Source organism: Mycobacterium sp. WMMD1722 (genome assembly GCF_049315205.1).
In the GTDB taxonomy this organism is placed as follows: Bacteria; Actinomycetota; Actinomycetes; order Mycobacteriales; family Mycobacteriaceae; genus Mycobacterium.
The window spans coordinates 3364480-3477028 of record NZ_CP186056.1 but is presented as its reverse complement, the minus strand read 5'-3'; the positions used below and the strand labels follow the sequence as shown (position 1 = coordinate 3477028).

The window sequence follows — 112549 nt, the reverse complement described above, 5'->3', positions numbered from 1 at the left end:
CGAGTTCGCCACCATGTTCAAGCAGAAGCAGAACGAGATCGTCATCCAGGTGGCTCGCGCGGAGCCCACCGAGGGCAGTGTGGTCGAGGCGGGGGTGCAGCGCTGGAACGACAACGGCAGCGCTGACATCCTGGTCGCCACGAAGACGACGTCGAAGACACCGGACGGGAAGTCGACGGTCGAGAGCGGAAACCGCTGGGTGGCCACCGCGACGAAGGAAGGACAGCAGTGGAAGATCAGCCAGCTGATCCAGGTGATCTGACCACCGAGTCCGCCGAACCGCCGACCCGTAAGCGGCGGTTGCCGTGGCGGCGTTCGAAGCCCGAACCGGTGAAAGACGCAGCGGCAGAAGACGTTTCCACGACCGACGAGGGGCCGGAGACGCCGACCGATACACCGGCCGAGGCGCCGGCGAGTCGGGTGCCGACCGGTAAGTCGCGGCGCGTACCCAAGCCGGCCCCCGAGGAGCCGGCCCCCGAGGAGCCGGCAGCCGAAGCCGAGGAGCCGGAGGCCGAAGCCGAGGAGCCGGCAGCCGAGGAGCCCGAGGAGTCGGCAGCCGAGGAGCCCGAGGAGTCGGCAGCCGAGGAGCCCGAGGAGTCGGCAGCCGAGGAGCCGGCCCCCGAGCCCGAGACCGAATCCGACCTGGAGCCCGAAGCCGAGCCGGAGCCCGTACTCGTCGCGTACCGCCCGGCCGGGAAGCGCCTGATGATCGCCGCAACAGCGGCCTCGGTCCTGTTCATCGCCGCTGGTGCCTTCGCCGGAGCCACCCTGCAGCCGTATCTGGCCGACCGCGCCGCAGTCGCCACCAAACTCGAGATCGCCCGCACCGCGACCGACGCCATCACCACGCTGTGGACCTACACCCCCGACGATATGGCGTCCCTGCCCGACCGCTCGTCGCGGTTCCTGTCCGGCGATTTCGCCACCGAGTATCGCCGCTACATCGACGCGATCGTCGCCACCAACAAACAGGCCCAGGTGTCCAACACCACCGACGTGCTGGGGGCCGCGGTGGAATCGTTGTCGGACAACGAGGCGTCGGCGATCGTCTACACCAACTCGGTGTCCACCAGCCCGGTGAACAAGAACATCCCGTCGCTGCGCTACCGCTCATATCGCCTGACCCTGGAGCGCCACGACGCGGAATGGCGCATCACCGGGATGGCGCCGATCACCAACCTGGATCTCACCCCGCAGCTCTGACGACCGAAATGGGGTGCCATGCCCGTCACCTCGCCGGTGTCGAACCGACTGACCGTCACGGCGCTGCTCCTGCTGACCTTCACCACCGGACTGATCGACGCGATCAGCATTCTGGTGCTCGGCCATGTGTTCGTCGCGAACATGACCGGGAACGTGGTCTTCCTGGGGTTCTGGTTCGTCGACGACACGGTGGTCGACCGGACCGCGGCGCTGGTCGCCTTCGCGGCGTTCATCGCCGGGACCGTGCTGGGCGGTCGGTTGGCCCGGCACCTCGACGCCCGGGTCCGCCGCTGGCTGGCCTTCGCGTTCAGCATCGAAATCGTTGTGTTGGTGACACTGTCGATCTTGGCCGGCGCAGGAGTCCTGGACTATCGGGACGACCGGAAGCTGATCCTGATCGCCGGGCTGGCCATCGTGTTCGGTGTGCAGAACGCGACGGCGCGACAGTTCGGCATCCAGGAGCTGAGCACGACGGTGCTGACCCAGACCATCGTCGGCATCGGGTTCGACAGCCGGCTGGCCGGCGGGACGGGGCAGCGCGAGAAGCTGCGCTACGGCGTGGTCCTCACCATGTGTGCCGGTGCGGTGGTGGGCGCGACCCTGACCCGGATCACGGTGGCCCCGGTGATCGCCCTGGCCGCCGCCGTGGTCGCCGTGGCGGCGGCCATCTTCGTCTGGGGTCCCGCCGAAGCGAACGAGGTCTGAGCTGACCGTCTTCGTCAAACGCCGTGCCGGCGCGCCACCGGGCTTCTTCGCCTGCGAGGCCGCCGGACTGCGCTGGCTGACGGTACCGGACGCGGTGCCCTGCGTACGGGTGCTCGACGTCGACGACTCGTCGCTGACGCTGGAACACCTGGATACGGTGGCGCCCACGGCGGGCGAGGGGCGCCGGTTCGGGCAGCGGCTGGCGGTGACCCACGCCGCGGGTGCCGGCGCGTTCGGCGCCGCACCGGACGGCTGGACCGGTCCCGGCTTCTTCGGCCCGCTGAGCGGTCCGCTGCCGATGTCGCTGACCGGACATCACCGCTGGGGCGTCTTCTATGCCCACGAACGCCTGGCGCCGATGGGCGAGCGGGCCCGCCCGCAGCTCAGCCCGCAGGGCCGCCGAGATCTGGACACCGTGATCGACCGGTGCGCGGCCGGCGATTACGACGACGACGACGAGCCGGTCCGGCTGCACGGCGACCTGTGGAGCGGCAACGTGATGTGGACCCCCGCCGGCGTGGTGCTGATCGACCCGGCCGCGCACGGGGGCCACCGCGAGACGGACCTCGCGATGCTCGCGCTGTTCGGCTGCCCGTTTCTGGCCGACGTCATCACCGGTTACCAGGGTCTACGACCACTTCGGCGCGGCTGGCGCGAACGCATCCCGCTGCATCAGCTGTATCCGCTGCTGGCCCATGTGGTGCTGTTCGGCGCTGGTTACGTTCAGCAGACCGAGACGGCGCTGGGCGCCGCGCTCAGGGCAGCACCTGCCGGGTGAGGTCGGAGAGCACCGGCGACAGCAGCCGGGCGTACTCCCCGGTGATGTGGTTGTCGTCGCGGAACACCAGGGTGTTGCCGACGATCACCGGACAGCGGGTGTCGGTGCAGAACAGATCTGTCAATTCGGCGTACCGGCCCCCCGCGGCCTGTACGGCGGTGGTCTCGGCGGCCACCCCGGCGCCATTGACCGCCACATCGCGCGCAGGTGAACAGGCACTCACATCGTCCAGGTGCCCGGACAGGCAGGCCGGTACCGTCGCGTGCGGGTCGGGTGCGGGGCCGAGCACCAGCACCTGCGCGCCGGTGGCGCGCAGCCGGCTCACCAGACGCGACAGACCGTCCAGCCACACCGGATCGTAGGAGGTGAACCCGAAGTCGGCACCGTAGCGGCGGGACATGTCGACCACGACGAGCTGCGGCCGGTCCTGTTCGAGCTGCGACAGGACGTCCGCGCGCCACGTCTCGCATTCGGAGTAGATCCGGCCGAGGTAGGGACTGCGGATGGGTAGCTCCATCAGCGGACAGGTCACCTTGCTCATCGTCTCGAGTCGCCAGTTGTTCTGCTGCGCAGCCGTTTCCAGCGCAGGTTGCCACATGGCGGCGTGCGAGTCGCCGACCAGGGCCACCCGCACCGCGGAGTTCTCGTCACCCGCGAGGCACTGCGGCTGGTCGACATCGCGCCACGACAGCACGCATCCGTTCAGGAACACCGCCGGTTTGGGCACGGCATCGAGCGGCGGGTCCAGGTTGACGGGCACGTCGCGCAGCCCGGCCGCCGCGGCGACCGCCGCGTGCACCTGGTCTCGCGGCGTGGCCGGCGCCGGCCCGGGGGCGGCCTGTGGCGGCGTGGCGGCCACCGACGGGGCGGTGAGCGCGACCGGCACCGCGGGCGTCCCGCTTCCGGTCGGCACCGGGCGCAGGGTGAGCAGGACGATCGCCGCGCAGACCGCCGTGGCGGTGGCCACCCCCCCGACGGCCAGGCTGCGCACGGCCGATCCGCGCAGTGCGGCGGCGAACCGCGCGGGGTTCTCCACCAGGTGCAGGGTCAGGATGGCCAGGCCGAGCGAGATCACCACCAACGCCAGCCGGCTCGCCAGCCCGAGGTGGGTCCCCAGCAGCGCCGGGGCCAGGATCAGCACCGGCCAGTGCCACAGATACCACGAGTACGACACCCGGCCGGTGGCCGTGCACAGCGGTTTGGACAGCAGTCGGCCCACACCGAGATTCGGGGTCGAACAGCCCGCCGCGATCACCATCGCGGTGCCCACGACGGGGAGCAGCGCCGCGGTGCCGGGAAACGGGGTGGCCGAGGAGAAGCGGACGCACGCCGCGACGATCATGGCCAGACCGGCCCAACCGACCAGCGCGGCCGGCACCGGGGGCAGCCGCCGCCACCAGCCGGCGCTCAGCGCGATCAGGCCGCCCAGCGCCAGCTCCCAGGCCCGGCTCGGCAGCGAGAAGAACGCCCACGACGGCCAGGTGTGGGTCCAGGCCAGTGACACGGCGAATGATGCGGCGGCCACCGCCAGCAGCACCACCGCATACGGCAGCACCGAGCGGGCGGCCGACGGTCCGAACCGGCGCCCGATCAGCCACGCGGTCCCGACGATCAGCCCGGGCCACAGCAGATAGAACTGCTCCTCGACCCCGAGGGACCAATAATGTTGCAGCGCAGAGGGGTCGGTCGATGCGAGATAGTCGGTCCCGGTGACGGCGAAGCGGTAGTTGCCTGCGTAGAGCGCTCCGGCGACGGCATCCCACAAAGTGCTGCGGGCCTGCAGCGGCGGCAGCAGCAGGACCGCGCCGATCCCGGTGGCCACCAGGACCAGCGCTGCGGCCGGCAGCAGGCGACGCGCCCGGGCCGCGTAGAACGCGCCGAGCCGGACACCGCCTGCAGAGGTTTCGCGCCACAGCAGACCGGTGATCAGGAAGCCCGAGATCACGAAGAACACGTCGACCCCGACGAATCCGCCGGACAGTCCGGGCAGCTCGGCGTGGTAGAGCACAACCGCGAGCACCGCGACCGCGCGCAGCCCCTCGATGTCGGTGCGGAATCGCTTACGCAGCGGTGGCCGTCCGCCCGCGGAGTTCCCGCGTCGGAGATCGGGCCGAGAATTCGTCACACTGGTCACTTGAGACCCGATGGTCCCACGTCGGGTCCGCTGAACCCGGTATTGACCGCCTCAGTTGAAGGCGAGCCAGCTGGGCAATGCGCGTTCCTTCGAATCGCACAGCACCTGGCGGGTGTCACAGTTGCCCTGCGGGGAACCGGCACCGCTCCACATGCCACCGGTGTCGCGGCGCAGCACGATCGCCGAGGATCCACCGCCGTCGAGCAGCACCGCATTGTCGGCGCCCAGACCGCGGAACAGATCCTGGATGTTGTCCGGGGTGTAGCTGCCACCCTCGAAGACGTAGAGCTGATCGCTGCTGCTGTTGTAGCCCAGCGCGGTTCGCGCCGCGCTCGGTCCGGGGTCGTTCATCTGACCCATCTCGCCCGGCGCCAGCAGGCCGAGCCCGGCCACCGCGACGAACCGGGTGCCCGCATCCATCAGCTTGCCGATCTCGGGGGAGGCGGCGTCGTAGTCCTGCGGCGACTTGGGCATGACCACATAGGGCCGCCCGCCGACCGGCAGAATCATCGTCGCCAGGGCGGCCCATCGCTCGTCGCCGCCGGAGAGACCCTGCTTACCCGCGTACGGAATGGTGCCGGTGACCGCGACGTTGGCCTTGCCCTGGCCGCGGGTGTTGTCGACGTAGGCGCCCAGCGGTGAGCTGCACCCGGTATCGCGCCAGGACCCGCCCTGCTGGGTGCGCACGTCGAAGAAGTTGGCGTTGATCGCGATGGTGGGCTGGCCGAGGGCCTGCCAGGCCTGCAGCGGGGTGTAGGTCTCCGAGGCCTGCCACAGGCCCTCGCTGGTGCGGGCGCGCGGGTCGCGTTCGCAGCGGGCCTGGTACCCCTGGTGGCTGTCGACCAGCAGGCGCGGACTGAGCCGGGTGGAGGCGTTCTTGATCGTCATCAGGTGGCCGCCGTTGTTCAGCGTGTACTCCCGCCCGTCGGCGGCCTGGAACGGCGCCGCGTACTCGCCGCCGAAGTTGTACACCAGGTAGGAGCCTTTGGTGTTGGCGATGGCCCCGAGTAACAGGGATTTGGCGTCCGCGGCCCGGGCCGGCGGGGCGGCGACGGTACCCAGTGCCGCGCACAACGCGGCCACGGCGAGGCCCGCCGTAAACCGCTGCAGCTTTGCTGAGGACCGCACCATCCACCCTTTCGACTGGCCACCCTGCTCCAACGATATTCACAGCAGTCACTCTGTCAACTTCCGTAACAAGCAGGTCACGGAGTTGCGTCAGGGCTGTTGCGCTCGGGCATCCAGATGTGGCGAATCCGCATGAGGTGGTCTCCCGGGGGGTAACCGGCTCGCGGTGGGCACGTCCTGCCATCCCAGAGACGAAGGAGCATGGAAATGATCGGGACAATCCTGAGCGCACTGGTCGTCGGCTTGATCGTGGGCGCGCTGGCGCGGCTGATCATGCCGGGCAAGCAGAGCATCGGCATCATCATGACCATCGTGCTCGGCGCGCTGGGCTCGTTCATCGGCAGCTGGCTGACCTACCAGTTCGGCTACAGCAACTCCAACGGCGGATGGCAGATCATCCCGTTCCTGGTCGGGATCATCGTCGCCATCGTCCTCATCGCGATCTACGTGGGCGTGACGGGTAAGCGGGGCACCCGTCCCGGAACCACCGCCCGCTGACGCCTACGGGGGCGGCGCCGCCAGGCGGTACACCGCTCCCGCGTCGTCATCGGTGATGTAGACGGCGCCGTCGGGGCCGACCACCGCGTCGACCGGCCGGCCCCAGCGGGTTCCGTCCTGCACCTGGAATCCGCCGACCAGCGTCTGCTGATCGCCGAGACCGTCCCCGGTCCAGGGATAGAACGAGACCTCCGGCGCCCGCGGGGGCCGCGCATTCCACGAACCGTGGATACCGACCAGCGCGCCCTGGGCGAACGGGGCCGGTAATTGGCCGTCGACGAAGTTCAGGCCCAGCGGCGCCGAGTGGGCGCCGAAGCTCTGCTCCACCGGCGGCAGGGCGGCGCAGTCCAACTGGCTGCCGTCGGCGTTGGTCTGCACGTCGCGGATGAACGACAGATCCGCGGGACCGGCTCCGGCCGGCCGGTCGATGTTGCAGTACGGCCAGCCCAATTCCCGGCCCGGCGTCAGCCGCGCGAGCTGTTCGGGGGGATGGTCGGCGACGTAGGCCGGGTCGAGCTCCCCGGTCGCCGGGTCGAGGACGTTGTCGCGTCCGTTCACCGCGGTCCACACCGAACCGTCCGGTGCGACGGCCAGTCCGGTGCCGTTGCGGACACCGGTGGCGAACGGCTCGGCGGGGCCGCCCCCGGGCGGCACCCGCATGATGGTGGCGCGGGGCGGGGTCGCCGTCCGGTCCTGCGCGGAGATGTTTCCCGTGGAACCGATCGAGAAGTACACCGCGCCGTCCGGCCCGACGACGACGCTCTTGAGGGCATGGGCGTAGGCGCCCCGCAGATCCGGGCTCTTGGCGTCGGGTAGGCCGGCGGCCACCGTGCGCCGGTTGACCGCCGCGCCGTCGACGTAGTCGTACGCGTCGATCTGGTCGCTCTCGGCGACATAGAGCGTGGAGCCGGCGAACGCCATGCCATGCGGCTGGTCGAGGCCCTCGAGCAGGGTCGACTGCCCGGGGACCTCGCCACCGGGCTGCAGCTTGACAATGCGGCCGGAGTCGGGAACCGAGACCAGCAGGGCGCCGTCGGGGGTCCAACGGGCCAACCGGGCTTCGGGCACCCGGGCCCACACCGCCAGCGACCAGCCCCGGGGAATGCGGACCTCACGGGCCTCGTCGAACGGCGCATCGGAGAGCTGCTGCGGTACGGCGACCGGCGCGGTGGCCAGCCCGCCCGCCGCGGGCGCGGCCGACGGCGTCGGCGCGGGCGCGGTGGCCATCGTGCTGGCCGTGGGTTCGCTCGACGGACTGGTCGAACATGCAGTGAGCAGCGCGACGCCCGCGACCGCGATGCTGAGCCGGTCAGGCCGCAGTGAGATTCGCATGCATCTCCCAGACCAGGATCTCGGCCGGCGTGACGGCGGTGATGCGCTGTCCACCCGAGGCGGTGAACCGCACGGCGTCGCCCTCACTGAGCGCACCCGCCCCCTCCAGGGTCACCTCACCCCGCGGCACGAACAGGTGCAGATACGGCGCCTGGGGCAGTTCGATGTCGTCACCGGGTTGCAGGCGAGCTCCATGCAGCGCCGCGTAGCGGTTGCGGATCGTGATGGCGGCCTCGCCGCTGTGTTCGGGCATCCCCGAGGCGATCGTCACCAGCTTGCCGCGCAGCAGTTCGTCGTCGATCTCGAGCTGCTGGTAGCCCGGCTCGATGCCGGACTCGTCGGGGGCTACCCACATCTGGACGAAATGCACGGGCTCGCGGTGGGACTGCTCGCCGGTCAGCGTCCAGGAGTCGTTCTTCTCCGAATGCAGAATGCCGCGACCAGCCGACATCCGCTGAGCCAGGCCGGGATAGATCACCCCGGAGTGGCCGGTCGAGTCCTGGTGTACCAGCGAGCCACGCAGTACCCAGGTGACGATTTCCATGTCCCGGTGGGGGTGGGTGTCAAAGCCGCGCCCGGGCGTCACGATGTCGTCGTTGTTGACCAGCAGCAACCCGTGGTGGGTGTTCGCCGGGTCGTAGTGCGCGCCGAACGAGAACGAGTGTTTCGAGTCCAGCCACGAGATCTTGGTCTTGGCCCGGTCCGCGGCACGTCGGAGGTCGACGGTTTCGGTTGCGGTCATGATGGTTCACCCCTCGAGGTCCTGCGCCAGCCTAGGTGGCCGGTACTGGACACGACAACATGGATGATGTGTCATGTATTCCGTGTGGCTGTCGCAGGAGGAGCAGGAGATCTGGCGGGCGTATCTGGCGATGGTGTCGGCCCTGGACACGGCGATGAACCGGCAGTTGCAGGCCGACTGTGGGCTCTCGCGCAGCGATTATGACGTCTTGGTGATCGTCGCCGAACAGGGCCCGCTGCGGATGAACGCGCTCGGCGAGGCGCTCGGCTGGGAACAGAGCCGACTGTCCCATCAACTGCGCCGGATGCGGGAGCGGGCCCTGGTGGTCCGGGCCGGCACCGCCGAGGACCGCCGGGGTGCGACCGTGTCGCTGACCGCCGCGGGGCGTGCCGCGCTGCGCAAGGCCGCACCCGGGCACGCGGCGCTGATCCGTGAACTCGTCTTCGCCCCGTTGTCACCCGCCCAGCGCGAGGCCTTCGGCGCGGTGGTGCGCGGTGTGCTGGAGCGGGCGCGTTCGGGTTAGGTCCTCACCAGTCCGATTCGTCGAAGCGGATCACCCCGCGGATGTTCCTGCCTTCGAGCATGTCCGTGTAACCGGTGTTGATGTCCTCGAGCCGGTAGGTGTTGGTCACCATCTCGTCGAGCTGGAGCAGCCCCGACTTGTAGAGCCCGACCAGCCTCGGCGTCTCCACATGGCTGCTACCGCCGCCGAAGATGTTGCCCTTCAACGTCTTCTGCATCATCGTGAACAGGAACAGGTTGAGCTTGACGTCGACGTCGAACATCGATCCCATCCCGGTGACCACGCAGGTGCCGGTCTTGGCGGTCAACGTCATGGCCTCTTCGATGTACTCGCCGCGCATCTCGCCGACGGCGATGATGGTCTTCTCGGCCATGAAGCCGTGGGTGAGTTCGAGAACCGGGTTGATCGCCTCGGCCATCGACGAGTACACATGCGTCGCACCGAATTTGATCGCCTGCTCGCGTTTGAACTCCACCGGGTCGATCGCCACGACATTGCGTGCACCCGAGATCACCGCACCCTGCAGTGCGGACAGGCCGATGCCGCCGACGCCGATGATCACCACGGTCTCACCGGGCTGGACCTCGGCGACGTTGGTGGCCGAACCGAAGCCGGTCGGCACCGCACATCCCATGATGGCCGCCGTCTCGAACGGGACGTCGGCGTCGATCTTGACGACGGAGTCCTTGTGCACGGTCATATAGGGGGCGAAAGTGCCGAGCAGGTTCATCGGGGACACCTCGTGCGAGCCGGCCGTGACGCGGCTGGTGCCGTCGGCGATGGCCTTGCCGCCGAGCAGCAGGGCGCCCCGGTCACACAGCGAGCGGTGTCCCTTCAGGCAGGGCTGGCACTGCCCACAGGCCGGGATGAACGCCAGGATGACGTGGTCGCCCTCGGCCAGTGAGGTGACGTTGCGGCCGACCTTGGTGATGACACCCGCGCCCTCGTGACCGCCCAGCGCCGGCAGGCCGATGGGGGTGGCGCCGGTGGTCAGGTGGTAGTCGGAATGGCACATGCCCGCGGCGTGCATGCGGATCTGCACCTCATCGTCGACCGGGTCGCCGATCTCGATCTCATCGACGCGGAACGGTGCGTTGAGCTCCCACAGCAGAGCGCCCTTTGTCTTCATGACCCGCGATACTAGAACACGTTCCAAATCACCGCGAATCAGCGCTCTGAACTGGCAATACACAACCTTCGAACCGTCTCCTGCATCGACTGTCCGACGTCGGCTCCGGGATCCGGCGGGTGCGGGGAGTGCCGTCGTAATACGCTGCCCGCGATGAGCAGCTCCTCGCCCCGGTGGCGCGCCGTGCGGGCGGTTGCCCTGTCCGTGCTCGCCGTGGCCCTGCTGATGGCCGGGAGCCTGGCACTGTACGACTCGAGCAGGCACTGGTTCGAAGACGGCATCGTGTACGGCGATTTCGACCAGCCCGACCGCATCGACCTGACCCTCTGGGTCAGTCGGGTGGACCCCGCCACCACGACGGCCACCGTGACCGTCACCGGCGTCCAGGCGTTCGGCAGGTACGCCGACGACAACGGCCAGCTGAACCGGGCCGTCAAGGTCGAGACGAACTCGTTCACCAACCCTTCGACGGCGCTGCCCAAGGGAGAGACCGCCCCGGTCTTCGAACAGCGCTTCGGATTGCTGGGCATCCCGACCGACTATCCCTTCGACAGCTACAGCGGTCTGATGGGCTTCAACGTCGTCACCGACGACGGCGATGCCCTGCCCACCACGGTCACCGTGTTCAACACCGACCCGTTCTTCCGGGCCGACCTGGACCGAGATCCGGACACCGACGTCGACGGCATCGACGTCGACCTGCTCCTCAAACGCAGCACCCCGACCGTGGTGTTCGCGGTGTTCGTCATGGTGCTGATGCTGGGTCTGGCCGCGGCCGCGGTCACCGCGGCGTTCTATGCACTGCGCTGGCGGCGCGGGCTCGTGCTGCCGGCCTGCTCGATGATGGCGGCGATCCTGTTCGCGCTGATCCCGCTGCGCAACGCCGTGCCCGGGGGCCCGCCGATCGGCTCACTCATCGACTTCGCGTCGTTCTTCATCGCCGAGGGCGTCATCTCGATCGCGCTGATCACCAGCGTCGTCCTCGGCTATCGGCACGACATCGCGTTCGAGCGCGCCGAAGCGGCCCGCAACGGGGTGACCATCGACGAGTACACCCTGGGCCGCAAGCCCTGAGGTCACACCGAATCGGGCAGGCCGAACGGCGCGAACGTGCTGGTGTGGAACGCCACCACATGCGCGATACCGTCCGCGGTCACGTCGAGCACATGGAGCTGCAGCGGCTCGTGCACGCCGGTGCCGGGATTGCGCAGATACAGCGCCGCCGCGGGTTGACCGTTGGCCGTGGTGCGGATCAAGCGCATATCGCCGGGCCCCTCGGCCGGGCAGTGCGTCTTGGACAACAGCACGATGTCCGCCGGGCCTCGGTACCAGCCGTCGAAGGGCGGCATCTCCCATACCGCGTCGGCGGTGAACAGTTCGACCAGCGTGTCCATGTCGTAGCTCTCGAACGCCTCGATGTAGCGGCCCAGTAGTTCCTGCGCCTCGGGTGACTCCGGCGGAGTCAGCACATCGTCCTGGCTCGGGCCGATGGCGTCGAGCTGCGCCTTGGCTCGCTGCAGCAGGCTGTTGACGGCCGCGGTCGACGTGCCGACGGCCTCGGCCACTTCGGCGGCACGCCACTGCAGCACCTCGCGCAGCACCAGCACCGCGCGCTGACGGGGCGGCAGGTGCTGCAACGCCGCGACGAAGGCCAGCCGCACCGATTCCCGCGACCCGACGATCACCGACGGATCGGCCGGGTCGTCGGTGGTGTCCGGCAGCGGTTGGAGCCACGGGATCTCGGCCCGCTCCTGGATGTCGTCGACCGGATCCGAGCTCGGCGCACCCAGGCCGGTGGGCAGCGGTCTGCGCGCGCGGCCCTCCAGCGCGGTCAGCGACGTGTTGGTGGCGATCCGGTAGAGCCAGGTACGCACCGACGACTTGCCCTGGAAACCCTTGTAGGACTTCCACGCCCGCAGATACGTCTCCTGCACCAGGTCCTCGGCGTCATGTAGCGACCCGGTCATGCGGTAGCAGTGCGCGAGCAGCTCGCGTCGGTATCGCTGGGCGTCGGCGAGAAACGCGTCTTCGGCGCTACCGTCACCCACATTCTCGGCCAGGACGGTCACGGTTCCCGAGCTTACGCAGCAGCCCGACACGGTGCATCCGGCAATCGGGGGCCACCCGATAGTCTCCCGGGATGGCCAGCACCCGCAGCGAGCGAAGCTTCGACGGCGTCGGCGGCGTCCGCATCGTCTACGACACCTGGACGCCGGACACCCCGCCGCGCGGCGTCGTCGTGCTCGCCCACGGCTATGCCGAGCACGCCCGCCGCTACGACCACGTCGCGCAGCGCTTCGGCGAGGCCGGCCTGCTGATGTATGCGCTCGATCACCGCGGCCACGGCCGCTCCGGCGGGAAGCGGGTGTATCTGCGCGACATCGGCGAATTCACCGCCGATTTCCACCGGCTGGTCACGATCGCCGGCGAGGAACATCCCGGACTGCCCAAGATCGTGGTCGGCCACTCGATGGGCGGCGGGATCGTCTTCGCCTACGGTGTCGAACACCCCGACGACTACACCGCGATGGTGCTGTCCGGCCCTGCGGTGTACGCCCAGTCCGGGGTCAAGCCGTGGCTGGTCACCGTGGCCAAGGTGCTGGGCCGGATCGCCCCGGGTGTGCCGGTCGAACAACTCGACGCCGACGCGGTGTCGCGCGATCCGGAGGTGGTGTCCGCCTACAAGGCCGACCCGATGGTGTACCAGGGCAAGCTGCCGGCCGGGATCGCGCGCGGGTTGTTCACGGTCGGCGAGTCGATGCCGAAGCGGGCCGCGGCGCTGACGGCTCCGCTGCTGGTGGTCCACGGTGAACAGGATTCCCTGATCCCGGTCGAGGGCAGCCACCGGTTGGTTGAATGCGTCGGCAGCTCCGACGTCCACCTCAAGGTGTACCCCGAGCTCTACCACGAGGTGTTCAACGAACCCGAACGCGCGCTGGTGCTCGACGATGTCACCTCCTGGATCGAGGTACGTCTGTGAAAAGGCTTGTGGCGTTGTTCTTCACGTGCCTACTGCTGGCCGGTTGCTCATCGCGGGATGCGGCGCCCGCATCGGCGGACTGGACCGAGGACGAGGTGACGTTCGCCGCCGACGGCCTGACCATTCACGGCACCTACCGCCACCGCCCGGACACCTCGGGTCCGGCGGCCCTGCTGATCTCGGAGAGTGGCAACACCGACCGCAACGGCGACAACGCCGTCGCCGGCCCGGTCGGCAACATGCGCCAACTCGCCGACCTGCTGTCCGGCCACGACGTGGCATCGCTGCGCTACGACAAGGTGGGTACCGGACGCACCGGGCTGGGCCCCTACGCGAAGAACCCCGCCGACGTCGGCAGCGCGGTGTACACCACGGGTGCGGCCGCGGCGCTGAGCTTCCTGACCGAACAGGCCGGTACCGATCGCAACCGGGTGTCGATCTACGCGGTGGGGGAGGGCACCATCCACGCGATGACGCTGGCCGCGCGCACCGGGCCCGACGCGGTGCGGGTGCATTCGCTGGCGCTGCTGCAGCCGTTGCCGGGCCGCTATCTGGACATCGTCACCGAACGGATTCGCCGCCAGGCCACCCCGGACGTCCTGACGCAGTGGCTGGCGGCCGTCGATGAGATCCGGACGCGGGGCACGGTGCCCCCGCAGCTGCCGCAGAATCTCGGCGCGATCGTCAACCCGGGCAACGTCAAGGCGGTCGTCGAAGCCGACCGGATCGACCCGCTGGCGTTGGCGGCCGCGTTGCCCGCGGGGATGCCCGTGCTGCTCACCTGTTCGAACTCCGACGGCCAGGCCCGCTGCGATGCGGTACGTCCGCTGATCGGCGCTCTGGCGCACACCGCGCTGACCGTCGTCGAGCTCGACGGGGTCAACCATGTGCTGCACGACGACCCGACCGACAACATCGGCCAGTACGCCAACGGCGACCCGCTTTCTCCCCAGGTCGTCTCGGCCGTCGATCGATTTGTCGGCGAATAGAAATAGCCTGGGCTTCATGAGATCAGCGAGAAGCGGAGCGGGTCGCGCATGAGATCAGCGAGAAGCGGAGCGGGTCGCGCATGAGATCAGCGAGAAGCGGAGCGGGTCGCGCATGAGATCAGCGAGAAGCGGAGCGGATCGCGCATGAGTGACGACAAAATGCTGGCGCGCATCGCCGCGCTGCTACGCCAGGCGGAGGGGACCGACAACCCGCACGAGGCCGAGGCGTTCATGGCGGCTGCGCAGCGGCTGGCCACCGCGACGTCCATCGACCTGGCCGTCGCCCGCTCGCACTCCGCGCAGCGCGACAAGGCGCAGGCGCCCGTACAGCGCACCATCACCATCGGGGAGGCCGGCACCCGCGGGCTGCGCACCTACGTACAGCTGCTCGTGGTGATCGCCGCCGCCAACGACGTGAAATGCGACGTCGCGTCCAACTCCACATTCGTCTATGCCTACGGATTTGCCGAGGACATCGACGCCAGCCACGCGCTCTATGCCAGCCTGGTGACGCAGATGGTCAAGGCCTCGGAGGCCTACATCGCCTCGGGCGCGCACCGTCCCACCCCGACCATCACGGCCCGGCTGAACTTCCAGTTGGCGTTCGGTGCCCGCATCGGGCAGCGGCTCAGCCAGGCTCGCGACGAGGAACGGGCGGCCGCCACCAAGGACAGTGTGGGCCGTCCGGGCACCGCGATCGCCCTGCGCGACAAGGACCTCGAGCTCAAGGACTTCTACCGGCAGGCGTCGCAGGCCCGCGGCACCTGGCGCGCCACCAGCGCGACCGCCGGATATTCGTCGGCGGCGCGCCGCGCGGGCGACCGGGCCGGCCGACGGGCACGGCTGGGGCCGGGGCCGGAACTGGCCGGCGCGCGGCACGCTCTGGAGAAGTGACACCCCGCGACCGCCAGCGTTCGAAGGTCTACGGCGCCGAACAGTTCGTCCGCACGCTGTTCGACCGGGCCGCCGAGCACGGCAACCAGGTCGTCGAATTCTTCGGCGCCCAGCTGACCCTGCCGCCGGAGGCCCGATTCGCGTCGGTGTCCTCGGTGCAGCGCTACGTCGACGAGGTGCTCGCCCACCCCGCGGTGCGGCAGCGCTGGCCCGCCGCCCTCCCGTTGGCCGTGCGCGCCCGCCGCGGCGCGGCCGCGGCCCACTACGAGTGGACCGGCGACGGAGAGGCGGTCATCGCGGTCCCGGACCGGTACGCCACCTGGGCGCTGCGGGAGCTGGTGGTCCTGCACGAGGTGGCCCACCACCTGTGCCGGGCCGAACCCGCCCACGGCCCCGAGTTCGCGACGACGATGTGCGAGCTGGCCGACGCCGTGATGGCGCCCGAGGTGGGCCACGTCCTGCGGGTGGTGTACGTGAAGGAGGGGGTTCGGCTGGGCTAGCGTGGGCCGGTGAGCACGCCGGATCCCCAGTCGGTCGACGAGCTGTTCGACCATCTCCTGCACACCGAAGACGAGGCGCTGGCCGCGGCGCGGGTATCGACCACGGCCGAGGGGATGCCGCCGATCGAGGTGTCGGCGCAGCACGGACGCTTGCTCGCTCTGCTGGTGGCGATGTCCGGCTCGCGCCGCATCCTCGAGATCGGCACCCTGGCCGGGTACAGCACCATCAACCTGGCTCGCGGGTCCGGCGCCGACGGCCGGGTCGTCACGTGCGAGTTCGAGCCGCGGCATGCCGCGGTGGCGCGGGCGAATCTCGCGCGCGCCGGCGTGGGCGAACGGGTGGAGGTACTGGTCGGGGCGGCGCTGGACACACTGCCCACGCTGACCGACCGGGCGCCGTTCGACTTCGTGTTCATCGACGCCGATAAGGAGAACAACGTCGCCTACGTCGAATGGGCCATCCGGCTGGGACGCCCGGGCACCGTCGTGGTGGTCGACAACATCACCCGCATGGGGCGGGTCCTGGCACCGGCATCCGACGATCTGCAGGCGCGCGCCGTGCGCGACATGCTCGCGATGATGGGGGAGCACCCACGGCTGAGCGCGGCGGCGATCCAGACTGTCGGCGCCAAGGGTTGGGACGGTTTCGCGGTCGCCGTCGTCACCGAGGACACGGTTTAACCTCCGGACCCGTCGGGCATCGAACCGTCATGGGTGTGCAGGTGAATGGCGGCATGGTGACGGTCAGCCGCATGGTGCGCGCCGCACCGTCGGCGGTGTGGTCGGTGTTGACCGACCTCGACGCGTGGCCGAAGTGGGGTCCCACGGTGGCCGGCGCCGAACTCGACGGCGGTGGTGCACTCGCCCTCGGCGCGCGCGGCAGGGTCTTCACTCCGGTCGGTGTGCCGCTGCCGTTCACCGTCAGCGAATTCGAACCCGGCCGGCGCTGGGCGTGGCGGGTGGCCGGGATTCCGGCCACCGCCCACGGCGTCGATCCGGTCGGCGACGGCACACGCGTGTGGATGTCCGCGCCACTGCCCGCCGCGCCGTATGTGCCGGTGCTGGCGATCGCGCTGCGGCGAATCGACCGGATGACCAGCGGCTGACACGTGGGTCGCTCCACTTACCGCAGCGCGGCATCCAGCAGCGTCTCGGCTGCCGCCCGGGCGTAGGCGCCGCGGTCCGGATCGTCGAAAACCATGGCCCGTCCGGCAACGCCGTCGGCCAGGATGGCCAGTTGCTCGGCGAGTCCGTCGGGATCCTTGGCGCCCAGCTCTGCAAGAAGCTCGGCGATCCGAGAGGTGAACTGCCGCTTGCGCTCTCGCGTATAGGCGTGGGGCGGGCTCAGGGGATCGGGGAACTCCGTGGCGGCCGCGGTGAATGGGCATCCGCGCACTGGCCCGTCGAATCGATGCACTCGGAACAGCGCCATGACCCGGTCGCGGACCGGCAGGTCTCCCCGTTCGAGCATGCCCTCCATCGTCAGTCCCGCGTCGGAGAGGTGCCGCAGGTAAGCGACGACCAGATCCTCTTTCGCCGGAAAATGTAGGTAGAGCGTGCGTTTGGACACCGGCGCCGCTGCGGCGATCTGCTCCATGGTGGTCGCGGTGATGCCCCGGGCCTCGAACAAGGTGGTGGCGGCGGCGAGGATGCGCTCCCGGCCGCCGCGGCTGCGGGCTGAGTCCATCACCCAAGTATACGATTGCGTTTACATCGAGGTCAGTCCCCGCTATCCTCGGCAAAGTAAACGTATCCGTGTACTTGAAGGAGTTGAGAAATGACCACGGCGCTGAGCGAGTCGATCGACCGGGTGATCAGGGGTCGTCGCGCAACCCGCGCGTTCCTCCCCGACGAAGTGCCGGAAGACACGATTCGCGCGGTCTTCGCGCTGGCCAACCATGCGCCGTCGAACTCGAACACCCAGCCCTGGCAGGTCGAAGTGGTCAGCGGTGCAGCGCGCGATCGCCTCGCCGACGCCCTCGTCGCCGCCCACGCCGCCGGTCACCAATCGGTCGACTTCCCGTACCGGGAAGGTCTGTTCCGGGGTGAACTGGCCACCCGGCGGGCCCAATTCGGGGTGCACCTCTACGGCGCACTGGGTATCGCCCGCGACGACACCGATCTGCTCGACGGATACAACACCAAGAGCCTGCGGTTCTATGGTGCGCCGCACGTCGCGATGCTGTTCGCGCCCGTCGAGACCGAGGCGCGCATCGCCGCGGACATCGGTATCTACGCCCAGACGTTGCTGCTGGCGATGACATCCCACGGCATCGCGTCGTGCCCCCAGGCCCTGCTCACCTTCTACGCCGACACCGTGCGCTCCGAACTCGGGGTGGAGGGGCGGAAACTGTTGTTGGGCATATCCTTCGGCTACGCCGACGAATCGGCGCGCGTCAACACCGTGCGGGTGCCCAGGGCCGAGCTCTCGGAGACGACCCGGTTTCGCCGCTGAGGCGCTTCAGCTCCAGTTCGTGAGACCCCACGGCCCCATCACCGGCGCCACCAGCGAGGCGTGCACGATGCGGCCGAAAGGATCGTCGCTGTGCGCGTAGAGGATCCCCACCGCGGCGACGGTGCCGTCGGGCTGCCGCGCGTAGACCGGCGCACCCGAATCCCCGAGGTCGTCCCAGGCGCGAAACGACACCTCGGTGTCGGTGACAGCGGTGACCGGGCCGCAGGACAGCCCGGTGCGCGCCCCCGATTTGCACAGCTGCGGTTGTTCGCGTCGGACGTCCTCGGCCGTCATCACCCGCGACACCCGCATCGCGTCGACGTCGCTCACGACGGGCACCGAACTGTCGGCGAGGTCGACCAGACCGAGATCGTGCACGCCCGGCAGCACCTCGGAGCGCACATAGCGCCCGATCACGCGGTCACCCATCGGTGTGCGCTGCAGCACCGTGTCATTGACCGGGTCGCGGCGGCAGTGCCCCGCGGTGAGCATTCCCGGCCCGCCGCCCGGAGTGCGGACGAGGAAACCGGACGTGCACTGGAACGGCTGGCCATTGCCGGCGAGGATCGTGCTCACCAGGTAGGCACCCGGGCTGGCCACCGGATACTCGCCGAAGGCGTGCGCCGCCGGCGCCTGGCTGGTGAGCAGGGCGGCGAGCACCGCCACGGCGGCCGTGAACCTCTTCCGCATCACAGTTCCCCCATGCCGGAGACTGTACGTGTCGAGCGCGCTTCAACGCAGCCGATTCTTGTCGGACCCGTGTGCTGTGCTGGTGATATGTCCTCGGCGGCAGTGTCTTTGGTTGATCGGATGCGTCCGAAAGATCGGTTGGAGGTGTTGTTCGGGGAGTTGGCGCAGTTGTGTGGTCAGCGCAATGCCATCGATGGGCGGATCGTGGAGATCGCCGCGGAGATCGAGGGTGGCGGGTTGGCGGGGATGACCGGGGCGCGGTCGGTGGCGGCGTTGATGGCGTGGAAGACCGGGGTGTCGCCGCGTAATGCGGAAACGGTGGTGGCGGTCGCGCGGCGGGCGGAGCAGTTTCCGCGCTGTGTGGCGGGTCTGCGGGAGGGCCGGTTGTCGTTGGATCAGGTGGGGGTGATCGCCGAGAACGCCGCCGAAGGATCCGATGACCACTACATTCAGCTCGCCGAACACGCCACCGTCACCCAGCTGCGCACCGCGGTGAAACTCGAACCCCGACCCGAACCCCCACCGACACCCGCGCCCCAAGCGTCGATCACCACACACGACGACGGCGACTACACCACCTGGAAGATCCGGCTCGACAGGCTGGGGGCTGCGGCGTTCGAGGCGGCGCTGCAGTCCCACCGCGACGCGCTGATCGCCGACCACGATCCCGAGCAGGCGCGCCCGTTCCCGACCACGCTGGATGCGTTCACCGCCCTGGTGGAGGCCGGCTGGGACGCCGAGGCGGTGCGCCGCCCGCACGGCCACCGCACCACGGTGGTCATGCACCTCGACGTCGAGCAGCGCGTCGGGGCCCTGCATCTCGGGCCGCTGCTGAGTGAGGCTGAGCGCCGGTTCCTGTTGTGCGACGCCACCTTTGAGGCGTGGTTTCACCGTGACGGGAAGGTGATCGGGGCTGGGCTGTCCACCCGTCAGATCAGCCGCCGGTTACGCCGGGCGCTGGAGCATCGCGACCGGTGTTGCGTGATGCCCGGCTGCGGGGCCACCCGGGGTCTGCATGCCCATCATCTGCGGCACTGGGAAGACGGCGGCCCCACCGAACTGGACAATCTGGTGCTGCTGTGCCCGTATCACCACCGGCTGCGCCACGCCGGGGGCATCACCCTCACCGGTCCCGCCGACCGCCTGAGAGTCACCGATGACCAGGGCCGGCCGCTACCGGGTGGATCGTTGGCTCGGCCACCCACCAACGCCCCACCCGCGGTCGCCCCGTACCGGGGTCCGACCGGCGAACGCGCCGACTGGTGGTGGTACCAGCCCTTCCAGCCGAGACCACCACCGGTCACGAACCAGCTGACCTAGCTGCAGACGGCTCCGACAGCCGCCGAGCCGACCAGCTTCGTGTACTTCGCCAGCACGCCGCTGGTGTATCGCGGCGGCAGCGGCTCGAAACCGGCCTTGCGGGAATCGAACTCGTCCTTGTCGACCAGCACGTCGAGCGTTCCGTTCGCGACGTCGAGGCGGATCCGGTCACCGTCGCGGATGAACGCGATCGGCCCGCCGTCGACCGCCTCGGGGGCGATGTGGCCGACGCACAGACCCGTCGTCCCACCGGAAAACCGCCCGTCGGTCATCAGCAGGACGTCCTTGCCGAGACCGGCGCCCTTGATGGCGCCGGTGATCGCCAGCATCTCGCGCATACCCGGTCCGCCCTTGGGGCCCTCATAGCGGATGACCACGACGTCGCCGTGGGTGATGGTGCCGTCCTCCAGGGCGTCCAGTGCCGCCCGCTCCCGCTCGAAAACCCTTGCGGTGCCCTCGAAGACATCGGAGTCGAAACCGGCCGACTTCACCACGGCCCCCTCGGGGGCCAGCGACCCGTGCAGGATCGTGATCCCGCCGGTCGGGTGGATCGGATTGTTCATCGCGCGCAGCACCTTGCCGTCCGGATCCGGCGGCTCGATGTGGGCGAGGTTCTCGGCCATCGTCTGCCCGGTCACCGTCAAGCAGTCCCCGTGCAGCAGGCCGGCGTCCAGTAGAGCCTTCATCACCACCGGCACGCCGCCGATCTCGTCGACGTGCTTCATCACGTGCCGGCCGAACGGCTTCACGTCGGCCAGATGCGGCACCCGGTTTCCGATGCGGGTGAAGTCCTCGAGGCCGAGTTTGACGTTGGCCTCCCAGGCGATGGCCAGCAGATGCAGCACCGCATTGGTGGATCCGCCGAACGCCATCACCACGGCGATCGCGTTCTCGAACGCCTCTCTGGTGAGGATGTCGCGGGCGGTGATCCCGCGGCGCAGCATCTCGACCACGGCCTCCCCCGACCGGCGGGCGTACTCCTCGCGCCGCTTGTCGACCGCCAGCGGGGATGCGCTGCCGGGCAGCGACATTCCCAGCGCCTCGGCGGCCGAGGCCATGGTGTTGGCGGTGTACATGCCGCCGCACGCGCCTTCACCCGGGCAGATGGCACGCTCGATGATGTCAACGTCCTCGCGCGACATCAGGCCGCGGGCACACGCACCGACCGCCTCGAAGGCGTCGATGATCGTGACCTCCTTCTCGCTGCCATCGGTGAGCTTGGCGACCCCGGGCATGATCGAACCGTTGTAGAAGAAGACGCTGGCCAGGTTCAGCCGGGCGGCGGCCATCAACATGCCGGGGATCGACTTGTCGCAGCCGGCGAGCAGCACGGTGCCGTCGAGGCGCTCGGCCTGCACGACGGTCTCGACGCTGTCGGCGATCACCTCCCGCGAGACGAGCGAGAAGTGCATGCCCTCGTGACCCATCGAGATGCCGTCGGACACCGAGATGGTGCCGAACTCCAGCGGGAAGCCGCCGGCGGAGTGCACCCCACCCTTGACGGCCTGCGCCAGTCGCTGCAGCGACATGTTGCACGGGGTGATCTCGTTCCACGACGAACCGACCCCGATCTGCGGTTTGACCCAGTCGTCGTCACCCATGCCGACCGCGCGGAGCATGCCCCGCGCCGCGGTCTTCTCCAGGCCGTCGGTGACGTCGCGGCTCCGGGGCTTGATATCAGGGCTCTCTGAGGGCATCACTGGATTATGCTCCTGCCATTTCGCCCGGCCAAACCGTTATCAATACCCCGAGGGGGTATTCGGTACGCTGCTGTCATGACCTCCACCGTCACGCGCTTCGCCACCCTGCTCGTCGCGTTCGCCGCGGCCCTGCTGCTGTCCGCCTGCACCCCGTCCACGGAGCAGGCGGGCGGCTCCGCCTCCGACGGCCACACCGACCACACCCACGCCCCGGGGGAGGACTCGGCGGAGCACGGCCCGCACAACGCCGAGGACATCACCTTCGCCCAGAACATGCTGCCGCACCACAAGCAGGCGTTGGAGCTCGTCGACCTGGCCCGCGCCAACTCCACCGACCCCGCACTGCTGCAACTGGCCGGCGCCATCGCCGCCGCTCAGGGGCCGGAGATCGGCCAGATGTCGGAGATGCTGCGCAGCTGGGGGCAGAATCCCGACGCTGCGATGGACCACAGCGGACACGACATGTCGATGACCGGCATGGTCGACGCCGCGACGATGCAGCGTCTCGAGTCGCTGCGCGGGGCGGAATTCGACACACTGTGGCTGCAGTCGATGATCAGCCACCACCAGGGCGCGGTCGAGATGGCCAACGCGGAGATCGCAGGCGGTCAGAACGCCGAGGCCAAGACGCTCGCCGAGCACATCGTGTCGACCCAGGAGGCGGAGATCGCCCAGATGAAACAGATGCTGGAGGGTTGACCATGACCCCCGAGAACGGGCCGGCGCCCGGTGCAGGCCCCGAAACCCCCGCGACGCACGGATACTCACCGCAGAAGGAGAACTACGCCAAGCGGCTGCGCCGGATCGAGGGCCAGGTCCGCGGCATCGCCAAGATGATCGACGAGGACAAATACTGCATCGACATCCTCACCCAGATCAGTGCGGTCAACAGCGCCCTGCAATCGGTGGCGCTCGGCCTGCTCGACGAGCACCTCGGTCACTGCGTCACCCAGGCGGTCGCCGAGGGCGGTGAGCAGGCCGATACCAAACTCGCCGAAGCCTCGGCGGCAATCGCCCGGCTGGTTCGCTCCTAGGCGCCGAGTTCGCGTTCCAGCCGCTCCACCTTGGCGGTGAGCTGGCCGGTGTGACCGGGCCGGATGTCGGCTTTGAGTACCAGGCTCACCCGGGGCGAGGACGCCGCGACCGCGTCGACGGCCTGTTTGACCACCGTCATGACCTCGTCCCACTCACCCTCGATGTTGGTGAACATCGCGTTGGTCTCGTTGGGCAAACCCGATGCCCGGACCACCCGGACCGCTTCGGCCACCGCGGCGCTCACACCGCCGGTCTCGTCGCCCCCGGAGGGGCTGATGCTGAACGCCACGATCACAGCCCCAGCCTGGCACACGGCACGCACTCTGACCTCGCAGAAGTAACGGCACGCTGCGTCGCGGGGATCATCAGAGCAGGTCAGCGCGACGGCAGCGGTCGAGACACCGCGCTGTGCGACACTGGAATCTGATCTTTGACTGGAGGTAACGCATGCCGAAGCGGACAGCGCGCACCCTGGCCGTCGCCACGTTCGCGGCCGCTCTGACGGCTGGAACGGTGATCGGCGCCCCCTCGGCGCTCGCCCAGCCCCTGCCGCCGCCACCGCCGGTGCCCGTCGACCCCTTCGCGCCGCCGCCACCGCCGGCCAGCCCGTTCGGCTTCCCGCCGGCGCTGGCGAATCCCTTCGCCCCGGCCGCCGTGAACGCGACGCCACTGCCCATCCCCGAGGGCACTCCGGCCGGACAGAACCCGACGCCCTACGTCGGTGAACCGGTGTTCGCTCCGCCGACGTTCAACCCGGTCAACGGCTCCATCGCCGGTGCTGCCAAACCGATCTACATCAACTTCCAGCGCCCGATCGCCAACCGCGAACTCGCCGAGCAGGCCATCCACATCTCTTCGAACCCGCCGGTTCCCGGCCGGTTCTACTGGACCAGCGACACCCAGGTGCGCTGGCGGCCGCAGGACTTCTGGCCGACCGGGACCGTCGTCAACATCGACGCCTCCGGCACCAAGTCCAGCTTCACCGTCCCCGAGCAACTCGTCGCGACCGTGGACAACGACACCCTCCAGATGCAGATCCATCGCAACGGCAAGCTGGAGAAGACCTTCCCGGTGTCGATGGGCAAGACCGACCACGAGACCAAGAACGGCACGTACTACGTGCTGGAGAAATTCGCCGACATCGTGATGGATTCGTCCACCTACGGCGTGCCGGTCGATTCGGCCGAGGGCTACAAGCTCAAGGTGCAGGACGCCGTGCGCATCGACAACAGCGGGGCGTTCGTGCACAGCGCTCCCTGGTCGGTCGGTTCCCAGGGCGAGGAGAACGTCAGCCACGGCTGCATCAACCTCAGCCCCGCCAACGCACAGTGGTTCTACGACAACTTCGGCAGCGGCGACGCCGTCGTGGTGAAGAACTCCGTCGGCCTCTACGACCAGCCCGACGGCGCGTCGGACTGGCAGATGTTCTGACCTGATCCTCGTTCGGCAGCAGCCTGATCCGGCCGCGTGCCAGGATGGGCACCGGGGTGAACTCGGTGTCCGGTGGCGACGACAAGGCGACGGCACGCACGGTCGCGGTGATCGTGCTGGTGGTGCTGGCCGCGGCCGCGCTGCGCGGCTACCTGCCGGGCGCCGCACCGCCCGCCCGCGACCCCGAATCCGAGGGCACCGCATCGCTGCTGCCCGTCATCGTGATGGTGGTGCTCGCCCTGGCGATCATCGCCACGGCGATCCTCCGGCAGGCCCGCCACCCCGGTGTCCGACCGGGCCCAGCCGGTGAGATCCCGGCCGGCCGGCCGGGGCGAGGCACCGGCTGGAGCCGGCGCACACTGCTGATCCTGCTCGCCGTCACGGCCGGCTGGCTGGCCATCGTGGTGTTCCTGATGCGAGTGCGCGGCTGGCTGGAGCTGCCTGAACCGGCCAGCCCGCCGCGCGACGTGCCGACACCGGCCGGGGCGCCGGCGACCGCCGAGCCGGACCCACCGGAGGCCGGGACCGGCGGAGTCGGCGTCTTCGGATACCTGTCTGTGGCCGCCGCCGTGCTCATGGTGCTGTCGGCCGTCGCGACGACGCTGGGCCGCCGCCGGCGTCCGCCCGCAGCGCCGCTCGACTCCCACCCTGGCGCGAGGCCGGCCGCACCGACGGGATCACAGACGCTGGCCCGCGCCGCCGAACGTGGGCTGGCCGAGATCGGCGATCGCCGGCGCGAACCACGCGCGGCGATCATCGCGTGTTACGCGGTCATGGAGCGGGAACTGGCCAAGGCGCCCGGCGCCGTCCCGCTGGACTCCGACACCCCGTCGGAGGTGCTGGCGCGCGCGGTGCAGCGAGGACTGCTGCGCGCCGACAGCGCCACCGAACTCGTCGACCTGTTCGAGGAGGCGCGGTTCAGCCCGCATCTGATGGCCGAGGTGCACCGCGACGCCGCCGAGCGGGTGCTCCGGCTGGTCCTCGGCCAGCTGCAGAGCGCCGAGGCCGTCGGGTGACCCGGCCGATCGCGGCCGCGGTCACACTGCTGGTTCTGGCCGAGCTCTACGCCGTCGCTCGCCTCGACCGCGACGACGTCCTGGTCGTCTCGGGTGTCGCGCTGGTCGGCGGTCTGATCGCGGTCCGCTGGTCGCTGCGGGCGGCCCGGACGCCCGGACGCCCGGCCACGGAGTCCGACGAACGGGCCGCGGCGCTGCAGCGCTGGGCCGCCAAGACCGAGACGATGATCTCGTGGTCGGAGTCGACCCGCTCGGACTGGGACCGCCGGTTGCGCCCCATGCTGGCCCGTCAGTTCGAGCTCGCCACCGGCCAGCGAAAAGCCCGCAACGCCAAGGCGTTCGAGGCCACCGGCCGGATGCTGTTCGGGCCGCAACTGTGGCAGTGGGTGGATCCGGAGAACGTATCGCGCACCGGTGCGGTCGAACCGGGCCCGGGCCGGTCCGCGCTCGACGAGATCCTGCAGCGATTGGAGCGGGTATGAGCCTGCCCCCGACGCCCCTGACGAAGACCACCGCGTTGTGCGAGGCGGTGCTCGACGAGATCGGGACCGCGGTGGTGGGCAAGCGGCGCGCGCTGTCGCTGATCCTGACGACGGTGCTGGCGCGCGGACACGTCCTGATCGAGGATCTGCCCGGCCTGGGTAAGACCCTGATCGCGCGGTCGTTCGCCGCCGCGTTGGGTCTGCAGTTCACCCGCGTCCAGTTCACCCCGGACCTGCTGCCCGCCGACCTGCTCGGGTCGACGATCTACGACATGCAGTCGGGACGGTTCCAGTTCCGCCAGGGCCCGATCTTCACCCATCTGCTGCTCGCCGACGAGATCAACCGCACCCCGCCCAAGACCCAGGCCGCGCTGTTGGAGGCGATGGCCGAGGGACAGGTCAGCATCGACGGCGCCACACACCGGCTGCCGGCTCCGTTCCTGGTGCTGGCCACCGACAACCCGATCGAATACGAGGGCACCTATCCGCTGCCCGAGGCGCAGCTCGACCGGTTCGCGATCCGCCTGGAGCTGCGATATCTGTCGCAGCCCGAGGAGGTGTCCATGCTGCGCCGGCGGCTCGAGCGCGGATCGGCCGAACCGGTGGTGCGCCAGATCGTCGATGCGCAGCAGCTGGCGGCCATGCAGGAGTCGGTGGAGCAGGTCACCGTGCACGACGACGTGCTCGGCTATGTCGTCGCGCTGGCCACGGCGTCACGCCAGCACCCGCAGGTTGCGGTCGGGGCCAGCCCCCGCGCCGAACTCGACCTGGTGCAGCTCGCCCGGGCCCGGGCACTGCTGGCCGGCCGTGACTACGTCGTCCCCGAGGACGTCAAAGCGCTCGCCGTGCCGGTGCTGGCCCACCGGATCAGCCTGCGGCCGGAGATGTGGGTGCGCCGCGTGCAGGGCGCCGACGTCGTCGACGAGCTGCTGCGGCGCCTCCCCGTCCCGCGCGCCGGTGCCACCGGTGAATGAGGAGGCCCGCGCCGTCGATGTCGAATTGCAGTGGCAGGCATCGGCATTGACAAAAGCCATCGCGACCTGCGCGGGGATGGCGCTGGCGGTGGCACTGATCGTCGGGCGGTGGGATCTGGTGGCCTTCGCCGCCCCGCTGCTGGGCGTGCTGTGTTCGCTGGGGTGGCAGCGCGGCGCACCCACGGTGCGGGTGCACAGCGCATCGCGGCTGGCGCGCTGTTTCGAATCCGAGACCGTCGAGCACACGATCTGGGCGCAGGCCGACGACGGTTCGGAGGTCACCGTGCGCCTCGAATCCGTGCCGGGGCTCGAGTTGGACACCGGAACCGGGCCGACGGTCACCGCCGTGGCCCAGCGGTGGGGGCGCTACCCGATCCGGGCCCGCGTGAGCGTGCCCGGCCGCGGCGGACTGCTCACCGGCACCGGCAGCGTCGACGCCACCCACGTGGCGGTGTTCCCACTCGCGCCACCGCAGCCGACGGCCCTCGCGCGGACCGAACTGCTCGACCGGCTGGGCACCCACCTCACCCGGCACCACGGCCCCGGCGTCGAGTACGCCGACATCCGCCCGTACGTCCCCGGCGATCAACTGCGCACCGTCAACTGGCCGGTCAGCGCCCGGCGACGCAGCCTGCACGTGACCCGGCGGCTCACCGACCGGTCCGCCGACGTGGTGGTCCTCGCCGACACCTACGCCCAGCCGCCCGGACCGGCGACCGAGGCCACCGAACGCATCGCGCGTGGCGCCGTGCAGGTGGTGCAGAGCGCGCTGCGCTACGGCGACCGCGCCGGCATCGTCACCCTGGGCAGCCGGCGGACGCGTTGGCTCGGCGCCGAGATCGGGCAGCGGCAGTTCTACCGCATCCTCGACACGCTGCTCGACGTGTCGGACGAATTCGACGCCAGCACAGGAACTCTCGCGCCGCGGGCCGCGGTACCGCCGGGTGCGATCGTGGTCGCCTTCTCGACGATGCTGGAAACCGAGTTCGCGCTGGCACTGATCGACCTGCGCCGGCGCGGGCACACCGTCGTCGCGGTCGACGTCCTGCAGGGCAGCCCCCTGGTGGGAGAGCGCGACCGACTCGTCGACCGGATGTGGGCGCTGCAGCGGTCGTTCATGTACCGCGACATGGGCACCGTCGGGGTGGACGTGGTGGCCTGGCCATCGGACGCCACGCTCGACCAGGCGATGGCGGTGCTGCCCGACCGCAGGCGTCGGACGCAGGCGCGGCGATGATCCGCACCCTGTTGCCGACCGCCTGCGGACTGCTCGCCGTCGCCGCATCGGCCGTGCGCGCCGACGGTCCCGCCCTGGTACTGGTGGCGGCGTCCACGGTGGCCGTGCTGGCCGGCGCGCGGTTCCGCCCAGCCGCAACCGTTGCGGTGCTGGGCGCGGTGGCCACCGTCGCGGTCTCCGATCCGGCGCCCCTGTTCACCGCGCTGGCCGGCTTCGCCGCGGTGGGCTATCTGCTGTTGCGCCACGGCGATTCGACGGTCACCCCGCCGAGCATGCTGGCTGCGGCCGGATTCGCGGCGGTGGCCACCGTGGTGGCGGCACTACCGCTGCACCTGCCGTGGCTACCTCTGGCCGCACCGCTGGCGCTGTTCGGCGGCTACTTCGTCGCGCTGCGGCCGTATCTGCGAAGCGGCTAGAACACCACCCACAACACCAGCGCGATCACGAAGGCGGCCAGACCCAGCGTCGTCTCCATCACCGTCCAGGTCTTCAGGGTGGTCTTCACGTCCATCCCGAAGAACCGGCTGACCAGCCAGAAACCGGAATCGTTGACGTGGGACAGCATGATCGATCCGGCGGCGATGGCGATCACCAGCAGGCTCACGTGGAAATCGCCGAGGTTCGCGGCCCCGACCGCTGCGCTGAGCAGACCCGCCGTCGTGGTGATCGCGACGGTCGCCGATCCCTGGGCGACTCGCAACAGGGTCGAAATCAGGAACGCCTGCAGGATCAGCGACAACCCCAGGTTCGACAGGGAATTGCTGAGGGCATCGCCGATACCGCTGAGTTCCAGCACGCCACCGAACATGCCGCCGGCGCCGGTGATGAGGATGATCGAACAGATCGGGCCCAGCGCCTTGTCGAGCAGGGTGCGGACTTCGCCCATGGAGTTGGCACGCAGGCCCAGCACCCGGATGGCCACCAGGACCGTGATCAGCAGCGCGACGGTGGTGTTGCCGAGCAGCATCAGGTATTCCGCCCAGGTGGCACCCTCCTCGATCACGCCGGCGGCCATCAGGGTGCTCAGCACGGTGTCGAAGGAGATCAGGACGAAGGGCAGCAGCAGCAGGCCCAGCACGGACCCGAACGACGGCGCCGTCCGGGTGGCCGTCCGGGTCGACGCCTGCCCCGGGGCGGCGCCGCCCCCGTCGGTGTTCTCGGTGTCAGGTTTATCGGTGTCAGGGCCGGTTTCACCCGCATCCCGGCCACCGTTCACCTCACCGAACAGCGCGTCGGGGATGTCGACGAACACCCGCCGGCCGATGAACTTCGAGACCAGGTAGGAACCGATGTACCAGGACAAGATGGCAACCGGTGCGGCGACCAACAGGCTCAGACCGATGTTGGCGTCCAGTGAGCCGGCGGCCGCGACCGGCCCCGGGTGGGGTGGCACCAGGGCATGCATGATCGAGAAGCCGCCCGCGGCGGGCAGTGCATACAGCAGCAGTGAACCGCCGAACCGCCTGGCGACGGTGAGGATGATGGGCAGCAACACCACCAGGCCGGCGTCGAAGAAGATCGGGAAGCCGAACAGGAGCGCGGCGATGCCCAACGCCAGCGGGGCCCGCTTCTCGCCGAATCGGCCGATCAGCGTGTCGGCGAGCACCTGGGCGCCGCCGGTGATCTCGAGCAGGCGGCCGAGCATCACGCCGAATCCGACCAGCAGCGCGACCGCCCCGATGGTGTCGGCGAAGCCGAACGCCAATGCGTCCGGCACATCGGTGACCGGGATCCCGGCGGCCAGCGCGGTCAGCACGCTCACCAGGATCAGCGCCACGAAGGCGTGCAGCTTCACCTTGATGATCAGGAACAGCAGCACGGCAACGGCGACTGCGGCGATCAGCAGCAGAGTCGTTGCGCCATATGCTGGTTCGATCGCTTCCATGAGGCCTCCGAACCGTCGGCGCCAGGATCTTCTCCCGACGTTGGGTATCGGTCAGCGCATCTCAAGATCAGCTGGCCGCCTGCTGGCAGGTTCCCCACCGCACCGAGATCGAAACGCCCTTACGGCGTCGGATCAGTTCCAGATTCGGACGCGTCGTTCAGGTTCCAGATACAACTCGTCGGCTTCGCTGACATCGAATGCCTCGTAGAACGAGTCGATGTTGCGGATCACGCCGTTGCAGCGGAACTCCGGCGGCGAGTGCGGATCGGTGGCGAGGCGCCGGACCGCCTCGGCCGTCCGCGATTTCGTCCGCCACACCTGCGCCCAGCCGAAGTAGACCCGCTGCACGCCGGTGAGTCCGTCGATCACCGGGGCCGGCTCACCTCTGAGAGAGAGTTCGTAAGCCAGCAGGGCGATCGACAGCCCACCGAGGTCACCGATGTTCTCACCGACGGTGAAGGCGCCGTTCACGTGCTGCCCGTTGTCCAGTTCCCGCGGGGTGTACTGCTCGTACTGGTCGATGAGTGCCTTGGTCCGGGCACCGAATTCGCCGCGGTCGGCATCGGTCCACCAGTCCACCAGATTGCCGTCACCGTCGTACTTGGCGCCCTGATCGTCGAAGCCGTGGCCGATCTCGTGTCCGATCACCGCGCCGATGCCCCCGTAGTTGGCCGCATCGTCGGCGTCGGCGTCGAAGAACGGCGGCTGCAGAATCGCAGCCGGGAAGACGATCTCGTTCATCCCGGGGTTGTAGTAGGCGTTGACGGTCTGCGGCGTCATGAACCATTCGTCACGGTCGACCGGCCCGCCCAGCTTGGCCAGTTCCCGGTCGGACTCCAGCTGGTAGCCGCGCCGGTAGTTGCCGTACAGATCGTCGCGCTCGATGACCAGCTCCGAATAGTCCTTCCACCGCGCTGGATAGCCGATCTTCGGGGTGAACTTGTCGAGTTTGGTCAGCGCCTTCTCGCGGGTCTCCGGCGTCATCCACTCCAGCGCATTGATGCTCACGCGGTAGGCCTCGCGCAGATTGGCGACCAACTCGTCCATCCGCGCCTTGGCGTTGGGCGGGAAATGGCGCTGCACGTAGAGCTTGCCCAACGCATCGCCCATCAGGTTCTCCACCACGCCGACGCCGCGCTTCCAGCGGTCCCGGATCTGCTCGGTGCCCGACAGCAGCTTGCCGTAGAACGCGAAATCCTGGGCGACGAGCTCGTCGGTCAGCAGGAACGCGCGCGCCTTGATCAGCCGCCAGCGCACCCATGCCTTCCAGTCCTCCAGCGGTTCGGCGGCCCAAGCCGCGGCGAAAGCCGTCAGGTAGTCGGGCTGGCGCACCACCAGTTCGGCGACCTTGTCCTCGGTGGCGCCCAGCGCGGCGATCCAGCCCGCCCAGTCGAATCCCGGCGCCTGGGTGGGCAGCTCGGCGAACCGCACCAGGTTGTAGGTCAGATCGGCGTCGCGGCGCTTCACCACGTCCCAGTGCGCGCCGGCCAGCCGGCGTTCCAGCGCGACGATGCGCTCGGCCGTGTCGGCATGCGCAGTGTCCTGGCCGCCGTAGACCAGGGCGAACATCGCGGCGATGTGCTGCGGGTAGGCGGTCAGGATCTCGGCGTGCTGCTCGTCGCGGAAGTACGACTCGTCGGGCAGCCCGATCCCCGACTGGCTCAGGTGCACCAGGTAGCGGGTGGAGTCCTTGGAGTCGGTGTCGACGTAGGCGGCGGTGCCGCCGCCGACCCCGGTGCGCTGCAGCGCGCCCAGCACCGCGGCGAGCGCCTCGGGGCTGTCGGCGCCGTCGACCATCTCCAGCTCGTCGAGCAGGGGCGCCATGCCGACGCGGGCCACGGTGTCCTCATCCATGAAGCTGGCGTACAGGTCGCCGATGCGCTGCTCGTCGGTGCCGTCGGGCGCGCCCTGCTCCGCACACTCGGTGATCAGATCGCGGATCTGCTCCTCGGCCCGGTCATAGAGCGACCGGAACGCGCCGTCGGTGGCGCGGTCGGCCGGCATCTCGTAGTCGGTGAGCCAGCGGCCGTTGACGTGTCCGAACAGATCGTCCTGGGGGCGCGAATCCGGGTCGACGTAGCTGAGATCGATACCGGACTTAATTGCTTCAACCGTCACCCCAACACTCTGCCAGAGTGCGGCCGGTAGCCTCACGGCCATGTCCGACGAGCTCGCCGACGAGCAGGCCGACCGCACCGGTGACCGGGTGTTCAGCGGTTTCGGGGTGGCTTCGGCCGCCCTGGGGGTGCTCGCCGTCGCGGCCGTCGTGCTGTCGCTGATCATCTGGAACGGCCACCGGGACGAGGACGCCGAACGCACCCACCAGACCCGCGTGCTGCAGGCGGCGGCGGATTGGACGTCGGTGCTGATCAACATGAACAAGGACACCGTCGGGGCGAGCCTGGCGCGCCTGCACGAGAACACCATCGGCGACCTCAACGCCGACTTCGACTCCGCGATCCAGCCCTACCGCCAGCTCGTCGAGAAGCTGCAGACCCGCACCGCCGGTCAGATCGACTCGGTGTCGATCGAGGCGCTGCACCATCCGCAGAACGGGCCCGACGGCGGCCCCGCGCTGCCCCCTGTCCCGGACCCCCAGCTGTCGGCCTTCGCCTCCCGCACCGACACCGTGCTCGTCGTCGCGACGTCGGTCAGCGAGAACGCCGGCGCGGACAAACCGCAGACGGTGCGCTGGAACCTGCGGTTGGGCGTATCCGATGTGGACGGCAAGCTGATGATCTCCAAGCTGGAGTCGATCCGGTGAGGAATCTGCTGCGGTTCCTCGCTTTCGACGTCCTGGCTCCGGTGGCGGCGATCGCCGCGCTGGTCTACATCGGGCTCGCCTTGGCCTGGCCGCTGTGGTGGGTGTCGGTCTGTTCGGTGCTGTGCCTGCTGATCGTGCAGGGCGTGCTCGTCGACCTGGTGTTGGCCCGCCGCGACGGTGTCACCGTCGGCACCGACGACGACGGTCCGGGGCTGCGGCTGGCCGTGGCCGGGGTCGCGACCGCCGCACTGATCGCGGCGGTGCTCGTCGGCTATCTGCGCTGGACGGTGCCCGACCGCGCCTTCACCACCGACAGCGCCGAGGTGGTGCGGATCGCCAGCAGCGTGTCCGAGGCCACCGCGACGTTCACCCCGCAGAGCCCGACCGCCTCGATCGACCGTGCCGCCGCGCAGATGGTTCCCGAGCGCGCCGAGTCGTTCAAGAACGAGTTCGCCGCGGTGGCCAAGGATCTGACGAGTAAGAACGTCTCGGCTCAGGCCAGTACGGTGTCGGCCGGGGTGGAGGCGCTCGGCCCCGAGGCGGCCAGTGTGGCCGTCGTGCTGCGCGGCACCCAGAGTGTGCCGGGGCAGCCGGTCGACAACGCGGTGCTCGCGCTGCGGGTGACGCTGTCCAAGATCGACGGGCGCTGGCTGGTCGACGACGTCACACCGCTGCACTCCCGCTGAGTCGGGATCCCTCAGCGCAGGCGGGCGTAGTCGACCTTCAGGCACCGGTCCATCACGACCTGCAGACCGGCCGCGACGCCGGCCGCGGCGACCTGCTCATCCCACAGACCCTGCTGCAGCCACAGCGTCTTGGCGCCGACGTCGATCGCCTCGCGGAGCATGCCGGGCAGTTCACTGCTACGCCGGAACACGTCGACCATGTCCGGGGTCACCGGAAGGTCGGCCAGCGACGGGTAGACCCGGTGCCCGTCGATCTCGTCGACGGTCGGGTTCACCAGGTACAGCTCGTAGTGGCTGGCCTCGCGGAGGTACTCCCACACGCCGTAGCTGGGTCGCATCGGGTTCGCCGACGCCCCGACGACGGCGACGGTGCGGGTGTCGCGCAGGATCCGCCGCAGCTCGTCGGCGTCGGGTTCGGTCCACTGGGGTGGCTGCGTCATGGCACCCGCATTCAGCCGCGGCCGGAACGCTGCGCGCGCATCTTCGCGAACCGGTCCGACAGCCGCCGCATCCGCAGCATCAGCGACGCCGGCGGGCTGGTCTGACCGTCGAGATACTCGGCGAACTCGTCCTCCGGCACGCCGATGCGCGACGCGAACTCCGGCGCGCCGAGGCCCGAACGGTCGAGCAGCACCTGGACGTGGCGGCCCACCTCGGCGCGCTCGGCGGCCTCGAGATGGGCGCGGGCGCGCACCAGCACCTCGCTGAGCGCCGTGGACACGCCGTAGGGCCCGGCCTTGTCCAGGACCTCCTCCACCTGGCGGGCCGTGCGGCCGTAGGGGTCGCGTTTGATCGCGGTGACGATGCGCTGCCACACCGTCAGGTCGTCGGCCTCCAGGGCCGTCCGGATCGCCGCGGTGGACCAGAACTCCACCGGCCGGTCGTCGATGGTCACCGGCCGCACCGCGGCGGGCACCGGACGCGTCGGCGCGGAGGACACATCGCTGGTCATCGTCACCTCGCCGGTCACCTCGCCTCCTCCAGCATCGCCACGGCCACCGCCAGACAGCGCTGCCGGACCGTCGCCCAACGGGCCTCCGCGTCGGGGTCCGAGGTCAGGATGTCGTATTCATCGGACGGCTGCGGATCGGCCAGGCGGCGGACCAGCTGGGTGGCCACCCACTGCTTTCTCATCAGGTGCTGACCACAGTAGTACCGGTCCATACCGGACAGAACGACTGCCGCGGTGTGAATTTCCATCGCCTCGACCAGATCGGCGAACTCGGCGTAGTCGCGGGTGCTGTTGCGGCACATGATCAGGTACCCCTTCATGCGCAGCGTCTCCGCGCCGGTCGGCACCTGTAACCGGTCACCCGTCGGCAGCTGGACGTTCGTGGTCTCGACGGGTCCGCGTCGCTCGACCGGCGGATGTTCCCGCTCGGCCTGCGTCTCGAGCGCGTCGAGCGCCACCGACAGCCGGCCGCGCCACATCGTCACCGGATGCACCGGCAGGGTGGTGCGCACGGTGGACCCGCCCTCGCGGCCGCTGATGCCGTTGCGGCCGATCCGCCGGTAACCGCTGGCGGTGCGCAGCCGTACGGTCTGATCGCCGCCGTTGCGGGCCACGAAGCACTGTTTGATCGGCTGACATCCGCTGAACGCCAGCGGGTCGGCCACCGTGATGGTCTTGGGTGCGAGGTTCTTCATCCGGGCGGCGGACTTGACCATGCCGCGCAGGTCGGCGCCGGACGGGCCGAGCGCGGAGATGTCATCGGGGATGATGACCAGGTCGTCGATCTGCACCTTCGGCAGCGGCTTCTCGAAATCGACCGACGGCAGGATGCGGTCCAGCCAGCGGGGCAGCCACCAGTTCCACTGGTCGAACATGGCCATCAGCGCCGGCACCAGCACCAGCCGCACGATGGTCGCGTCGACGGCGATCGCCACCGCGCATGCGACACCGAGCTGGGCCACCAACGGCATCCCGGCGAAGGCGAAGCCGATGAACACCGCGATCATGATCAGCGCGGCGCTGGTGATCGTGCGGGCGCTGGTACTCACTCCGTAGGCCACCGCGTCGCGGGTGTTGTTGGTCTGCAGGAACCGCTCCCGGATGCGGGTCAGCAGGAAGATCTCGTAATCCATCGACAGGCCGAACGTCATGGCCAGCACCAGCGGCGGGATGGTGCTGTCCAACGACGGCAGCGGTTCGAAGCCCAGCGGTTCCAGCCAGCCCCACTGGAACACCGCGACCAGGCTGCCGTACGCCGCGGCCACCGACAGCACGGTCATCAGCACGCCCTTGAGCGCGAGGAAAACCGAGCGGATCGACACCAGCAGCATCAGGAACGCGATCAGGGCGACGAATCCGAACACCAGCGGTTGGGTCACCGCGACCCGGTCGTCGAAATCCTTGATCAGTGCGGTGGGTCCGCCCACGTCGACCGATACGTTGGGCCCCGCGGTCGGCGGCAGGTTGGCCCGCATCCAATCCACGGTCTCGCGGGCCCCCATGTCCTCGGGGTCGACCGACAGCACCGCCGACAGCAGGGCACTGCGGTAGTCCTCGCCGAACACCGGCTCCGAGACGTTGATGACGTTGGGCGCCTTGATCATCTCGTTGCGCACGGCCTGCAGCGTGGGTTCCTTGCCGGCCGCCGACGCGGCCCCCGAATTCGGGCCGCCGTCGGGGAAGGTGACCAACACCCGGACCGGCCCCAGCGCGCCCGGACCGAGCGCCTCGGCCGCGGCGTTGACCCCGCCGCGGATCTCGTGGGTCGGCTCGAACTGCCGCTGCATGCTGTTGCCGAGCACCATGGTGAACGCGGGCGCCGCGATCGTCAGCAGCACCGCCGTGGCACCCACCGCCGACACCCACGGCCGGCGCATCACCCACCCGGTCCAGCGGGTCCAGAACCGGGACTGTGCGGTGTCGGGTCGGCGCGACCAGTGCAGATACGACGAGCGCTTGGCCGCCGCGCGGCCGAATGTGGCCAGCACCGCAGGCGTCAGCGTCGTGGAGGTGAGGACCGCGACGGCCACGGCGAGGATGGCGCCGGTGGCCATCGACGTCAGCACCGGGGTGTTGATCAGGTAGATACCGGTGACCGACGCGATCACCGTCATCCCGGACAGCAGCACCGCCAGCCCGGACGTCGCCATCGCCGCGTCGGCGGCCTGCTGCGGATCCCGCCCGGCCCGCAGCTCCTCGCGGAACCGCATCAGGATGAACAGCGAATAGTCCACGGCCAGCGCGATGCCGAACATCGACACCGTCGACGCGACGAACACCGACATCGTCGTCACCGTCGACAGCAGATAGACCACGCCCATGGTGACCGCGACCGTGCACACCCCCAGCAGCAGCGGCATCGCCGCGGCGGCCAGCGAGCCGAACACCGCCAGCAGCACGATCAGCACGATCGGCAGATTCCACTGCTCGGCCTGGGCGATGTCGGTCTTGATGGCCTGGGAGGCGGCCGCACCCAGCGCGCCCTGGCCGATGACGTAGAGCTTGACCTTGCCGTCGCGGAATTCCCCGGGTTCTTCGCCGTTGATCCCCACCTTCGTGCGGAGTTCCTTGGCGATGTCGGTGGCGCCGGTGTTGTTGAAGTCCAGCGACAGGGTGACGACGTAGGGGCGGTCCGGCTGCGGTGGCGGCTGCTGCGGATTGGGGGTGATCGTGACGCTGGGTACCTCCGAGGCGATGCGCTCGAGGTCGGCCACCGCGGCGTTCATATCGTCGTAGGAGGCGTCGGCGCGCGGCGCGGCCACCAGCGCCAGCGGCGAGGCGCCCTGGTCGGGGAAGTGGTCCTCCAGCTCGTACTGGACGTGCAACGACTGCGAGCCCTCGACCTCGAAACCGCCACCGGTCAGATTGCCCGACTGGTTGACGGCCAGATAGATCGAGGGCAGGAGGAGCAGCGCCCAGACGCCGAAGACCGCCCAGCGGAATCTGCGCAGGTTGCTGCTCAGGCGCATCATGAACTGCTGGATGACGACTCCTGTCAGGTCTCCCGGCCCCTCCGGCGTTTCTCAGCGGAAGCGTACCGCAGGGTCCGGTAGGCTACCCGGCCGTCGTCGCGGGCGCGGCCAACCTGTTACCGCTGCTCCACCTGCTGTGATCAGCGCCGATCGACCGCCGCATCGACGCGCTGGGGTTCGAATGGCAGGATGGCCTGGGCCGTTCATGAGGCCGTTCAGGGCCGTTCATGCGTCGGGGGACCAGTACGACGAACCATCGCATGCGTTCGCGCGCCCACTGCGGCGTTCGCGAACCGTAAGGAGTGCCGTGAAGACCACCCTGCTGCGCCGCAGCCTCGCCGCCGTGTGCACCGGCGGTGCCCTGGCTGCCGGTGCCGCCGCGCTGACCGCCGCGCCGGCGGGCGCCGCCCCGGATCCGTGTGCAGCCAGCACCGTGGCCAGGACCATCGGCTCGGTCGCCAACAACACCGGCATCTATCTCGAGGCCAATCCGGAGACCGACGACGCGCTGACCGCGATCTCGCAGCAGCAGGGCGGCCCGCAGTCGCTGGCGACGCTCAAGGCCTATCTCGACGCCAACCCCCAGGTCGCCAAGGATCTGCAGCAGCTGCAGCAACCGTTGACGGCGCTGTCCGGCCGCTGCCGCCTCCCGGTCACCATGCCGCAGGTGCTCAGCCTGCTGCAGGCCGCCCAGCAGCCGGGCGCCACCGCCGGTCTGCCGGGCGGTCAGCCCGCGCCCGCGGCGTCGGCGCCGGCCCCGGTCTCGGCGGTCATGCATGGTGCGGGGCCGTTGCCCGGCCCCTACCGCTGAGCGGTTTCCCGACAAGGCGAGAAACCGCCGCGGATGTCTGATTAGCTGTGAGGTGGCGAAACCTGCCGGGTTGCGCCTCTCACGGTGAATGTGAAGGAGCTTGTCCATGTTGCTTCCCGCCCGTATGGCACGTGCCGCCGCCGGTGCACTCGGTGCCGGCGCGGCCGCCGGTTCGATGTTGTTCGGGGCGCTTCCCACCGCCGCCGCGCAGCCGGCGCCGCCGCCCCCGCCGCCGCCGAACTGCACCGCCGCCGATCTGGCCGGCGTCGCCGCCGGCGTGTCCGCGTCCACCTCGGCCTATCTGTTCACCCACCCGTGGGTCAACGATTTCTTCACCAGCCTGGAGGGGCAGCCGCGCGATCAGATCAAGCCGCAGGTCGAGGACTACCTCAATGCCAACCCCCAGGTGCGGGCGGAGCTGACCGGCATCCGTCAGCCGCTGACCGATCTCAAGGCCCGCTGCGGGACGGCGCCCTCGCCTGACGACATCGACTAGTGCGGAGCGGACCGGGGGCATCGACCGAATACGGGGGACACGACACCGCTAGCCGGACGGTGCTGATGGTCGACGACGACCCGGACGTCAGGACATCCGTGGCCCGGGGCCTGCGCCATTCGGGCTTCGACGTGCGGGTGGCGGCGAACGGCAAGGAAGCGCTGCGCCTGCTGTCCGCCGACGCCCACGATGCGCTGGTCCTCGACGTGCAGATGCCCGAACTCGACGGTGTGGCGGTCGTGACGGCGCTGCGCGCGCTCGGCAACGACATCCCCATCTGTGTGCTGTCGGCGCGCGACACCGTCAACGACCGGATCGCCGGTCTGGAGGCCGGTGCGGACGACTATCTGACCAAACCGTTCGATCTGGGCGAGCTGGTGGCCCGCCTGCATGCGCTGCTGCGCCGGGCCAACCCGGCCGACCGACCGTCGGACACCATGACGGTCGGGGCGCTGACCATCGACACCGCCCGCCGGCTGGTGTTCGTCGACGGCGAGCGGGTGGAGCTGACCAAACGGGAGTTCGACCTGCTGGCGGTGCTGGCCGAGAACCACGGCGTGGTGCTGTCCCGGCAGCGTCTGCTCGAGCTGGTGTGGGGATACGACTTCGACGTCGACACCAATGTGGCCGACGTGTTCATCTCCTATCTGCGGCGCAAACTCGAGCGCGACGGTCTGCCGCGGGTCATCCACACCGTTCGCGGGATCGGATACGTGCTGCGGGACGAGCCCTGAGACCGTGTGGGTCCCGCGCTTCATCCGTTCTGCCTCGCTGCGCACCCGCGTCGCGGTCGCCTCGGCGGCGGCGGCCGCGGCGGTGGTCGCCGTGTTCACGATCCTCACCTCGCTGGTGCTGGCCAACAACGACGCCGCCCAGCTCGATCGCCGGCTCGATTCGATCGTCGATGCCAGCATGTTCCCCGAGCAACTGGGTGATCCGCGCCGCGGTGTGCTGACCACCGGACGGTCCCGCTCCACCGGACAGGTGGTGTTCCAGCGCGGCTTCCAGTTGCCGGCCCTCCCGCCGGGCACCGAGACCGTCGAGGTCAACGGCAACGAATACCGGGTACGCACACTGGCACTCGACCAGCAGGGCGGGGTGTTGATGTCGATCGGCATCCGGGTCGACAGCATCCTGCTCAGCGCCGGGCGGATCCCGAAGTACGCGTTGGTCGGGGTGGTCACCGTGCTGCTGGCCGGCGGACTGGGCTGGCTGCTGGCCGGCCCGGCGATCCGCCCGCTGCGCAAGCTGACCGAGCAGACCTCGGCGCTGGGCGACGGCAGCGATTCGATGCCGGGGGTCAGCGGGGTGCGCGAGGCCGAGGAGCTGTCCGAGGCGATGTCGGCGATGCTGCGCCGACTGGCAGCCGCCCGGTACGCGACCACCAACTCGCTGCAGGCCGCCCAGGATTTCGCCGCCAACGCCGCCCACGAACTGCGCACCCCGCTGACCGCGATGCGGGCCGACCTCGACACGCTGCGCATCCACGATCTGCCCCCGGAGGAACGCGCCGAGGTGGTGGCCGACCTGTCGCGGGCGCAGCGCCGCGTCGAGGCGATCATCACCGCGCTGGGCCAGCTGGCCTCCGGTCAGCTGGCGCAGGTCGAGGACCGCGAGCTCACCGACGTCACCGACCTGCTGGATCGGGTCGCGCGGGAGAACACCCGCTCGGGCGCCGAGATCACGGTGCAGGCCGACGAGCAGATCGGGGCGGTGTGGGCCTGGCCGGGCGGTCTGCGGCTGGCCGTCGACAACCTGGTGCGCAACGCGCTGACCCATGGTGCGGCCACCCGGGTGGTGCTGCAGGCCCATCGCAGCGACGATGTGCTGACCATCGTCGTCGACGACAACGGACGCGGTCTGCCGGCCGAGGAACACCAGACCGTGCTGGGGCGGTTCCAGCGCGGCAGCACCGCCGCGCCCGGGGGATCCGGCCTCGGTCTCGCGCTGGTCGCCCAGCAGGCCGAGCTGCACGGCGGTCACATCGAGTTGTCCGACGGACCGCTCGGCGGTCTGCGCGCCACGCTGACCGCCTCCACGGCAGCGGTTCCGGCCGGGCAGTCGGTCGAGGGTCAGCTCCGCTGAAGTCCGCGGTGCCGGATCGCGCCCAGGACGCCGCGCCAGCCCAGCAGCAGCACCGCGGTCACCAGCGACGCGACGATCACGAAACTCAGTGCCACCCCCTGGCCGCTGAGTTTGCGCAGCAGCATGCCGACAGCCACCGTGCACACCCAGATCAGCACGCCGGTCGGGGCGGGGGACAGCGGCTGCCGCCAGGCCCGGGCCACCAGCCAGCCGACCCCGGTGCCGGCCAGGAACGGCCACGCGGTCTCCGCGATACCCGCCGGGGTGAGCCCTTCGGCATGGCTGCGTCGGCCGATCGTGCAGAACACCACGACGCAGACCACGTCGGCGACCAGTGCCGCGGCGGTGAACCGGGACTCGGGGACGGTTCGACGGGTCACGCCGGCTCCTCGGGGGATTCGATGTCGGTATCGCGGTCACGGTCGGGATCGAGGTCGCGTTCGGTGCGGAAAACGAAGAAGAACACCACCCATCCGATGGCGGCCAGGAAGATCCAGCTGACCAACCGGTAGATGAGCATCGCCGAGATGGCGCCGGCCAGCGTCATCCCGCTGGACACCAGCCCGGGCACCAGCACCGCCTCGACCACCAGCAGGCCACCGGGCATCAGCGGAATGGTGCCGACCGCGCGTGCCGCGGCGTAGGCGACGGTCAGACCGGCCAACGACGGGTGTCCGCCGGCGGCGTAGCAGGCGAAGGCCAGGCAGGCCACGTCGGTGATCCAGTTGAACAGCGACCAGCTGAACGCCATACCGAGATCGCGCCGGCCCAGCTGCACCGATTCCAGCTGAGCGAGCAGTTCGCGCCACTTGGCCAGGCCGGCGTCGGCGGGTTTACCGCGCAGCGAGTTGAACCACGACAGCAGCCGCACACCGATGCCGTCTATCAGCTCCGGGCGGGTGGCCACCGCCTGGCCGAGCACCAGCAGCGCGGCGAAGCCGCCCAGGGTGAACACCAGCGACAGCGGGTTCTTGCTGGCGCCGAGCAGGAAGGCGCCGCCGAGCCCGAGCAGCGCGAGGCCGACCCCCTGCAGTACGCCGGACATGACCAGCTGCCACGACGCGATCACCGGCGTGGCCCCCCACATCCGCTGCTGCCGGTAGAGGAAGGTCGCCGACAGCACCGGGCCGCCCGGCATGGTGGTGCTCAGCGCGTTGCCGGCGTAGTAGGCGGCCTCGGAGCGCAACTGCCTGACCTCGACACCGGCCGAGCGCAGCAGCGTGCGCTGGATCTGGGCGAAGCTGTGCATCGACAGCAGCGAGGCGACGATCGCGGCGAGCACCCACCACCAGTTGGCCGACAGCAGGCTCTCCCAGGCCTTGGCCAGCTGATCCCACACCAGGACCACCTCGACGGTGAGCACGGTGACCGCGACGGCGATGACCGCCCACCGGACCCACCAGTACTTCCCGCGGGCGGGTCCCGCCGAGTCGGTCCCCCCCGGCGGCTGGGCGGCGCTCGCCGGCGCGTCGTGAGACACGTGCTACAGGGTAACGGGGTCCCCGGCGCCGACCCCAGCGCCGCGGACGGGCGTGCCGCCGTCGGCGGTCGGCGCCGTCGATGCCCGTTGGGCACCCAGGTGGGCGGCTACAGTACCCGCATGCCAGCGGCCCTGTCAGCGGACGATCAGTCGGTGTCCCCCCTCGTCCGGAAGGGGGCCGCGTGGGCGTGGCGGCTGCTGGTGATCTTCGGCGCCGTGTGGGCGGTGCTGTGGCTGGTCCTCAAACTCGAGGTGATCGTCGTGCCGGTGGCCTTGGCCACGCTGCTGGCCGCGCTGCTGATGCCTGCGGTCGACTTCCTGGATCGCCGCGGGGCGCCGCGGGGCGGCGCGGTCGCGCTGATCCTGCTCAGCGGTCTGGCGGTGGTGGGCGGCCTGTTGACGTTCGTCGTCAGTCAGTTCGTCGAGGGCACCCCGGCACTGGTGGAGCAGGTGACGCGCAGCATCGACGGGGTGCGCCGCTGGCTGATCGACGGGCCGCTCGGGTTGAGCCGGGAGCAGATCGACAACGCCGGCAACTCGGCGATCGAGGCGCTGCGCAACAACCAGGAGCGGGTCACCAGCGGGGCGCTGTCCACCGCCGGCACGCTCACCGAGATCCTCACCGGCGCGCTGCTGGTGCTGTTCACGCTGATCTTCCTGCTGCATGGCGGACGCAACATCTTCGAGTTCGTCACCAGGATCTTTCCCCTCCCCGCGCGCCGGCGGGTGCGCGACGCGGGCCGCGCCGGCTTCCACTCCCTGATCGGCTACGTCCGGGCCACCTTCCTGGTGGCACTGGTCGACGCCATCGGCATCGGCACCGGTCTGGCCATCATGGGCGTTCCACTGGCACTGCCGCTGGCGTCGCTGGTGTTCCTGGGCGCGTTCATCCCGCTGGTCGGCGCCGTGATCACCGGATTCCTCGCGGTGATCGTCGCGCTGCTGACCAAGGGTCTGGTCTACGCGCTGATCACCCTCGGCCTGATCCTCGCCGTCCAGCAGCTGGAGGGCCATGTGCTGCAGCCGCTGGTGATGGGCCGCGCGGTGTCCATCCACCCGCTGGCGGTGGTGCTGGCGATCGCGGGCGGCGGAGTGACCGCCGGGATCGTCGGCGCGCTGCTCGCCGTGCCGTTGGTGGCGTTCCTCAACAGCGCCATCCGGGTGCTGACCGCACCCGATCCGCAGGCCGAGGCGGCCGAGATGAAAGCCGAGGACGGCCCCCGTATCCAGGCCGAAGCCGACGACATCGAGGAGAAGGCCGACTAGATCCGGCCCTCGCGCCGCAGCAGATCCTGGGCGCTGACCCCGCCGCCGCGCCGCTTCTGCGCCTCGTCGCGCAGATCTATCTTCTCGGTCGGTTCCGGATCGGCCGCCGAACTGTCCGGGGTCGGGATCTTGGTGGTGGCCTCACCGGAATCCGGCTGCGCCTCCTGACCCGGACGCTGCACCGGGATGGCCGTCGTCGGCTCGTTGCCCTCGGCGGGCGCCGCACCGGGACGCATCGCCTGCGTGGGTTCGGCCGACGGCTGCGGCGGGCGCGGCGGCTGACCGCTCGGGCCGCCACGCAGCTCACCGAGCCACGACTCGATCTCACGTTCCTCCCGCTGTGGCGGTGCCGGCGGACGGGGGGTGCGCTGGGTGGTGGCGGCGTTGACGGCACCGCGCACCGCGTTCTTGGCCATCGACAACCGCGTGGTCGGCGGTTCGGTGCCGACCGGCGGGCGGTTGGCGGGGATCCGGGTGGTACCCGCCACCGACGGGCCGTTCACCCGCGGCGGGCCGGGTGGGATCCGCGTCGGACCGACGCGTCCCTCCGGATGCGTGGGATCGTGCGGTGGCCGCGGCCGGGACGGGCGCGGCGGCACCGGCGCACCGGCTCCGACCAGCGCCATGTCCTCGGCCGGATCGTGCACGACCGGGCGCTTGCGCTCGTCGGGGAGTTCGGTCTCGCCGAGGCCGAGGCGTTCCTGGATGCGCTTCATCCAGCGTGGCGCCCACCAGCAGTCGTCGCCCAGCATCTTCATGATCGCGGGCACCAGGAACATCCGGATGATCGTCGCGTCCAGCAGCAGGGCGATGAGCAGGCCGAAGGCCAGGTATTTCATCATCACCAGGTCGGAGAACACGAACGCACCCGCCACGACGGCCAGGACCAGCGCGGCGCCGGTGATCAGGCGGCCGGTCGTGGCCGTACCGATCCGGATCGCCTCGGCGGTGGACATGCCCCGCTCACGCGCCTCGACCATGCGCGAGACCAGGAACACCTCGTAGTCGGTGGACAGACCCCAGATCACGGCGATGATGAGGCCGATCATCGGGGCCATCAGCGGCTGCGGGGTGTAGTTCATCAGCCCCGAGCCGTGGCCGTCGACGAACATCCAGGTCAGGATGCCCATCGTCGAGCCCAGCGTGAGCGCGCTCATCAGCGCCGCCTTGATCGGCAGCACGATCGAACCGAACGCCAGGAACATCAGGATCGTCGTCGTGACGATCAGGATGGTCACCATCAGCGGCAGCTTCTCGAAGAGGCTGTGGATGCTGTCCTGTTCGAGCGCCGGGGTGCCGCCCACCGAGATGGTCAGCCCCCGCGGCGGCGTCAGCTCCCGCAGTTCCTCGATCTTCTGTGCCGCGTCGTTGCGGTCGACGAGGCCGTTCTGGATGACGCGCACCGACGGGTCGGTCGATTCGCCGCCGCGCGCCTGCCACATCTTCGACGGATCGCCGTCGGGTTCGATGAAGCCGGGGATGGTCAACGCTTCGTTGCGGATCTCCGCGACCTGCTGATCGGTGACGGGCTGACCGTCGGTGTTCTGGATGACCAGCGTCAACGGTTCGGTCCGGAATCCAGGGAAGGTGCGGTCGAAGTCCTCCTGCGCGACGCGTACGGAGTTGTCCGGCGGCAGGTACTTCTCGCTGATGCCGCCGAGCGCGAGCTGACCGAGCGGGATGACCAGCAGGATCATCACGATGATGATCGGCGCGGCGAAGGCGCCGGGCCGCTTCATCACGTGAGTGACCAGCCGGCCCCAGAAACCCTGCTCGACCTCGGCGCGGGTCTTGGTCTTCTGGGTCTTCTCGCTGAGCCAGTTCAACCACCACACGATGGGGCGGCGGGCCAGCGGCACGTAACGCGCGAGCGCCAGACCGAAGGTGACGATCGCCAGGAACGCGACGATGCCCATCAGCATCCAGTAGAGCCCGCTGCCGATGACGTCGGCGTCTCTGAGCGCGTACACCCCGTAGGCCATCGCGCCGTAGAGCACGGTGTAGCCGATGACGAGGCCGATCAGCGCCAGCTGGGCGCCCCGTTCGCCGGTCTGCTTGATGCGTTTGCGGGCGAGATGGCCCAGGGCGATGCCCGCGGGGGGCACCAGCAGTCCGAGCGGGATGGACGCGATGGCGAAGGTGTTGGTCTTCTGCACGCCCGCGTCGGAGTGGATCGGATCGGGCAGGGCGAACTTGACCAGCGTCCGCACGCCGAGCGCGTCGACGCGGGGTCCGAGAATCGCCAGGCCGGCGGCCAGCACGGTGACCGACAGGATCGCCGCGAGCATGACCGAGGCGATGATCGCGTAGGTGATCGACTTCAGGAAGCCCTGGGGGAACAGCAGCAGCGGCACCGAGGACGCCACCAGGATCACCGCCGAGAACATGATGGTCCGCCCGGAGGTCATCACGGTCCGGCGGACGGCGGCCTCGGTGTCGTAGCCCTCGGCGAGTTCTTCGCGGAATCGGCTCACCATGAACAGGCCGTAGTCGACGGCGATACCGAGCCCCATCAGTGTCACCACCGGCTGGGCGAAGAAATGCACCGGCATGAACTCGGCGAACAGCCGCATGATCCCCAGCGCGCCGGCGATGGTCAGGCCGCCGATCAGACCGGGCAGCGCGGCGGCGACGACGCCACCGAATACGAAGAACAGCACCACACAGACCAGGGGGATGGCCGCCACCTCGGCACGCTTCTGGTCTTCCCCGATGGTTCCGGTGAGCTCGCTGGCGAGCGGATTCAGACCGGCGAGCTGGATGCGGCCGTCGTTGATGGCGCGCAGCTGGGGTTCGACGGCCTGGTAGTTCTTCAGGATCGAGTCGTCGTCGTCACCCTTGAGCGGAATGCTGACGAACGTCTTCGACAGATCGTCGGTCTTCATCTGCTGGACGGTGGCCAGCGTGGTGGTCGGCGCCTTGAGCCAGCCCACCCACGATTCGACCTGATCGGGGTTGTCGGCGACCAGTTTGTCCAGTTCGTCGGTGGTCTTCTTCATCCACTCGGGGTTGTCGACCTTCTCGCCGTCGGGCGGCGTCAGAATGGCCACCACGTGGCTGGTGCGGTCACGCCCGTAGGCCGCGTCGGCGGTCACCGAGGCGTGCACCGACTGGCTGCCCTCGTCGTAGAAGCCACTCTGGGTGACATGCTGACCCAGGCTGATCCCGTAGACGCCGCCGCCGAGGCAGAGCGCCACCATGACAGCGATGACGATGTACCGGAATCGGTACACGATTCGACCCCACCAGGCGAACACTCAAGCTCCTCACTACATTCTTCGACGACCGCGCCGTGGTCTTTCAGTTGTCACACAGGCGTGGTCGGCAGCCACCGACAACGGCCGTATCCGCCGTATCCGCACATGCGTCCGCCGATTCCGGGCGAGCGCACCGGGTCAGTGCTCTCCAAGGTATCCGACGCTAGCGTCCGCCCGCGTGTTCGCGAAATCTGCAACGCGTTGTCCTCCTCTTCTGCGGACTCTTCTGCCGCCCAGGTCGTGCCGTCATACGCGGGAGGTGAGTAGCGCCGACAGCGGCCGGAACGGCTGCAGCCAGGCGCCCTGTTCGGGCAGGGAGTCCAGTCCGATCCGGGGAAGCGGTTCGCGGAAGACACCGGGGATGTCCTCGAGATCGACGAACTCCAGGAGTTCGGAGGCCAGCGCCCAGCTCGCGTGCTCGCGAAAACCGAGCACCTGGACCGGGATGCCCTCGCGGGCGATGTCCTCCAGCGGTTGCCGGAACGCCTGTCCGTCGGCCGAGGCCACCAGCACCGCGGCCAGGCCTTCGCGGCGCCGCAGCTCGATGTGGGCGAGCATGTCGGAGTCGACGTCGCTGTCCTCGTCGATCTTGGGTTTGGCGAAGACGGCGAAACCGACGTTGCGCAGCGCCTCGACCCACGGCCGCACCACGTCGGCGCTGCCCGGGGCGATGTTGGTGAAGACGGTCGCCTCCGGTTCGAGCGCGGGGGCGGCGCCGTCGGGCGGGGCGGCGGCGGAGAGGTCCGCGGTGCGGGCGAGCAACCAGCGTCCGAGGGCGTCGAAGCGGGGGCGGTGCGCGGCGGTCGGCCGCCCGCCGATGATCGACCCGAGGCCCATGTCGAGGTTCGGGGCATCCCACACCAGCAGGACCCGGCGGGTGCCCTCCGGAGGACCGGCCGGCGGGGGAGGCGCCGGAACCGCAGGGGAGGACGCCTCGTCGGTCACGCTCATGGGCTCTTCTCCCAGATCAGTTCGGTGATGACGGGGCCCGCCAGGGCCTTGCGTTCGTATTTGGTGGCGGGCCGGCGCACCGAGATCGGCAGGTCGCGTTCCGTGGTCGTCTGGCTGGTCACCCGCCGCAGCAGCGGTTCGGCATCGCCGACGTCGGCGATGTGCTCGGCGTAGCCGAGATGGTCGGTGGCGGCGTGCAGGATGCCGCCGGGCTGCAACCGGTCGGCGATCAGCGCCACGGTCTGGGGCTGCAGGAAGCGGCGCTTGTGGTGGCGTGCCTTGGGCCACGGGTCGGGAAAGAAGATGCGCACGCCGGTCAGCGACCCGCTGCCGATCAGGTGTTCCAGGACGTCGAGGCCGTCGCCGCGGATCATCCGGATGTTCGGGACGCCCTCGCGGTCGATGCCGCCGAGCAGCTGGGCCAATCCGCGCCGGTACACCTCGACGGCGATGACGTCGATCTGCGGTTCGTCCTGGGCCATCGCCAGGGTCGAGGTGCCGGTGCCGCAGCCGATCTCGAGGACCACCGGCGCCGACCGGCCGAACCAGGCGGGGATGTCCAGCGGCGGCGCGGGTCGTCCGTCGTCGTCGCGTGCCTGCATGCCCAGCGCCGGCCAGCGCCGATCCCAGGTCGCCTGCTGATTGGCCGACAGGGTGGACCGCCGGGAGCGGAAGCTGGTGACGCGGCGCGGCGGATGCGGCGTGGCGTCCGTCGTCGGCGGACCGACGACGTCCGATTCACGCGCATGCATCCGTCCATGGTCGCTCATCACCGTCGGGGTACCCCCATCGCCGCAGATATTGATACCCAACAGTTGCCTGACAAAGAAGTGTCACCGCACCCCGCCGGCCGGTGTCACGATGGCTGGCATGGCAGCGTTCGCCGAAGCGCTCGCGCGCTTGGTCGAGGACAGCGGTGACCCGCGGCTGGACCCGATCGCCGGCGACCTCGCCGACCTCGACGCGCTCGCGGCGCCGGCGCGCTACCGGCGTGTGCAGGACGCGGTGGCCCGGCTGCGGGCCGTGGCGGTGCACAGCGACCCGGGGGAGGCGATCGCGGAATTCCTCGCCGGCGACGACGCGGTGCTGGCGCGGATGTGCGCGGCGGTCGACGTCCTGCAGGCGGCCGGTCTGCGGGTCGATCCGGCCGACTCCGCGGCCGCCCATCTGCGTCGGGCGGTGCACTGGCGGGCCTACAGCCGCGGCCCGGTGACGCCGTTGCACCGGGACTGCGGCCTCGATGTCTGCCGGGGTTCGCTGCGACTGCTGTCCCGTCGCCCGGCCGGCACCGGCGCGCCGCGCACCGAACTGCAGCGGGCCCGGGTCCGCCTGACCTACCTGGTTCGCAACCGGTGCGCCGATCTGCGTGCCGAACTGCACGATGACGTCGCCGAGCTGGATCGCGACGGATTCGAGCGGTTCACCGCCCACACGCGCCGTCGCGTGGCGCAGGTGGGCACCGAGCTGGACGCTCAGATCACCGCGCAGCTGCGCCGCGTCGCCGACGAGCTGCACCTGAGGCCACCGCCGGTCGCACCGTTCTCGCCGGTCGGGACGGTTGCGATCGCCGCACCGGCCCGGCGAACGCGTCGGCTGGAGAACCGATTGGTGAGGATGCTCGGCGCCGGCTTCGGCCTGGGGGTCGCGCTCGCGATCGGCCGGTTGTTCTCCGGGACGGACGCCGCGCTGGCGGTGGTGGGGCTGATCGCCGGGGGAATCACCGGTCTGGCGGCGACGGTGTGGGTGGTCGGTGCGCGCGGCCTGCTGCACGATCGTGCAGCGCTCGACCGGTGGGTCGGCCAGGCGTGTGCGACGCTGCGGTCGGCGATGGAGGAGCGGGTCGCGATCCGGCTGCTCGACGCGGAGTCGGCGATGGCCGAGGAGGTCCGCGCGCGGCGCCGCGCGCGCCATTTTCCCGGGGCCGGCGAATTTGCCGCGCACAAACCACGGGTTACCGAACAGTAGAGCCGAAAAAGCGCTTTACTGAATCGTTCCTGTGAGTCATCGGACATGGATCCGAATTCCGTCGGGTATGTCACCCACGTTAACCTCGAACCCAAGGGACGGACCTGTGTCCTGGCACCGAACCTACGCAGGAGAATTCATGACCGCAGCGACCATTCCGGGTCTCGACACCGCGCCGACCGAGCACGAGGGATTGTTGGCGTGGGTTCGCGAGGTCGCGGAACTCACCCAACCGGATCGTGTCGCATGGGCTGACGGTTCGCAGGAAGAATACGAACGGCTCTGCGAGCAGCTCGTCGAGGCGGGCACCTTCCAGAAACTCAATCCGCAGAAGCAGCCGAATTCCTACCTGGCGCTTTCGGACCCCTCAGACGTCGCGCGGGTCGAGTCGCGCACCTTCATCTGTTCGCAGCGCGAGATCGACGCCGGTCCCACCAACAACTGGATGGACCCCGCCGAGATGCGCAGCCTGATGACCGATCTGTACCGCGGTTGTATGCGCGGCCGCACGCTGTGGGTGGTGCCGTTCTGCATGGGTCCGCTCGACGCCGAGGACCCGAAGCTCGGCGTCGAGATCACCGATTCCGAGTACGTCGTGGTCTCGATGCGCACCATGACCCGGATGGGGTCGGCGGCGCTGGAGAAGATCGGCACCGATGGCTTCTTCGTCAAGGCGCTGCACTCGATCGGCGCCCCCCTGGAGCCGGGCGAGAAGGACGTGCCGTGGCCGTGCAACGACACCAAATACATCACCCACTTCCCGGAGACCCGCGAGATCTGGAGCTTCGGCTCCGGCTACGGCGGCAACGCGCTGCTGGGCAAGAAGTGTTACTCGCTGCGGATCGCCTCGGCGATGGCCCACGACGAGGGCTGGCTCGCCGAGCACATGCTGATCCTCAAGCTGATCTCGCCGGAGAACAAGGCGTACTACATCGCCGCGGCGTTCCCGTCGGCGTGCGGTAAGACCAACCTCGCGATGCTGCAGCCCACCATCCCGGGCTGGCGCGCCGAGACCGTCGGCGACGACATCGCCTGGATGCGGTTCGGCAAGGACGGTCGCCTCTATGCGACCAACCCCGAGTTCGGATTCTTCGGCGTCGCGCCGGGCACCAACTGGGACTCCAACCCGAACGCGATGAAGACGATCGCCGCGGGCAACACCGTGTTCACCAACGTCGCCAAGACCGACGACGGGGACGTGTGGTGGGAGGGTCTGGAGGGCGAGCCCGATCACCTGATCGACTGGAAGGGACAGGACTGGATCCTGCGCGAGACCGAAACCAAAGCGGCGCACCCGAATTCGCGCTACTGCACGCCGATCTCGCAATGCCCGACGCTGGCGCCGGAGTGGGATGACCCCCAGGGGGTGCCGATCTCGGCGATCCTGTTCGGCGGCCGCCGCAAGACCACGGTCCCGCTGATCACCGAGGCCCGCGACTGGCAGCACGGTGTGTTCATCGGCGCCACGCTGGGTTCGGAGCAGACCGCCGCCGCCGAGGGCAAGGTCGGCACCGTGCGCCGCGACCCGATGGCGATGCTGCCGTTCCTGGGCTACAACGTCGGCGACTACTTCCAGCATTGGATCGACATCGGCAAGAACGCCGACGATTCCAAGCTGCCGAAGGTGTTCTTCGTCAATTGGTTCCGCCGCGGCGGCGACGGCCGCTTCCTGTGGCCCGGCTTCGGCGAGAACAGCCGTGTGCTGAAGTGGGCGATCGAGCGTATCGAGCACTCCGCCGACGGCAAGAGCACTCCGATCGGCATCGTGCCCACCGCAGGGGATCTCGACCTGTCCGGGCTCGATGTGGACCCCGCCGACGTCGACGAGGCCCTGGCGGTGCGGGTCGACGAGTGGCGCGACGAGCTGCCGCTGATCGAGGAATGGTTCGAATTCGTCGGCGAGAAGCTGCCGACCGGCATCAAGGACGAGTTCGACGCGCTGAAGACGCGGCTGGCCGAAGAGAGCTGATCGACGGGCGCGTGACCCGAACGAAAGGGCCCCGGAGGTGATTCACCTCCGGGGCCCTCGTCGTTCGTTCTCAGCTACCGGCCATCAACTGCTGGTTCGCCGCATGCTGGCTCTGGCCGTACTGCACGGCCACGTCCTCGGGCACCGTGTCACCGGGCGGGCCCTGGAACTTCACGGTCGTCAGGGCGTTGCCGGTGGTGAACTTCAGGACGCCCACCGAACTGGTCCCATCCGGGGTGGAGCCGGTGGTCAGCGTGCCACCCTCCCCGACGGGGACGTTACGGGTGAACGGATTGGCGACCGGTTCACCGGTGTCGTTGTTGGCCGCCGCCGCCTGCGCCGCCTGCGGGTTGTCGAACACCTGCACCCGATCGGTGATGCTGCGGGTGCCGTCCCGGTGGGTGAAGGTGGTCTCGACCCCGGTCTGGTTCCCCGGGTTCAGCGTCGGAGATCCCTCGACCCACGCCGCGGAGTCGGTCGAGTCGTTGGGGTGTACGGGCAGATTGCTGTAATCCGTCTGGGCCTGTGCGGTCGCCAGGCCGGCGACGGTCACCACGGCCGCCGTCGCTGCGGAAGCGGCCAGGCCGCTGAATACGCGAGTGAGTGTCTTCATCGTCGTTGTCACCTCTCAGCAGGGGTAGCAGGCCCAGCCGCGCCAGCCGTCGCGCCAGAACCAGCCGGGTCCGCAGCCCATGTCACCGGTCGTGCCGTAGCAGTCCAGCGGCTGCACTTCCGAGCGCGCCGGCACGGGGACGGGTTGCGGGGCGTAGGTGTCGTTGCTGACCTGGCCGGCGTGCGCCGCCTGGGCACCGGTCAGGGAACCGACGAGCAGGAAGCCCGCCGATACCGTAGTGATGAGTATGCGCATTGCTTGCTGCTCTCCGATCTCACGTTGTGACGGCCGTCCCATAAAACCCTAGGCTGAACAGGCCTCACCTGCAGTGCTTTGTCCCAGAATCTGGGCGGTCGTGGCGGTGTGGTGCCCCGTCGAACGGCCTCTTGACACGTGTCAACAAGCGCGTCGTACAGTCTTGCCATGCAGATTCGCGACCATGTCGGCCCAGGCAAAGGAGCCAAGCCGGCGATCATCCTCCACCCGTCGGGCACCGTCGTCACCTTCGACGAGCTCGAGGCGCGGGCCAACCGGCTGGCGCACCACTTCCGCGGTGCGGGGCTTCGAGAGGGCGACGCCGTCGCGATCCTCATGGAGAACAACGAGCACATGCACGCGGTGATGTGGGCGGCGCGCCGCAGCGGCCTGTACTACGTACCGATCAACACGCATCTCACCGCGGCCGAGGCCGCGTACATCATCGACAACAGCGGCGCCAAGGCCGTCGTCGCCTCCGAAGCGCTACGCACCGTGTGCGTCGATCTCGGCAAGCACCTGCCCGGCGGCCTGCCACCCGTGCTGCTGTTCGCGGGCGACGAACTGGCCGGGTGGGAGCGCTACCCCGAAAGCGTTGCCGATCGACCGGATACACCGATCGACGATGAGATCGAGGGTGATCTCCTGCAGTACTCGTCCGGCACCACCGGTCGGCCCAAGGGCATCAAACGGCAGCTGCCGCACGTGCACCCGTCCGAATCGCCCGGGCTGATGGCTGCGCTGGTGAGCTTCTGGCTCGATCCCGATGCCATTTACCTCAGCCCGGCACCGCTCTACCACACCGCGCCGTCGGTGTGGTCCATGCAGATCCAGGCGGGCGGCATCACCACGGTGGTCCTCGAGAAGTTCGACGCCGAGGGTTGTCTCGAGGCGATCCAGCGCTACCGCGTCACCCACGGTCAGTTCGTGCCGGCGATGTTCACCAGGATGCTGAAACTGCCTGAGGCGGTGCGCCGTTCGTACGACGTCTCGAGTCTCAAGCGGGTGATGCACGCCGCCGCGCCGTGCCCGGTGGACATCAAGAAGCAGATGATCGACTGGTGGGGTCCGATCATCGACGAGTACTACGCGTCCTCGGAGGCGCACGGATCGACGTTGATCAGCGCGCAGGAGTGGCTGACCCATCCCGGTTCGGTGGGCCGTCCGATGAGCGGTGCCGTGCACATCCTGGACGAGGACGGCAATGAGTTGCCACCCGGCCAGGCCGGGGAGATCTACTTCGAGGGCGGCAACTCCTTCGAATACCTCAACGACCCGGACAAGACGGCGGCGTCGCGGCATCCGCAGGGCTGGGCCACCGTCGGCGACATCGGCTACGTCGACGAGGAGGGTTATCTGTACCTGACCGACCGCAGGCACCACATGATCATCTCCGGCGGGGTGAACATCTATCCCCAGGAGGCGGAGAACATGTTGGTGACGCACCCGTTGGTGATGGACGCCGCGGTGTTCGGGGTGCCCGACGCGGAGATGGGTCAGCGGGTGAAGGGCGTCGTGCAGACCGTCGACCCCGCCGACGCGACGCCGGAATTCGCCGAGGAACTGCTGGGATGGCTGCGGGATCGGCTGGCCCACTACAAGTGTCCGCGGTCGATCTCCTTCGAAGCGCAGCTCCCCCGCACCGACACCGGCAAGCTCTACAAGCAGGAACTCATCGCGAAGTACTCGTGAGCCGGCGCGAGGTGGACGCCATCGAGCTTGCGGGCGGAGTCGTCGTCGGGATCGGGGCCCCGCGCGACGACGTCGCGTTCACGCTCACCGAACGGCACGACGACGATCCGCGCACCGTGACGGTCGACTCGGTCGCCGACAGCCTCGAGGAGCTACGCGTTCGGTGCCGGCGCTGGCCCCGCGCCGCGGCGATCTGCGCCGACGTGCTGCGCACGGTCGACCCGCACGGCCCGACGCGCGCCGGCGTGGTCACCGAATCGCTGGCGTATTCGACGCTGCAGGCGGGCCCGGAGTTCGCCCGGTGGTTGGCCGAGCGCGGGCCGGCCACGGTACCGGTGTTACCCGACCCGGTCCTGGCCGAACGCCGGGGCGACACGCTGTCGGTGCGCTTCAACCGGCCGCAGCGACACAACGCGTTCTCCACCGACGCCCGCGCCGCTCTGCTCGAGGCGTTGGAGGTGGCCCGCCTCGATCCGTCGATCGACCAGGTGGAACTCTCCGGAGCCGGCCGATCCTTCTGCAGCGGCGGCGATCTCGCGGAGTTCGGCAGCTTCGCCGATCCGGCGAGCGCACACCTGGCCCGCACCCGGCACAGCCCCGCGCTGGTGCTCGACGAGCTGACCCGGCGACTGGATACGCGCTGCCGGGCGCGGGTGCACGGCCAGGTCCTGGGCAGCGGGCTGGAGATGGCCGCCTACTGCGGCTGGGTGATCAGCACCGCCGACGCAGTCTTCGGTCTGCCCGAACTCACGCTGGGACTGATTCCCGGCGCGGGCGGCACCGTGAGCATCACGCGGCGGATCGGTCGCGAGCGCACCGCCTATCTGGTGCTGTCCGGTCGCACCCTCGACGCCGGGACGGCGCTGCGGTGGGGACTGGTCGACCGGGTCGAGTGACCGGCCCTCGGCCGCACGGGTGGGTGCGGATCCTGCCAGCCGACCATCAAATACTGCCACTGGAATTAATTGCCTGATCTGCCGGTTTACACCAGCGGACCGGCCGGAAGCTCTCAGCGAATTCCCGGTCGGGCCGCAGAATCGAAACGTAGAAGAAGGCACGAAAATGAAGAAGTTCGGATTCGCCACGCTGGCCGCCAGCACACTGACCGTCGCGTTCCTCGGCCTCGCGGCCCCGGCCGCCCAGGCCGCCCCGAGCGGCGCCGGCAGCGCCCAGGACACGATCAGCCAGCTGCAGGACCGCGGGGTGCGGGTCATCATCAACCGTCAAGGCCTCGTCGGCCCACTGGAGCAGGCTTCGGTGACGTCGGTGCGCTTCGACACCGACGATCACGTGGCCTACGTCACCGTCCGCTGACCCAGGCATCGACAAAGGGGCGCCCCACTCGGGGCGCCCCTTTTTTGGGTCTGCGCGGCGCGTCTGCTCGGCCTCAGCGCTGACGGGCGGGCCGGATGATCAACTCGTTGACGTCGACGTCTGCGGGTTCGCCGATGGCGTAGGCGATGGCGCGCGCGATCGCCTCGGGTGAGATGGACGCGGCCCGGTATCCGCGCATCGCCTCGGCCGCCGTCGGATCGGTGATCGTGTCGGCGAGTTCGGATTCCACCACTCCGGGGGAGACGGTCGTCACCCGGATCGACGGGTCGACCTCCAGCCGCAGCCCCTCGGTGATCGCCCACGCCGCATGTTTGGTCGCGCAGTACACCGCGCCCGTCGGCACCACCTCGTGCGCGCCGACCGAGGCGACGGTGATGACATGCCCGCCGCCCTGGCGCTGGAAATGCGGCAAGGTCGCGGCGACTCCGTTGAGCAGTCCGCGGATGTTGACGTCGATCATGGCGTCCCACTGATCGACGAGCAGCGCGTCGAGCCGGGAGAGCGGCATCACTCCGGCGTTGTTGACGATCACGTCGACACGTCCGTGCGCCGTGGCGGCGGCATCGACGAACGCCGCGACGTCGGCCCGGTCGGTGACGTCGAGGCGGCGCACCTCGACGTGGCCGTCGGAGCGACGAACCAGCTCCGCCAACCGGTCTTCGCGGCGCGCACCGGCCACCACCTGATGGCCGTCGGCGGCCAGCCGCAGAGCCACCGCGGCACCGATCCCGCTGCTGGCCCCGGTGACGAGGACGATCTTCGATTCACTCATGTCTTCACTGTGAACCGCGCCGCGGCGGCCAACCAGGGTGCGCTGCACCCGGTCTGAGCTGCACCGCGTGGCTAAGGTGGGATGGTGGCCGAACTCGGCGAGTACCTCAGGAGCCGGCGCGCCGCACTGCGCCCGACTGATGCCGGGTTGACCAGCTCCGGCGTCCGACGCGTCCCGGGGCTGCGGCGTGAGGAGGTGGCGTCGCTGGCCGGCGTCAGCGCCGACTATTACACCCGGCTCGAACAGGGCCGCGAGCGGTCACCGTCGGTGCAGGTGCTCGAGGCACTGTCGGCCGCCCTTCGCCTCGACGACGACGGTCGCAGCCATCTGTTCCGGCTCGCCGGTCACGCGCCGCGCCCCCGCCAGCGCCCCGCATCCGATCGCGTCGACCCCGCCCTGCTGCGGCTGATGGATGCCTGGCCGGACAATCCGGCGCTGGTCTACAACCGCGCCTACGACGTGCTCGCGGCGAATCCCTTGGCGCAGGCGCTCTTCGGCGACTTCGGCGCCGATGGCAATCTGATGCTGCTGGTGTTCACCGACTCGGGGGCGCGTGAGTTCTACCTCGACTGGCCCGATGTGGCCGCCGATTCCACAGCCGGCTTCCGGATGGCCCACGGCAGCGCACCCGACGACCCGCGCCTGCGGACGGTACTCAACGAACTGCTCACCGTCAGCGAGGAGTTCCGCCGGCTGTGGGACCGCGGCGACGCCCGGGGGAAGTCGTTGGCCGAGAAGCGGTTTCGTCATCCCGATGTCGGTGCCCTGACACTGCGGATGCAGACCTTCGACGTCCGTTCCGCACCCGGGCAGGAACTGGTGGTGTACGACGCCGAACCGGGCAGCCCCAGCGCCGATGCCCTCACCCTGCTCGGCACGCTGGCCGCCGGACTCAGATCCCGCCGCGGGCGACCAGCTGGGCGGCGATGACGTTGCGCTGGATCTCGTTGGTGCCCTCGCCGACGATCATCAGCGGCGCGTCACGGAAGTAGCGTTCGACGTCGAACTCGGTGGAATAGCCGTACCCGCCGTGGATGCGTACCGCGTCGAGCGCGATCTCCATCGCCACCTCGGAGGCGAACAGCTTGGCCATCCCGGCCTCCATGTCGGCGCGCTCGCCACTGTCGTAGCGTTCGGCGGCATAGCGGGTGAGCTGGCGTGCGGCAGTCAGTTTGGTCGCCATATCGGCCAGGTAGTTGCCGATCGACTGGTGCTTCCAGATGGGCTTGCCGAAACTCTCCCGGTCCTGGGCGTAGCGCAGCGCATCCTCCAGCGCGGCGGTCGCCACGCCGAGTGCGCGGGCGGCCACCTGGATGCGGCCGGTCTCCAGGCCCTTCATCATCTGCGCGAATCCCCGGCCGGGCTCACTACCGAGGATCGCCGAGGCGGGCACGCGGCAGTCGTCGAACACCAGCTCGCAACTCTCGACGCCCTTGTAGCCCAGTTTGGGCAGGTCGCGGGAGACCGACATTCCGGTGGTGCCCTGGTCGACCAGCACCACCGAGATGCCGCGGTGGCGCGGTTGCGCGGTCGGGTCGGTCTTGCACAGCAGGGCGATCAGCCCGGAGCGGCGGGCATTGCTGATCCAGGTCTTCGCACCGGTGATCGTCAACCCGCCGCCGTCGGACGGCAGCGCCGTGGTGGTCATCGCCTGCAGGTCGGAACCCCCGCCGGGTTCGGTCAGCGCCATCGTGGCGCGGATCTCGCCGGTCGCCATACCCGGCAGATACGCCCGTTTCTGCTCCTCGGTGCCGTACCGGCTCAGCAGTTTGGCGACCACGGTGTGCCCGCCCATCGCGCCGGCCAGGCTCATCCAGCCCCGCGCGAGCTCCTGGGTGACCTCGACGTAACAGGGCGTCGAGACGGGGGAGCCGCCGAACTCCTCGGGTACGGCGAGACCGTAGATGCCGATGCGTTTCATCTGCTCGATCCACGCCTCGGGATAGGTGTCGGCGTGCTCGACCTCGCGCACGGCCGGTTTGACGTCGCGGTCGACGAACGCACGTACGGTCCCGACCAGCATTTCTTCTTCGTCGGTCAACATATGTCAGCATCATCGACTGTGACGTCGCATGAGCGCACCCCGGGTGGCCCCTTCTTCGACGATCTCCACGTCGGCCAGGTCTTCGACACCGCCCCGTCGATGACGCTGACCAGCGGCTCGGCTGCGGTGCACCAATCGATCCTCGGGGACCGGCTCCGGCTCACGCTGGACGCCGACCTCGCCGCGGCCGTCACCGGCTCACCCGTCCCGCCGGCGCATCCGGCGTTCGTCTGCGACGTGGCGATCGGCCAGTCGACCCTGGTCACCCACCGGGTGAAGGCGAATCTCTTCTACCGCGGTCTGGTGTTCCACCGGTATCCGGTGATCGGCGACACGCTGTCCACCCGGACCGAGGTGGTGGCCCTACGGCAGAATTCGGCGAAGCCGGGCCGCGCGCGCACCGGCCTGGCGGCGTTGCGGATGACCACCGTGGATCAGGCCGGCCACCTGGTTCTGGACTTCTATCGCTGCGCGATGCTGCCGATGAGCGACGGCGCACCCGACACCGGGCACGCCGACGACCTGTCGGCGATCGGATCCGACGCCGTCGCCCCACCGGACCCGACGGCCGGCTGGGACGCCGAGGCCTACCGTTCCCGGGTGCCTGGTCCGCATTTCGATCCCAGCCTGGCCGGTGCGGTGCTGCAGGGCACCGCCGACGTGGTCAGCAGTGCGCCGGAGCTGGCCAGGATCACCTTGAACATTGCTGCGGTACACCATGATTCGCGCTCGGGTGGGCAACGTCTGGTGTACGGCGGGCATCCGATCGGACTGGCCCTGGCCCAGGCCACCCGGTTGCTGCCCGATCTGGTGACCGTCCTGGGGTGGGAGTCCTGCGACCACACGGGTCCGGTGCACGAAGGCGACACCCTCTACAGCGAATTGCACGTCGACGGCGCGACCCCGCTGCCCGGGGGTCGCGGCGGGGTACTGCAGCTGCGCTCGGTGGTGTTCGCGGTCGACGGCGCCGGTGGCGCGGAGGACCGCCAGGTGCTGGACTGGCGGTTCTCCGCCCTGCAGTTCTGAGCCCACCGGAACTGAGCACAATGAACGGGTGAGCGCGTGGCGGATGGCAGCGGCGGTGCTCACCGGCGCGCAGCGGCTCGCCGACCGGCTGCCGGTTCCCCTCGACGCGACCGAACTCCTCACCGGCCGGGCCGGACTGCTCGGCCTGCCTGCACCCGGGCGGGTGTCCGCCGGTGGCGGCTCCCGCCTGCTGTCCACCCGCGACGGGTGGCTCGCCCTGACCCTGTCGCGCCCCGCCGACGCCGAGGCGGTCCCCGCGCTGATCGAGGCCGACGAGGTCGACGACGACCCCTGGCCCGCTGTCACCCGCTGGGCGGCCGGCCGAACCGCGGCGCAGGCTGTCGACCGGGCGCGGCTGCTCGGGCTGCCGGCCGCGATCCCCGGGGAGACGCCGCCCGCCGAACCGACGGTCCGCCGGGTCGGCGCCCGGTCAGCCGTCCGGCCGCTGGACGATCTGCTGGTGGTCGAGCTGGCATCGCTGTGGGCCGGTCCGCTGTGCGGCCGGCTACTCACGCAGGCCGGGGCCCGGGTGGTCAAGGTGGAGAGCCGGGCCCGGCCGGACGGCCCCCGCGCGGGTGCACCCGAGTTCTTCGACTGGATGAACGCCGGAAAGCTGAGCTACGCAAACGATCTCGGAGATCCACGAATCCGCGCCCTGCTCGCGGTGGCCGATGTGGTCATCGAGGGATCGCGTTCGGCCGCCTTGGCGCGTCGGGGTCTCGGCGCCGATCGACTGCCCCCGCGCGACGGCCGGGTCTGGGTCCGCATCACCGGATACGGCGCCGTCGGACCGCCGGCTGAGTGGGTCGCATTCGGCGACGACGCGGCGGTGGCCGGCGGACTGGTCGGCGACGGACCCGCGTTCCTCGGCGATGCGATCGCCGATCCGCTGACCGGATTGCGGGCCGCGGTCGCCGTCGCGGAGTCGGTGTCCCGGGGTGGCGGCGAACTGGTCGACATCGCGATGGCCGACGTCGCGGCCGGCTATGCCGCACTGCCGTCCGAAAGTGAGGTGGCGCTGACCCCACGCCGGCCGCGGGTACGAGGCCGCGCCGCCGCCCTGGGCGCCGACAACGCGGTCGTCGACGAGTTCATCGACGTCCGCACGGCGCCATGCTGATCCGCCGCGCCACCCTCTTGGACGGCAGCCGGGTCGACATCCGCGTCGGCGACCGGATCGACGCGGTGGCCGACACCCTGGCCCGGCGTCGCGGTGAGGTGGTGCTGGATGCCGATGCCATGACGGTGGTGCCGGGGCTGCACGATCACCACGTCCACATCCGTTCGGCGGCCGCCGCCTCCGGTTCGCTGCGGGTCGGCCCCGACACCGTCACCGACCGGGCCGGACTCGGTGCGGCGCTGCGCGCCGCGGCGGTGGGTGAGGACGGGTGGATCCGGGCGATCGACTACCACGAGGCGGCGGCCGGCCCGCTGGACCGCCGCGCCCTCGACGAGCTCGCACCGGAGGTGCCGGTGCGCATCCAGCACCGTTCCGGTGTGCTGTGGACGGTCAACTCGGCGGGCCTGCGGCGCCTCGGTCTGGCCGACCATCCCGACGGTCGGCTGCGCAGCGCCGACCACAGCTGGCGCGCGCAACGACGCGAGCTCGAGCTCGGCGCATGGAGCCGGCAGCTGCTCGGCTACGGCGTCACCGGAATCACCGACGCCACACCGGGTTCCGATCCCGACGATCTCCACGCCGCCCGGCGGTCGGGTGAGCTCGTGCAGCGGTTGCATGTGCTGGCGCCCGGAAAACGAATCCTGCACGACGACGCGCTGGACCTCGCCGAACTCACCGACTGGGTCCGGCTCCGCCACGCCGGGGAGGTACCGGTGGCGCTGCACTGTGTCACCGGTGCACAACTGGTGGTGGCGATCGCGGCGCTGCGCGCCGCGGGGATGCATGACCGCGACCGGATCGAGCATGCCGCGGTGGTCCCCGCCGACTGCGTGCCCGACCTCGCCGAACTGGGCGTCACGGTGGTCACCCAGCCCAACTTCGTCGCCGAGCGCGGCGACCGGTATCTGGTCGAGGTGCCCGCCGACGAGCACGACGAACTGTGGCGGGTCGCGACACTGGTCGACGCCGGCGTGCGGGTGGCGTTGTCGACCGATACGCCGTTCGGGCGCGGTGACCCGTGGGCGGCCATGCGGGCGGCGGTGTCGCGCCGCACGCCCGATGGCGTCGTCCTGGGTCCGCACGAGCGGGTCGACGCACCGACGGCGTTGGCGTTGTTCAGCGGCTCCGGCCGGCGGCCGGACGTTCCGCGCGCGGTGCGGCCGGGGCAGCCGGGAGATCTGCTGGTGCTCGCGGCCGCTCCGCGTCAGGTACTCGCCGAACTGGACGCCGGGGCGGTGCGTGCCGTCATCCTCGCGGGTGAGATCGTGCACCACCGCTGAGTCATCGCGTTCGTCTCGGCGGGTGGGGTGTCGCGCCGGCTGAACAGGTGCTGCGGGCCGATGTGGCAGATCATGGAATGCGGGGCGGCGCCTGCGGTGTTGGCCTCGTTGTGTCGCGACTCAGCGGTGCGCCTTGCTCCTATTAGTCTGACTAACGAGAATGCTGCTGCGGGATACTCACACCCGGGCAGGAACGGAGGATTCATGCGGCTCGATCTCACCGTGCTCGCCATCGCCGCCACGGCCACGTCGCTGGTCGGTCCGGCGGGGGTGGTCGCCTCCGCATCGGCCGCACCCTGCCCGGACGTCGAGGTGCTGTTCGCCCGCGGCACGCACGAGGCCCCTGGCCTCGGGCCGACCGGCGAAGCCTTCGTCGACGCCCTGCGTGGCCGGATCGGCGACCGGACGCTGTCGGTCTATCCGGTGAACTATCCCGCGTCCGATCAGTGGTCCACCGGGGCCGACGGCGTCCGCGACGCCGGGGCCCGGGTGCTCAGCGTGGCCGATACCTGCCCGGATACCGAGATGGTGCTCGGTGGCTACTCCCAGGGGGCGGCGGTGATGGGTTTCGTGACCTCGGAGGCGGTGCCTGACGGCGTCGATCCGGCCACGGTGCCCAAACCGCTGCAGCCCGAGATCGCCGAACACGTCGCAGCGGTCACGCTGTTCGGGCTGCCCAACGTGCGGGCGATGAACTTCCTCGGCGAACCGCCGGTGGTCATCGGTCCGCTGTACCAGGACAAGACCATCCAGCTCTGCGCCCCGGAGGATCCGGTGTGTTCGGACGGGCTGAACTTCGCCGTCCACAATCCGGGGACCTACACCGGGCCACTGACCGACCAGGGGGCGGATTACGCGGCGGGCCGGTTGACCTCCTGACCGCCCGGGGGATGACCCCCACGCCGGGCCCGGGGCTGCCCGGTTCGCCCCGCGAGGGGATCTCTTGTGGAATCGACTCATGAGATCGCGCGGAGTCGCCTGGTATCTGGCGCTGTCGTTCGTACCCGCCTGGCTGTCGTGGGCGGCCGTCGGCGCGCTCGGCCGGACCATGGACGATCCGGTCATCCAATTGACCACCGCCGCCTTCATCCCGGCGCTGGCGGCGGTGGTGGTGCGACGGTGGGTCACCCGCGAAGGATTCGCCGACGCCGGATTGCGGCCACGGCTGCGGAAGCACTGGCGCGTCTACCTGCTCGCGGTGGCGGTGTCACCGCTGTTCCTCGTCCTCGGTCTGGCCCTGGCCTGGGGGACCGGGTATTGGAGTCCCGCCGCGACCGTCTGGTCGGACCACCTGCTGTTCCTCGTCGCCATCCCGGTCATTCCGCTGCTGGCAGCACCGCTCTTCTTCGGCGAAGAGTTCGGCTGGACCGCCTATCTGCGCGACCGGCTGCTACCCGGCCGGCCCGTCGCCACCACCTTCCTCACCGGGCTGATCTGGGGGGTATGGCACTGGCCGTTGCCGTGGGTCGGGTACTTCGGCGCCCACGTCGATGCCGGGGAGGCGTTCATCGCCATGCTGCTGTGGGTGCCGTTGTCGATCATGCTGGAGTTCGTCATCGGATTCGTCTGGGGCGCAACCGGTTCGGTGTGGCCGTCGACCATCGTGCACGGCGGCGGGAATCTCGTCGTGGCGGTCGGTCTGAACACGCTGACCGGCGGTGCCCTGTCGGTCACGGTGAGCACGGTGCTCTACATCGTGGCGATGACGCCGGTGGTCTGCGGACTGCTGATCGCCGGGCGGTGGCGGGCCGCCGAACCACGGTCGGACCGGCCGACCAGCGGCGTCACACCGCCAGTTGGCTCTGCAGGGTGACCGAGGCGGTGTTCGCGTCGGACCGTTCGCCCATGCCTTTGGCGATGCCGCGGCCCTGTGCGGTCACCGCCAGATAGATCCGGTCGCCGCGGAACAGGTCACGGGAGAATTCGCACGGGGTGCCTTCGGCGTCGTAGGTGACGCGGGTGATCAGCAGCAGCGCCGATTTGGGTTTCACGCCCAGCAGCGATGCCTCGGTATTGGTGGCGCTCACCGCTTCGATGCGTTCGTCGGCACGTCCGGTCACCAGGCCGTACTGGGTCTCCAGCACCTCGTAGATCGACCCGCCGAGCTGCTGTTCGAGGAGTCCGGGGAAGGCATCGGCGGGAAACTGCGCCAGCTCCAGCGAGATCGGTGACCCATCGGCCAGGCGCAGCCGCTGGATCTCGACCACGAAGTCGCCCGCACCCAACCGCAGGGCGGCCTGGGTGGTCGTGTCGGGCGGTGCGATCTTGGTCGACATCACCCGCGTCCCGGCGACGTACCCCTGGTTGGCGAGGAACGCCGGAACCCCGACCACGTCGGCCAGACTGCGTTCGACCTGGGCGTGGCTGATGAAGATTCCGCCGGCGCGGCCGATGACCCGGTGCACCAGCCCGGCCTCCTCCAACGCCGCCAGCACCTGCCGCAGGCTCGAGCGGCTGGTGCCGTACCGTTCGGCCAGATCGCGTTCGCTGCCGAGCTTCGTGCCGGGGCTTCCGGCGTTGATGTCGGCCACGATCCGCCGCCGCAACTCCTCGCTGTGCGTGGGCACCGGCGGACCTCCCCGAATGTCGCCTACGTCGTCACACGTATTTTGGTAGAACCAATTCTATCCGGATATCCGGTCACAACTCGGCGATCGCCATATGCGATTCGGGCAGGATCTGCCCGCCGTCGACGACCAGGGACTGGCCGGTGATGTACGCCGCCTCGTCGGTGGCGAAGAACAGCGCAGCGTTACCGATGTCTTCGACGGCCCCCAACCGCCCGGCCGGGACCGCCGAGGCCATCTGGGTCATGTAGTCCTCGCCCATGTCGATCAGGCCCTCGGTGACGATGTTGCCCGGCAGAACGGCGTTGATCGTGATTCCCTTGGGCGCCAACTCCATTGCCGCGGTGCGCATGAAGCCGAGCTGCGCGGATTTGCTGGCACCGTAGTGCGACCAGCCCGGATAGCCGGTGAACGGACCGGTGATCGACGACGTCATGATGACCCGGCCGTGTCCGCTGGCGGCCAGCGCGTCGAGCGCGGCCTGCACGATGTACACGGTGCCCTTGAAGTTCACCGAGAGGACCTGCTCGAGATCCTCGGCGGTCAGTTCCGCCAGCCGTGCCGACGGGAAGATCCCCGCATTCGCGCAGACGATGTCCAGTCCACCGTGCCGTTCGATCGCGGCGTCGACGACGCGGCGGCAGGCTTGCGGGTCGGCCACGTCCGCGGCGAGGCCGCTCACGGCGCCGGGCCTACCGGCCAGCGCCTCGACACAGGTGTCGATGTCGGCCTGCTGCCGACCGGTGATGACGACGTTGACCCCGGCGTCGGCGAACACCTGCGCGATGCCGCGGCCGATGCCCTTGCTGCCACCGGTGACGATCGCCGTGCGGCCCTGCAGTGAGTTGAACATGTGGTGTCCTGTGCTCTCGAAGTGACGGATCTGAGAAGGGCTGGTGAGCGTTAGGCCAGCCGGTGGCCGTTGGTGCTCAGGTACCGCTCGGCCAGGCCGCAGCTGCCCGCGGCGTAGCTGACCGCCTTGGTCTGCGACTCCTTGGAGTGGCTGTGGGTTCCCATCCAAGCCAGCAGCAGCAGACGGCGCAACAGGACGAACGAGGCCAGCATGTCCTCGTCGGCGGCGGTCATCGGGCGGCGGCTGCGATACCCCTGCACCCAGGACGCCTGCCATTCGGGCAGGGCCGGATCGTCCTCGATGAAGGACACCGCGGTGCCGAAGTCGTAGAAGAACCAGCCGAAGCCACAGTCGTCGAAGTCGATGACCGTGATGGTGGATCCGTCCACCAGCAGATTCGCCAACCGTAGGTCGGCGTGCACCAGTCCGAACCGTTCGGGCCCGCTGCCGTAGTCCTCGAGCCGCCGACGCAAGAGCTCCTCGGCGCGGCCCAGCAGATGGCTCTCCTCCGCGCCGACCCCTGCGGCGTCCTGCCAGCGGCCCCACCGCGGCAGGCCACCCAGACAGTGCTCCCAGTCCCAGGAGAACCGCCCGAAGGTGTCCGGCCGGGTCCAGGACTGCGAATGGTCGTGCAACGCCGCGGTGATCCGGCCGAGGGTGTGGAAATCGTCGAGGGTGACGGTGCCCTCGTCGGGTTCGGCTCCGGCGACCATGTCGAAATGCACGACGTAGCGCGGTGTTCCGCCGGTGTTCTCGTTGGGGCCGACGGTGACCACCCGGCGGCCGTCACGGGTGGGCAGCACCGTGGGTACGGTGACATCGCTGTCCGCCCGCAGCGCCTCCAGCCAGTCCAGTTCCGACTCGATCTCGTGGCACCGGTGATAGTTCTTGCGGTGCACCCGCAGGATGGAGCGGGCGTCGCTGTCCGGGTCCTCGACCAGGTAGGTGGCGTTCTCGGAGAGGTTCAACAGCCGCAGCGTCGAGTTCGGCGCCAGGTCGTACTCGGCGAGCGCCTCCTCTGCGACGTGGACGTCGTCGGCGATCACCTCACCCTCGCCGCCGGCCATCAGTGATCCCGCCCCTCGATGGCGGCCAGCACCGTGGTGATGCGGTCCCGCGCCACGGTGACGTCCGCGACCGAGCCGCCGATGTAGAGCCGCCCCGCGGCACCGATCATCTGCACGTCCACCACCGTAAGACCCGGCGCCGCCCGTTCGGCTTCGTTCGCCGCGACGGCCGCGAACAGCGCGGGCGTCATCTCGTACACGAGCAGTGACTGACCGGGCATGATCATCGAGGCCTGGCGGTTGCGGTTGAGGATCACCGCGTGCTGGTCGGTGATGTCTTCGATGATGTCGTGGTAGAGCACCCGCGGCCGCAGCTGGTCTTCGGCCTTGTTGCCGGTGCCGTCGAGGATGGCCTGTCCGGCCCGGCGGACATCGGCGAGGTCGGCCGAATGGATCTCCAGCACACCGAACTGGCGCTCGACGTAGAGGATTCCGGGCTGGATGCCGGGCACCTCGCGCAGCGCGAGGTCAATCACCCGCTCGATCGCCAGGGCGGGTGACACCTCGACGATCAGCGCGTGCTCACCTTCGTACGGCGGATAACCCCGGGCCCGGGTGGGCGTGCCGAGGTAGGCGGCGAACTGCCGTTGCAGATCTTCGACCAGCAGGTAGACGCGGATGTCGGTGCGCGTCTGCGTCGGTGGTCCGGTGTCGGTCGCAGCCATAGAGACGGATTACGACGCGGCGACGGCGAAGTGGGCGCCGAGCTCGCTGTGCGGCCGCGGGATGACGTGGACGCTGACGAGTTCGCCGACCTGCGAGGCGGCCTCGGCACCGGCCTCGGTCGCGGCTTTCACCGCGCCGACCTCACCGGTGACCACCACGGCGACCAGACCGTCGCCCACCTGCTGGCGGTCGGTGATGCTCACGTTCGCGGCCTTGACCATCGCGTCGGCGGCAGCCAGCGCGGCCACATAGCCTTTGGTCTCGATCAGACCGATCGCGTTGCTGGGCATGGTTTCTCCTTCAATCGGTTGTTACAGGTTGGGTGTCGATCGATCCGATGATCAGGGCGTCGACGGGTGGTGGGGTGCCGGTGAACCAGTTCGCCGCGACCGAGCCCTGCGCGATGAGCACCCGCTCCCCGACACCGGTGCCGAGCACGTCGAAGGCCACCAGCCGGCCCCCGGATCCGTCGACCTCGACCTCGAGGAAGGCGCCGGCCGGGATGCCCTCGATGCGGCGGGTGGACCACACACTGCCGATGACGGTCGCGGAAATCATCTGCGCTCCTTCTCGATCGAGACCCCAAGCGCCCTGGCCTTCTCCCGGGCCAGCGGGGTGAGGACCGCGCGTCGGCCGAGCACCAGCGAGGAGCCCGCGGCGGCGATGTCGGCGATGTGGCGTTCGGTGACGGCGCCGCTGTCGATGCGCCGGGTCTGGCCGGCGCCGGTGGCCGGCGTACCGGCCAGCCGGAACGTCAGCCGGCCGGCTTTGAGATCGGCACGGTTCTTCGGATTCTCGAACAGCCGCAACAGGTTCCGGACGAACGCGTCCAGGTCGCGGTCGGTGGCCAACCGGACCGTCTCGGTGCGGTGCTTCTCGTCGGCGGCCAGTGGCCCGGTCGGCACCACACCGATCTGCTCGGCCACCGAGACAGCGGCCGGCGGCGGCGGGGGAGTGGGCGCCGGGGCACTCGACCCCGCCGGGCGGGGCAGTTCCCGGACCGCGTCGCGGACCACCTCGCGCACCAGGGCGCGCAGGGTCTCGCGATCGATCCCGTTCACGTCGTGCTCCGCGCCAGCGCGTCACGCGCCGCATCGGCGGCCTGTCGAACATCGGCCTCGGCGCCGGACAGATACACCCGGCCGGTGGCGCCGATCATCCGGAAGTCCACGACCTTGACGTCGGCGGCCTTCTCGGCCTCGTTGGTGGCCAGGATCGCGTAGGACGCGGGGGCGACCTCGAGAACGAACAGCGACTCGCCCGCCAGCACCATCGATCCGATCTTGTTGCGGTTGATCAGGAATGCGTGCTGGTGGTCGATGCTGGAGATGATTCGTGAGGCCAGGATCGTCGGACGGACAGCCGAATCACGTTCTCCGCCGAGGGATTCCAGTGCTGCGTCAGCTGCCGCCTTGACCGACCCGGTCTCACCGTGGAACTCCAGGTAGCCGAATTGCCGCTCCACGACCAGGATCCCGGCTTTGACGTCGGCGTGTTTGAGCGCCACGTCGGTGACGCCCTCGATGTCCAGACCGGGGGCGACCTCGATGATCTGGGCCGCCATGTTCGCCCGCGGCAGCGCACCCTTGATCCAGGTGCCCAGATAGGACATGGTCTGCGGCTGCAGCCGGTCGATGAAGATGAAGGAACGCAGTTCAGCCACGACTCACCTCTTGATCAGTTGTGCGAGTTCTTCGACCACCAGCGCCCGCAACTCGGCCCGCAGGGCCTGGTAGCTCGGGTCGGCCGGGCGGCTGACCGACGGGGCCGGACGCACCGGCGCCGGTGCGTCACGGTCGTTGGAGGCGCGCGGGTACTCCGGAACCGGGCCCACCGGGTTGCGCCACGGATTGATCCCGGCGAACTGGGGCATCACGACGGCGGGGTCACTGTTGTAGGCGATGCGGGTCCAGTTGAGCAGGTTGTCGGGCCGCAGGTTCTCGCCGATGGAACTGCGCCCGACGAAGCCGGTGCCGATCGTCATCGACGGCGCGAGATTGGTGTCCAGCCCGGAGCTGCCGGTGCTGTTGCCCACGTTGACCGACACCCGCAGCACCGGCACCTGCGTCGCGAATTCGGTGATCACCGAGGCGTTCTCGCTGTGGATGGCGGCCGAGTGTCCGGCGCCGCCGATTCGTACGACGGCACGAGCCGCCCGGATGCCGCGCCCGGCGTCGGGCACGGTGGTCATCCCGAGCACCGGCGAGAGCTTCTCGTGGGTGAACATCTCTTCACCGATGACGTGCGCGAACGGCGCGATCAGCACACGGGTCTTGGGGGTCACCCGCAGGCCGGCCTGTCCGGCGATCCACGCCGCGTCGCGGCCCACGACGTCGGTGTTGAGGGTGCCGCCGGCGAACATGAAGGCGCGCAGGCGGTCGGCGCCGTCCGCGTCGAGGATGTGCGCGCCGGCCCGGGTGAGCGCCGAGCTCAACGCGCCGGCGACCGACTCCTCGGCGATCAGCACCGACTCGTTGGTGCACAGCACCGAATTGTCGAACGCCTTGCTGTCGACGATGTGTTTGGCCGCGGCAGCGATATCGGCGCTGCCCTCGACGAACACCGGCACGTTGCCGGGTCCGACACCCAGCGCCGGGGTGCCCGACGAATAGGCTGCGCGCACTACGCCGGTACCGCCGGTGGCGACGATGACGTCGGTGCGGTCGTCGGCCATCAGCGCCTCGACCAGCGGGATCGACGGCTCGTCGACCACCTGCACGATGCCGTCGGGTGCGCCGGCCGCCGTGGCGGCGTCGGCGAGCAGACGCGCGGCGTCGGCCGAACACCGCTTGGCCCGCGGGTGCGGCGCCACCACCACCGCGTTGCGGGTCATCAGGGCCAGCAGCACCTTGAAGAACACCGTGGACACCGGGTTGGTGGTCGGGGTCAGGGCCAGCACCACACCTGCGGGCCGGGCGATCTCGACGATCTTGCTCGCCGAATCGACCCGGGGGCTCACATAGTCCTGGCCGCGGTAGAACTCCACGATGCCGCGCGAGCATGCGCGGTTCTTGACGACCTTGTCGGCCACCACCCCCATGCCGGTCTCGGCGACCGCCTCGGCGGCGAACCGCTCGGCGGAGGCGTACGCGGCGTCGGCCACCGCGGTGACGATCGCCGCGACCGACGCCTGGTCGTACTCGCCGTAGGCGCGGGCTGCCCACCGGGCCCGCTCGAGCATGTGTCCCGCTGCGGGGTTCGCGTTCACCGTCGTCCCCTTCCGGCCGCGGTCTTGGCCCGGGCCACCGCCACTTCGACGCGGTCGAGCACGTCCTCACACAGGTCGCGCCCCAGCAGCAGACCCGGTTTGAACTGCAGGACGCGGGGATCCAGCGTGGAGAAGATCGCCCACACGCCGTTCTCGTAGAGCTCGCGCATGACGAACTTCGCCCCTTCGGGGTGGTCGAACTCCAATCCGATCACCACACCGTTCTGCCGGATGCCGATGAACCAGTCCGGATGGTCTCGCTGGATCCGGTGCAACCCAGCGTCGAAGATGTCGGCGATGTAGTGCACCATCGAGCGGACCTCGGGGCGGGTGGTGATCTCGAGGGTCTTGATGGCGGCCACACAGCCCAGCTCGGCTCCGCCGAAGGTGGAGATGTGGGCGAAGCCGTCCTGGTCGAGCCAGCGCGCGGCCCGGTCGCCGAGCAGTGCCGCGGTGATCGGATACACACCGCCGGACAGACCCTTGCCGGTGACCAGGATGTCGGGCTCGATGCCGTGTTTGGTGATCGCCCACAGTTCGCCGGTGCGCATGAGCCCGGTCTGGACCTCGTCGGCGATGTAGAGGGCGCCGTAGGTGCGCGTCAGACCGAAGACCGCCTCGAGGTAACCCGGTGGGGGAAGCGGGAATCCGTAGGTCGCCGGGATGGTCTCCATGATGACCGCGGCGACGTCGTTGCCCGACAGCGCCTGCTCCATCGCGGCGATGTCGCCGAAGGGCACCTGGATGAACTCGTCGGGTCGGTCGGACAGGAACAGTTTGGCGAAGCGCTCGTCACCGGTGGCCACGGCAAGTCCGGTGTGGCCGTGGTAGGCCTTGATGATCGACACGATCTTGCGGCGGCCGGTGGCGTGCCGGGCGCTCTTGAGCGCGATGTCGATCGCCTCGCCGCCGCCGGATCCGAAGGCGACCTTCTTGATCGAGTCGGGCGCGGTCTCCACCAGCCGCTGGGCGAGCGCGGTACGCGCCACCGACGGAAAGTGATGATTGCCGACGTCGAAGATGTCCATGCCCTGCTTGACCGCGGCCATCACCTCGGGATTGCGGTGGCCGAGGTTGTAGGTCCCCCCGTTGAGGTGCATGTCGATCAGCCGGCGCCCGCTCATGTCCCAGAGGAAGTAATCTTCGCGCCGGTCGATGACCAGGTCGACCCCGGCGTCGGTCCAGAACTGCGTCTTGTCCGGGTTCCAGAACGTCTTCGCGCGCTCCAACACCTGGGTCTTGGATTCGAACGAGAACGTGCCGTAGTCGTACACCCCGCCACCGTAAAAGGTCAGACCATTCAAGTCAATGGTTGGCTCATACGCTTGCGTCGGCGCATTGGTAGTGCCAATATCTCAAGCGGTCCACGTGTGGCGCAGGCCACAGCAACCGTGGTGGACCCTCAGCTCCTCGCGCAGGAAGGCATCTCCGTAGATGACGGATCAAGCCGTTACACCGAACGAACACACCGGTCAGGGCATACAACGGCTCAAGCGTAACGCCGTCGGCACCATCGGTGTCATCTTCATGGCGGTGGCCACCGCCGCTCCCATCACGGCGATGGTCGGCAACGTTCCGATCGCCGTCGGCTTCGGAAACGGTTCGCATGCGCCCGCCGGTTATCTCGTCGCCACCGTCGTCCTGGGGCTGTTCGCCATCGGCTACGCGACCATGGCCAAGCACATCACCGCCACCGGCGCCTTCTACGGCTACATCTCCCAGGGGCTGGGCCGGATCATGGGCATGGCCAGCGGTCTGCTGATCACCATGGCCTACGTCGTGTTCGAGGCCTCGCTGATCGGCATCTTCTCGTTCTTCTTCAAGAACTTCCTGTCCTCGCAGTTCGGGGTGGACATCCACTGGGTGATCCCGGCGCTGGCCATGCTGGCGCTCAACGCGATCCTCACCTACTTCGACGTCAACCTCACCGCGAAGGTGCTCGGGGTCTTCCTGGTGACGGAGATCGTCATGCTCGCCCTCGGCGCGCTGGCGGTCCTCTTCAAGGGCGGCGGCCCGGACGGGTTCGCCGTCGCCGAGACGCTCAACCCGATCGGCGCCTTCACCCCCGCCGCCGTCGCCGGCGCCAGCGCCGGACTCGGCCTGTTCTTCGCGTTCTGGTCGTGGGTCGGATTCGAGTCGACCGCGATGTACGGCGAGGAATCGCGCGATCCCAAGCGAATCATCCCGCGCGCCACCATGATCGCGGTTCTGGGTGTCGGCCTGTTCTACGTCTTCGTGTCCTGGATGGCGATCGCCGGCACCGGACCCCAGCAGGCGATCGACCTGGCCCAGAGTGCCGACACCTCGTCGGAGATCTTCTTCGGCCCGGTGCGCAGCACCTACGGCGAGTGGGCCATCACGATGTTCAACATCCTGCTGGTGACGGGGTCGTTCGCCTGTGGCATGGCTTTCCACAACTGCGCGTCGCGCTATCTGTACGCGCTCGGTCGTGAGGGTCTGTCGCTGGGTCTGCAGCGGACGCTCGGTGCGACGCACGACAAGCACGGATCGCCGCACATCGCCTCGTTCGTGCAGAGCGGTATCACGCTGGTGATCATCCTGGCGTTCCTCGCCGCGGGTATGGATCCGTACGTGCACATGTACACCCTGCTGGCGATCCTGGGCACGATGGCGATCCTGATCGTGCAGTCGCTGTGCGCCTTCGCCGTCATCGCGTACTTCCACTTCCACAAGAACCATCCGTCGAGTGCGCACTGGTTCAAGACGTTCCTCGCGCCCCTGCTCGGCGGGCTCGGCATGCTCTACGTCGTCTATCTGCTGTGGGAGCACAAGGATGCGGCGGCGGGTACGGCGTCGGGCACCCTGTTGTTCCAGGTGACGCCGTGGATCGTGGTGGGGCTGTTCGCGTTCGGTGCGCTGATGGCCACCTACTTCAAGCTGCGGGATACGCGCCGTTACGAGATGATCGGCCGGACCCACTTCGAGGACGCGGAGATCCGCGACTAGCAGCGGTTTCCGAAGACCTCCACGACGAGGATCAGCCGGCGAACGCCTGCCGCAGTGCGGCGCATTGGCTGCGGAAGAAGTTCTGGGACACGTCGGCTTTCGGCACGACTCCGTCGAAGCCGTGGAAGGCACCCTGGACCACTTCCACCTCACAGGGCACGCCGGCCGCCCGCAGCCGTTCGGCGTACGCCAGATCCTCGTCGTGGAACAGGTCCAACGTGCCGACGCCGATCCAGGCCGGCGGCAGGCCCGCGAGGTCCTCGCGGCGGGCCGGTACGGCGACGTTTCGGTCGGCGTCGCCGAGATAGGCCGTCCAGCCGAAGCGATTGCTGGACTGGTTCCACAGGCGGTGACCCGGGTTGTCCAGGTCGTCGCGGTCGACCGTCCGGTCGTCGATCATCGGATACACCAGCAGCTGGGCGGCCGGCGACACCTCACCCCGGTCGCGAGCCAGCAGCGCCAGCGCCGCGGCCAAACCGCCGCCGGCGCTCGCACCGCCGATCGCCACCCGGTCGGCGTCGACCGACGGCAGCGCCGTCAGCCAGATCAGCGCGCGGTAGCAGTCCTCCAGCGGTACCGGATAGGGGTGCTCGGGGGCCAGCCGGTAATCCACCGAGACGACGGTGATGCCGAGTTCCCGTGAGAAGCGTCGACACAGTTCGTCATCCTGGGCCGCCGTCCCGATGATGTAGCCGCCACCGTGAATCCAGAGCAGGGCCGGGGCCGGCACCGCAACCCCGACCGGGCGGAACAGCCGGACCGTCACCCCAGAGGCCAGCGTCAGCTGTTCGATGTCGGCTGGGGTACGCCGGCCCATCACCCGGGTGGCCATCCGCATGATCGGCAGCGTCACCGGCGTGACGGCCCGTCGAGGCAGATAGCGGGCGATCTTGCCCAACTCGGGATGGAAGTCGGGTCTGGGCTGGCGGGAGGCTGAGGTGTCCGGCACCCGACAAGTTGTACCGCACCGCAATCGTCTACACCCGGCGCCAACGGTCGGCGGGAAGGGCCCCGGGCAAATGTGGCGCGCCGCCGAAAACGCCACGCTCGACGTCCTTATCGCGAATTGACGCATGTCGAGAAAACGAACGGGCGGATAACCGGTGGTCAACCCACAATGTGAGCCAGATTACGAAAAGCGGCGTAAATATCGAGATGAACAAACCCGTGATCTTGGGGTTCGGAGGGTCTGCGCGGGGGTATGGTTCGCGCCATGACCGTGCGACCGGATGTCCGGTATCCAGGGCCCACCGCCTGGACGCGTGCCAAGTGGCTGATGGAGGCGAGTCCGGCTGATTACCTGCTGGCCATGAGCGTCGCCTCGGCGTCACTGCCGGTTGTCGGCAAACGTCTCGAGCCGCTCGGCGTCGCCGCGGCGATGAGCATCTTCGGTCTGCGGATCGCCCCCGAGTTCGTGGCCTCCACGGCGCGCTCGATGTTCACCCCCGGCATCGGCGAGATCAAGCGTCGGGAACGCGATCAGACGCACGCGGTGTCCGCGGCCGCGCTGCGCGGTGTGGTGCCCGACGAGGACCTGGCGATCACCTGGCCCGCCCCCGAGAGCAAGCCGCCGCTGTGGAACATGCGCGATCACCGCCGCAGTGTGTACCGGTCCTCGGTGCAGTACGGGCCCCTGCCGTCCCAGCTGCTCGACGTGTGGCGGCCCAAGGAGCTGCCGACCGAGCCGGCGCCGGTGCTGATCTTCGTGCCCGGCGGTGCGTGGGTGCACGGCAGCCGCATCCTGCAGGGCTACGAGATGATGGCCCATCTGGCCTCGCAGGGGTGGGTCTGTCTGTCGATCGACTACCGCGTCGCGCCGCACCACCGCTGGCCGTCGCACCTCGTGGACGTCAAGACCGCGATCGCCTGGGCTCGGGCCAACGTCGACAAATTCGGTGGGGATCGCAACTTCGTCGCGATCTCCGGCAGCTCGGCCGGCGGCCATCTCGCGGCGCTGGCCGGCCTCACCGGCAATGATCCCGAATTCCAGAGTGAGCTGCCCGAGGGTTCCGACACCACGGTCGACGCGGTGGTCGGACTCTACGGCCGTTACGACTGGGAGGACCGCTCGACGGCCGAACGCGCCCGCTTCATGGAGTTCCTCGAGAAGATCGTCGTCAACCGCCGGGCCGACCGGCATCCGGAGATCTTCCGCAAGGCCTCGCCGATCGCCCGCGTGCATCCGGCGGCGCCGCCCTTCCTGGTGGTCCACGGAAGCGGTGACACCATCATCCCGGTCAAGCAGGCCCGCGATTTCGTCGAACGGCTGCGTTCGGTGTCGCGGTCGGCGGTGAGCTATATCGAACTGCCGGGCGCCGGGCACGGATTCGACATGCTCGACGGTGCGCGCACCAAGTCGATGGCCACCGCGGTGGGTCTGTTCCTCCGTGAAATCCACCGCAACCGGTCACTCGTCGGCGCGCAAGAGGTAATTTAACTCCCCCCGGGGAGGAGGGCGCACCGACGTGAAACGCCTCAGTGGGTGGGACGCGGTACTGCTGTACAGCGAAGCACCCAACGTGCACATGCACACGCTCAAACTCGCCGTCATCGAACTCGACGAACTCGGCGGCCGCGAATTCGGCGTCGAACAGTTCCGCGAGGTCATCCACAGCCGCCTCTACAAGCTCGACCCCTTCCGGTACGAGCTGGTCGACATCCCGTTCAAATTCCACCACCCGATGTGGCGGGAGAACTGCGAGGTCGACCTCGAGTACCACATCCGCCCCTGGCGCGTCGAAAGTCCGGGCGAGCGCAGGCAACTCGACGAGGCGGTGGGCCGAATCGCCAGCACCCCGCTGGACCGCACCAAACCGCTGTGGGAGATGTACTTCATCGAGGGTCTGGCCGGCGGGCGGATCGCGGTGCTCGGCAAGATCCACCACGCACTCGCCGACGGCGTCGCCTCGGCCAACCTGATGGCCCGCGGAATGGATCTGCAGAACGGACCTCAGCGCGACCGCGACTCCTACGCCACCGATCCACCGCCGGGACGCAACGAATTGGTGCGCACGGCGTTCCGCGATCACCTCCGCCAGATCGGCAAGCTGCCCGCGACCATGCGCTACACCGCGCAGGGTCTGCGGCGGGTGAGTCAGAGCAACAAGAAGCTCTCGCCGGAGCTGACCCGCCCGTTCACCCCGCCGCCGAGCTTCATGAACCACATGGTCGACGGCACCCGCAGATTCGCCACCGCCACGCTGTCGCTGGCGGACATCAAACAGACCGCGAAGCATCTCGGCGTCACCATCAACGACATGGTGCTGGGTATCTCGGCCGGTGCGCTGCGGACGCTCTCGCTCACATACGACGGACACGCCGACCATCCGCTGTTGGCCTCGGTTCCGGTGAGTTTCGACTTCTCCCGCGACCGCATCTCCGGAAACTACTTCACCGGCGTGATGATGACGGTGCCCATCCAGCTGGCCGATCCACTGGAGCGCATCCGTGCTGTCCACGACGCCGCGGTGGAGGCCAAGGAAACCCATCACCTGATGGGCCCCGAACTCGTCAGCCGGTGGTCGGCGTATTTCCCCCCCGCACCCGCCGAGGCGCTGTTCCGGTGGCTGGCCACCAAGGACGGCCAGAACAAGGTTCTGAACCTGCCGATCTCCAACGTCCCCGGCCCGCGCGAACCCGGGCGGGTCGGCGGGGCGCTGGTCACCGAGATCTATTCGGTGGGTCCGCTGACCACCGGCAGTGGGCTCAACATCACGGTGTGGAGCTACGTCGACCAGCTCAACATCTCGGTGCTGTCCGACGGGCAGACCCTCGACGATCCACACGAATTGACCGATGCGATGGTGGAGGCGTTCATCGAGATCCGCCGTGCCGCAGGGCTTCCGGAGGAACTCACGGTGGTCGAGAAGGCGATGGCTCCTTAGCCGGCCTCGCGACCGGCCTGTCGGTCGCGGGTGGCGTGCACCCACGACAGGAAGCGTTCGATTGCCTCCGCGGTGTAGTGCCCGCGCGGTGACCCGAAGAAGTCGAATGCGTGTTGGGCGTGCGGAATCTCGGCGAAGGCCACCGGCGCCGTCGACACCTTGCGCAGTTCTTCGACGAACTCGCGGCCTTCGGGCACCGGGATGATCGAATCGTCGGTGCCGTGCAACACGAAGAACGGCGGTGCATCGGCGCGCAGCCGGGTGATCGGCGACGCGTCGAGGTATTCGCGGCGGTTACCCAGGAACGGCTTCTTGACCACGAACTTCTGGAGGAATGCAATGAACTGGGGACGCCCGTCACCCTCGGTGGTGAACCAGTCGTATCGCCCGTAGACCGGGACGGCGGCCACCACGGAGGTGTCGGCGTCGGCGAAGCCGGGCTGCCATTGCGGATCGTCGGGGGTCAGGGCCGCCAGTGCGGTGAGGTGTCCGCCGGCCGATCCACCGGTGATCGCGACGAAATCGGGGTCGCCCCCGTAGTCGGCGATGTTCTCCTTGACCCACGCCAACGCGCGTTTGACATCGACGATGTGCGCCGGCCAGGTGTGCCGCGGACTGATCCGGTATCCCATCGACACACAGATCCAGCCCCGTTCGGACAGATGGCTGAGCAGCGGATACGCCTGCGGCCTGCGCATGCCGATCGCCCAGGCGCCGCCGGGGACCTGCAACAGCACCGGGGCCCGTCCGTCGCGGGGCAGATCGGACCGTCGCCAGATGTCGGCGACGTTCGCGCGATGCGGGCCGTAGCGCACGGTGCTGGTCTTGCCCACATAGCGGCGCCGCGACCAGCCGGTGCCGAATACCCCGGCGCGGCGGCGGGCCTTCTTCGCGGGGTCCGATCCGGCGGCCACCGCGGCGTAGTCCGCTCCGAGGGCCTCCCGCAGACCGGCGTCGAAATGCCGCTCGGAGTTCGCATTGCGCCGCTGGATGAACAGCAGCAGACCCCAGGTGACGGCCTTGACCGCCAACGCGATCCGGCCCGAGCGCGGGGCGAAGTGTCCGAGCAGGGCCCGCCGAATCGTGTCGAGTATCGACCCGGTCAGATACAGCGGTGCGAGTTCGGTCGTCGGCCAGCCAAAGGCGAACGTCGGGATGGTGATGTAGCCCTGACGGCCCAGGGGCTGAACTCCGTTGGCGGCGTTGACCAGTTCGAGGGTCGAGGTCAGCAGCGGACGCGGCCGCAGCAGTGCGTGCCTAGCCATCCGTCTTCGGACCTGCGGCCTTCGCCTGGAGTTCGCGGCGGACGATCTTGCCGGTCGTGTTGCGCGGCAACTCGTCGAGGATCGTGATGTCTCTCGGCACTTTGTAGTTCGCCAGATTCTGTCGGACGTGGGATTTCAGTTCGTCCGGAGTAACCGGGGCGGCGCGGTCCGAAACCCCGGGGGCCGTCGGCACCACGAAGGCCACCAGCCGTTGACCGTACTGCTCGTCGTCGACGCCGATCACGGCGGCCTCGGCCACACCGGGATGTGCGGTGAGCGTCTTCTCCACCTCGATCGGGTACACGTTCTCTCCGCCGGACACGATCATCTCGTCGTCGCGGCCCACCACGAACAACCGCCCGGCGTCGTCGAGGTAGCCGATGTCGCCGCTGGCCATGAAGCCCTGGTGGAAGTCCTTTGCGGATCCGGATGTGTAGCCGTCGAACTGGGTCGAGTTGCGCACGTAGATGCTGCCGGTGACACCGGTCGGCACCTCGCGCAGGTCCGGGTCGAGGATGCGGATCTCGGTGCCCTCGGCCGGTGTACCCGCCGTATCGGGTGCGGCGCGCAGGTCCACCGGGGTGGCCGTGGCGATCATGCCGGCTTCGGTGGCGTTGTAGTTGTTGTAGATGACGTCGCCGAAGCGGTCCATGAACCGGGTCACCACGTCGGGTCGCATCCGGGATCCGGAGGCCGCGGCGAAGCGCAGGGTCCGGCCGCTGTAGCGGGCGAGGACGTCCTCGGGCAGATCCATGATGCGGTCGAACATCACCGGGACGACGATCAGGCCGGTGGCCCGGTGCTGGTCGACCAACGCCAGGGTGGCCTCGGGGTCGAAGCGCCGCCGGGTGACGATGGGGCAGGCCAGCGATGCCGCGAACGCCAATTGGGAGAAGCCCCAGGCGTGGAACATCGGCGCGACGATCACCACGGGCTCCTCCGCCCGCCACGGGGTGCGCCGCAGGATGGCGCCCAGCACCTCCGGTCCGCCGCCGGAGTGCTTGGCGCCCTTGGGAGTTCCGGTGGTGCCCGAGGTCAGCAGGATGACCCGGCTGCGTGAGGTGGCCCGCCGCGGTGTCCGGCCGAGGTGTTCGGCGATCAGTGCCTCGACGGTCGGCCCGTCCTGGGGCCCGTCGGTCCAGGCCACGATGCGCGCGGTGTTCCGGTCGCCGACAGCCCGTTCGACGGTCGGCGCGAACTCCTCGTCGTAGATCACCGCGTCGACGTCCTCACGCTCGACGACCTCGGCCAACGCGGGTCCGGCGAAGGCGGTGTTGAGCAGCAGGACGTCGGCGCCGATTCGGTTGGCCGCGATGAGCGATTCGACGAAGCCGCGATGGTTGCGGGCCATGATGCCGATCACCTTGGGCTGCCCGGCCGGCAGTGCCTGCAGCGCCGCGGCCAGGGCGTCCGCGCGCCGGTCGATCTGCCGCCACGTCAGGGTGCCGAGTTCGTCGACGAGCCCCAGCGCGTCGGGGCAGCGCTGTGCCGCGCTGGCGAATCCCGACGTGATGCCCATGTTCTCCCGGCGCATGGCCGCCGCGATGCGCAGGTACTTGTCGGGCCGCATGGGGGCCATCAGCCGGGCCCGCACCATGGCGTCGACGAGCCCGACGGTGGCGGTAAGACGGTCGGTCACGCTCATCGCGATCAGCCCAGCACCGGGAAGCGGCGCTGACCGGCCAGCTCGTCGAGCGCCTGCTGCATGGTGCGCCGGACGTGGGCGTCGACCTCGTCGATATCCGGATCGTCGCCGAACTCCGCGGCGATGTCGATCGGCGGCAGCACGCGGGTGACGATCTTGGTGGGAAGTGGCACGTTGACCGGTAGCACCGCCGACAGGCCGAAGGGGAAGCCGAAGGAGATCGGGAGGATCTTGGCGCGTAGCAGTTTGTCGATCCGGGTGGTCCGGGCCAGCCATTCACCGCGGCTCAGATAGAACTGACTCTCCTGACCGCCGATCGACACCGTCGGCACGATGGGCACGCCCGCATTGATCGCGGCCTTCACATACCCGGTGCGGCCGCCGAAGTCGATCCGGTTCTCCGCCAGCGTCGGCCGGTAGACGTCGTAGTCGCCGCCGGGGAACACCACCACCACACCGCCCGACCGCAGGGCCTCGTCGGCGTTCTCGTGGTTGGCGGCGATGAATCCGAGCTTGCGGAAGAACTGTCCGGTCGGACCGGTCAGCAGCAGGTCATGCGAGAGCGTGTACACCGGACGGTCATAGCCGGCCTTCTCGTAGAAGCCCGAGGCGAAGACCGGGACGTCCATCGCGAACAGTCCGCCCGAGTGGTTCGACACCACCAGCGCGCCGCCGGTCTTGGGGAAGGTCTGGAGGCCGTGCATCTCGGCGCGGTGATAGGTCTTGAGAAACGGGCGCAACACCCCCATGACCCGCTCGGTGAATGCGGGGTCGTATTTCGCGATCTCCGATGACGCCACGTGCCCTCCTCGAGCCGGAACTGAAACGTGTTCTAGTTTTAGAGTACCCAGTCCGGCACCGAGATTCCCAACCGTCGTTTCCTCCGCCGCCGTTTTCTGCACGGCCGCGGTGGGCATCCGTCCGGCATGGCTCAACGCGACGATCTTCCCCTGGCCGACTACGACCAGCTCGCCCTTCCCGATCTGCGGCACCGTATCCGCTCGCTCGAGGAGCCCCAGCTGCAGACGCTGTTCGAGCACGAGACCGCGCACGGCAACCGCATACCGGTGCTGGAGGTGCTGCACGCACGCATCAAGGAACTGCACCAGGGCGCCGAACCGTCCGGTGGGGACCAGAGCAACGCGCCCGGGGCGAATTCGACATCGACCGGATCGACCGTGCAGGAGAAGACCGCCGCCGAACCGAACACGCCGTTGCGCCACGGTGTCGCCAACCAGACCCCGTCGCGCGGCAAGCCGTGACAGCACCGGCCCGAACTGTAATCCGGGCGATAGCATCACCCAGGTGAGCGAAGAAGCCAACTCCGACGACGTCGTCCTGGTAGAACAGCGGGACCGGATCCTCGTCATCACCATCAACCGGCCCCGGGCCAAGAACGCCGTCAACAAGGCCGTCGCCGAAGGCCTCGCCGCCGCGATGGACCGGCTGGACGGGGATGCCGGATTGTCGGTCGGCGTGCTGACCGGAGCTGGGGGTTCGTTCTGTGCCGGGATGGACCTCAAGGCGTTCGCCAGCGGCGAGCTGCCGATGGTCGAGGGCCGCGGGATGGGCTTCACCGAGCGCCCGCCGGCAAAGCCGCTGATCGCCGCGGTCGAAGGGTATGCCCTGGCCGGCGGCACCGAGCTGGCGCTGGCCACCGACCTGATCGTCGCCGCGCGCGACTCCGCGTTCGGCATTCCCGAGGTCAAACGCGGCCTGGTCGCCGGTGGCGGCGGTCTGCTGCGACTGCCCCAGAAGATCCCGTCGGCCATCGCCATGGAGCTCGCGCTCACCGGGGAGGCGCTGCCCGCGCAGCGGGCGCACGCGTTGGGGCTGGTCAACGCGCTGGCCGAACCGGGGCAGGCGCTCGCCGAGGCCATGAAACTCGCCGAGCGGATCACCGCGAACGGGCCGCTGGCCGTGGCCGCCACCAAGAAGGTCATCGTCGAATCCCGTGGCTGGTCACCCGAGGAGTTCTGGGCCAAGCAGAACGACATCATCATGCCGGTGTTCGCCAGCAAGGACGCCATCGAAGGGGCGACCGCCTTCGCCGAGAAGCGCCCGCCACAGTGGACCGGCAGCTGAGGCACGTCTTCTCCGGCCACATCGCCGGAGCCGGCTCCCAGTCGGGCGTGCGCCTGGTCGTCGGCAGCTGGCAGACGTCACCGTTCGGCACGTTCACCGATGTGATGGTCCAGCAGCCCGACGGCCGTCGCGTGCTCATCGCGCCGTCGCAGCCGGTGGCCGATTTCGTCGCCTCGACCTACCGCTTCGACCGGGTCGACGTGGTGCCGGTCGAGGCCGCGCTCAGCGCGGACCGGCTGACCGTCCGGAGCCCACTGCTCGACGTCGACATCGGCGTCGGCGGGCCTGCGCCGCTGGACCGGCTGCTGCGTCTGGTCCCGCCGCGCCTGGCGATCGCACCGTGGTGGCTGCGCATCATCGATCCGGTCGCGTCGCGCCTGGTTCCCGGGGTGCACACCGCGGGCACCGCCGGCAACGGCAGACGCGAGTTCTACGGGGTGCGGCGTTCCCGGCGAGTGGTGTCGATCGCCGGCCGCTACCGCGGCGCCGAGCTGGGGGCGCTGACGCGACTGGATCCGCCGGTCGAGTTCGGCTTCGCCTCGGCCCCCGCGACCCCGCAGATCGTCGCCGTGACCACGACCATCATCGAGGGCGGGTTTCGCGGCGCCCGCCGTGGGAAACAGTGAACGCATGGACACGCTGGCCAAGATCGGGCGCGCCGAACGACGAGTCGTGAAAGTGCAGCGGCGACTGTGGCTGGCCCAACTGCTGATGTGGCCGACGGTACTGCTCACCGGCACCGTGGTGGTCGGCGCGGTGGCACTGCTGCTGCGTCGCCGCGCGGCCAGCGGTAAGCACGAGCTGCCCGAGACGCCGGGTGCGCACCGTGCGGGCGCCGACAACGCCGAGGGAAACGGCCAACTCACCCTCCCCTGATCACCGTGCTTGACCTCGACCGCGGTCGAGGTTGCACTATGACCGGTATGACGGCATCCGCCTACTTCACCCGGATCGGCCACCAGGGTGACGTCGCCCCCACCCTGGATACGTTGCAGGCGCTCGTCGCGGCGCACAACCGGTCGATTCCGTTCGAGAACCTCGACCCGCTGCTGGGCATCCCCGTCGCGGATCTGAGTGCGGCGGCGCTGACCGACAAGCTCGTGCATCGTCGCCGCGGCGGATACTGCTTCGAGCACAACGGGCTTCTGGCGTATGTCCTCGATGAGCTCGGCTACGTCGTGGACCGGCTGGCCGGGCGGGTGGTCTGGAACAAGGACGACGACGTTCTGCCCGCACAGACGCATCAGCTGCTCTCGGTGGCCGTTCCGGGGATCGAGGGCCGGTTCCTGGTGGATGTCGGTTTCGGCGGCCAGACTCCGTCGGCTCCCCTCCGGTTCGAGACCGACACCGTCCAGGCGACCCGCCACGAGCCGTACCGAATCCGCAGGCGCGAGGGAGGTTTCGTGATGGAGACGCTGCTGCGCGATCGATGGTTTCCGCTCTACCTGTTCGACGATCGGCCGCAGCCGCGCATCGATTCGGAGGTCGGCAGCTGGTACGTCTCCACCCACCCGAGATCGGTCTTCGTCGTCGGGCTGACCGCATCGCTGGTCACCGACGACGCCCGCTGGAACCTACGCGGACGCAATCTGGCCGTGCACCACGACGGGACCACCGAGCGGATCCGGTTCGATTGCGCTGCAGAGGTTCTCGATGCCCTGACCGAGCGGTTCGGGATCGACCTCGACGCGGTGGGCGCGCGTACCGACATCGAGAAGCGAGTGCACGAAGTACTCGACGCGTGACGTCCCGGGGTTGTCCACAGCCCGTTGGATCGCCTCAACGTGTCCCCGGGGCTCAGGTACTATCGAATGTATGTTCGATACGGTGTTTGCGGGGCAGGACGAGGCCACGCTGATCGCGGCGATCGGACAGGCCGCGCGGGAGGAAGCCCGGGCCGGGGCGCGGAAGTTGGCCGCAATCGCGGAATTGACCCGCACGACCGTGATGGTCGACGACGAGTGCGATGACTGGGTGTATGACTCCTGGGCGGCGACCGCCTCGGAGGTGGGAGCGGCGTTGCGGGTCGGGCAGCGGCGGGCCTCAGGGCAGATGCGGATCGCGATGGCGTTACGCGACCGGCTGCCCCGGGTGGGGGCGCTGTATCTGCTGGGCCGGCTCAGTGGCCGGGTGGTCTCGCAGATCACCTGGCGCACCCGCCTGGTCGAGGATGAGGCGGTGTGGGCGCTCCTGGATGCCGCGCTGGCGGAGGCGGCGCTGCGCTGGGAGTCGTTGTCCGATGCCGCGTTGATCCGCGCCATCGACGCGTTGATCGCCCGCCATGACCCGGATGCGGTGATCCGGGCCCAGGAGACGCTGCGCCAGCGCGATGTCCGGATCGGCTCCTGCGATGATCCTGACGAGCTGGTGTCGGTGTACTGCCTGCTGCTCGGATGTGACGCCGCGGTACTGACCGCGCGGATCACCCAGCTGCTCCACGGGATCTGTGACAACGATCCACGCTCGATCGGCGAGCGCCGCTCGTGCGCGGTGGGCGCCATCATCCAGGGTCTCGACCGTATGCCGTGCCGCTGCGGATCACCCGAATGCGCGGCGCTGGATGCACCTTCCTCGAGTGTGGTGATCACCGTGGTCGCCGACCCCGCCGCGGTCGAAGCGGCGCACCACCTGAACGCCGCAGAGGACCGCGGCCAGCGGGCTGTGTTCGGTGCGCTTGCCGAGGACGGCGCGCCCGCGCAACCCGAACCCGAACCCGAAGCCGAACCCGAACCCGTGCCGTCTGATCCCCGCCCCTGCCCGCACGATTCCGGGCTGGCACTGCTGCCCGGGGCGACGGTCCTGCCGATCGTGGCGCTGGCCGAGGCGATCCGCGACGGTGCGGTCATCAAACCGCTGTGGCGGCCCGGGCCCGACCCCGAACCGCGCTACCGCCCCTCAGCCACACTCGCCGCGTTCGTCCGCACCCGCGACCTGTTCTGCCGTTTCCCCGGCTGCACCGTCCCGGCCGAACGCTGCGACATCGACCACGTCGTGCCCTGGCCTTACGGACCCACCCACGCCTCGAACCTGCACTGCAAATGCCGCACCCACCACCTGGCCAAAACCTTCATCGACGGCTGGCGCGACGAACAACTGCCCGACGGCACCGTCGTCTGGACCAGCCCCACCGGCCAGCGTTACACCACCCTGCCCGGCAGCCGGCTCTTCTTCCCCGGCTGGAACACCACCACCACCGAACTACCACCCCTGACCAAGCCACCACCAGAACCCGACCGCACCGCCAACATGCCCAAACGACGCCGCACCCGCGCCGCCGAGCACACCGCACGCATCAAAGCCGAACGCGCCGAAAATGCGGTTGCTCGGCTAACCCGCGGACCTTCCGAAGTCAGTGGGACCTAGGGCCGACCACCACATCCCATGGATCCGCTGCAGTCAGCGCGCGACGACCCAGGATGCCGGCATGGTGTGCGGTGGTACCGAATTCGTCCACCCAGCTACGGGCCCGCATGGTGAACAGCCACAGCGGATGTTCGGCCGTGACGCCGATGGCTCCGTGCAGCTGATGAGCGATGGTGGTGACGGGTTCCACCGCCCCACCCACCGTCACCTTCGCCGTCGTGATCGCGTATTCGGCTGCGGGCGAATCGAACCCGTGATCGACAGTCGCCGCCACCGCTAAGTCGGTTACCGCCCTGGCCCGCTCGATCTCGCCGGCCATGGCCGCCAGCGCATGCTGCACCGCCTGAAATCTGCTCAGCGGACGGCCGAACTGTTCGCGCGTGCGGGTATGCGCGACGGTGAGCTCGGCAGCGGCGTCCAAGGCCCCGACGGTCTGCACGCAGCGCGCCCAGGCGCCGCGAAGCATGAGTTCATCGGCGAGCGCGAGGTCGAGCGTCGAGCAGTCGCCGACCGGCACGTCGATCGTGACGGTACCGCGTGGCTCCCCGGCGAGATTGTGCGACAGCGTGACCGGCGGATCGTCGAGCACCGCGACATACACGTGTTCAGCGTCTTGCGCGGCCAGCAAGATCGTCGTGTCCTGTGGCCACGGGACGTCGCGTGCGACGCAGGCGAGCCGGCCGGCGTTGATCTCGGCGCTGCCGACGGCCACCGTCAGCGCTCCGGTGGACACCTCGAAACCGGCCCGGCCGGCCAACCAGCCGGCGAGCACATCGGTTTCGGCCACCGGGACGGCGGCGCCATGGCGGGCCAGCCCGGCGAGTACCACCGCGGACTCCGCCGGGCCCGCGCCCTCGGCACTGGTGAGCCGGCTCAGTCCGGTCTCCTCCAGATGCCGCAACAGCTGTGTGTCCAGCGTCTCGGGCCGGGTGCGCCGCCCCATCCGCGCGTCGAAGGACTGGCGGCCGAGATCGTCGACCAGTCGGTGGAGTTCGTCCATTACCGCACCCCCAACCCGCGGGCCACCACACCCCGCAACACCTCGTTCGTCCCGCCGCGCAACGTGAATAGCGGCGCATGCAGGCGGCCCGCCGCCAGCAGCTCGCGCAGCCGGCCCGCCTCGGGGGCCTCGTCGTCGAGGACCTCGAGCAGGTCGGCGACGATCTCGACCGACTCCTGTTCGAAGCGGGTGCCCAGATCCTTGACCAGCGCGGCGCGGGTGTTCGCATCGCGCCCGGCGGACAGCTCACGGGCCACCGAGATCGACAGCTGGCGCAGCGACACCACGCGCGCGACCAGGGCACCGACGTCGGCGGCGGTCCGGTCGTCGACGCCCTGGCGCCCCAGGGCCGCGATCGCCTCCAGGATCAGCCGCGCTGTCGACAGGAAGCGTTCGGGCCCACTGCGTTCGAAGCCGAGCTCGGCGGTCACCTGATGCCAGCCGGCGCCCACCTCGCCGAGCACGTCGGAATCCGGTACGACCACACCGTCGAAGAGCACCTCGTTGAAGTGGTGCTCACCGTTCATCAGCAGGATCGGGCTGATCGTCACCCCGGCGGCGTCGGTGCCGACGATGAACTGGCTGAAGCCGGCATGCCGATGGGCGGCGTCGACCGGGCTGGTCCGCGCGAGCACCACGATCTGATGCGCGACGTGCGCCCCGCTGGTCCACACCTTCGTGCCGTCGAGCCGCCAACCGTCCGGCACCCTGGTTGCCCGCATGGCGGCCGCCGCCAGATCGGATCCGGCCGCATGCTCGCTCATCCCGATCGCCGAGTACAGGGTCCCCGCGGCGATCCGCGGCAGCAGCCGGCGCCGCTGGTCCTCGGTGCCGTAGCGCAGCAGCCCGGGCGCGACCTGCCGGTCGGCGATCCAGTGTGCGGCAACGGGTGCGCCGTGGGCGAGCAGCTCCTCGGTCACCACGTATCGGTGCAGATGACCCAGCCCGCGACCGCCGTAGTCGGCCGGGATGGTCAGCCCGACGAAGCCGGCGTCGGCCAACCGGACGCTGAAGCCGGGATCCCACGCCGCCAGCCAGCAGTCCAGGGCGGGCTGCCAGCCGAATTCGGCGCGGTCGGCGGCCAGGAAGTCACGCACGGCAGCGCGCAGCGTCGCCAGATCCGCGTCGTTGGCGCACAGCGCGTCGAAGTCGGCGTCCACTTCAGCAGGAATCGTCATGTCCCTCCGGTCGGATCGCCGACCATACTCGGTGACTGTGAGCCAGCCGACACCCGCACGCCGGGACCGCCTGCGTGAACTGCTCGACGCGGTGGTCGACACCGACAACGCCGCCGTCGGCGACATGGCCCGCAGTAGCTTCGCCTCGCAGTTCCACTTCTCCCGGGAAGTGCGCCGACTGACCGGTGAAGCCCCGGCGGCCCTACGCCGCCGGATCATCCTCGAACGCGCCGCCTGGCGGCTACGCGGCGGTCAGTCCGTGGCTGCCGTCGCCGCCGACGAGGGGTGGTCGTCTCCGGAGGTGTTCTCGCGGGCGTTCCGCCGCACCTTCGGGGTGCCGCCGTCGCGGGCGGCCGAGGTGGATTTCCGGGTGCCGGCCCCCAACGGACTGCACTTCCACCCACCCGCGTCGCTGTGGCTCGACGGCGACGGCGCGGTCGAGGAACCCGACGCAGGCGCGCTGATGGTGGCCCACGACATCGCCGACACCGGCTACCTGATCGACCGTGCGACCGCCTTGTCCAACGCGCAGTGGCGCGAGGAACTCTGGCCGGGCCACGTGGTGCTCGACTGGGACGGGCCCGAAGCCAGCGTCGGCGCCGTCCTGTGCGCGGCGGTCTGGAGCAAGCAGGTTTGGCTGGCCACCATCGAAGGCCGCGACTATCCCGAACGCGTGACCGCGGATTCCTACACCCCGGTGCGGCTCGCCGAGCGACACCACGACGTCGGTCGGCGCTGGGCGGCGATGGTGGCGGAGTATACGGCGGCCGGCCGGATGGCCGACACCGTGATCGACGCGCTGTGCGATCCGCCGGAGTCGTTCCAGCTCAACGGGATCGTCGCGCATGTCCTCGGGTATTCGGCGCACCGGCGGGAACTGGCCCGCTCGATGCTGACCCGGTTGGGCGTCCCGACCCGCCGCGGCGACCCGCTCGAATGGATGAGGGAGCACTGAGATGGGATGCGTCTACTACACCGCCTCGAGCCTCGACGGCTACATCGTCGACGAGCATGACAGCCTGGACTGGCTGGTCACCCGCGACATCGACCCTGAGGGCCCCTTCCATTACGACGCCTTCGCCGCATCGGTGGGCGCCCTGGTGATGGGGTCGGCGACCTACCGGTGGATCGTGCGCAATCAGCCCGGCGCCTGGCCGTACGCCCAGCCGACGTGGGTGCTGACCCACCACCCGGAGGTGGTCTGCGCCGACCACCCGGTGCAGGTGTTCACCGGCGACGTGCGCGAGCTGCATCCGAAACTGGTGGCCGCGGCCGGCGGCCGCGACGTGTGGGTGGTCGGTGGGGGCGACGTCGCCGCGCAGTTCGTCACCGCCGGTCTGGTCGACGAGATGATCGTGTCCTATGCGCCGTGTTCGCTGGGCGCCGGTTCCCGGGTGCTGCCGATCCGCTCGGAGTGGTCCCTGGCCGAAACCGCGGTCAACGGAGATTTCGTGTGCGTCCGTTGGGTTTTCGCGGGCCGGTAGCTCAGCTCGTGACGGTCGGCACGCCGAACCGGCGGAGGAACTCCCGCGACTTGATCAGGAATTCCAGCTGCGAGTCCACCTCGCGCAACGGGTCGACGCTGCGGGTGGCCCGACAGAGCACGACCGCGCCCTCCAGGGTCGCGATACAGGTGATCGCCAGCGACGCGGCCTCGGCCGGGGCGCTGCCGTCGATCTCGAACGCCCGCGTCAGCGCGTCCCGCCAGTGTTCGAAGATGGCGCCGGCGACCGACGTCAGCTGGGGTTCGTCCTCGGCCGCGCCGATCGCCGCGGCGACCACCGGACACCCGGCGGTGAACTCGCTGTCGGCGAGCAGGCTGATCCAGAACTCGACGAAGCGATGCACCAGGTGCAGTCCGCCCTTGGTGGCGGCCTCGTCGATGACCGCGGTGATCGAATCGCCCGCGTATTGCAGCGCCTCGAAGACGATCTGGCTGCGGCCCTCGGGGAAGTGGTGGTACACGCTGCCGCGGGGCGCGCCGCTGCGCTGGAGCACCTCGTCGATGGTGACGCCGGCGGCCCCGCGTTCGCGCAGAACGTCGGCGGCGCTGATGAGCATGTTGGTGCGGGTGGCACCGCGGGGGGCGTGGGTCTTGGTCATAACTTCCGGTGGCATGACTTCCGGGTCAGGCGGCGGTCGGCGGGCGGTGCGGGGCCGGGCGCCAGGACAACCCTCGCGGTGCGAAGGTGAACCGGCGGCGCGTCGGCGCATACAGGATGAATCTGCGGCCGGCGAAGTTCAGCTCGACCATCCACATGGCGATCCTCCTGTCTATGACAGAAAGCATAGAACGCCCGTCGCGCATCGACAAACGGACCTATTCGGCCCCGGAGATGCGCCGTAACTATGGATATGTTCATAATGATCACGGCGCCCGCACCGGCGGCCCCGGAGCGGGCGCCACACCAAACGCGAGAGGGCCCCGCCTTGAGGCGGGGCCCTTCACGTTTTCGCAGGTTATTCGGGGGTGTACCCGAACGGCAGCAGGGTGCTCTTGGCCTGGCAGTACTGCTCGATGCCCTCCGGCCCGTTCTCCCGGCCGATGCCCGAATTCTTGTAGCCGCCGAACGGTGCGCCCGGGTCGAACGCATACATGTTGACCGCGTACGTACCGGTCCGGATCTTGGCCGCCACTTCGAGCGCCTTGCGGTTGTCGGTGGTCCACACGCTGCCGGCCAATCCGTAGACCGAGTCGTTGGCGATGCGGATGGCGTCGTCCTCGTCCTGGTAGGGGATCACCGCGAGCACCGGCCCGAAGATCTCCTCCTGGGCGATGGTCATCGAATTGTCGACATCGGCGAACACCGTCGGCTGCACGAACCAGCCGCTGTCCAGACCCTCGGGACGGCCGCCGCCGGTGACCACCCGGGCGCCCTCCTCGGTGCCCTTCTTGATGTATCCCTCGACGCGCTCGCGCTGCTTCTCCGAGATCAGCGGGCCGATGGCGGCGTTCGGGTCGTCGGGCAGGCCGACGGGCATGGCCGAGACGAAGTTGGCCAACTTCTCGACGACCTCGTCGTAGCGCGAGCGCGGCGCCAGTACCCGAGTCTGCGCGACGCAGGCCTGGCCGGAGTTCATCACCCCGGAGAACGCGAGCATCGGCAGCGTGGAATCCAGGTCGGCGTCCTCCAGGACGATGGCCGCGGACTTACCGCCCAACTCCAGGGTGCAGGGCTTGAGTTTCTCGGCTGCGAGCTTGCCGATCTCCTTGCCGACGGCCGAACTGCCGGTGAACGTGTACTTGTCGATCGCGTCGCTGGCGGTCAGTGCGCGGCCGGTCTCCGGACCGCCGGGCACCACCGACAGCACGCCCTCGGGCAGACCGGCCTCGGCGAACAGCTCCGCCATCGCGAACACCGACAGCGGGGTCTCGGCGGCGGGTTTGAGCACCACGGTGCAGCCGGCCAGCAGGGCCGGTCCGAGCTTGTTGGCGGCCAGGAAGAACGGCACGTTCCACGCCGTGATGGCGGCGACCACGCCGACCGGTTCGCGGGTCACCAGCGTCTGGCCGTAGATGCCGTCGCGGATCTCTTTCCAGGTGAATTTGTCCGCGGCGCCGGCGAAGTACTGGAACGCCGACATCGCGGCGCCGTACTGCATCATGTCGACGATCATCGCGGGCTGGCCGGTCTCGGCGGTGAGCAGGAACTTCAGCTCGTCGCCGCGCTCCTCCATCAGCTTGACCGCGGCGCCGAGGATCGCGGCGCGCTCCTCGGGCGACATCTTCGGCCACGGGCCCTCGTCGAACGCCTTGCGCGCGGCGGCGCAGGCGGCGTCCACGTCGGCCGGCGCGGCCTGCGGGACCTGCCCGACCTTCTGGCCGGTCGCGGGGGAGAAGACCTCGATGACCTCGGAGGTGGACGGCTCCACCCACTGACCACCGATGAACAGTTTGTCCCACTGCGTCTTGTGCGCGGTGTCCTGACCTGACGTATCCAGAGTCTGTGTCATGCCCGTCACACTACCGACTGACGCGGCGAACGAGAACCTGTTGCAGTTCCGGGTTGCAGCACCAGTACCAGATTGCTCACCAGGAACTCGCGCAACCCGGGTACCCGGGTCAGCCACCACGCCCATCGCGGGTGGTAGCGGGGAAATGCGGCGACCAGCGCGCCGGTGCCGGCCGCCCAGCGCAGGCCGTCGGCGACCGACACTGCGAACAGTGACGATCCGTAGTCGTTCTTGGGCCGATGGCCGTGGCGGCGGGCGTAGCGCTCGGCGGCCCGGGCGCCGCCGAGATAGTGCGCAAGACCCGTCTCGTGTCCGCCGAACGGCCCGAGCCAGACCGTGTAGGACAGCACTGCCAGCCCGCCCGGCCGCGTCACCCGCAGCATCTCCGCCCCCAGTCGCCACGGGTCGGGCACGTGTTCGGCCACGTTGGAGGACAGGCAGACGTCGACGCTGCCGTCGGCGAACGGCAGGGCGGTCCCCGAGGCCCGGACGTACCGTCCGCCGCCGGCGTCGGTCGCGGGGCCCGCATGCATCTCCCGCGGATCCGGTTCGACCCCCAGATAGTCCATGCCGCGCCGCGCGAAGGCGGCCGCGAAATAGCCGGGCCCGCCGCCGACGTCGAGGACGGTGCGACCGCCGGCGGCGCTCCCGGTGGCCGCCTGCCACAGATCGGCGACCATGGCGGCGGTGTCGTCGGCGAGCGCGCCGTAGAAACGGGCCGGGTCCGGCTGTTCGAAGCGGAATTCGCCGAGCAGCCGGACCGACCGCGACAGCGTCGCGCGCCGGGCGAACGTCTCGGTGGCAGCCATCGGTCGACCCTAACCAGCGGTTAGGCTGGCTGACGATGTCCGTCCGCCGGCCCACCCGTCCCGACCACCCGCTGCGCTCCGTGCTGCTGCTGTGCTGGCGCGACACCGGTCATCCGCAGGGCGGCGGCAGCGAGATGTATCTGCAGCGGATCGGCGAGCAACTCGCGGCCTCCGGTGTCCGGGTGACACTACGGACGGCGCGCTATCCGGGATCGGCGCGCCGGGAGACGGTCGACGGGGTGCAGGTGTCGCGCGCCGGCGGCCGCTACACCGTCTACCTGTGGGCGCTCTCGGCGATGGTGCTGGCCCGCCTCGGGCTCGGTCCGCTGCGGGGGGTGCGCCCGGACGTCGTGATCGACACCCAGAACGGGCTGCCGTTCCTGGCCCGGCTGGTGTACCGGCGCCGGGTCGCGGTGCTGGTGCACCACTGTCACCGCGAGCAGTGGCCGGTGGCGGGTCCGGTGCTGGGACGAATCGGTTGGCTGGTCGAGTCGGTGCTCTCACCGCGGGTGCACCGGCGCGCGCAGTACGTGACGGTGTCGCTGCCGTCCGCCCGGGATCTCACCGACCTGGGGGTGGATGCGGCGCGGATCGCCGTCGTGCGCAACGGGCTCGACGAGGCCCCGGCCGCGACGCTGGCGCTGCCGCGGGCCCGGTCACCCCGGCTCGCGGTGCTCTCCCGACTGGTGCCGCACAAGCAGATCGAAGACGCACTCGACGCGGTGGCGGCCCTGCGCGAGCGGGTGCCCGGGTTGCACCTGGACGTCCTGGGCGGCGGCTGGTGGCAACCGAAGCTGACCGAGCATGCCGCGGCACTGGGCATCAGCGATGCGGTGACCTTCCACGGCCACGTCGACGATGACGTGAAACATGCTGTGCTGCAACGGTCATGGGTGCACCTGCTGCCCTCGCGCAAAGAGGGCTGGGGGCTGGCGGTGACCGAGGCCGGGCAGCATTCGGTGCCGACGGTGGGCTATCGGTCCTCCGGCGGACTGACCGACTCGATCGTCGACGGCGTGACCGGACTGCTGGTCGACGATCTCGACGGCCTGATCGACGCACTGGACCGCCTGCTCGCCGACGGGGTGCTGCGCGAACAGCTCGGAGCCAAGGCGCAGGCCCGCAGCGGCGAATTCTCCTGGCGGCAGAGCGGGCTGGCGATGCGCGAGGTGTGCGATGCGATACGCGGCGGCCGCTACGTCAGCGGTCTGGTGTGGCCGGCCGCCGCGCCGCAAACCTGACCAGACCCGCCAGCCCGGACCCGATCAACAGCGCCAGCCACACCACGTGCACGCCGATCAGTAATCCGCGGTGCGGGGATCGCGCCGTATCCCCGCCGACCCGGTACACCGCCAGGTCGTCGTCGCGGTAGGCCACCGGCAGATCCAGCGTGGAGCCGCCTGCCTCGACCACCACCCAGCCCACGCCCGCGTCGGCCAGTTCCTGCACCGACGCCCCGCGCAGCACCAGCTCCTGCACCGCCCGCGCGCGGCTGCCCTCGCCGGGCACCGTCGTCCCGGCCACGTTCAGATCCCCGGTACTGAGCACGTCGGCGCGTACCCAGCGGGGCAGCGGATCGAGCACCGGCGCCGGGCCGGCCCAGTCGAACTGCCGCATGCTGTCCGGCGGCAACACCGCGACCGGTCGCGGGTCGGCGTTGACGATCGCCGCCCCCGCCGACCACCCGGCGGGATAGCGCACCGCCACCATCTTGCCGCCGACGCCCCACGCCAGATCCGGCAACACTGCGACCAGCAACGCGCAGCTCACCGCGCCGACGACCGCCGCGGGGACACGGCCGCGCAGCGCGACCACCACACCCGCCGCGGCGATCGCATAACCCGGCAGGGCCAGCGCCACCCACTTCTGACCGTCGCGCAGCACGCCCAGTCCCGGCAGCGCCCGCACCGTCGCCTCGACGGCGGCCAGGCCCGGCCCGGTGGCCATCAGCGCCGGGACCACCACCGCGACGACGGCCAGCATCAGCAGGGGGACCGCCGCCGGGCGCCGCACCGCCGCCGTCGCCCCGATCAGCACCACGGTCAGCAGCGCACCGGTCGCGATCAGCGCGAACCAGCCGGTCCGCGACGCCGGCACCGCCGCGGCGTTCCAGAGACCGCCCAGACCGGCCAGGCTGCCGAGCGTGCCCAACCCCGGTTCGGCGCGCGCCGCGAACGCCGTGACCCCCGATGCCTGCGACGAGGCCAGCGATCCCGAGACCGCCGCGGCCACCAGCCACGGCGCCGCCGTCACCGCCGAGGCCGCCAGCGTCACCGCGGCGATCCGCACCCGCCGAGAACCGTCGCCCGGGGCCGACACCGACACCAGGGCGACCGCCGCCGCCAGCAACAGGCCGGTCGGCGTCAGGCCGGCCAGCGCCACCCAGAACACCAGCGGCCACCAGCGGCCCGAGCCGGCGCGCAACCGCAGCACCGACGCCGCCACCCACGGCAGGCAGCCATACCCGACCAGCAGACTCCAGTGGCCCTGCAGCAGCCGTTCGGCGACGTAGGGATTCCAGATCGCCACGGTCGCCGCGACGCATTGACCGGCCACCCCGGCGTCGGGCAGCACCACATCCGCCAGCCGCGCCGCACCCCAGCCCGCGGCCCACAGCCCGGCGACCAGCAGCGCCTTGACCACCACGGCGCCGTCGAGCAGCTGCGAGGCCAGCGCGATCGCGAAATCCTGCGGCAGGGCCCGCGGTGCGGCCTCGGACAGCCCCAGCGCCGCATCCGACAGATACGAGCGCGGCGTGGAGACCGCGTCGCGCAGCAGCAGATAGCCGGGCGCCAACAGGGGCGCGGTCACGATCAGCGACAGCGCCAGCGCGTAGACCGGCGGGAGGCGGCGGGTGATCAGACCGGTCGGTCAGGCGGTAGGTCGGTCGGTCGCTGCGCCGGTAGCTTCTCGGTTCTGGCCTCCGCGCCGGGCACGGGTTGACCGGCGTCGTCGCGCTGGAAGAAGCCGTGGTCGGCGTCGTCGAGGCCCGGGTCGATCAGTGCCGACTCGGCACGCAGGCTGAACGATCCGAGCAGGGCGCCGCCCACCAGGAAGACCAACCCGACCGCGGTGAACGTGATGGGCAGGATGCGGCCCCACAGGGCGACCCGGTCGCGTTCGCTGCGGGCGCTGGCCACCTGGGATTCGACCGTCTCCTCGGTGGAGGAGATCTTGTAGTCCACGTAGGTGACCTCGGGACGCAGGGCGTCACGGGCGTAGTAGTGGTAGGCGTGCTCGTCGGTCTTGACGATCGTGCCCGACACCGGATCCACCCAGAACGTGCGTTGCGCGGCGTAGAACCGGCTCATCGTGATCTGTTCTTCGGGGTCGCCCTCGATACCCCACAGCGCGGCCCGCGCGGTGACCTGGCTGTCGGCGTCGTCCTCGTAGAGCGAGGAGTACTTGACCGGTTCGACGAGTTTGCCGTCGTTGTCGTATCCGACGTTCTGGGTGAACCGCAGCGTCGTCAACCCGTTGACGTCTTCTTCGCCGTCGTAGTTGGCGTCGTAGGCCTTCTGCGCGATCGGGTCGAACATCGGATAGCTCTTCTTCTCCGTGTCGAACGGGAAGCGGTAGGTCAGCCCGTCGTGCGGCAGCGCGATGCTGGTGGGCGGATCCTGGTTGTCGATCGCGCGCGGCTTCTGCACCGACCCGCCGGGATTGCTCTCGCTCGAGACGGCCATCGCCGTCGAGCGGTCCATCGTCACGGTGTCGACCATCGCCAGCAGCAGACCGTTGTCCTGCTGCTTGTCGGTGCGCCGCAGGCTGCTGCCGACCTGCAGGGTGACCACGTCGGCATTGGAGGGGGATTCGACACTGACCTGCTGCTGCATGGTCATCGGCACATCGCGGTCGACGACGAACCGTTCACCCAGCAGGGAGGCCGGATCGAATGCGGTACCCGTCCCGTCGCTGACCAGGGTGGCATCGAGGTCCAGCGGAACCTTCGCGATCTTCCCCTTGGTGTAGGTGGACAGCAACAGCGCGGCGATCAGCAGGGCAGCTCCCAGCCCCATGAGTCCGCACGCCGCGATACGCAGCGCCACTGCGCGGTTCAAACCGTGCTCCCTTCGGCCCGGGTACACCCGAGAACTGCGCCGCCACCTGCCCAGACCCGGGTGTGGAGGCAAAACCCGTTCGACCCTAACAGCAGACATTAAGGCGCTACTTACTACGAGTCGGGTTGCGCCGGACACGCTGGCACACTGGCTCGGGTGACGACGGCGCAGCAGATCGGGGGCACCCGCAGCTTCCTGCCCGCGGTGGAGGGTATGCGCGCGTGCGCGGCGATCGGCGTGGTCGTGACCCACGTGGCGTTCCAGACCGGACACACCGAGGGTGTCGACGGACGATTCTTCGGCCGCTTCGACCTGGCGGTGGCGGTGTTCTTCGCGCTGTCGGGATTCCTGCTGTGGCGCGGCCACGCGGCCGCCGCCCGCGGACTGCGCAGCACCCCGCCGACCGGGCACTATCTGCGGTCGCGGCTGGTGCGCATCCTGCCGGGCTATCTCGTGGCGGTCGTCGTCATCATGTCGCTGCTGCCCGACCGGGTGCCCGACCCGACCGTGTGGCTGGCCAATCTGACCCTCACCCAGATCTATGTGCCCTTGACCCTGACCGCCGGGCTGACCCAGATGTGGAGCCTGTCGGTCGAGGTCAGCTTCTATCTCGCGTTACCCCTGCTCGCCCTGCTGGTGCGCCGGGTTCCGGTCGCGGCGCGAATACCGGTGATCGCCGGCGCCGCGGTGGCCAGCCTGTTCTGGGTGTACATCCCGTTCGACCCGGCATCCGGGCACAACCTGTGGAACTGGCCGCCCGCGTTCTTCTCGTGGTTCGCCGCGGGCATGCTGCTGGCCGAGCTGACGGTCGAACCCGTCGGCCGGGCGCACCGGCTGGCACGCAACCGCTGGCTGATGGCGGCGATCGCGGTGGCGGCTTTCGCGCTCGCCGCGTCCCCGCTTGCCGGGCGGGAGGGACTGCAGCCCGGGACCATCTTCCAGGTGACGCTCAAGACCGCGATGGGTGCGATCCTGGCGGCCGCCCTGCTGGCGCCCCTGGTGCTCGACCGCCCCGACACCCCGCATCGCATCCTGGGCAGCCGGGTGATGGTGACGCTGGGGCGCTGGTCCTACGGTCTGTTCATCTGGCACCTGGCCGCGTTGGCGATGGTCTTCCCGCTGATCGGCGAATTCGCGTTCAGCGGGTACATGCCGGTGGTGTTGCCGCTGACGCTGCTGTTCGGATTCGCGATCGCGGCCGTCAGCTACGCGCTGGTGGAGAGCCCGTGCCGGGAGGCGTTGCGGCGCTGGGAGTTGAAGCGCGCCACGCCAACCCACCGCGCGCCCCCGCTGGACAGCAGCGTCACCGACGCCGCCGAGCCGATCTCGCGCTGATCCATGGCCAGAGCGCGTACCGCGACCGTATCGGTATCGGCGTGGGCACCGTTCTCCGCACCGACGTACCGCGCGCTGTGGATCGCGCAGCTGGTCTCGAACATGGGGACCTGGATGCAGACCGTCGGCGCCCAGTGGATGCTCGTCGGGGACCCGGACGCGGCGGTGCTGGTGCCGCTGGTGCAAACGGCCACGACCCTGCCGGTGATGCTGCTCGCCCTGCCCTCGGGTGTGCTGGCCGACCTGGTCGACCGGCGCCGGCTGCTGATCGCCGCGCAGGGCGCGATGGCCTCGGCGGTGGCGCTGCTGGCCACGCTCAGCGGGACGGGCCTCGCGACGCCGTCGGTGCTGCTGCTCCTGCTGTTCCTGATCGGCTGCGGCCAGGCGCTGACCGCGCCGGCCTGGCAGGCGATCCAGCCGGAACTCGTTCCGCGCGAGCAGATCCCGGCGGCGGCCGCGCTGAGCAGTATGAGCGTCAACGGCGCCCGCGCGATCGGACCGGCGATCGCGGGGGTGCTGGTGTCGCTGTCGGGTCCGACGCTGGTGTTCGCGCTCAACGCCGTGTCGTTCGTGGGCATCGTGGCAGTGCTCACCACCTGGCGCCGGCCGGCCGACGACCGGACGATGCCGTCGGAGCGGCCGCTGGCCGCGCTGAGCGCCGGCGGACGCTACATCCGCAGTTCACCGGTGATCCGCCGGATCCTGTTGCGCGCAGTGCTGTTCATCGCGCCCGGCAGCGCGCTATGGGGGTTGCTGGCCGTGGTCGCCGACCGTCAGCTGCACCAGTCCTCCGCGGGCTACGGACTGATGCTGGGCGCCCTCGGCGTCGGCGCCGTGTCAGGGGCGGTGGCGCTGACGCGGCTGCAGACGGCGTTCGGGCAGAACGCGCTGCTGGCCACCGCCGCGGTGGGTTTCGCGGCCGCGACGACGGTGCTCGCGCTCGTCCCCGTGTTCGGTGTGGTCCTGATCGCCCTGGTGGTGGGCGGACTGTGCTGGTTGATGGCGCTGTCGACACTGAACGCGTCCATGCAGCTGAGCCTGCCGGCCTGGGTACGGGCCCGTGGACTGTCGGTCTACCAGCTGGTGTTCATGGGCGGACAGGCGGTGGGCTCACTGGTGTGGGGTCTGGTGGCCGGCGCCACCACCGGCGTGACCGCGCTGCTGATCAGCGCCGCGCTGCTGCTGGTGTGCGCCGCGTCGATGGTGCGCTGGCCGCTGCACCGCAGCACCGGCAGCCTCGACCTGACGCCGTCGGCGCACTGGCCCGAGCCGGCGCTGGTCTTCGAGCCCGCACCGCCCGACGGACCCGTTGTCGTCCTGCGGTCCTACTGCGTCGCGCCGCAGGACGAAGCGGGCTTCCTCGCGGCGATGGGCCGGATCGGCCGGTCCCGGCAGCGCACCGGTGCGTCGCAGTGGCAGCTGTTCCGCAGCGGCGAGGAGGCCGACACCTTCGTCGAGGTGTGGGTGGTGCGGTCCTGGGAGGAACACCTACGCCAGCACGTCACCCGGCAGACGGGTCAGGATCTGCTCGCCGAACAGGCGGTCGAACAGTTCGTGCGCGGCGAGCCGACGGTGCGTCATCTGATCGCGGTCCATCCCCGCCGCTGACCCCGGCACCGACCGCGACGGACGCGGCCAGCGTCGTCACCGAGATCAACGCCAGCAGCTGCACCCCGGCCGAATGGCCGACGTAGCCGTCGACGGACCGCCACGGATGCTGGGCCAGCGCGGCGCCGGCCAGGATGAGCCCGCCGGCGGTGACGCCGACCGTGACCCGATCCCGCAGGCGCGCGCGTCCGCGCAGGACGAACTGCACCGCGAGTGCGGCGGCCGCCACCGCCGCCCCCGCGGGGCCGGAGATCACGGCGCCCAGGGCGACCACGGCGGCGCTCGCCGGCAGCGGCCCCGGCGACCAGATGCGCGCGGGAGGGTCGGTGGGACGGCGGCGGGCCGGCAGCCAGGCCAGGAGCGCGAGTACCGGCAGCAGCGCCAGCCCGAAGATCAGCCCGGCGCGGTAGAGCGCATTGGAGGCGAAGCTCAGGGTGACGGCGCCCTCGGAGGCGGCCGGCACCACCCAACCCTGCTGCCAGCCGTTGACCACGATCGGCTTGAGTTCCGCGCCGTCGGACATGCGGGCGTGCCACCCCGGATTGACACTTTCGGGTACCACCAGCACCCGGTCGCGCTCCGCGTGTGGCACCGTGACGTCCCGCCGGTCGGCGCTCCAGTGGCCGGTGTCCACCGGCGTCGTCGCCGCCGGCTCGATGTCCCGGGCCCGGGGGCCCGACAGCTGTACCCCGTCCACCACGAAGGCGTTGCCGGGGCTGATCAGCAACTCCTGCTCGCCGGCGGGCAAGGCGATCTCCTCGGCCCGGCAGGGTTTCGCCGGTACCGGCGCACCGTCGAGCAGGGCCGCGACCGTGGTGGTCACCGACGTCGGGATGAACTGCCCGGCGACGCCGATGATCGGCCCCTGTCCGCAGGGCAGCGACACCACCCGCTGGCGGTTGGTGTCCGCATCGGCAGCGGCGATCGGCTGTCCCCGGCTGTCGAGGGCGGTCACCTCGGCCAGGCCGGGTGGCTTGAGCTGGTCGAACCCGAGTGCTGTCCGGTCGATGACGTCGTTCCAGTCCAGCAGGGACACGGTGATCGCGGACGTGCGGTGCGGCGCCAGGGCGAGGGTCTGAGATTTGGCGGCCGGCGGCAACCGGCGCACCTGCGGACCGTTGCCCAGATCCACCGCGACCATCGTGGGATGGGCGGGCGGTTGAGTGCGGCTCGGCGTGATCCGCACCGCCGACACCTCGGTCTCGGTGGGCAGGGTCAGCGTCACCGTCGGCGGGCTGCGGTGCTGGACGACCCGCTGAGGTGCGGTCCAGGCGGTGCCGGGGTCGCCGTCGGCGGCGGCATACGCCGAGCCCAGCACGTCGATGACGTCGGCGTCGCCGGTGGCCCGGGCAGCGCCGGGCTCGGCGATCAGCTCGGCGAGATTCGGGCCCTGCCGGGCCCGCAGCCACACCGTCGCGGTGACCGGCATCGGGTCGGGAACCGACAGCGTCCGGCTCAGGTTCACCGGCTCCTCCGGCGACAGCGCCATCGTCGCGGCGCACTTCATACCGTCGGGGCTGTCCACGCATCCGGGGCGGCCCAGCAGATCCGAGCCCAGATCCCACTGCGCGACCGCCGAACCGGCCGGCGGTCCGGGAACGGCGACGGTGTGGCGCAGCTGGATCGGTGTGGCGAAACCGTTGGCGTCGTACTGGGTGACCGACAGGTCGGTGATGCCGAACTGCACGCCCGCCGATCCGTCGTCGGTGCCGGTCGCGGTCAGGCGCACCCACGGGGTCTCGCCGTAGGGCAGCGCGACGGTCAACGGTTTGCCGGGCTCGTCGAAGCGCAGCGTGGACGTGCCGTTGACGGTGGCGACCTCGATCCGGCGGACCTGCGCACCGACCGCGGTGGCGCTCGGTGTGACGGTCAGCGTGGCGTTGGTGACCGGCTTGTCGAAGTCGATCTGCAGCCACTGGCCGAGTGCGGCCTGCAGCGAGTTCGACACCCAGCTGGTCGACGCATCGGAGTCGACGACCGCCGCCGGGCCGGTGGCCGGGGCGACGTTGGGCAACGCGGTGGAATCGGCGGCCGAACTCGACACCGACAGCCGGCCGCCGGACCAGCGGCCGTACACCGGTTCGGCGCCGGCCGAGGGGTAGTCCATCACCCGGTTGAAGGTGTGCCGCGGATCGTCGGGGGTCCGGATCGCCGAGGAGTGGTCGTCGACGCGGCCGTAGTCGGTTTCCCGCGCGGCGGGTGTGTCGGTCACCGTCACCAGGGGCACCGGCAGGCCGGCGCGCTGGGCGTCGGCGGTCAACAGCATCGGCCCCAGCGGGGGTTGATCGAGCAGGCGGCGGCGTTCGTCGATGCGCAGCAGCGCCTCGGGGGCGCCGTCGATGCGCGCCATCGCGTCGGCGTCGACCAGATACGGCGCCGCCGGATTGCCCGGTGCGCTCACCCGGTAGATCTCCACCGGCGGATAGCTGGGCCGCAGCCCGCTGTCGGTGACGAAGCCCTCCAGCGTGCCGGGCCCGACCGGTTCACCGAACTGGGCCACCTTCTGCAGCCCCGGCGAACCGTCCACGGCGCGGTGCACCAGGATCGGCCGCGCCGAGCGCGACGACTCCGGATCGAGATCGTTGCGGACCACCAGATACGCGATGCCCTGGCGGGCCAGGGTGTCGGCGAGCCCGGCCGATGGCCGGCCGGCGGCGAACAGCCGCTGCACCGAGTCGAGCGCGCGGATGGTCTCCGGCGGGGTCAGCGGGATCGAGTCGCGTACCCCCCACGGGCTGTTGCCGAGCACCTGCAGCGGCTCGTCGTGGGTGTTGCCCCAGATCTGATTGGCGAAGGGCGCGCCGGGCACCACCAGCACCCGTCCGGCGGTCGGGTCGCCGCTGTTGTTCTCGTCGAGCCATTGCGCGGCCTGGTGCCAGTACGGCGGGATCGCGGTGAACGCACCGGGTGCGGTCAAGCGGCCCGTCCAGGCCAGCGAGGTCGCCGCGGTCAGCGCGGTCAGGACGACCACGCCGACGGCGACCCGCCGGTCGCGCTCGGGGTGGGCCAGGGCGTCCAGCCACACCGGCCGGGGCACGCTGCCGGGCAGCGGCACCCGCGACAGCAGGTGGGTCAGGCCCAACGCCAGCGGCAGACGAAGCACCGGGTCGAGCTTCTGGAGGTTGCGCAGCGGGGTGCCGTCGGCGTCGAGGAAGGCCTGCACCTGTGCGGCGACCGGGGAGCCCAGACCGCCGGAGTATCCGACCGCCAGCAGGGCGACCCCGACCAGCAGGATCACCGTGAGACGGCCGCGGGCCGGCATGGTCTTCAGCGCTAGCCCGGCCAGTCCGGCCGCCGCCACCAGCACCGTGGCCAGCACCGCCACCGAGCCGGTGACCAGCGACGAGCCCGCGGTGGCGGTCGGCGCCACGAACGGCGTCCAGCTGCCGGTGCCCCGCAGCATCTCGGCCAGCGACATCCACTGCGTGGTCACGCCGGAGGATTCGATGAAGTCCAGGAACGGCGGGCTGATGCGGCCCAACAGCACCAGCGGTATCACCCACCAGGTCACCGCCAGGGCCACGCAGCCGAACCACCAGGCGGTGAAGCGCAACCAGCGCCGTCCGGGCCGGTGGCAGGCCCACCACAGCACCGCGGCCAGACAACCGGTCAGCGTGGCCACCGCGTTGACCGCGCCCATCAGCGCGATCGCCCCAGCCGACCGCGCGGCGAGCAGCCGCACCCGGGAGTCGCCCCGCAGCGCGAGGATCACCGGCAGCAGCACCCACGGCGACAGCATCATCGGCAGGGTCTCCGACGACAGCGCGCCCAAGGTGGTGAGCACCCGCGGGGACAGTGCGAACGCGACCGCTCCGACCACCCGGGAGGACGTGGTACCGATACCGAGCGCTTCGGCGACCCGCAGCACCCCCCAGAACCCGACGACCAGCAGCAGCGCCCACCACAGCCGTTGGGTCACCCAGCCCGGCAGGCCGAACAGATCACCGGCCAGGAAGAACGTGCCGTGCGGGAAGAGGTATCCGTAGGCCTGGTTCTGGGCCTGCCCGAACGGCAGGTCGCTGTTCCACAGATTGGCCGCGCGGCCGAGGAACTGCAGGGGGCCGGCGGTGAGATCGAGCTTGGTGTCGGGTGAGATCTGTCCGGGTGACTGGGCGAACGTCAGGATCAGCGCCGCCGCGGCGGCCACCCACAGCCAGCGCCGCGACAGCGGCGGGGCGGGCGAATTAACCTCTGTCGCCGTACTCGACCCGGTTCAGCACCGAGGACGCCGGATCGCCCGCCTGCAGCGGAGGCTTCGTGTCCTGCTGCACCATCAGCGTCACCCCGAACACGGCCGCCGCGCCCAGCAGCAGGCCGACGACGATGCTGGCCGCGGAGGGGACGATGAACCGTTCCATGGGGCCAAAACTAGCACGGGGGCGCTCAACGGCCGGGGGCGTCGATTACCGGCGGCGGACCGGTTAGTGTCGGGGGCCATGCGATGGACCCGGGGACTGTGTGCACTGGCGGCGACGTCCGGACTGCTGGCCGGTTGCGCGCCGGCGGCCGAGGAACCGGTCGTCACCCCGGTCAACACCGTGGTCGCCCAACCCGCTTCCCCGCCGAGCGCGCCGGTCCCGCTGGCGCCCGGCGCACCCGCATGCGGGGACGGTGCGGCACTGCTGGCCGGGATGTCCGCTCGCGACAAGCTCGCGCAGCTGCTGATGGTCGGGGTCACCGACGCCGCCGACGCCCGCGCGGTGGCCGACACCCAGCATGTCGGCGGCATCATGATCGCCAGCTGGACCGACAAGTCGATGCTCTCGGACGGTTCGCTGACCGAGATTGCCGCGAACGCCACCCCGCTGCCGCTGGCGGTCAGTGTGGACGAGGAGGGCGGCCGGGTGTCGCGGCTGTCCGGGCTGATCGGCGCCCAACCGTCGGCGCGCGACCTGGCGGCGAGCTCGACGCCCGAGCAGGTGTACGGCATCGCGCGCGAACGCGGTCAGGCGATGCGCCGGCTGGGCATCACCATCGACTTCGCACCGGTCGTCGACGTCACCGCGGCCGCCGGCGACAGTGTCATCGGCGACCGCGCGTTCGGCGATGACCCGATGACGGTCACCGACTATGCCGGCGCCTACGCCCGCGGGCTGCGTGACGCCGGGGTACTGCCGGTGCTCAAACACTTCCCGGGCCACGGCAGCGCGTCGGGCGATTCCCACGCCGAGGGTGTGGTGACCCCGCCGCTGGCCGAACTGCAGGACCGCGACCTGGTCCCGTACCGCACACTGACCACCCAGGCGCCGGTCGGGGTGATGGTGGGTCACATGCAGGTGCCGGGTCTGACCGGCAGCGACCCGGCCAGCCTGAGCCCGGCGGCGTACGCGCTGCTGCGGTCCGGCAACTACGGCGGCCCGCCGTTCAACGGGCCGGTGTTCACCGATGACATCTCGAGCATGCGGGCCATCACCGACCGCTACGGCGTGCCCGACGCTGCGCTGCGCGCGCTGCAGGCCGGTGCCGACACCGCGCTGTGGGTCTCGACGGCCGAAGTGCCCGCGGTTCTCGACCGGTTGGAGAAGGCGTTGGCCGCCGGCGAGCTCAGCCAGTCGCGGGTGGACCAGTCGGTGCTGCGGATGGCCGCGGTGAAGGGGCCGAGCCCGCGCTGCGGCGGCTGATCGTCACCGCACCACCGTCACCCGCTCCAGGGTGGGATCGGCGGCGCTGATCGGGTTGCCGGCGCGCCGCAGCGCCTGCAGGGTGTCGATCACCGCGGCGCTGAGCCGTTCGCCCGGCATCACCACCGGGATTCCCGGCGGATAGGGGGTGACCGGTTCGGCGGCGATGCGGCCGGTGGCCGAGTCCAGCGCGACGGTGTCCTCGCCGGCGAAGAACGCCTCCCGCGGTGTCAGCACCGTCTCCGGCTGGAGCCCGAACAGTCCGCCGATCTCGGGGGGCGTCGCCGCGTCGCAGACGCCGACGGTCCGGGCCACCTCGGCGAATCCGTCGACCAGCCGGTCACAGTCGGCGTCGGTGGTGCCGATGGTCAGGATGCACAGAATGTGTCCGGTGCCGCTGAGCTCGGGCTGCACGCCGTGCACCCGGTTCAGTCGCGCCAGGATGTCGGCCGCATCGGCGGCCAGCCCGCTCGTGCCGATCAGAAGTTTGGTCTCGTCGCGCTGGCACAGCCCGGTGCCCGCGCCGGTGAGCTCCTCATCGCCGAACATCCGCAGCCCGGCAATCCGGTCGAGGCGCTCGGCCGTGCTCCGGGCCCGGCGCAGGGTGTCGTCGAGCATCCGGTGACCCGCCGTCGCCATCTGCGCGCGCGCCGCGTCGATCGAGGCCATGATCGCGAAATGCGGGCTGGTGGTCTGCACCAGCTGCAGGGCTCGCCGCACGGCTGCGGGTTCCAGGACGTCGGGGTCGACGTGCAGGACGGCGGCCTGGCTCAGACCGGACAGGATCTTGTGCACCGACTGCACGGTCGCCGCCGCCCCCGCGGTCTCGGCGGCGACGGGCAGATCGGGATGGAACGCGAAGTGCGGCGAATGCGCCCCGTCGACGAGCAGTCGCACGCCGCGCTGCCGGCACAGCGCCGCCAGCGCCGCGATGTCGGCGGTCGTACCGAAATAGGTGGGGTGCAGGATCCACAGCGCGGTGGCGTCGGTGGTGTCCAGCGCGGCGGCGACGGCGGCCACGCTGACCCCGTGCGCGACACCGAAGTCGGCGTCCCACTGCGGTGTCAGCCAGACCGGATGGGCACCGGACTGCACGAGGCCGGCCAGCACCGACTTGTGGGCGTTGCGCTGGACCACCACCCGGTCCCCGGGCCGCAGCGTCGACAGCGCGACGGCGATGTTCCCGCCGGTGGAACCCTGCACCATCATGAAACTCGCGCCGACCCCCCAGGCGTCGGCGATCAACGCCTCGGCCTGCAGGATCGGGCCGGTGGGGCAGTGCAGGGTGTCGAGGTCGGGCAGGTTGTTCAGGTCGACCGCGGCGATGTGCTCGCGCAACCAGGGGTCCAGCGTCCGCCCACCCTTGTGCCCGGGACTGTAGAACGGGGCCTGGTCCCGTTCGACGAACGCCCGCAGCGCATCGACCAGGGGGGTGCGCGCCGAGTCCGGCTCAGCGGCCCGCTCAGAGTCCATAGACGCGCTGAGCGTTGTGCACACCGATCAGGTCGACGATGCGGATCGCGTCGGCTTCGGTGCAGTCCCCGGTGCGGACCCAGTCCCCGAGCACCAGCCCCATCGCGCGCCGCCACAGCACCGAACCCAGGAGATGCAGTTCGGGTGGGCCGAACGCATCCGACGAATAGAGCTGTTTGGCGAAGGGTGCGGTGTCCAGCGCCTCGGCGACCAGCTGGGTGGACCGCACGCCCAGGTAGTTGATGCCCAGCCCCACATCGAAGTTCACGTGGTCGAAGGCCTGCGCCAGATAGCCCGCCTGCCGGTGGAACGGATAGCAGTGCAGCAGCAGCACACCGACGGGCGCCATGGTGCGCAGCAGTGGGAGCAGCAGCAGCGGATCGGTGCGGTGCAGGTCCAGATCGCGGTCGCCGAAACCGACGTGCACCTGGATCGGCAGCGCGCGCTCGGCGGCCTCGTGCACCCCGAACGCGATCAGCACGGGACTCTCGACACGCAGTGCGCCACCACGTTCGGCCAGGGCGGCGGCCTGGTCGACGACGGCGTCGTCGCTGGGGCGGGACCAGTCGATGTCGAATCCGGTGCGGTAGGCAGCGATGGTCTTCACCCCGACCGTGCCGGAGTGCGCGACGGCGTCGTCGAGGGCCGCGCGGAACGCCGCGGGGAAGTCGTGCGGTGCGGTGCCCCCTTCGAGCAGGTCCTCGGCCAGGCGCTCGAGCCGCAGGATCTCCGAGCTCGCGACGTCGGACAGCGCGGTCAGCTGCTGCGGCGTGGTGATCAGATCGCCCTTGAAGCCGGTGTCGACGACCCACCGCGCCACCCCGGCCGCCCGCAGGAACCGGCGGGACAGTTCGTCGGGGTCCAGTTCGGCACGGCGCGACCAGTATTCGTCGCCGGAGGCCAGCGGTTGCAGGTCCAGGACCGGGGCGCACCAGCGACGAATGGCCAGGCCCAGCGGTGAATCGAACTGCGTCATGAACGACGGCACCGGATCGGTGGAGCCCTCGTTGATGGCGTTCTCGAAGTCCAGGCGGTCGACCGGTTCGTTGAACGATCCGTGCACATGGTGATCGATGAGGTCGATACCGCGCAGATGGCCGGCGAGCCCCTCGGGCACCAGCTGGCCGACCCCGGCGAACACGTCGGTGAGCTCACCAACCGGCATATTTCGCGACCTCCTCGTCGTCCACCTTGCCCGCGGCCGCGTCGGCGAGCGCGGCACCGAGGATTTCGGCGGCGCGGACGGCTTCGGCCGCGGTGATCACCAGCGGCGGGGTGATCTCCAGGACGTTGCCGCCAACGTAGTAGACGACCGCCCCGAGTTCCCACGCGCGGTAGACGACCTGGGCGGCCAGGCGCGGATCACGTGCACCGGTGGCGGGATCGATCAGCTCGAGGCCGATGGCCAGGCCGCGCCCCCGGACATCGCCGATTCGCTCCCCGCCCGGTGCGTCGGTCAGCGCGCGCAGCGAGTCCTGCAGCAGCGCACCGATTTCCGAGGCACGTTCGGCGAGCTCGTCGTCGACGATGGTCTTGAGGACCGCACGGCCGGCGGCGGTGCACACGGGGTTGCCCGCGGTGGTCAGCAACGCCGATGCCGGTGGCGCGTCGAGGATCGCGGCCGGGCCGACGGCCGCCGAGAGCGGCAGGCCGCCGCCGAGCACCTTGCCGAAGGTGACGATCTCGGGAATCACGCCGTCGTGTTCGAACGCGTGCAGGGTGCCGGGCCGGCCCAGTCCCATTTTGACCTCGTCGCAGATCATCGGGACGTCGTGGGTGCGGCACAGGTCGTGCAGCTGCGCCAGGAACCCGTCAGGCGGGACGACCAGCCCGCCGTCGGAGAGGATCGGCTCGACGATGAAGCATGCGATGGTGCCACCGGCGAGGTGTTCTTCGGCCAGTCGCAGACAGGCGGCGACATCCTCGGTGATTCCGGAAGCGCTGGGGCGGAAAGGATTCGGGTACGGCAGGAAGACGCTGTCCGGATCGGCGGGGACGCCCGCGTCGACGTGCACCCCCGACACCCCCATCGCGACGCCGACCCCACCGTGATAGCTGTGCTCGAACGCGAGCACGGTGCGCCTGCCGCTGGCATGTCGGCAGGCGCGCAGGGCGACGTCGTTGGCGTCGGAGCCGGCATGGCCGAGGTAGACCCGCCGCTCACCGGAGCCGGGGACCAGTGCCAGCAGATCCTCGGCCAGCCCGACCGAATCGGGATGGACCGCGGACAGTCCGCCCGATCCCGGTGCGGTGCGTACCGCCCGGCTGACCGCTTCGACGATCGCGGGGTGGCCATGCCCGAGACCCGACGCCGTCCAGGTCGCCGACAGGTCGAGCAGTTCCCGGCCGTCGGGGGTGGTCAGGGTGGACCCGTGGCCGCTGACCACCTCGAGCGGGAAGAACCGCAGCTTCTCGATGCCGGCGAGGACCGCGTCGTCGCGCTGATACAGCGTGCTCATTGCACCGCTGGGGTGTCTGCCAGCTCGGCGGTCAGCGATTCGCCGACCCGTTTGGCGATCCCGGACGCGGCCAGCGCGATGATCAGACCGACGGCGCACCAGTACAGCCCGAGCAATGGTGCCGCCGACCAGGTTTCGGCGTCCTTGACGTTGAACCACAGCACGACGGCGATGACGACGGCGCCGAGCAGCGGCAGCACCAGTCCGGGGACCTTCCCCTTGCCGCCGTGGACGCGATGGAACTTGCGCGCGCCCACGAACCACGCGGCGGCGATCTCGACCAGCAGATAGCAGACCATCAGGCACACCGAACCGGCCACCGCGAACAGGAAGTAGGTGTCGATCGCGGCGTTGCCGGTGCCCATGTCCGGCCAGTCCAGCGCGCCGCAGATCAGATCGACCACCAGGGCGACGCCGACCACCAGCCAGGTGGCGCGGCGCGGGCCGCCGGTGCCGGGGTGGATGTGGGCCAGTGCCCGCGGACCGAAACCGTCGCGGCCGAACGCGTACAGCATCCGTCCCGAGGTCGCCGACGTCGCGAGGTGGCAGCCGAATGCGGCGACGGTCGCGGTGAAGATGATCAGCAGACTGAACCACTGTCCGACGTAGGTGCTGCCCAGATCGCCGAGAGTGTTGCCCGACCCCTGGAAGGCGGCCAGCCCGGCCTCGTCGGTGCCGAAACCGATGACCTGGGCGAACATCACCACGACGAACAGGACGCCGGTCAGCAGCAGGGTGCCGGCCAGCGCCCGCGGGATGTTGCGGCCCGGGTTGTCGGTCTCCTCACCCATCGATGCGCACGCCTCGAAACCGGCCCAGGACAGGAACGCCGCCACCACCCCGCTGAGGACCGCCGACGCCGAGACGCCCTCGAAGGTGAAGACGCTGAAGTCCACGCCGGTGGTCGAGGCGCCGCCCTTGGCGAAGATCACCACGACGAGCACGACCATCGCCAGGATGCCGATGCCCTCGATGCCGAGCAGGATCTTGGCCAGCAGCCGGATATCGCGGCCCGCCAGCAACAACGAGATCACCGCGCCCACGACGACGACCGCCAGCCACGGCACCTGATAGGGGGTTTCGCTGTCGGGTTGGAGCTGGGCGATGAACGCATTGGTGAAGGCCGCGGTCAGGGCCAGGGTGCCGATCGAGAAGCCCACGTACGCGCCGAGCATGGCGAAGCCGGAGAAGAAGCCGACCCGGGGCCCGATGGTCCCGCCGACCAGCCCGTAGGCCGATCCGGCGTGGTTGAGGTGACGGGTCAGCCGCACGAAGCTGTAGCCGACCAGCGAGACCCCGACCAGGCCGATGAGGAAGACCAGCGGGATCGCCTTGCCCACGGTGCCGATGAGGCCCTGCCCGTTGCCGGACATCGCCAGGGTCGGTCCGACCAGGGCGACGGACATGGCCAGCGCCACCCAGAACGGCAGCCTGCGGTGGGGGAGTCGATCGGTTCCCTCGGCGGGGGCTGACATATCGGTGCTCATCGTGTCTCCTCTCGGACGCGGATCAGCAACTCCAGGCGAGGCGAAGCGCCTGGGCGGTCTCGGCGGCCGGGCGGTCGCCATAGGTGGTGATTTCGTGCCGGCGCACCGCCGCCAAGGCCTCGATGACCGGCGCGGTGAGCAGCTCGGCGGCAACCGCCGAACGTTCGAGGGCTTCGATCGCTGCGGGCTGGTCGGTCGGCAGCGGCGGGGGTGTGACGTCGGAACGGCCCGGATCTTCGGGCACCTCCGGCGGCAGCGGGAGATCCTTCTCGATCCCGCGCAAGGCGCTGCCCAGGAAGGCGGCGGCCGCCAGGTACGGGTTGGCGCTGGGGTCGACGAGTTTGAGTTCGGCGTTGGCGCCGTGCGGGTTTCCCGGTGTCGCGGCGATGAAGCGGACGGCCGCCTCGCGGTTCTCCAGTCCCCAGCACGCCGCCGCACCCGCCCAGTTGCCCGGTTTGAGTCGTTGCGCGGAGAGAGCCGACCCGGCGTAGACGCCGATCAGATCGGGCAGGGTGTCGAGCACACCGGCGATCGCCGCCCCGCCCTCGGGCCGCAGGCCGCGGGGACCGTCGCCGCCGGAGAACAGGGGACCGGCGTCGTCGGCGAGCGAAAGATGAAGGTGCGCACCGTTGCCCGCGGCGCCGGCGAACGGCACCGGCGAGAACGAGATCTTCAGCCCGTGCCGCGCTGCGGCCCGGCCGATGACGATGCGCGCGAGGATGATGGCGTCGGCGGTCTCGACGGCGCCGGCCGGGGCCAGCGACATCTCCAACTGGTCGTGGCCGTATTCGGTGTGCAGCTGTTCGACCGCCAGGCCGGCGCGCTCGGCGGCGGTCATCAGGTCGACGAGGAACGCCGAGCGGTCCAGTGAGGTGCGGATGCCGTAGGGCGACCACGGTTCGGTGGTGGCCGGTCCGGCGTCGGCGGCCAGCATGGTGCACTCCAGTTCGCCACCGAGTCGCACGCTCAGGCCCCGCTGGTCGGCCAGCCGCTCGGTGCGGGCGAGCAGCGACCGCGGGCACAGCGGCGCGGGGGTGCCGTACTGGTCGTGCAGATCGCCGGGTGCCCAGGCCACGCCGTCCTCGATCACGCGCAGCCGGTCGGCGTCGATGCGGATGCGCAGGTCACCGGCGACGCCGATGTCCGGGGTGAAGGCGATTCCGCTGTCCACGCAGAACACGCTCCAGGACGGGGAGACGCCCATCCCCGAGTGCTCGAACGCGCTGAGGCGCTGCAGCGGTACGTATTTCGCGCGGGTCACGCCGGCGAGATCGGTGACGGACCCGGCGATCAGGGCGACGCCGTGCGCGCGCAGATCGTCGGTGCGTGGGTCCTGTCCGGGTTGCGCCGGCATTGCGAACCTCCTCGGCGGTTGAGTCTTCGGGAACCATATGTCATGAATGTTTCAGAATCTTTAAAAATCGAGCCGTACGATTGATTCGTAAAATCTCGGACCGGAGGATGCCCCTATGTGTCGCCTGCTGGGTGTCGTCTCTGCCGTACCGGTCTCGGTGTCCGACGCCGTCGGGGCGCCGACGCTCAAGGATTTCGTGGCGTTGACCAAGATCCACGGCGACGGCTGGGGCATCGCGGACGTCGGCGAGGTGGGCCGGCCGCCGCGGATCGAGGTGTCGGCGGGCAGCGCACTCGACGACGCCGCATTCGCCGCGGCCACCGCCGACCGCAGCGCCGTCGCCGCCATGGTGCACCTGCGCTGGGCCACCAACGGACTGGCGGTCCGGCGGGAGAATTCCCATCCGTTCCTGGCCGACGGAATCGCGATGGCGCACAACGGCTCCATCAAACCGATGGCGCCGTTGGCGGACATGATCGAACCCGGCGTCGCCGCGACGCTGCGGGGGACCACCGACAGCGAGCGGTATTTCGCGCTGATCCGCCAGCACCGGCCCGGCGCACCGACGTTGGCCGAGGCGGTGCGCCGCGCGGTCGCCCAGTTGCGTCAGTGCTATCCCGAGGCCAGCCTCAATGCCCTGCTGCTGGGCGAGGACCAGCTCATCGCGGTGCACGCCCACGCCCGCAGCCGGCTGCCCGACGAGGACATCGAGGAGATCACCGCCGCCGACCTGCCGACCGAGCATCTCGAGGACTATTTCGCGCTGCGGTGGGCCCGGCCTGACGACCGCACCGTGGTGATCGGCTCGACCGGCTTCGGTGACCTCGACTGGCAGCCGCTGCCGCCGGAATGCGTCACCGCGGTGTCGCTGAGCGATCTGTCCATGAGCCTGCATCCGCTCATGACAGATTGATCTTGTGTCCCTTCGTACCGGCGAGACGGTCGCGGCGCGGGCCGGGGCCGCGTTGCCTGCGCTGTCGCGGGCCGAGCGCCGCGTCGGCCGCGCCCTGCTCGCCGACTATCCCAGCGCCGGCCTGACCAGCGCCGCCCGGCTGGCCGAACGAGCCGAGGTGAGCCCACCGACCGTCC

At 69.9% G+C, this 112549-nt stretch carries 111 protein-coding genes (2 of these 111 running past the window's edge); 58 read left to right on the top strand and 53 right to left on the bottom strand.

Translation table 11 applies throughout. The annotated features are described in order from the left end of the window. The 4 genes in view from ACN27E_RS16640 to ACN27E_RS16625 are tightly spaced (at most 18 nt apart) and all read left to right on the top strand, a layout consistent with a single transcriptional unit that may run on beyond the window. Positions 1-262: the final stretch of a mammalian cell entry protein gene (locus ACN27E_RS16640; RefSeq protein WP_422743089.1), read on the top strand. The gene continues 296 nt to the left of window position 1, outside the view; 262 of the gene's 558 nt are visible here — the last part of the coding sequence; its start codon lies off the left edge, out of view; it ends in the stop codon at positions 260-262. Beyond that, a complete protein-coding gene (locus ACN27E_RS16635; RefSeq protein ID WP_422743087.1) occupies positions 229-1203 on the top strand; it encodes a mammalian cell entry protein in 975 nt (324 codons plus the stop codon). Before ACN27E_RS16640 ends, ACN27E_RS16635 begins: the two co-directional genes overlap by 34 nt. 18 nt (positions 1204-1221) lie before the next feature. Beyond that, positions 1222-1908, top strand: a complete 687-nt coding sequence (locus ACN27E_RS16630; RefSeq protein ID WP_422743085.1) for a YoaK family protein — start codon at positions 1222-1224, stop codon at positions 1906-1908. 1 nt (position 1909) lies between these two features. Further along, complete coding sequence (locus ACN27E_RS16625) at positions 1910-2686, top strand: fructosamine kinase family protein (protein ID WP_422749926.1); 777 nt, start codon at positions 1910-1912, stop codon at positions 2684-2686. Here ACN27E_RS16625 and ACN27E_RS16620 read toward each other — a convergent pair. Beyond that, the gene (locus ACN27E_RS16620) at positions 2664-4820 is read right to left on the bottom strand and encodes an acyltransferase family protein (protein WP_422743084.1); all 2157 of its coding nucleotides are present in this window, start codon (positions 4818-4820) and stop codon (positions 2664-2666) included. The genes ACN27E_RS16625 and ACN27E_RS16620 overlap by 23 nt on opposite strands. A 51-nt stretch (positions 4821-4871) precedes the next feature. Next, complete coding sequence (locus ACN27E_RS16615) at positions 4872-5951, bottom strand: phosphodiester glycosidase family protein (RefSeq protein ID WP_422743083.1); 1080 nt, start codon at positions 5949-5951, stop codon at positions 4872-4874. A 204-nt stretch (positions 5952-6155) separates the two neighbouring features. Between ACN27E_RS16615 and ACN27E_RS16610 the strand changes: the two genes are divergently transcribed. Then, positions 6156-6446, top strand: a complete 291-nt coding sequence (locus tag ACN27E_RS16610; RefSeq protein ID WP_422743081.1) for a GlsB/YeaQ/YmgE family stress response membrane protein — start codon at positions 6156-6158, stop codon at positions 6444-6446. Between the two features lie 3 nt (positions 6447-6449). Here the strand turns inward: ACN27E_RS16610 and ACN27E_RS16605 are convergent, their stop codons facing one another. Both ACN27E_RS16605 and ACN27E_RS16600 read right to left on the bottom strand, forming a co-directional pair. Next, positions 6450-7778 carry a PQQ-dependent sugar dehydrogenase gene (locus ACN27E_RS16605; protein WP_422743080.1) on the bottom strand — a complete coding sequence of 443 codons (1329 nt, stop codon included), beginning with the start codon at positions 7776-7778 and terminating at the stop codon, positions 6450-6452. Further along, a complete protein-coding gene (locus tag ACN27E_RS16600; RefSeq protein ID WP_422743079.1) occupies positions 7756-8520 on the bottom strand; it encodes a pirin family protein in 765 nt (254 codons plus the stop codon). The genes ACN27E_RS16605 and ACN27E_RS16600 overlap by 23 nt, the downstream gene beginning before the upstream one ends. A 73-nt stretch (positions 8521-8593) precedes the next feature. On the opposite strand from ACN27E_RS16600, the gene ACN27E_RS16595 reads away from it, so the two are divergent. Continuing rightward, positions 8594-9043 carry a MarR family winged helix-turn-helix transcriptional regulator gene (locus tag ACN27E_RS16595; protein WP_422743078.1) on the top strand — a complete coding sequence of 150 codons (450 nt, stop codon included), beginning with the start codon at positions 8594-8596 and terminating at the stop codon, positions 9041-9043. A gap of 4 nt (positions 9044-9047) precedes the next feature. Here the strand turns inward: ACN27E_RS16595 and ACN27E_RS16590 are convergent, their stop codons facing one another. Further along, the gene (locus tag ACN27E_RS16590) at positions 9048-10172 is read right to left on the bottom strand and encodes an NDMA-dependent alcohol dehydrogenase (protein WP_422743077.1); all 1125 of its coding nucleotides are present in this window, start codon (positions 10170-10172) and stop codon (positions 9048-9050) included. A 153-nt stretch (positions 10173-10325) separates the two neighbouring features. Between ACN27E_RS16590 and ACN27E_RS16585 the strand changes: the two genes are divergently transcribed. Further along, positions 10326-11246 (top strand): DUF4436 family protein, encoded by a 921-nt coding sequence (locus tag ACN27E_RS16585; protein WP_422743075.1) that lies wholly within the window; start codon positions 10326-10328, stop codon positions 11244-11246. A gap of 2 nt (positions 11247-11248) precedes the next feature. Here the strand turns inward: ACN27E_RS16585 and ACN27E_RS16580 are convergent, their stop codons facing one another. Further along, positions 11249-12241 carry a sigma-70 family RNA polymerase sigma factor gene (locus ACN27E_RS16580; protein ID WP_422743074.1) on the bottom strand — a complete coding sequence of 331 codons (993 nt, stop codon included), beginning with the start codon at positions 12239-12241 and terminating at the stop codon, positions 11249-11251. 71 nt (positions 12242-12312) lie between these two features. Between ACN27E_RS16580 and ACN27E_RS16575 the strand changes: the two genes are divergently transcribed. The 6 genes from ACN27E_RS16575 (at position 12313) to ACN27E_RS16550 (ending at position 16641) form a co-directional block, all read left to right on the top strand. Then, positions 12313-13152, top strand: coding sequence for a lysophospholipase (locus ACN27E_RS16575; RefSeq protein ID WP_422743072.1), 840 nt, complete (start codon positions 12313-12315; stop codon positions 13150-13152). Then, on the top strand, positions 13149-14141 hold the full coding sequence (locus ACN27E_RS16570) for a hypothetical protein (RefSeq protein ID WP_422743070.1): 993 nt from the start codon (positions 13149-13151) through the stop codon (positions 14139-14141). The genes ACN27E_RS16575 and ACN27E_RS16570 overlap by 4 nt, the downstream gene beginning before the upstream one ends. 144 nt (positions 14142-14285) lie before the next feature. After that, positions 14286-15035 carry a DUF2786 domain-containing protein gene (locus ACN27E_RS16565; RefSeq protein WP_422743068.1) on the top strand — a complete coding sequence of 250 codons (750 nt, stop codon included), beginning with the start codon at positions 14286-14288 and terminating at the stop codon, positions 15033-15035. After that, on the top strand, positions 15032-15535 hold the full coding sequence (locus ACN27E_RS16560) for a TIGR04338 family metallohydrolase (protein ID WP_422743067.1): 504 nt from the start codon (positions 15032-15034) through the stop codon (positions 15533-15535). Before ACN27E_RS16565 ends, ACN27E_RS16560 begins: the two co-directional genes overlap by 4 nt. A gap of 9 nt (positions 15536-15544) precedes the next feature. Beyond that, positions 15545-16216, top strand: coding sequence for an O-methyltransferase (locus ACN27E_RS16555; protein ID WP_422743065.1), 672 nt, complete (start codon positions 15545-15547; stop codon positions 16214-16216). A 29-nt stretch (positions 16217-16245) separates the two neighbouring features. Then, positions 16246-16641, top strand: coding sequence for an SRPBCC family protein (locus tag ACN27E_RS16550; RefSeq protein WP_422743064.1), 396 nt, complete (start codon positions 16246-16248; stop codon positions 16639-16641). 17 nt (positions 16642-16658) lie between these two features. Here the strand turns inward: ACN27E_RS16550 and ACN27E_RS16545 are convergent, their stop codons facing one another. Then, positions 16659-17222 carry a TetR/AcrR family transcriptional regulator gene (locus tag ACN27E_RS16545; protein WP_422743062.1) on the bottom strand — a complete coding sequence of 188 codons (564 nt, stop codon included), beginning with the start codon at positions 17220-17222 and terminating at the stop codon, positions 16659-16661. Positions 17223-17312: 90 nt separating this feature from the next. Between ACN27E_RS16545 and ACN27E_RS16540 the strand changes: the two genes are divergently transcribed. Continuing rightward, on the top strand, positions 17313-17990 hold the full coding sequence (locus ACN27E_RS16540; protein WP_422743060.1) for a nitroreductase: 678 nt from the start codon (positions 17313-17315) through the stop codon (positions 17988-17990). A 6-nt stretch (positions 17991-17996) separates the two neighbouring features. Here the strand turns inward: ACN27E_RS16540 and ACN27E_RS16535 are convergent, their stop codons facing one another. Continuing rightward, positions 17997-18680: a hypothetical protein gene (locus tag ACN27E_RS16535; RefSeq protein ID WP_422743059.1), complete on the bottom strand. Its 684-nt coding sequence runs from the start codon at positions 18678-18680 to the stop codon at positions 17997-17999. Positions 18681-18767: 87 nt separating this feature from the next. Between ACN27E_RS16535 and ACN27E_RS16530 the strand changes: the two genes are divergently transcribed. Then, a complete protein-coding gene (locus tag ACN27E_RS16530) occupies positions 18768-20000 on the top strand; it encodes a DUF222 domain-containing protein (protein ID WP_422743058.1) in 1233 nt (410 codons plus the stop codon). Here ACN27E_RS16530 and ilvD read toward each other — a convergent pair. Next, the gene (gene ilvD / locus ACN27E_RS16525) at positions 19997-21697 is read right to left on the bottom strand and encodes a dihydroxy-acid dehydratase (RefSeq protein ID WP_422743056.1); all 1701 of its coding nucleotides are present in this window, start codon (positions 21695-21697) and stop codon (positions 19997-19999) included. The genes ACN27E_RS16530 and ilvD overlap by 4 nt on opposite strands. 78 nt (positions 21698-21775) lie before the next feature. Between ilvD and ACN27E_RS16520 the strand changes: the two genes are divergently transcribed. Together ACN27E_RS16520 and ACN27E_RS16515 are read left to right on the top strand one after the other, a co-directional pair. Then, complete coding sequence (locus ACN27E_RS16520) at positions 21776-22399, top strand: DUF305 domain-containing protein (RefSeq protein ID WP_422743055.1); 624 nt, start codon at positions 21776-21778, stop codon at positions 22397-22399. Between the two features lie 2 nt (positions 22400-22401). Then, complete coding sequence (locus ACN27E_RS16515; RefSeq protein ID WP_422743054.1) at positions 22402-22734, top strand: metal-sensitive transcriptional regulator; 333 nt, start codon at positions 22402-22404, stop codon at positions 22732-22734. On the opposite strand, the gene ACN27E_RS16510 is transcribed toward ACN27E_RS16515, so the two are convergent. Then, positions 22731-23030, bottom strand: a complete 300-nt coding sequence (locus ACN27E_RS16510; protein WP_422743053.1) for a thiamine-binding protein — start codon at positions 23028-23030, stop codon at positions 22731-22733. The two genes, ACN27E_RS16515 and ACN27E_RS16510, sit on opposite strands and share 4 nt — an antisense overlap. A gap of 152 nt (positions 23031-23182) precedes the next feature. On the opposite strand from ACN27E_RS16510, the gene ACN27E_RS16505 reads away from it, so the two are divergent. The 6 genes from ACN27E_RS16505 to ACN27E_RS16480 are packed head-to-tail and all read left to right on the top strand — an operon-like array spanning position 23183 to position 28291. Next, positions 23183-24166: a L,D-transpeptidase gene (locus ACN27E_RS16505; protein WP_422743052.1), complete on the top strand. Its 984-nt coding sequence runs from the start codon at positions 23183-23185 to the stop codon at positions 24164-24166. A gap of 44 nt (positions 24167-24210) precedes the next feature. After that, positions 24211-25182 (top strand): DUF4129 domain-containing protein, encoded by a 972-nt coding sequence (locus ACN27E_RS16500; protein ID WP_422743051.1) that lies wholly within the window; start codon positions 24211-24213, stop codon positions 25180-25182. Beyond that, a complete protein-coding gene (locus ACN27E_RS16495; protein ID WP_422743050.1) occupies positions 25179-25664 on the top strand; it encodes a hypothetical protein in 486 nt (161 codons plus the stop codon). The genes ACN27E_RS16500 and ACN27E_RS16495 overlap by 4 nt, the downstream gene beginning before the upstream one ends. Further along, positions 25661-26638: an AAA family ATPase gene (locus ACN27E_RS16490; protein ID WP_422743049.1), complete on the top strand. Its 978-nt coding sequence runs from the start codon at positions 25661-25663 to the stop codon at positions 26636-26638. The genes ACN27E_RS16495 and ACN27E_RS16490 overlap by 4 nt, the downstream gene beginning before the upstream one ends. Next, a complete protein-coding gene (locus tag ACN27E_RS16485; protein ID WP_422743047.1) occupies positions 26631-27875 on the top strand; it encodes a DUF58 domain-containing protein in 1245 nt (414 codons plus the stop codon). Before ACN27E_RS16490 ends, ACN27E_RS16485 begins: the two co-directional genes overlap by 8 nt. Continuing rightward, complete coding sequence (locus ACN27E_RS16480; RefSeq protein ID WP_422743046.1) at positions 27872-28291, top strand: hypothetical protein; 420 nt, start codon at positions 27872-27874, stop codon at positions 28289-28291. Before ACN27E_RS16485 ends, ACN27E_RS16480 begins: the two co-directional genes overlap by 4 nt. Here ACN27E_RS16480 and ACN27E_RS16475 read toward each other — a convergent pair. Together ACN27E_RS16475 and ACN27E_RS16470 are read right to left on the bottom strand one after the other, a co-directional pair. Next, complete coding sequence (locus ACN27E_RS16475; protein ID WP_422743045.1) at positions 28288-29760, bottom strand: GntP family permease; 1473 nt, start codon at positions 29758-29760, stop codon at positions 28288-28290. The two genes, ACN27E_RS16480 and ACN27E_RS16475, sit on opposite strands and share 4 nt — an antisense overlap. A 132-nt stretch (positions 29761-29892) precedes the next feature. Next, positions 29893-31878 carry a M13 family metallopeptidase gene (locus ACN27E_RS16470; RefSeq protein ID WP_422743043.1) on the bottom strand — a complete coding sequence of 662 codons (1986 nt, stop codon included), beginning with the start codon at positions 31876-31878 and terminating at the stop codon, positions 29893-29895. A 40-nt stretch (positions 31879-31918) separates the two neighbouring features. Between ACN27E_RS16470 and ACN27E_RS16465 the strand changes: the two genes are divergently transcribed. After that, positions 31919-32524, top strand: a complete 606-nt coding sequence (locus ACN27E_RS16465; protein ID WP_422743042.1) for a hypothetical protein — start codon at positions 31919-31921, stop codon at positions 32522-32524. Beyond that, positions 32521-33210 (top strand): hypothetical protein, encoded by a 690-nt coding sequence (locus ACN27E_RS16460; RefSeq protein WP_422743041.1) that lies wholly within the window; start codon positions 32521-32523, stop codon positions 33208-33210. Before ACN27E_RS16465 ends, ACN27E_RS16460 begins: the two co-directional genes overlap by 4 nt. A gap of 11 nt (positions 33211-33221) precedes the next feature. On the opposite strand, the gene ACN27E_RS16455 is transcribed toward ACN27E_RS16460, so the two are convergent. Genes ACN27E_RS16455 through ACN27E_RS16445 form a run of 3 tightly spaced genes read right to left on the bottom strand, consistent with a single transcriptional unit; the run spans position 33222 to position 37134 of the window. Then, entirely contained in the window at positions 33222-33650 is a 429-nt protein-coding gene (locus tag ACN27E_RS16455; RefSeq protein WP_422743039.1) for a CoA-binding protein, read from the bottom strand. An 11-nt stretch (positions 33651-33661) separates the two neighbouring features. Further along, positions 33662-34162, bottom strand: coding sequence for an XRE family transcriptional regulator (locus ACN27E_RS16450; RefSeq protein ID WP_422749924.1), 501 nt, complete (start codon positions 34160-34162; stop codon positions 33662-33664). Positions 34163-34176: 14 nt separating this feature from the next. Then, positions 34177-37134: an MMPL family transporter gene (locus ACN27E_RS16445; RefSeq protein WP_422743037.1), complete on the bottom strand. Its 2958-nt coding sequence runs from the start codon at positions 37132-37134 to the stop codon at positions 34177-34179. Positions 37135-37441: 307 nt separating this feature from the next. Here ACN27E_RS16445 and ACN27E_RS16440 point away from each other — a divergent pair, with 307 nt between their 5' ends. From ACN27E_RS16440 to ACN27E_RS16425, 4 genes are all read left to right on the top strand, one after another. Continuing rightward, on the top strand, positions 37442-37945 hold the full coding sequence (locus ACN27E_RS16440; protein WP_422743035.1) for a hemophore: 504 nt from the start codon (positions 37442-37444) through the stop codon (positions 37943-37945). A gap of 106 nt (positions 37946-38051) precedes the next feature. Continuing rightward, positions 38052-38441 carry a heme-binding protein gene (locus ACN27E_RS16435; RefSeq protein ID WP_422743033.1) on the top strand — a complete coding sequence of 130 codons (390 nt, stop codon included), beginning with the start codon at positions 38052-38054 and terminating at the stop codon, positions 38439-38441. A 65-nt stretch (positions 38442-38506) separates the two neighbouring features. Then, positions 38507-39175 carry a response regulator transcription factor gene (locus ACN27E_RS16430; RefSeq protein WP_422743031.1) on the top strand — a complete coding sequence of 223 codons (669 nt, stop codon included), beginning with the start codon at positions 38507-38509 and terminating at the stop codon, positions 39173-39175. A gap of 4 nt (positions 39176-39179) precedes the next feature. Continuing rightward, a complete protein-coding gene (locus ACN27E_RS16425; protein WP_422743029.1) occupies positions 39180-40526 on the top strand; it encodes a sensor histidine kinase in 1347 nt (448 codons plus the stop codon). Here ACN27E_RS16425 and ACN27E_RS16420 read toward each other — a convergent pair. Further along, complete coding sequence (locus ACN27E_RS16420) at positions 40514-40906, bottom strand: DUF3054 domain-containing protein (protein WP_422743027.1); 393 nt, start codon at positions 40904-40906, stop codon at positions 40514-40516. The two genes, ACN27E_RS16425 and ACN27E_RS16420, sit on opposite strands and share 13 nt — an antisense overlap. After that, a complete protein-coding gene (locus ACN27E_RS16415; protein ID WP_422743026.1) occupies positions 40903-42006 on the bottom strand; it encodes a lysylphosphatidylglycerol synthase transmembrane domain-containing protein in 1104 nt (367 codons plus the stop codon). Before ACN27E_RS16415 ends, ACN27E_RS16420 begins: the two co-directional genes overlap by 4 nt. Before the next feature lie 120 nt (positions 42007-42126). On the opposite strand from ACN27E_RS16415, the gene ACN27E_RS16410 reads away from it, so the two are divergent. Then, positions 42127-43272, top strand: a complete 1146-nt coding sequence (locus tag ACN27E_RS16410) for an AI-2E family transporter (protein WP_422743025.1) — start codon at positions 42127-42129, stop codon at positions 43270-43272. Here the strand turns inward: ACN27E_RS16410 and ACN27E_RS16405 are convergent. The 3 genes from ACN27E_RS16405 to trmB form a co-directional block, all read right to left on the bottom strand. Continuing rightward, positions 43269-46529, bottom strand: coding sequence for an MMPL family transporter (locus ACN27E_RS16405; RefSeq protein ID WP_422743023.1), 3261 nt, complete (start codon positions 46527-46529; stop codon positions 43269-43271). The genes ACN27E_RS16410 and ACN27E_RS16405 overlap by 4 nt on opposite strands. A 246-nt stretch (positions 46530-46775) precedes the next feature. Further along, a complete protein-coding gene (locus tag ACN27E_RS16400) occupies positions 46776-47480 on the bottom strand; it encodes an NYN domain-containing protein (RefSeq protein WP_422743021.1) in 705 nt (234 codons plus the stop codon). Then, on the bottom strand, positions 47477-48250 hold the full coding sequence (gene trmB / locus ACN27E_RS16395; protein ID WP_422743019.1) for a tRNA (guanosine(46)-N7)-methyltransferase TrmB: 774 nt from the start codon (positions 48248-48250) through the stop codon (positions 47477-47479). The genes ACN27E_RS16400 and trmB overlap by 4 nt, the downstream gene beginning before the upstream one ends. 100 nt (positions 48251-48350) lie before the next feature. Here trmB and ACN27E_RS16390 point away from each other — a divergent pair, with 100 nt between their 5' ends. Together ACN27E_RS16390 and ACN27E_RS16385 are read left to right on the top strand one after the other, a co-directional pair. Further along, positions 48351-49445, top strand: coding sequence for a hypothetical protein (locus tag ACN27E_RS16390; RefSeq protein WP_422743017.1), 1095 nt, complete (start codon positions 48351-48353; stop codon positions 49443-49445). Between the two features lie 139 nt (positions 49446-49584). Next, positions 49585-51414 (top strand): phosphoenolpyruvate carboxykinase (GTP), encoded by a 1830-nt coding sequence (locus ACN27E_RS16385; RefSeq protein WP_422743015.1) that lies wholly within the window; start codon positions 49585-49587, stop codon positions 51412-51414. Between the two features lie 70 nt (positions 51415-51484). On the opposite strand, the gene ACN27E_RS16380 is transcribed toward ACN27E_RS16385, so the two are convergent. Both ACN27E_RS16380 and ACN27E_RS16375 read right to left on the bottom strand, forming a co-directional pair. Then, positions 51485-52027: a hypothetical protein gene (locus ACN27E_RS16380; RefSeq protein ID WP_422743013.1), complete on the bottom strand. Its 543-nt coding sequence runs from the start codon at positions 52025-52027 to the stop codon at positions 51485-51487. A 15-nt stretch (positions 52028-52042) separates the two neighbouring features. Then, positions 52043-52282, bottom strand: coding sequence for a hypothetical protein (locus tag ACN27E_RS16375; protein WP_422743011.1), 240 nt, complete (start codon positions 52280-52282; stop codon positions 52043-52045). Between the two features lie 168 nt (positions 52283-52450). Here ACN27E_RS16375 and fadD4 point away from each other — a divergent pair, with 168 nt between their 5' ends. From fadD4 to ACN27E_RS16360, 3 genes are all read left to right on the top strand, one after another. Beyond that, positions 52451-53974 (top strand): fatty-acid--CoA ligase FadD4, encoded by a 1524-nt coding sequence (gene fadD4 / locus ACN27E_RS16370; protein ID WP_422743010.1) that lies wholly within the window; start codon positions 52451-52453, stop codon positions 53972-53974. A 20-nt stretch (positions 53975-53994) separates the two neighbouring features. Beyond that, on the top strand, positions 53995-54870 hold the full coding sequence (locus tag ACN27E_RS16365; protein ID WP_422749922.1) for an enoyl-CoA hydratase/isomerase family protein: 876 nt from the start codon (positions 53995-53997) through the stop codon (positions 54868-54870). Between the two features lie 166 nt (positions 54871-55036). Next, positions 55037-55288: a hypothetical protein gene (locus ACN27E_RS16360; protein ID WP_422743009.1), complete on the top strand. Its 252-nt coding sequence runs from the start codon at positions 55037-55039 to the stop codon at positions 55286-55288. Positions 55289-55361: 73 nt separating this feature from the next. On the opposite strand, the gene ACN27E_RS16355 is transcribed toward ACN27E_RS16360, so the two are convergent. After that, on the bottom strand, positions 55362-56081 hold the full coding sequence (locus tag ACN27E_RS16355) for an SDR family oxidoreductase (RefSeq protein WP_422743007.1): 720 nt from the start codon (positions 56079-56081) through the stop codon (positions 55362-55364). Positions 56082-56162: 81 nt separating this feature from the next. Here ACN27E_RS16355 and ACN27E_RS16350 point away from each other — a divergent pair, with 81 nt between their 5' ends. Continuing rightward, on the top strand, positions 56163-57011 hold the full coding sequence (locus ACN27E_RS16350) for a helix-turn-helix domain-containing protein (RefSeq protein ID WP_422743006.1): 849 nt from the start codon (positions 56163-56165) through the stop codon (positions 57009-57011). Here ACN27E_RS16350 and ACN27E_RS16345 read toward each other — a convergent pair. Beyond that, complete coding sequence (locus ACN27E_RS16345) at positions 56974-58125, bottom strand: acyl-CoA dehydrogenase family protein (protein ID WP_422743004.1); 1152 nt, start codon at positions 58123-58125, stop codon at positions 56974-56976. The genes ACN27E_RS16350 and ACN27E_RS16345 overlap by 38 nt on opposite strands. A 99-nt stretch (positions 58126-58224) precedes the next feature. On the opposite strand from ACN27E_RS16345, the gene ACN27E_RS16340 reads away from it, so the two are divergent. The 5 genes from ACN27E_RS16340 (at position 58225) to ACN27E_RS16320 (ending at position 63364) form a co-directional block, all read left to right on the top strand. Further along, positions 58225-59151: an acyl dehydratase gene (locus ACN27E_RS16340; RefSeq protein WP_422749920.1), complete on the top strand. Its 927-nt coding sequence runs from the start codon at positions 58225-58227 to the stop codon at positions 59149-59151. A gap of 43 nt (positions 59152-59194) precedes the next feature. Beyond that, positions 59195-60271: a CoA transferase gene (locus ACN27E_RS16335; protein WP_422749918.1), complete on the top strand. Its 1077-nt coding sequence runs from the start codon at positions 59195-59197 to the stop codon at positions 60269-60271. Beyond that, positions 60265-61551, top strand: a complete 1287-nt coding sequence (locus ACN27E_RS16330; RefSeq protein WP_422743002.1) for an amidohydrolase family protein — start codon at positions 60265-60267, stop codon at positions 61549-61551. Before ACN27E_RS16335 ends, ACN27E_RS16330 begins: the two co-directional genes overlap by 7 nt. Positions 61552-61755: 204 nt before the next feature. Beyond that, positions 61756-62430, top strand: a complete 675-nt coding sequence (locus tag ACN27E_RS16325; protein ID WP_422743001.1) for a cutinase family protein — start codon at positions 61756-61758, stop codon at positions 62428-62430. Positions 62431-62509: 79 nt separating this feature from the next. Next, on the top strand, positions 62510-63364 hold the full coding sequence (locus tag ACN27E_RS16320) for a type II CAAX prenyl endopeptidase Rce1 family protein (protein WP_422742999.1): 855 nt from the start codon (positions 62510-62512) through the stop codon (positions 63362-63364). Here the strand turns inward: ACN27E_RS16320 and ACN27E_RS16315 are convergent. From ACN27E_RS16315 to ACN27E_RS16270, 10 genes are all read right to left on the bottom strand, one after another. Continuing rightward, positions 63336-64118, bottom strand: a complete 783-nt coding sequence (locus ACN27E_RS16315) for a GntR family transcriptional regulator (RefSeq protein ID WP_422742998.1) — start codon at positions 64116-64118, stop codon at positions 63336-63338. The two genes, ACN27E_RS16320 and ACN27E_RS16315, sit on opposite strands and share 29 nt — an antisense overlap. Before the next feature lie 73 nt (positions 64119-64191). Further along, entirely contained in the window at positions 64192-64971 is a 780-nt protein-coding gene (fabG, locus tag ACN27E_RS16310) for a 3-oxoacyl-ACP reductase FabG (protein ID WP_422742996.1), read from the bottom strand. A gap of 50 nt (positions 64972-65021) precedes the next feature. Then, entirely contained in the window at positions 65022-66038 is a 1017-nt protein-coding gene (locus ACN27E_RS16305) for a phosphotransferase enzyme family protein (protein WP_422742995.1), read from the bottom strand. Continuing rightward, entirely contained in the window at positions 66038-66703 is a 666-nt protein-coding gene (locus ACN27E_RS16300) for a microcompartment protein (RefSeq protein ID WP_422742994.1), read from the bottom strand. Before ACN27E_RS16300 ends, ACN27E_RS16305 begins: the two co-directional genes overlap by 1 nt. Before the next feature lie 9 nt (positions 66704-66712). Then, positions 66713-66994: a BMC domain-containing protein gene (locus ACN27E_RS16295; RefSeq protein ID WP_422742992.1), complete on the bottom strand. Its 282-nt coding sequence runs from the start codon at positions 66992-66994 to the stop codon at positions 66713-66715. A 10-nt stretch (positions 66995-67004) separates the two neighbouring features. After that, positions 67005-67262, bottom strand: a complete 258-nt coding sequence (locus ACN27E_RS16290; protein ID WP_422742990.1) for a EutN/CcmL family microcompartment protein — start codon at positions 67260-67262, stop codon at positions 67005-67007. Continuing rightward, positions 67259-67765 carry a hypothetical protein gene (locus ACN27E_RS16285; protein ID WP_422742988.1) on the bottom strand — a complete coding sequence of 169 codons (507 nt, stop codon included), beginning with the start codon at positions 67763-67765 and terminating at the stop codon, positions 67259-67261. Before ACN27E_RS16285 ends, ACN27E_RS16290 begins: the two co-directional genes overlap by 4 nt. Next, entirely contained in the window at positions 67762-68367 is a 606-nt protein-coding gene (locus tag ACN27E_RS16280; RefSeq protein ID WP_422742987.1) for a BMC domain-containing protein, read from the bottom strand. Before ACN27E_RS16280 ends, ACN27E_RS16285 begins: the two co-directional genes overlap by 4 nt. 3 nt (positions 68368-68370) lie before the next feature. Further along, a complete protein-coding gene (locus ACN27E_RS16275) occupies positions 68371-69885 on the bottom strand; it encodes an aldehyde dehydrogenase family protein (RefSeq protein WP_422749916.1) in 1515 nt (504 codons plus the stop codon). A 23-nt stretch (positions 69886-69908) separates the two neighbouring features. After that, positions 69909-71186: an aspartate aminotransferase family protein gene (locus ACN27E_RS16270; RefSeq protein ID WP_422742985.1), complete on the bottom strand. Its 1278-nt coding sequence runs from the start codon at positions 71184-71186 to the stop codon at positions 69909-69911. A 160-nt stretch (positions 71187-71346) separates the two neighbouring features. Here ACN27E_RS16270 and ACN27E_RS16265 point away from each other — a divergent pair, with 160 nt between their 5' ends. After that, complete coding sequence (locus tag ACN27E_RS16265; RefSeq protein ID WP_422742984.1) at positions 71347-72879, top strand: APC family permease; 1533 nt, start codon at positions 71347-71349, stop codon at positions 72877-72879. 31 nt (positions 72880-72910) lie between these two features. Here the strand turns inward: ACN27E_RS16265 and ACN27E_RS16260 are convergent, their stop codons facing one another. Further along, positions 72911-73828, bottom strand: coding sequence for an alpha/beta hydrolase (locus tag ACN27E_RS16260; RefSeq protein WP_422742983.1), 918 nt, complete (start codon positions 73826-73828; stop codon positions 72911-72913). A 264-nt stretch (positions 73829-74092) separates the two neighbouring features. Here ACN27E_RS16260 and ACN27E_RS16255 point away from each other — a divergent pair, with 264 nt between their 5' ends. Together ACN27E_RS16255 and ACN27E_RS16250 are read left to right on the top strand one after the other, a co-directional pair. Next, positions 74093-75316 (top strand): alpha/beta hydrolase fold domain-containing protein, encoded by a 1224-nt coding sequence (locus tag ACN27E_RS16255; protein WP_422742981.1) that lies wholly within the window; start codon positions 74093-74095, stop codon positions 75314-75316. Positions 75317-75344: 28 nt separating this feature from the next. Then, a complete protein-coding gene (locus ACN27E_RS16250) occupies positions 75345-76763 on the top strand; it encodes a WS/DGAT/MGAT family O-acyltransferase (protein WP_422742980.1) in 1419 nt (472 codons plus the stop codon). Here the strand turns inward: ACN27E_RS16250 and ACN27E_RS16245 are convergent. Genes ACN27E_RS16245 through ACN27E_RS16235 form a run of 3 tightly spaced genes read right to left on the bottom strand, consistent with a single transcriptional unit; the run spans position 76760 to position 80422 of the window. Beyond that, entirely contained in the window at positions 76760-78028 is a 1269-nt protein-coding gene (locus ACN27E_RS16245) for an alpha/beta hydrolase (protein WP_422742978.1), read from the bottom strand. The genes ACN27E_RS16250 and ACN27E_RS16245 overlap by 4 nt on opposite strands. Beyond that, entirely contained in the window at positions 78021-79673 is a 1653-nt protein-coding gene (gene fadD12 / locus ACN27E_RS16240; protein ID WP_422742977.1) for an acyl-CoA ligase FadD12, read from the bottom strand. Before fadD12 ends, ACN27E_RS16245 begins: the two co-directional genes overlap by 8 nt. A gap of 5 nt (positions 79674-79678) precedes the next feature. Further along, entirely contained in the window at positions 79679-80422 is a 744-nt protein-coding gene (locus ACN27E_RS16235; protein WP_422749914.1) for a 1-acyl-sn-glycerol-3-phosphate acyltransferase, read from the bottom strand. A gap of 177 nt (positions 80423-80599) precedes the next feature. Here ACN27E_RS16235 and ACN27E_RS16230 point away from each other — a divergent pair, with 177 nt between their 5' ends. The 6 genes from ACN27E_RS16230 to ACN27E_RS16205 all read left to right on the top strand — a co-directional run bounded on the left by ACN27E_RS16230 (position 80600) and on the right by ACN27E_RS16205 (position 85121). After that, positions 80600-80935, top strand: a complete 336-nt coding sequence (locus ACN27E_RS16230) for a hypothetical protein (RefSeq protein ID WP_422742975.1) — start codon at positions 80600-80602, stop codon at positions 80933-80935. Positions 80936-80978: 43 nt separating this feature from the next. After that, complete coding sequence (locus ACN27E_RS16225; protein WP_422742973.1) at positions 80979-81758, top strand: crotonase/enoyl-CoA hydratase family protein; 780 nt, start codon at positions 80979-80981, stop codon at positions 81756-81758. After that, entirely contained in the window at positions 81755-82384 is a 630-nt protein-coding gene (locus ACN27E_RS16220) for a hypothetical protein (protein ID WP_422749912.1), read from the top strand. The genes ACN27E_RS16225 and ACN27E_RS16220 overlap by 4 nt, the downstream gene beginning before the upstream one ends. Positions 82385-82388: 4 nt before the next feature. Then, positions 82389-82634, top strand: a complete 246-nt coding sequence (locus tag ACN27E_RS16215; protein ID WP_422742971.1) for a hypothetical protein — start codon at positions 82389-82391, stop codon at positions 82632-82634. Between the two features lie 47 nt (positions 82635-82681). Then, positions 82682-83503 (top strand): arylamine N-acetyltransferase family protein, encoded by an 822-nt coding sequence (locus tag ACN27E_RS16210; protein WP_422742970.1) that lies wholly within the window; start codon positions 82682-82684, stop codon positions 83501-83503. A 70-nt stretch (positions 83504-83573) separates the two neighbouring features. Further along, positions 83574-85121 (top strand): DUF222 domain-containing protein, encoded by a 1548-nt coding sequence (locus tag ACN27E_RS16205; protein ID WP_422742968.1) that lies wholly within the window; start codon positions 83574-83576, stop codon positions 85119-85121. On the opposite strand, the gene ACN27E_RS16200 is transcribed toward ACN27E_RS16205, so the two are convergent. Then, entirely contained in the window at positions 85108-86121 is a 1014-nt protein-coding gene (locus tag ACN27E_RS16200; protein WP_422742967.1) for an acyl-CoA dehydrogenase family protein, read from the bottom strand. The genes ACN27E_RS16205 and ACN27E_RS16200 overlap by 14 nt on opposite strands. Next, positions 86121-87299, bottom strand: coding sequence for an acyl-CoA dehydrogenase family protein (locus tag ACN27E_RS16195; RefSeq protein WP_422742965.1), 1179 nt, complete (start codon positions 87297-87299; stop codon positions 86121-86123). Before ACN27E_RS16195 ends, ACN27E_RS16200 begins: the two co-directional genes overlap by 1 nt. Between ACN27E_RS16195 and ACN27E_RS16190 the strand changes: the two genes are divergently transcribed. Both ACN27E_RS16190 and ACN27E_RS16185 read left to right on the top strand, forming a co-directional pair. Further along, positions 87298-88254, top strand: a complete 957-nt coding sequence (locus tag ACN27E_RS16190) for a helix-turn-helix transcriptional regulator (protein ID WP_422742964.1) — start codon at positions 87298-87300, stop codon at positions 88252-88254. The two genes, ACN27E_RS16195 and ACN27E_RS16190, sit on opposite strands and share 2 nt — an antisense overlap. Before the next feature lies 1 nt (position 88255). Then, positions 88256-88783: a dihydrofolate reductase family protein gene (locus ACN27E_RS16185; RefSeq protein ID WP_422742962.1), complete on the top strand. Its 528-nt coding sequence runs from the start codon at positions 88256-88258 to the stop codon at positions 88781-88783. A 1-nt stretch (position 88784) separates the two neighbouring features. On the opposite strand, the gene ACN27E_RS16180 is transcribed toward ACN27E_RS16185, so the two are convergent. The 4 genes from ACN27E_RS16180 to ACN27E_RS16165 form a co-directional block, all read right to left on the bottom strand. Further along, a complete protein-coding gene (locus ACN27E_RS16180) occupies positions 88785-89417 on the bottom strand; it encodes a TetR/AcrR family transcriptional regulator (protein WP_422742960.1) in 633 nt (210 codons plus the stop codon). A 10-nt stretch (positions 89418-89427) separates the two neighbouring features. Next, positions 89428-89559, bottom strand: coding sequence for a hypothetical protein (locus ACN27E_RS16175; RefSeq protein ID WP_422742958.1), 132 nt, complete (start codon positions 89557-89559; stop codon positions 89428-89430). Positions 89560-89759: 200 nt separating this feature from the next. Continuing rightward, on the bottom strand, positions 89760-91253 hold the full coding sequence (locus ACN27E_RS16170) for an aldehyde dehydrogenase (RefSeq protein ID WP_422742956.1): 1494 nt from the start codon (positions 91251-91253) through the stop codon (positions 89760-89762). Positions 91254-91258: 5 nt separating this feature from the next. Next, on the bottom strand, positions 91259-92062 hold the full coding sequence (locus ACN27E_RS16165; RefSeq protein ID WP_422742955.1) for a class I SAM-dependent methyltransferase: 804 nt from the start codon (positions 92060-92062) through the stop codon (positions 91259-91261). A 35-nt stretch (positions 92063-92097) separates the two neighbouring features. Here ACN27E_RS16165 and ACN27E_RS16160 point away from each other — a divergent pair, with 35 nt between their 5' ends. Further along, positions 92098-93303, top strand: coding sequence for a glycosyltransferase family 4 protein (locus tag ACN27E_RS16160; RefSeq protein ID WP_422742953.1), 1206 nt, complete (start codon positions 92098-92100; stop codon positions 93301-93303). On the opposite strand, the gene ACN27E_RS16155 is transcribed toward ACN27E_RS16160, so the two are convergent. Both ACN27E_RS16155 and ACN27E_RS16150 read right to left on the bottom strand, forming a co-directional pair. Beyond that, complete coding sequence (locus ACN27E_RS16155) at positions 93263-94873, bottom strand: hypothetical protein (protein WP_422742951.1); 1611 nt, start codon at positions 94871-94873, stop codon at positions 93263-93265. The genes ACN27E_RS16160 and ACN27E_RS16155 overlap by 41 nt on opposite strands. 47 nt (positions 94874-94920) lie before the next feature. Then, positions 94921-96123, bottom strand: a complete 1203-nt coding sequence (locus ACN27E_RS16150) for a DUF3068 domain-containing protein (protein WP_422742950.1) — start codon at positions 96121-96123, stop codon at positions 94921-94923. 213 nt (positions 96124-96336) lie between these two features. Here ACN27E_RS16150 and ACN27E_RS16145 point away from each other — a divergent pair, with 213 nt between their 5' ends. After that, the gene (locus ACN27E_RS16145) at positions 96337-97458 is read left to right on the top strand and encodes an acyltransferase family protein (protein WP_422749911.1); all 1122 of its coding nucleotides are present in this window, start codon (positions 96337-96339) and stop codon (positions 97456-97458) included. Between the two features lie 3 nt (positions 97459-97461). After that, positions 97462-99066 carry an MFS transporter gene (locus tag ACN27E_RS16140; RefSeq protein WP_422742948.1) on the top strand — a complete coding sequence of 535 codons (1605 nt, stop codon included), beginning with the start codon at positions 97462-97464 and terminating at the stop codon, positions 99064-99066. On the opposite strand, the gene ACN27E_RS16135 is transcribed toward ACN27E_RS16140, so the two are convergent. Together ACN27E_RS16135 and ACN27E_RS16130 are read right to left on the bottom strand one after the other, a co-directional pair. Then, the gene (locus tag ACN27E_RS16135; protein ID WP_422742947.1) at positions 98960-103213 is read right to left on the bottom strand and encodes an alpha-(1->3)-arabinofuranosyltransferase domain-containing protein; all 4254 of its coding nucleotides are present in this window, start codon (positions 103211-103213) and stop codon (positions 98960-98962) included. The two genes, ACN27E_RS16140 and ACN27E_RS16135, sit on opposite strands and share 107 nt — an antisense overlap. Positions 103214-103250: 37 nt before the next feature. Further along, on the bottom strand, positions 103251-103424 hold the full coding sequence (locus ACN27E_RS16130; RefSeq protein ID WP_066832392.1) for a DUF2613 domain-containing protein: 174 nt from the start codon (positions 103422-103424) through the stop codon (positions 103251-103253). 78 nt (positions 103425-103502) lie between these two features. Between ACN27E_RS16130 and ACN27E_RS16125 the strand changes: the two genes are divergently transcribed. Continuing rightward, positions 103503-104687: a glycoside hydrolase family 3 N-terminal domain-containing protein gene (locus ACN27E_RS16125; RefSeq protein ID WP_422742944.1), complete on the top strand. Its 1185-nt coding sequence runs from the start codon at positions 103503-103505 to the stop codon at positions 104685-104687. A 3-nt stretch (positions 104688-104690) separates the two neighbouring features. On the opposite strand, the gene ACN27E_RS16120 is transcribed toward ACN27E_RS16125, so the two are convergent. Genes ACN27E_RS16120 through ACN27E_RS16100 form a run of 5 tightly spaced genes read right to left on the bottom strand, consistent with a single transcriptional unit; the run spans position 104691 to position 111460 of the window. Beyond that, positions 104691-106160 (bottom strand): aminotransferase class I/II-fold pyridoxal phosphate-dependent enzyme, encoded by a 1470-nt coding sequence (locus ACN27E_RS16120; RefSeq protein WP_422742943.1) that lies wholly within the window; start codon positions 106158-106160, stop codon positions 104691-104693. After that, positions 106150-107325, bottom strand: a complete 1176-nt coding sequence (locus tag ACN27E_RS16115; RefSeq protein WP_422742941.1) for an amidohydrolase family protein — start codon at positions 107323-107325, stop codon at positions 106150-106152. The genes ACN27E_RS16120 and ACN27E_RS16115 overlap by 11 nt, the downstream gene beginning before the upstream one ends. Continuing rightward, positions 107312-108619 (bottom strand): aspartate aminotransferase family protein, encoded by a 1308-nt coding sequence (locus ACN27E_RS16110; RefSeq protein WP_422742939.1) that lies wholly within the window; start codon positions 108617-108619, stop codon positions 107312-107314. The genes ACN27E_RS16115 and ACN27E_RS16110 overlap by 14 nt, the downstream gene beginning before the upstream one ends. Continuing rightward, a complete protein-coding gene (locus ACN27E_RS16105) occupies positions 108616-110106 on the bottom strand; it encodes an APC family permease (RefSeq protein WP_422742937.1) in 1491 nt (496 codons plus the stop codon). The genes ACN27E_RS16110 and ACN27E_RS16105 overlap by 4 nt, the downstream gene beginning before the upstream one ends. Positions 110107-110128: 22 nt before the next feature. Then, positions 110129-111460, bottom strand: a complete 1332-nt coding sequence (locus ACN27E_RS16100) for a glutamine synthetase (RefSeq protein WP_422742936.1) — start codon at positions 111458-111460, stop codon at positions 110129-110131. A gap of 115 nt (positions 111461-111575) precedes the next feature. On the opposite strand from ACN27E_RS16100, the gene ACN27E_RS16095 reads away from it, so the two are divergent. Together ACN27E_RS16095 and ACN27E_RS16090 are read left to right on the top strand one after the other, a co-directional pair. Beyond that, complete coding sequence (locus ACN27E_RS16095; protein ID WP_422742934.1) at positions 111576-112373, top strand: class II glutamine amidotransferase; 798 nt, start codon at positions 111576-111578, stop codon at positions 112371-112373. 4 nt (positions 112374-112377) lie between these two features. Further along, positions 112378-112549 carry the 5' end (the start) of a MurR/RpiR family transcriptional regulator gene (locus tag ACN27E_RS16090; protein WP_422742933.1) on the top strand. The gene runs 692 nt beyond the window's last position, so only the first 172 of its 864 coding nucleotides appear in the window; it begins with the start codon at positions 112378-112380; its stop codon lies beyond the right edge, outside the window.

Excerpts from the sequence above, each read along its gene's own strand:
- ACN27E_RS16630 (WP_422743085.1), top strand. The coding sequence starts at position 1,222 with ATGCCCGTCACCTCGCCGGTGTCGAACCGACTGACCGTCACGGCGCTG.
- ACN27E_RS16615 (WP_422743083.1), bottom strand. The coding sequence starts at position 5,951 with ATGGTGCGGTCCTCAGCAAAGCTGCAGCGGTTTACGGCGGGCCTCGCC.
- ACN27E_RS16610 (WP_422743081.1), top strand. The coding sequence starts at position 6,156 with ATGATCGGGACAATCCTGAGCGCACTGGTCGTCGGCTTGATCGTGGGC.
- ACN27E_RS16605 (WP_422743080.1), bottom strand. The coding sequence starts at position 7,778 with ATGCGAATCTCACTGCGGCCTGACCGGCTCAGCATCGCGGTCGCGGGC.
- ACN27E_RS16600 (WP_422743079.1), bottom strand. The coding sequence starts at position 8,520 with ATGACCGCAACCGAAACCGTCGACCTCCGACGTGCCGCGGACCGGGCC.
- ACN27E_RS16595 (WP_422743078.1), top strand. The coding sequence starts at position 8,594 with ATGTATTCCGTGTGGCTGTCGCAGGAGGAGCAGGAGATCTGGCGGGCG.
- ACN27E_RS16590 (WP_422743077.1), bottom strand. The coding sequence starts at position 10,172 with ATGAAGACAAAGGGCGCTCTGCTGTGGGAGCTCAACGCACCGTTCCGC.
- ACN27E_RS16585 (WP_422743075.1), top strand. The coding sequence starts at position 10,326 with ATGAGCAGCTCCTCGCCCCGGTGGCGCGCCGTGCGGGCGGTTGCCCTG.
- ACN27E_RS16575 (WP_422743072.1), top strand. The coding sequence starts at position 12,313 with ATGGCCAGCACCCGCAGCGAGCGAAGCTTCGACGGCGTCGGCGGCGTC.
- ACN27E_RS16565 (WP_422743068.1), top strand. The coding sequence starts at position 14,286 with ATGAGTGACGACAAAATGCTGGCGCGCATCGCCGCGCTGCTACGCCAG.
- ACN27E_RS16550 (WP_422743064.1), top strand. The coding sequence starts at position 16,246 with ATGGGTGTGCAGGTGAATGGCGGCATGGTGACGGTCAGCCGCATGGTG.
- ACN27E_RS16545 (WP_422743062.1), bottom strand. The coding sequence starts at position 17,222 with ATGGACTCAGCCCGCAGCCGCGGCGGCCGGGAGCGCATCCTCGCCGCC.
- ACN27E_RS16540 (WP_422743060.1), top strand. The coding sequence starts at position 17,313 with ATGACCACGGCGCTGAGCGAGTCGATCGACCGGGTGATCAGGGGTCGT.
- ACN27E_RS16535 (WP_422743059.1), bottom strand. The coding sequence starts at position 18,680 with ATGCGGAAGAGGTTCACGGCCGCCGTGGCGGTGCTCGCCGCCCTGCTC.
- ACN27E_RS16530 (WP_422743058.1), top strand. The coding sequence starts at position 18,768 with ATGTCCTCGGCGGCAGTGTCTTTGGTTGATCGGATGCGTCCGAAAGAT.
- ilvD (WP_422743056.1), bottom strand. The coding sequence starts at position 21,697 with ATGCCCTCAGAGAGCCCTGATATCAAGCCCCGGAGCCGCGACGTCACC.
- ACN27E_RS16520 (WP_422743055.1), top strand. The coding sequence starts at position 21,776 with ATGACCTCCACCGTCACGCGCTTCGCCACCCTGCTCGTCGCGTTCGCC.
- ACN27E_RS16515 (WP_422743054.1), top strand. The coding sequence starts at position 22,402 with ATGACCCCCGAGAACGGGCCGGCGCCCGGTGCAGGCCCCGAAACCCCC.
- ACN27E_RS16505 (WP_422743052.1), top strand. The coding sequence starts at position 23,183 with ATGCCGAAGCGGACAGCGCGCACCCTGGCCGTCGCCACGTTCGCGGCC.
- ACN27E_RS16500 (WP_422743051.1), top strand. The coding sequence starts at position 24,211 with ATGGGCACCGGGGTGAACTCGGTGTCCGGTGGCGACGACAAGGCGACG.
- ACN27E_RS16490 (WP_422743049.1), top strand. The coding sequence starts at position 25,661 with ATGAGCCTGCCCCCGACGCCCCTGACGAAGACCACCGCGTTGTGCGAG.
- ACN27E_RS16480 (WP_422743046.1), top strand. The coding sequence starts at position 27,872 with ATGATCCGCACCCTGTTGCCGACCGCCTGCGGACTGCTCGCCGTCGCC.
- ACN27E_RS16475 (WP_422743045.1), bottom strand. The coding sequence starts at position 29,760 with ATGGAAGCGATCGAACCAGCATATGGCGCAACGACTCTGCTGCTGATC.
- ACN27E_RS16465 (WP_422743042.1), top strand. The coding sequence starts at position 31,919 with ATGTCCGACGAGCTCGCCGACGAGCAGGCCGACCGCACCGGTGACCGG.
- ACN27E_RS16455 (WP_422743039.1), bottom strand. The coding sequence starts at position 33,650 with ATGACGCAGCCACCCCAGTGGACCGAACCCGACGCCGACGAGCTGCGG.
- ACN27E_RS16450 (WP_422749924.1), bottom strand. The coding sequence starts at position 34,162 with ATGACCAGCGATGTGTCCTCCGCGCCGACGCGTCCGGTGCCCGCCGCG.
- ACN27E_RS16445 (WP_422743037.1), bottom strand. The coding sequence starts at position 37,134 with ATGATGCGCCTGAGCAGCAACCTGCGCAGATTCCGCTGGGCGGTCTTC.
- ACN27E_RS16435 (WP_422743033.1), top strand. The coding sequence starts at position 38,052 with ATGTTGCTTCCCGCCCGTATGGCACGTGCCGCCGCCGGTGCACTCGGT.
- ACN27E_RS16430 (WP_422743031.1), top strand. The coding sequence starts at position 38,507 with ATGGTCGACGACGACCCGGACGTCAGGACATCCGTGGCCCGGGGCCTG.
- ACN27E_RS16410 (WP_422743025.1), top strand. The coding sequence starts at position 42,127 with ATGCCAGCGGCCCTGTCAGCGGACGATCAGTCGGTGTCCCCCCTCGTC.
- ACN27E_RS16400 (WP_422743021.1), bottom strand. The coding sequence starts at position 47,480 with ATGAGCGTGACCGACGAGGCGTCCTCCCCTGCGGTTCCGGCGCCTCCC.
- trmB (WP_422743019.1), bottom strand. The coding sequence starts at position 48,250 with ATGAGCGACCATGGACGGATGCATGCGCGTGAATCGGACGTCGTCGGT.
- ACN27E_RS16390 (WP_422743017.1), top strand. The coding sequence starts at position 48,351 with ATGGCAGCGTTCGCCGAAGCGCTCGCGCGCTTGGTCGAGGACAGCGGT.
- ACN27E_RS16385 (WP_422743015.1), top strand. The coding sequence starts at position 49,585 with ATGACCGCAGCGACCATTCCGGGTCTCGACACCGCGCCGACCGAGCAC.
- ACN27E_RS16380 (WP_422743013.1), bottom strand. The coding sequence starts at position 52,027 with ATGAAGACACTCACTCGCGTATTCAGCGGCCTGGCCGCTTCCGCAGCG.
- ACN27E_RS16375 (WP_422743011.1), bottom strand. The coding sequence starts at position 52,282 with ATGCGCATACTCATCACTACGGTATCGGCGGGCTTCCTGCTCGTCGGT.
- fadD4 (WP_422743010.1), top strand. The coding sequence starts at position 52,451 with ATGCAGATTCGCGACCATGTCGGCCCAGGCAAAGGAGCCAAGCCGGCG.
- ACN27E_RS16360 (WP_422743009.1), top strand. The coding sequence starts at position 55,037 with ATGAAGAAGTTCGGATTCGCCACGCTGGCCGCCAGCACACTGACCGTC.
- ACN27E_RS16355 (WP_422743007.1), bottom strand. The coding sequence starts at position 56,081 with ATGAGTGAATCGAAGATCGTCCTCGTCACCGGGGCCAGCAGCGGGATC.
- ACN27E_RS16350 (WP_422743006.1), top strand. The coding sequence starts at position 56,163 with ATGGTGGCCGAACTCGGCGAGTACCTCAGGAGCCGGCGCGCCGCACTG.
- ACN27E_RS16345 (WP_422743004.1), bottom strand. The coding sequence starts at position 58,125 with ATGTTGACCGACGAAGAAGAAATGCTGGTCGGGACCGTACGTGCGTTC.
- ACN27E_RS16340 (WP_422749920.1), top strand. The coding sequence starts at position 58,225 with ATGACGCTGACCAGCGGCTCGGCTGCGGTGCACCAATCGATCCTCGGG.
- ACN27E_RS16335 (WP_422749918.1), top strand. The coding sequence starts at position 59,195 with ATGGCAGCGGCGGTGCTCACCGGCGCGCAGCGGCTCGCCGACCGGCTG.
- ACN27E_RS16330 (WP_422743002.1), top strand. The coding sequence starts at position 60,265 with ATGCTGATCCGCCGCGCCACCCTCTTGGACGGCAGCCGGGTCGACATC.
- ACN27E_RS16325 (WP_422743001.1), top strand. The coding sequence starts at position 61,756 with ATGCGGCTCGATCTCACCGTGCTCGCCATCGCCGCCACGGCCACGTCG.
- ACN27E_RS16320 (WP_422742999.1), top strand. The coding sequence starts at position 62,510 with ATGAGATCGCGCGGAGTCGCCTGGTATCTGGCGCTGTCGTTCGTACCC.
- fabG (WP_422742996.1), bottom strand. The coding sequence starts at position 64,971 with ATGTTCAACTCACTGCAGGGCCGCACGGCGATCGTCACCGGTGGCAGC.
- ACN27E_RS16305 (WP_422742995.1), bottom strand. The coding sequence starts at position 66,038 with ATGGCCGGCGGCGAGGGTGAGGTGATCGCCGACGACGTCCACGTCGCA.
- ACN27E_RS16300 (WP_422742994.1), bottom strand. The coding sequence starts at position 66,703 with ATGGCTGCGACCGACACCGGACCACCGACGCAGACGCGCACCGACATC.
- ACN27E_RS16295 (WP_422742992.1), bottom strand. The coding sequence starts at position 66,994 with ATGCCCAGCAACGCGATCGGTCTGATCGAGACCAAAGGCTATGTGGCC.
- ACN27E_RS16290 (WP_422742990.1), bottom strand. The coding sequence starts at position 67,262 with ATGATTTCCGCGACCGTCATCGGCAGTGTGTGGTCCACCCGCCGCATC.
- ACN27E_RS16275 (WP_422749916.1), bottom strand. The coding sequence starts at position 69,885 with ATGCTCGAGCGGGCCCGGTGGGCAGCCCGCGCCTACGGCGAGTACGAC.
- ACN27E_RS16265 (WP_422742984.1), top strand. The coding sequence starts at position 71,347 with ATGACGGATCAAGCCGTTACACCGAACGAACACACCGGTCAGGGCATA.
- ACN27E_RS16255 (WP_422742981.1), top strand. The coding sequence starts at position 74,093 with ATGACCGTGCGACCGGATGTCCGGTATCCAGGGCCCACCGCCTGGACG.
- ACN27E_RS16245 (WP_422742978.1), bottom strand. The coding sequence starts at position 78,028 with ATGGCTAGGCACGCACTGCTGCGGCCGCGTCCGCTGCTGACCTCGACC.
- fadD12 (WP_422742977.1), bottom strand. The coding sequence starts at position 79,673 with ATGAGCGTGACCGACCGTCTTACCGCCACCGTCGGGCTCGTCGACGCC.
- ACN27E_RS16235 (WP_422749914.1), bottom strand. The coding sequence starts at position 80,422 with ATGGGGGTGTTGCGCCCGTTTCTCAAGACCTATCACCGCGCCGAGATG.
- ACN27E_RS16230 (WP_422742975.1), top strand. The coding sequence starts at position 80,600 with ATGGCTCAACGCGACGATCTTCCCCTGGCCGACTACGACCAGCTCGCC.
- ACN27E_RS16215 (WP_422742971.1), top strand. The coding sequence starts at position 82,389 with ATGGACACGCTGGCCAAGATCGGGCGCGCCGAACGACGAGTCGTGAAA.
- ACN27E_RS16210 (WP_422742970.1), top strand. The coding sequence starts at position 82,682 with ATGACGGCATCCGCCTACTTCACCCGGATCGGCCACCAGGGTGACGTC.
- ACN27E_RS16205 (WP_422742968.1), top strand. The coding sequence starts at position 83,574 with ATGTTCGATACGGTGTTTGCGGGGCAGGACGAGGCCACGCTGATCGCG.
- ACN27E_RS16200 (WP_422742967.1), bottom strand. The coding sequence starts at position 86,121 with ATGGACGAACTCCACCGACTGGTCGACGATCTCGGCCGCCAGTCCTTC.
- ACN27E_RS16190 (WP_422742964.1), top strand. The coding sequence starts at position 87,298 with ATGTCCCTCCGGTCGGATCGCCGACCATACTCGGTGACTGTGAGCCAG.
- ACN27E_RS16195 (WP_422742965.1), bottom strand. The coding sequence starts at position 87,299 with ATGACGATTCCTGCTGAAGTGGACGCCGACTTCGACGCGCTGTGCGCC.
- ACN27E_RS16185 (WP_422742962.1), top strand. The coding sequence starts at position 88,256 with ATGGGATGCGTCTACTACACCGCCTCGAGCCTCGACGGCTACATCGTC.
- ACN27E_RS16180 (WP_422742960.1), bottom strand. The coding sequence starts at position 89,417 with ATGCCACCGGAAGTTATGACCAAGACCCACGCCCCCCGCGGTGCCACC.
- ACN27E_RS16175 (WP_422742958.1), bottom strand. The coding sequence starts at position 89,559 with ATGTGGATGGTCGAGCTGAACTTCGCCGGCCGCAGATTCATCCTGTAT.
- ACN27E_RS16170 (WP_422742956.1), bottom strand. The coding sequence starts at position 91,253 with ATGACACAGACTCTGGATACGTCAGGTCAGGACACCGCGCACAAGACG.
- ACN27E_RS16165 (WP_422742955.1), bottom strand. The coding sequence starts at position 92,062 with ATGGCTGCCACCGAGACGTTCGCCCGGCGCGCGACGCTGTCGCGGTCG.
- ACN27E_RS16160 (WP_422742953.1), top strand. The coding sequence starts at position 92,098 with ATGTCCGTCCGCCGGCCCACCCGTCCCGACCACCCGCTGCGCTCCGTG.
- ACN27E_RS16145 (WP_422749911.1), top strand. The coding sequence starts at position 96,337 with ATGCGCGCGTGCGCGGCGATCGGCGTGGTCGTGACCCACGTGGCGTTC.
- ACN27E_RS16140 (WP_422742948.1), top strand. The coding sequence starts at position 97,462 with ATGGCCAGAGCGCGTACCGCGACCGTATCGGTATCGGCGTGGGCACCG.
- ACN27E_RS16130 (WP_066832392.1), bottom strand. The coding sequence starts at position 103,424 with ATGGAACGGTTCATCGTCCCCTCCGCGGCCAGCATCGTCGTCGGCCTG.
- ACN27E_RS16125 (WP_422742944.1), top strand. The coding sequence starts at position 103,503 with ATGCGATGGACCCGGGGACTGTGTGCACTGGCGGCGACGTCCGGACTG.
- ACN27E_RS16120 (WP_422742943.1), bottom strand. The coding sequence starts at position 106,160 with ATGGACTCTGAGCGGGCCGCTGAGCCGGACTCGGCGCGCACCCCCCTG.
- ACN27E_RS16115 (WP_422742941.1), bottom strand. The coding sequence starts at position 107,325 with ATGCCGGTTGGTGAGCTCACCGACGTGTTCGCCGGGGTCGGCCAGCTG.
- ACN27E_RS16110 (WP_422742939.1), bottom strand. The coding sequence starts at position 108,619 with ATGAGCACGCTGTATCAGCGCGACGACGCGGTCCTCGCCGGCATCGAG.
- ACN27E_RS16105 (WP_422742937.1), bottom strand. The coding sequence starts at position 110,106 with ATGAGCACCGATATGTCAGCCCCCGCCGAGGGAACCGATCGACTCCCC.
- ACN27E_RS16100 (WP_422742936.1), bottom strand. The coding sequence starts at position 111,460 with ATGCCGGCGCAACCCGGACAGGACCCACGCACCGACGATCTGCGCGCG.
- ACN27E_RS16095 (WP_422742934.1), top strand. The coding sequence starts at position 111,576 with ATGTGTCGCCTGCTGGGTGTCGTCTCTGCCGTACCGGTCTCGGTGTCC.